This is a genomic window from Streptomyces mayonensis (assembly GCF_018982965.1).
In the GTDB taxonomy this organism is placed as follows: domain Bacteria; phylum Actinomycetota; class Actinomycetes; order Streptomycetales; family Streptomycetaceae; genus Streptomyces; species Streptomyces mayonensis.
This window is the reverse complement of the sequence record NZ_JACBYP010000020.1, coordinates 1-92,820: the sequence shown is the minus strand read 5'-3', so window position 1 is coordinate 92,820 and position 92,820 is coordinate 1. Positions and strand designations below refer to the sequence as shown.

Genomic DNA, 92,820 nt, shown 5'->3' with positions numbered 1-92,820 from the left:
CCCGGCCCCCCGCGCGCGGGGCCCCCCCCCGGGCCGGGGGGGGGACCGGAGGGGGAGCCGGAGCGGGCGGCTCCGGGGCTTCCGGTTCCGGACGTCTTGCGTGGCTTGCGGGAACCGCGGGCGGGCGGCGCGGCCGCCTCCGCCGCCCGGCGGGGCCTGCCGGAGGCCCGGGTCGAGCCGGACCTGCTCCGAGCCTGCCCACCGCCGCCCCGCCGCTCCTCGGCCGGTCCGCCGCCCTGCCGCTCCTCGGCCGGCCCGCCGCGCGCCCGCTCCTCGGCCCCGGCCGACCCGCCGTGCGGCTCTTCTCCGGCCGGCTCCTCACGTCCGCGGGGCCCGGCCGACTGCTTCTCCGCCGACTGCTTCGCGGCCGGCTCTGCGTGCGGCTGGTTCTTGGCGGGCTCGCCCCCGGGCTGGTTCTTGGCGGGTTCTCCACCAGGCCGGCTCTTGGCCGGTTCCCCACCGGGCTGGTTCCTGGCAGGCTCCCCACCAGGCCGGCTCTTGGCCGGTTCCCCACCGGGCCGACTCCTGGCGGGCTCACCGGACGGCTGCCCCTGCGCGGCAGCACCGCCCCGCTGCCCCTGCGGAGGCTCGCCTGAGGGCCGCTCACCGGAAGGTTCCCTACCGGCGCGCTTCCCGTCGGCTCCCGCGGCATCCCCCTCCGTCTCCGTCTCCGTCTCCGTCTCCTCCGCGCCCGCCGGCGCGGGTCGCTCCGGACGTCCCGGCACCCGCGCCACCTCGGGCGACGCCGACTCCAGGGGCACGGACCAGGACCGTACGAGGCCCAGCTGGACCGCCTGCCGGGGCAGCACCGCGTCGAGCAGCCAGTCCGCGGCGACCCGCACCCGGTTGCCCGGCATCGCCGCGAGGTGGTAGCCGCGGGTCACCGCGCCCGCCACAGGACCGGACATCGGCAGGCCGAGCGGGTTGGCGGCGGCCTTGGCACCGCCGAGGTCCACGACGAACCCCATGTCACGGTGGCGGTAGGCCCGCCGCTGCCCGACACCGAGCGACGCGGCGACGTTCTGGGCGCAGACCCTGCCGTGCCGCCAGGCGTGCTGCGCGGTCATCGGCGTGTACTGGCCCGGCTGGTTCAGGTCGGGCACGGCGGCCACGTCGCCGCACGCGAACACCTCGGGGCGGCCCGGCACCCTCAGGTGGGAGTCGACGAGCAGCCTGCCGCGTTCCATGGGCAGCCCCAGGGACTCCACCAGCGGATCGGGCCGTACGCCCACGCACCACACCAGCGTGCGGGTGTCGACGCTCGAACCGTCGGTCAGCACCACCCCGTCGTGCGTGGCCTCCTTCACGGAGGTGCCCATGCGCACGTCGACGCCGCGCTGCCGCAGCACCCGCTCGGCGGTGCGGGAGAGCCGTTCGTCCATCTCGGGCATCACCCGGGGCGCCACGTCGAGCAGCATCCAGCGGGGCCGCATGCCCGTGCGCATCGGATGCTTGCGGACCTGCGCGTCGGTGTACATCGCCCCGTGCGCGGCGACCTCCGTGCCGGTGTATCCGGCGCCGACCACGACGAACGTGCACCGCGCGGCGCACTCCGCCCGGTCCCCGGCCGCCGCGGCCAGTTCCACCTGCCGGGTCACGTGGTCGCGCAGGTAGAGCGCCTCGGGCAGCCCGCGGAAGCCGTGGGCGTGCTCGGCGACGCCCGGGATCGGCAGCAGTTTGTTGACGCTGCCCGCGGCGAGCACCAGCCGGTCGAAGGGCAGCGTGCCCTCCTCGCCCTCCGGGCCGGTGTAGTGCACGGCGTGCCCGTCGAGGTCGATGCCGTCGGCCTCGCCGAGCACCAGCCGTACGTGCGGCAGCGTGCCGGAGAGGGAGACGCTGACCCGGCGCGGTTCCAGGATCCCGGCGGCGACCTGGGGCAGCAGGGGCAGGTAGAGGAAGTAGTCGGTCGGGTTGAGCAGGGTGATGTCGGCCTGGTGCCGGGTGAGCCGGGACAGGGTGCGGGCCGTCCGGTACCCGGCGAAGCCTGCACCGACGATCACGATGCGGGGTCGGCTCACGGTTCGCCTCCGGGCTGTCGCGTACCTCGTGAGCCTTCCGCGTCCCCTGGGCCCGGGCACCCAAACGTCCGCGGATCCCGGGGGAAGCCGCCGGTTTCCGGCCGCGCGCCCGGGTACCCGGCCCCGGACGCACCCGCTCCCTGCCCGGAGGCAACCCCTCATGCCCGAGTACGGCTACTTTCTCTCGTGCGAGCAGTACGGTCCCGCCGACCTGATCGAACAGGCGCGGATGGCCGAGCAGGCCGGATTCCAGGCACTGTGGATCTCGGACCACTACCACCCCTGGAACGGCGAACAGGGCCAGAGCCCGTTCGTGTGGTCGGTCATCGGCGCCCTGTCCGACGCGGTGTCGCTGCCCATCGAGACGGCGGTGACCTGCCCGACCCTGCGCATCCACCCGGCGGTGGTGGCGCAGGCCGCGGCAACCAGCGCGGTGATGACGGACGGCCGCTTCCGGCTGGGCGTCGGCACCGGCGAGGCACTGAACGAGCACATCTTCGGTGACGCCTGGCCCGCGGCGCACGTGCGTCTGGAGATGCTGGAGGAGGCCATCCTCGTCATGCGCCGGCTGCTCGCCGGCGAGGAGGTCAACCACCACGGCACCCACTACACCGTGGAGAACGCGCGTCTCTACACGGTCCCGGACGAGCCCGTCCCGATCGACATATCCGGCTTCGGCCCCGCGGCGACGAAGCTGGCGGCCCGGGTCGGCGACGGCTACATCACGATGATGCCGGACGCCTCGATGGTGGAGCAGTACCGCAAGGGCGGGGGCGGCGGAAAACTGGTCAGCGGGGGCACCAAGGTCTGCTACGACACCGACAAGGACGAGGCGGTACGCACCGTGCACCGCCTGTGGGCCAACGAGCAGCTGCCCGGCGAGCTGAGCCAGGTGCTGCCCTCGCCCAAGCACTTCGAGCAGGCGCAGACCCTGGTCACCGAGGACATGGTCCGAGACGGCCGGGTGTGCGGCGACGACGTCGACGAACACGTCGCGGAACTCCAGCAGTTCGCCGACGCCGGCTTCGACCGCGTCTACGTCAACCAGATCGGACCGGACCTGCGCGGCTTCTTCGACCTCTACCGCACGAAGGTGCTGCCGCAGCTCCAGCAGAGCACCTGACGCGCGCGCCGCCCCCGGACGTGCCCCTCGGCCACAACTTCCGCGGCCGGACCGGGAGTGCGCAGCCGCCGGACCCAACTAGGCTCTCGGCATGGACATTCTGGGAGCCACACTGCGCATCTACGTCGACGACCTGGACAAGGCGATCCCCTTCTACGAGGGCCTGGTCGGCGGCGAGGCCCTCCGCTTCGAACGCGGCGGTGTCGAGGCCGCCGCCATCGGCTGCTTCCTGCTGATGAGCGGACCGGAGGCCCAGATCGAGGTGCTGCGCAAGGTGACCGCGACGATCGCCGTGTCGAACGTGGAGGAGGCGGCCCGTGTACTCGGCTCACTGGGCGCGGACATCATCGCGGGCCCGGTGGGGACGCCCGCGGGCCGCAACCTGATCGCCCGGCATCCGGACGGCGCGATCTACGAGTACGTGGACCGCGGGGCGTAGGGCCCGGGCCGGACGGGTCCGGGCCGGGCGAACGGGCAGCCGTGCCGGGCGGGTTCACCCCCCGGCCGGCCGCATCCGGAAGTCGTGCCGGGCCGGGAGCGGTGCGTCGTCCAGCCGTGCCCACAGCAGGCCGATGCTCTCGTCGCCCTCCCGGAGGTCGGCGACCTCGAAGCCCTCGTCGAAGACGGCCCGCGCCTCCTGCTCCCGGCCCTCGGCGGCCAGCAACTCCCCCTCAGTCAGCCGGAACCGGCCGCGGGCCCGGGTCCCGGGGTCCAGCCGCTCCCACACGGCACGGGCGTCCGCGGTGCGACCGACCGCGAGCAGCGCCCCGATCGTCTCCCGGCCGAGCGCCGCGGCGGCGGCCGTCCACCGCGCGGCCCCGTCCCCGTCCCCACCCTCGTTGCCGCCCGTGTCCTCGGGCCGGCGGACGCACAGGTCGTCGAAGGCCTGCGCGTACTGGTCGGCGGCGCGCTCGTGGTGACCGCCCTCCTGGTCGGCGACGGCCAGGCAGCGCAGCAGCGGCCAGCGGTCGGCGGCGGGAGCCCGGGAATCCCCGAGGCTCATGAGTCCGCGCTCCCAACTGCGCACCGCCTGGGCGCGGTCGTCGCCGTGCCACTGGGCGACACCCAGGTGGTACTCGGCGAGGGGCGTGGCGGCCGTGGTCTCCAGCATGTCGCGCCAGGGCCGGGCGACCAGCGTCCCGCCGGGCGGCTCGTGCCGCTCCGGCTCGGGCAGCGCGCCGGCACGCAGCAACTGCAGCCAGGGGTGCTGCTCCACGCCGAGGGTGACCTCGTCGAAGGGGGTGCCGGGCAGTTTCCAGCCGGCCCGCAGCACTTCGAGGGCGCCCCAGCCCGACCCGGTGGCCAGGCGCTCGCCGGGTTCGCCGTCGGCGTACGGCCGCCAGGCCTCGTACGCGGCGTCGACGTCGGCCCGCGGCAGGGCGGCCTCCAGGCGCTCCTCGGCGCCGCGCAGCGCGGTGTGCCAGTCGCCGCCGGGCGGGGCGTCGAGCGGCCCGTACGCCTCCAGCCAGGACACCTCGCTCTCCGCCTCCAGCTTGACGTGCTCGAGCTGGGTGCGGACGAGCCCCGCCTGTATCTCGCAGTAGCCGCCGGTGCCGGGCTCGGTGAGCCACTCCTGCCAGCGGCGTCCGCCGGGTCCGGTGCCCCACACGAACAGCTTGCGGCCGCGCAGCACGTCGGTGGAGGTCTGCACCAGCCCGTGGCCGTGCTCGTCGAGGGCGGCGATCCAGCGGCGCCGGTCCTCGGGCACCTCGTAGAAGTAGTCGGCGGCGTACGTGCTGTTCGGCGGGTAGGTGCGGTCGACGCCGTCGTGCTCCGGGACCGGCACGCTGCGCAGACGGCGTTCGTAGCCGAAGTGCCAGGCCTCGTCGGCGGGGGCGAGGACACGGCACTGATCGGGGACGGCGATGTTGGACCACCAGTAGGTGGGCGCGGGGCGTTCGTGCGGGTTGCGGATGCGGGCGCCGACGTACAGGAAGTCCGAGCCCTCCGGCAGCCACAGGTCGACCTGGAAGGGCAGGTCGCGCAGCCGTTCCCACTCCCACAGGCGCAGCATCTCGCCGCCGTCGGGGGCGGGGACCCGGGCGGCGTGCACGGGCGAGCAGGAGAGGGTGGTGTGGCCGGTGGCGCCGATGTTCCATTCGATGCCGCCGGAGAACCAGGCACCGTTGAGGGCGAAGTTGGCGGGCTGGAACACCGGGTTGGCGTACAGGAGTTCGCGGTCGGTCGGCTTGTGGTGGAGGGAGGCGACACGGCCGCCGAGCGCGGGCAGGACGGTGGCCCGCAGCCGGTCGTTCTCGATGACCAGCGCGTCCAGCTCGCGCGGCCGGCGCACGCGCCCGTAGCCGTCGCGGACCTGGAGGGGCAGCAGGCTGCGCAGGGGCTCGTAGTCGACCTGGCGGGCCATGTCGCGGGGCAGGCGGGCCCGGTCCCGGTCGTCGATGCGGTGGGCCTCGTCCAGCGGGCGCAGCGGCGGCAGCGGGTTGTCCGTCCCCAGCGGCGCGGCGGGCAGGGTCAGTACCTCACGTCGGATCGTCGTCACGGTTCCCCATGGAAGCCGCTCACCGGCCCGGTGAACAGGGGCTCCACCGGCCCGCCCCGCGCGACGTGTCTCACGTTTGATCCGCTGTTCCACTGATCCGCCGGGAGGAGGGGTCAGCCGGGCGCCACGGTCTCGGCGGTGATGGCCCAGCGCTGGTGGTCGCGCCAGGCGCCGTCGATGTGCAGCATCCGCGGTGAGAAGCCCTCCAGGTGGAAGCCGCAGGCCCGGGCCAGCGCGATCGAGGCGGCGTTGCCCGGCTGGACGTTGATCTCCAGCCGGTGCAGTCGCATCGGCCCGAACGCGTACCGCACCACGAGGTCCAGCCCCTCGCGCATCAGGCCCCGCCCCGCCGCGTGCGCGAAGGCGCCGTAGCCGAGCGCGCCGCTGAGGAAGCCGCCCTCGACGATGTTGTTGATGTTCACGAACCCCGCGATGGCACCGCCCGAGGCCTCCCCGGCCGTCCCGTCGGCGTCCTTCTCGCACACCAGGAACCCGGCCTTGGTGCGGTCCTCGATGAGCCGGGCCGCGTAGGCCTCGTACGCCCGGGGGCTGTCGGGCGGGAAGAGCCAGGGGTGGTGCAGGTCCTTGCTCTCGCGGGCCCGGGCGGTGAACTCGGCACCGTCCGCGTAGGTGAAGTGCCGGATGCCCACGCGCGGGCCCTCGGCGAGCAGGTGGGACGGGGTGTGCGGCATGGGGCCAGCCTACGGTGCGGGGCGGCGCACGGAGGCGGGTACGGCCCGCACGCCGCACCGCCGTCGGGGCACCGGTCAGCGCAGCGCGGGCGTGTCCAGTGTCAAGGTGCCCGCGTCCGCGTCGAGTTCCGCCGGCACGCCGAACGGCACGGTGAGCGCGCCCTCGCAGTGTCCGAACCCGAACTCCTCGGCGACCGGCACGCCGAGGCCGCCGAGCCGGTCGGCCAGCAGCGGCCGCAGCCGCTCGTAGGGCCCGCACCCCTCCCAGGAGCCGAGCAGCACGCCGCCGACCCCGTCGAGCCAGCCGGTCCGCAGCAGCTGGGTGAGGTAGCGGTCGATGCGGTACGGCTCCTCGCCCACGTCCTCCAGGCACAGCAGTCCGCCGCGCGCGGAGCGCCGGGCGTGCGGGGTGCCCAGGTCGGCGGCGAGCAGGGCGAGGCAGCCGCCGAGGGTGACGCCCCGGGCCCGGCCGGGCACCAGCGGGGTGCCGCCGGAGGCGATGACACGGACCGTCTCGGGAGCGAACAGGGTGGCCTTCAGGTGCTCCTGCGCCCGCGCGTTCTTGACGAAGTCGACCCCGGCGGCCATCGGCCCGTGCAGGGTGACCAGGCCGAGGCGGGTGGCGAACGCCTCGTGCAGGGCGGTGATGTCGCTGAAGCCGACGAACACCTTCGGGCCGGCCGCGCGCATCGCCTCCCAGTCGAGCAGGTCGGCCATGCGCTGGGCGCCGTAGCCGCCGCGGGCGCACAGCACGGCGTCCACGGACGGGTCGCACCAGGCGGCCCGGAGGTCGGCGGCCCGGTCGGCGTCGGTGCCCGCGAGGTGGTCGAAGGTGCCGTGCCGGTCCAGGACGTGCGGCGCCACGACCGGGTCGAGGTCCCAGCCGCGCAGCACGTCCAGGCCCGCCTGGAGCCGCTCCTCGGGCACGGGTCCGCTGGGCGCGACGACGGCCACCCGGGCGCCGGGGGCGAGCCGGTTGGGGCGGACCGGGGCTGCCTCCCGGCTCACCGGGTCAGCTCCAGGGCGGGGACGCCGGGCGGGGTGAAGCCGAAGACCTGGGCATAGAGGGAGAGTTCGGCCTCCAGGGCGCGCACCATGGTCTCCGCCCGGCGGAACCCGTGTCCCTCGCCCTCGAAGGCCAGGTAGGCGTGCGGCACCCCGCGGCCCGCCATGCGCTCCAGGAACCGCTCGCACTGCGCGGGCGGGCAGATCACGTCGTCCAGTCCCTGGAGCAGCAGGAACGGGGCGGTGACGCTCTCGGCGTGCTCGGCGGGCGAGCGCTCGGTGTAGCGTTCGGGGACCTCGGCCCGGGGGCCGATCAGGCTCTCCAGGTACTGGGACTCGAAGTCGTGGGTCTCCCCCGTGCTCCAGCCGGCCAGGTCGAGGACCGGGTAGCTGATCGTGCCGCAGGCGTAGACGTCGGTGCCGGCCAGTGACGCCGCGGTCGTCCAGCCGCCCGCGCTTCCGCCGCGCACGGCGAGCCGCCGCCGGTCGGCGGTGCCCTCGTCGGCGAGGGCGAGGGCGACGGCGGCGCAGTCCTCGACGTCGACGACGCCCCACTGCTCGCGCAGCCGGTTGCGGTACTGGCGGCCGTAGCCGGTGGAGCCGCCGTAGTTGACCTCGGCGACGCCGATGCCGCGGGAGGTGAAGTAGGCGATCTCCAGGTCGAGGACGAGCGGGGAGCGGCCGGTGGGGCCGCCGTGCGCCCAGACGACGTACGGCGGCAGCTCTCCGTCCGGGGCGCGGCAGCCGGGGTGGTGCGGCGGGTACAGGTGGGCGTGGATGTCGCGTCCGTCGGGACCGGTGAAGGTGCGGGTCTGCGGCCGCGGGTAGTAGGCGGGGTCGGTGGCGTCCTCGTGCGGGGAGCCGATCACGCGTGCGGGGCCGGCGGGGGTCCCAGCGTGCGAGTCCGTTCGGGACTGGCGGGCGGCGTCCAGCTCGACGACCTCGAAGCCGCGGTGTGCCCCGGCGCCGACGCCGACGACGCGCTCGCCGTGCGCGGCGAGGGTCGGCGCGAACTCGGTCCAGGGGCCCGCCGCGTCGGCGACCTCACCGGTCCCGGGGTCGAGTACGCCGAGGACGGCGGGGCCCCGGCCGTGCAGGACCGCGATCAGCCCGCTGTCCAGGGGCGCGAACCAGCGCTGCCCGAGCTTCCACAGCGGCCCGGCGAACTCCTCCTCGCGGGCGCACAGCGGCTGTCCGTCGCGGTAGAGGTTCCACCAGCCGCTGCGGTCGGAGGCGTACAGGAGACCGCCGTCCGGGGCCCAGTCGGCCTGGGCGATCGACTCCTCGGGCCCGCCCGCGACGGTTCGCGCGTCGCGGAAGGTGCCCTCGGGGCCGATGTCGGCGACCATCAGCTCGGTGCCGTCCCAGGGCATACGGGGGTGGTCCCAGGCGAGCCAGGCGGCGCGGCGCCCGTCGGGCGAGACGCGGGGGCCCGTGACGAAGCGGTGCCGCTCGCCGGTGAGTTCGCGCACGGCGCTCCGGTCGTCGGCCGCGGAGCCGTCCAGCGGCACCGCCACGAGGAGGCGGCGCAGGTCGGTGGGGCCCTCGCCGGTGAACTCCTCCAGGACGCACCACACCTCGCCGCGCTCGGGCCGCGGGTCCGGCTCGATCCAGCGCAGGCCGCCGCCGACCGCGGACAGGGGCGTCAGCGGGCGCGGCTCACCGCCGCCCGGTGTCCAGGCGTAGAGCCGCTGGTCGGCGAAGTTCACGAAGACCACGAGCGGTCCTGCGCCGGTGGTGGCCGCGCCCCAGGGCCGGCCGCCGTACTCGATGACGCGGCTGCGCACGTTCCACGGTGCGGGCAGCACCGACTCCTCGGTGCCGTCGGCGTGCCGGCGCACGAGGGTGCGCCGTCCGCCCTCGGCGGGCCGGGGCGCGGTCCACCACACCTCGTCGCCGACAAAACCGACGTCGTCGGGCCGTCCGTCGTGCGCGGCGGCGAGGGCCGCGTCGACGGGCGAGGGCCACGATCCGTACGCAAGAGTCCGCACTGACTCCCCCACTTCCGCTCTCCTTCAGCTTCTGGTTCGGACGGGCCCGGGTCCGCGCCGGGCCCCGGTTGGCTAGGCCGTGCGCAGGAAACGGTCCAGGACGCGGACCCCGAAGTGCAGCGCCTCGACGGGAACGCGCTCGTCCACGCCGTGGAAGAGGGCCTGGTAGTCGAAGCCCTCGGGCAGCTTCAGCGGCGCGAAGCCGTAGCCGGTGATGCCGAGCCGCGAGAACTGCTTGGCGTCCGTGCCGCCCGACATGCAGTACGGCACGACGTGCCCCTCGGGCGCGAACTCCTGGACCGCCGCCCGCATCCGGGCGTACGTCGGCGAGTCCACCGGCGCCTGGAGGGCGACCTCGCGGTGGGCGAACTCCCAGTCGACGTCCGGGCCGGTGAGCCGGTCGAGGGTGTCGCGGAACTCGTCCTCGCCGCCGGGCAGGAACCGCCCGTCGACGTGGGCGACGGCCTCTCCGGGGATGACGTTGACCTTGTACCCGGCGTCCAGCATGGTCGGGTTGGAGCTGTTGCGGACCGTGGCCTCGACCAGCTTGGCCGCCGGGCCGAGCTTGTCCAGCAGCGCGTCGACGTCGTCCAGGTCGGCCTCGATGCCGTGGACGGCGGCGATCTCGGTCAGGGCGGCGCGCACCGTCGGCGTCAGACGCAGCGGCCACTCGTGCTCGCCGATGCGGGTGACCGCGGCGGCCAGGCGGGTGACCGCGTTGTCCCCGTTCACCTTGGAGCCGTGCCCGGCGCGCCCGCGAGCGGTCAGCCTGAGCCAGCCGGTGCCGCGCTCACCTGCGGCGATGGGGTAGAACTGCCGCCCGGCCCCGTCGTGGAAGGTGAACGCCCCGGACTCGCTGACACCCTCGGTGCAGCCCTCGAACAGCGCGGCGTGCCGGTCGGCGAGGAAGCCGGAGCCGTCCTCGGCACTGGCCTCCTCGTCCGCGGTGAACGCGATCACCACGTCCCGCCGGGGCCGTACCCCCTGCCGGGCCCAGTCGCGCGCGACCGCGAGGATCATCGCGTCCATGTTCTTCATGTCGACCGCGCCGCGCCCCCAGACGACGCCGTCGCGGATCTCCCCGGAGAACGGGTCCACGCTCCAGTCGGCGGCCTCGGCGGGTACGACGTCCAGGTGGCCGTGGACGAGCAGCGCGTCGGCGGACGGGTCGGTGCCCTCGATGCGGGCCACGACGTTGGTGCGGCCCTCGGTCCGCTCCAGGAGCGTGGGCTCGATCCCGGCCTCGGCGAGCCGTGCGGCGGCGTACTCGGCGGCCGGGCGTTCCCGGCAGTCGCCGCCGCCGCGGTTGGTGGTGTCGATCCGGATCAGCTCGGAGGTGAAGCGGACGACCTCGTCCAGCGCCTGTGCGCCCGTCTCGCCGGACACGTCCGTCTGCTCAGCCATACTGCTCCTCCACCGCCGCCGAGGCGATCGTGGTGACCGCCTTGAACGTCCGGATCGCCTCGAACATCGTGTCGTGGGTGTACGCCACCTTCCGTTCCCCGGTCTGTGCCACACCGGGCACCACGGTCGCGGCCGCCGCCAGGTGCTCGGCGTCGAACTCCATGGCGACGGTGAACGGCCCGCCGCCGACCGGCTCGTGCCGCACCGCGAGCGCCGTCGCGTCCTTGGCGGCGGCCCGGATGTCGGCGGCGGTCCTGGCCGGCGTACGGCACACGGCGGCGTACCGCGACACGTGGTCCTTGACCGCGACCTTCCGTGCCTCGGGCGCGTACCCGAGCGCGTCCTCGCAGGCCACGTCGTCGCCGGTGACCAGCACCACCGGCACCCCGTACTCGGCGACCACGTGCGCGTTCAGCAGGCCCTCGCTGGCCCGTACGTCGTTCAGCCACACGCCGGTGAGCTGGTTGGCGAGGTAGGTGTGGGCGAGGACGCCCTCCATGCCGGCGCCCGCGTGGTAGCCGACGAACGCGATGCCGTCCACGTCCCCGTGCTGGACGCCCTCCACCATGGACAGGGCCTTGTGCCGTCCGGTGAGCATCTGCGTCCGCTCGTCGAGCCGCTCCAGGAGGAGGTTGCGCATGCTCCAGTGCGCCTCGTTGACGAGCACCTCGTCGGCGCCGCCGTCCAGGAAGCCCAGCACGGCCGCGTTCACGTCGGAGGTGAACATGGACCGGCACCGCTCCCACTGCGGCGTCCCGGGCAGCACGTCGGCCGGCCAGGTCACACCGGTGGCACCCTCCATGTCGGCACTGATGAGGATCTTCATGCGGATGACGCTACATGCCGCCGAATATGCCGGCCAGGGCGACTCGGCAGCCAGAGGTCCAGACCACTGACGCGGGCTTCCCGGCCTCCCGCCCGGGGCCGGGCGGCGGCCCGGGAACAGCCGGGCGGGCCCGTGCCGTTGCACCGGCGTACACCCACCGCACGCCCGGACCACGGCGTGCTTCCGCAGGAGGACTTCCCATGACCGACCGGCCCCTGACCCTCATGGCCGTACACGCCCACCCCGACGACGAGGCCACCAGTACGGGCGGGGTCCTCGCGCGGTACGCGGCGGAAGGAATCCGCACGGTCCTGGTGACCTGTACCGACGGCGGTTGCGGTGACGGGCCGGGGGGCGTCAAGCCGGGCGACCCCGGGCACGACCCGGCGGCCGTCGTCTCGATGCGCCGTGCGGAACTGGAGGCGAGCTGCGGTGTCCTGAAGATCGGCGACCTGGAGATGCTGGACTACGCCGACTCGGGAATGATGGGCTGGCCGAGCAACGACGCACCCGGCTCCTTCTGGCGGACCCCGGTCGCGGAGGGCGCCGCCCGGCTCGCGGAACTCATGCGGCACTACCGCCCCGACGTGGTCGTCACCTATGACGAGAACGGCTTCTACGGCCACCCCGACCACATCCAGGCCCACCGCGTCACCATGGCGGCGCTGGAGCTGACCGGCCTGTCGCCGAAGGTGTACTGGACGACGATGCCCCACTCGGCGATGCGGCGCTTCGGCGAGATCATGAGCGAGTTCCAGGAGGACGTGCCGGAGCCGGACCCCGCCGAGGCCGCGGCGATGGCCGAGATCGGCCTGCCGGACGACGAGGTCACCACCTGGGTGGACACCACCGCGTTCAGCGACCAGAAGTTCGACGCGCTGGCCGCGCACGCCAGCCAGGGCGAGAACATCTTCTTCCTCAGGATGGGCAAGGAGAGGTTCGGCGAGCTGATGGGCACGGAGACGTTCGTACGGGTCCGCGACACCACCGGCGCGCCCCTCCCGGAGAACGACCTCTTCGCCGGACTGCGCTGACCCGGGCGCCGTCCTAAGCCGTTCGCCCCGCCACCACCCACGTCGACGGCAGCTCGACGCGGGTGCCGTCCGGTGTGTACTCCGTGGTGAACAGGGGGAGTTCGCCGCTCGCCAGGACCGTGAGCCCGGCCGCGCGCAGGTGTTCCGGCACCGCCTCGTCGGGCACCGCGGCGGGCGTCAGCCCGTGGCGCAGGACGGGGGCGAGTTTGGCGGGCGGGCCGCCGGGGCCCTGCGCCAGGCCGGACAGCACGGTCTTGGCGGACTGGGCGGGCTCGACCAGGAAGGCCCGGCCGTGTGCGCCGAGGAGCGCGGCGACGCCGTCGGCCAGCGGCTGGCGGTCGTCGGGCTCGCACTGGTGCAGGACGCCGCGGACATAGACGTTGGCGTCGCCCAGCTCCGCGTGCAGGGTCTCCGCCTCGGCCTTGTCGGCGGCGTCCAGCTGCCGGTAGGCGGCCCGGCCGGCGGGGTCGGCCCGGCGGGCGCTGTCGAGGGCGGCCGCGGAGAGGTCGGCACCGAGGACGTGCGGGAAGCGCTCGGCGAAGTAGCGGGTCTGGGTGCCGTTTCCGCAGCCGAGGTCGATCAACGGCAGGGCGGGGTCGGTCAGGTGCGGCTCGAAGTGGGCGAGGTGGCGGCCGGCGGTCAGCGTCGGCTCGGCGTCCCAGAACACCGCCCCCCGGTCGTCGGGAGCCTCGTTCCAGAAGCTCTCCCAGGCGTTCCGGTACCGACTCGTCACGCTCATGCCCGCTCCCCAGGTGCGACGACGTACGAGCCCGTCGACGCCGACGGACCCGTACGGTGTACCGCGCCCCGCGCACGGCCACAAGCGCCCGGCGCATTCCTTCACCGGACGTGCGAACAGTGCGCTCCCGGTGGCGACGCGGCACGTCGGTGGGCAGCGGGGCGGCTCAGCGGCGGGGCAGGGTCAGCTCGAACCAGACGGTCTTGCCCGCCTCGGTGCGGCTCGTGCCCCACTCGCGGGCGAGGGTGCTGACGACGCGCAGTCCGCGCCCCGTCTCGTCCTCGGGACCCGCGCTCCTGAGCGTGGGCAGTTCGTGGTCGTCGTCGTCCACCTCGCACAGCAGCGTGTCGGCGCGCACCAGGCGCAGTGCGACGGGGCGGGCGTGGGAGTGCCGTACGGCGTTGGTGACGAGTTCGCTGACCATCAGCTCGGCGGGAGCGGCCGGCCCGGGCAGCCCCCAGTCGTGGAGCTGTTCGCGGACCGCCGCGCGGGCCCGGCCGACCTCGGCGGGGTCGCGGGCCAGGCGCCACTCGGCGACGGCGTCCGGCTCGATGCCGTTGAGCCGCGCCATCAGCAGGGCGACGTCGTCCTTGCGGCCGCCGCGGGTGCCCAGCGCGCGGATGATGGTGTCGCAGGCGCCGTCCATGGACGCGGCGGGGTGGGCGGCGGACTCGCAGAGCGTGGCGAGCCCGACACCGATGTCCTCGCCGCGCACCTCCACCAGGCCGTCGGTGCACATCACCAGCCGGTCGCCGGGTGCCACCGGCACCCGTACCGACTCGAAGGGCACCCCGCCGACGCCGATCGGCGCCCCCGTGGGCAGGTCGATCAGCTCGCTCGCGCCGTCCTCTGCGCGGACCAGGACCGGCGGGATGTGACCGGCGTTGGCTAGGTGGAGCTCCCCGGCGATCGGGTCGTACACGGCGTAGAGGCAGGTCGCGAGGTAGGTGTCGCCGAGCCGCTGGGCGAGGTCGTCGAGGTTGCGCAGGAGCCTGGCGGGCGGCAGGTCGAGCCCGGCCATGGTCTGTACGGCGGTGCGCAACTGGCCCATCATCGCGGCCGAGTTGAGTCCGTGGCCCATGACGTCGCCGACGACGAGGGCGGTGCGGGCGCCGGGCAGCTTGACCGAGTCGAACCAGTCGCCGCCGACCCGGCCGAGGAGGGTGCCCGGCAGATAGCGGGTCGCGATGTCGCAGCCGGCCATGTGCTCGGGGATGTGCGGCAGCATGCTGTCCTGGAGCGTCTCGGCGACGTTCTCCTGGTACGTGTACATGCGGGCGTTGTCGAGCACGAGCCCGGCGCGGGCGGCGAGTTCGGCGCCGGTGACGCGGTCCATGTCGTTGAAGACGGGCCGCTCCGGGTGGCGCAGCAGGATCATGAAGCCGAGGACGACGTGCCGGGCCTTCAGGGGCACGAGCAGCATCGAGCGGCCGGTGATGAGCGGCCGGATGTCCCGCTTCTCGAACTGGGAGGCGATGGCGTGGCCCATCTCCTCGGTGATGCGGGGCACCAGGACCGGTTCGCCGCTGGTCATGCACTGGAAGAACGGCGTGTGCGCGGGAAACGGCATGGCCTCGCCCACGGGCACGACGTCGTCCCAGCGGCCGGGTTCGTCGGTGTGTTCCAGGGCGACCCGGTGCCACATCGTGGTGGTGTCCGGCACGCCGTCGGGGAAGCCCTCGCCCGCGACGACCTGTTCGCGCAGGTAGGTGCCGGCGACGTCGGTGAAGCGCGGGACGACGGCGCGGCTGACCTCGACGATGGTCCGCGAGAGGTCGAGCGAGGTGCCGATGGCGCCGCTGACCTCGTTGAGGAACTCCAGGCGTTCCCGGACCGCCGCGTACTCCAGGTCCTCGGCGTCCTCGGCCTCGCCGCGCAGGTCGTCGGGGACCGGCTCGCCGGCCGCCCGGGCCCGCGCGGCCCGTTCGCGGCGCGCCCGGCGCTCGGCCCGCCGGGGCACACCCCAGTCGGGGGTCACGGGTACCCGGTCGTTCTGGCTGAACTCCAGGACCGGGTAGCCCAGTTCGAGTACCTGGGCGACGATGCGGGCGCTCTCGCCGACGCTCATGCTGGGCAGGATCTCGGGCAGGCGCCGGGCGAGTTCGTCGGCGCCGGGGAAGTCGGTGTGCAGGGCGAAGCCGGGGGCGATGCGCTCGACGGTCGCCGTCCCGGTGCCGTCGTCGGCGTGGTCCCGCCGCAGCCCGTCGGCGTCGGCGGCCAGCACGAGCAGCCGCTCCGGGCCGGGCCCCACCAGGGGGTAGGCCCACCAGAGCACGTCGACGCGGGCGGGGGCCGGGCCGCTCAGCCGGGCGCGGCCCGCCGCCGGGTAGGAGAGCCGCCCGTGCAGCGAGGACTCCAGGCCGGGCCCGAGGCCGTCGTACGCGTCGTAGGAGTCGTACGGGTCGCTGTCGTCGTCCTCGGTGCCGGTCTCGGCAAGTACGCCGGAGACGGGCAGCAGGTCGGGCGCGGACCGGCCGATCGCGTCCTCCTTGGACAGCCCGAACAGCCGTGTGGCGCCCCGGCTCCAGTGTGAGACCAGTCCGTCGCGGTCCACCACGACGACGGCCAGCGGGACGCGGCCGGCCACAGGGTCCGCCACGGGGTCCGACAACGGGTCCGCCACGGGGTCGCCCGGTACCGCGCCGGGTCCGGCCGGACGGCCGGGAGGTGTGTCCCGCTCGGTGCCATGGTCCATGGCGTCAGGCCCTCTCTGCCCACGGCTCCGCAAGATCTGTGCAGCCGGTCACCACCGTACGGCGGTGCCGGGTGACCATGTGCGGCAACGGGGGAATTGGTGGCGCGCGAACGCACCGGCGCGCCGACGCGCGCCGGTGCCGGGGTCTCAGTCCTCGTGTCCGAGCTGCAGGTCGCGCTCCGTGCGGCCGCCGCCGGCCACCTGGAGGACGGTGGCGACGGGCGGGTATCCGGCCGCGATGACGGTGTACTCGCCGGACGACAGGTCGACGAAGCGGAAGGTGCCGTCGGGTCCGGTGGTCAGGGTGTCCACCACGTTTCCGGCCGCGTCGAGCAGCGTCACGCGCGCGTCCTCCACGACCCGCCCGCCGCCGGCCCGCACCGTGCCGCGCAGCACGGCGCCGCCGGCCAGCTCGACGTCCTGGCGGGTCTCCCGGGCGGCCTGGACGCTGACGGGCAGGGCGGCCGGACGGAAGGCGGGGGCGCTGGCGGCGAGGGTGTACTCGCCGGCCACCAGCTCGGTGATGACGTAGCCGCCCTCGCGTCCGCTGCGGGTGGTGGAGACGACTTCGCCGTGGACGTTGGTGAGGGTGACGATCGCGTCGCGCACGGGGCTGCCGTCGGCGGTCAGCACGCTGCCCGCCAGGCGTCCGGCGCCGCCGAGGACGACGTCCAGTTCGACCGGGCGTTCCCCGACGGTCACGGAGACCGCCTGCGGCTGGTGGCCGCCCGCTGCGGCGATCATGACGTACGCTCCGGCGCCGGGCGTGGCCAGCGCGTACCGCCCGTCGTCGCCGCTGGCGCCCCGGCCGATCTGCTGGCCGCCGACGTCGATGAGGGTGAGCGCCGCGCGGGGCACGACGGTGCCGTCGGGGTGCTGCACCGTGCCGCAGACGGGGATGCCCGCGGCGTAGGGCGAGCGGGCCGGCGGGACCTGGGCGGCCGCCTGTGCCGCGGGCGCCGCCGAGTGGGCGGGCCGGCCGGCCTGTGCGGTCTCCGGCTCGGTGACGGGGGCGTGGTGGGACACCAGTGGTTTCTCCTTGAGGAAGAGGGCGATGACGAGCCCGAGGACGAGCACCGGCACCAGGTAGAGGAAGATCCGCGGCATGGCGTCGGCGTAGGCCCCGATGTAGGCGTCGCGCAGTGCCGGGGGCAGGGAGTGGACGAGCTGCGGGGTGATGGCCTCGGCGTCGGGGAGCCCGGCTCCGGCCTCGGCGGGGACCCGGTCGGCGAGGGCGTCGGTGAGGCGGCCCGCGAAGAGGGTGCCGAAGACGGCCGCGCCGACACTCCCGCCGATCTGGCGGAAGTAGTTGTTGGCGCTGGTGGCCGTGCCCAGGTCGGCGGGGCGCACGGAGTTCTGCACGGCGAGGACCAGGACCGGCATCACCATGCCGATGCCGGCGCCCAGGACGGCCATCCAGATGCTGTAGTGCAGCCGGGGCGTGTCGATGTCCAGCCGGGAGAGCAGCCACATGCCGACGACGGACAGGGCGCTGCCGAGGACGGGGTGGACGCGGTAGTGCCCGGTGCGGCTGATGAGCTGCCCGGAGACGATCGAGGCGACGACGATGCCGCCCATCATCGGCAGCATCAGCAGGCCGGACTCGGTGGCGCTGGCGCCGTCGACCATCTGCAGGAAGGTCGGCAGGTAGCTGGCGGCACCGAACAGGGCGACGCCGATGACGAGGCCGACCAGGCCCGTGACGTTGAAGACCGAGTCCCGGAACAGGCGCAGCGGGATCAGGGGTTCGGGTGCGAAGCGCTCGGCGACCAGGAAGAGGACCGTGGCTCCGGCGGCGCCCGCGGCGAGGCCGAGGATGGTCGCCGAGCCCCACTCGTACTCGGTGCCGCCCCAGCTGGTGAGCAGCACCAGGCAGGTGGAGGCGGCGGCCAGCAGCAGCGCGCCCAGGATGTCGAGGCGCGGTTTGACCCGCGGCCTGGGCAGCTTCAGGACGACGGCGACGACGGCCATGGTGACGAGGCCGAAGGGCACGTTGATGTAGAAGCACCAGCGCCAGGAGAGGTGGTCGGTGAAGTAGCCGCCCAGCAGGGGGCCCGCGACGGAGGCGAGCCCGAAGGCGGCGCCGATCAGTCCCATGAAGCGGCCGCGCTCCCGGGGCGGCACGATGTCCGCGATGATCGCCTGCACACCGATCATCAGGCCGCCCGCGCCGACACCCTGCACCGCGCGGAAGGCGATCAGCTGGTCCATGGTCTGCGCGCGCCCGGCGAGCGCCGAGCCGACGACGAAGACCAGGATGGCGAACTGGAAGACGCCCTTGCGCCCGAAGAGGTCGCCGAGCTTGCCGTAGATCGGCAGGCCGACGGTGGAGGTGAGCAGGTAGGCGGTGATCGCCCAGGACATCTTGTCCAGGCCGTGCAGCTCGCCGACGATCTTGGGCAGTGCCGTGGCGACGATCATCTGCTCGAGGGCCGCGAGCAGCAGCGCCAGCATCAGCCCGACGAAGACCAGCCGCACCCGGCGCGGGCTCAGCCCGGCCGTCGCCTCCGGTTCGGGGGCGGGTGGTCCGGGGGGTGCCTGGGACGTCCGGGGTACGTCGGCCGCGGCGACCGGTTGGTCCCGCACCGTGTCCTGCACCGGCTCCCGCACCGGGTCCTGCACCAGAGTGGTCCCGCCCACGTACCGCTCCCCTCGTCACACTTGCTCACATTTGCCGCCTGAGGCGACAACTGCGAACAAGTGCGATGAGTTACGGAAACGCGGCAGGTTCGTACGGAGATCACTCGAACCGGTGAGGCGGCCAACGGCCGCCCCACGCCTGCCTCTTGGCGGAAACGGCTACTTCTCGACCTCGGCGGCGAGCTTGGTGAGCACGGCGTCGTAGATCCGGGCCAGCCCCTTGGGCGCGAAGGTCTTCTCGAAGAAGCCGCCGACGCCGCCGGCCCCCTGCCAGGCGGTGTGGACGGAGACCCGGGCCTTGCCCTCGCCCGCCGGGACGACCCGCCAGGTGGTGACCATGGACGAGTTGCGGTCCTTCTCGACCAGCTCGCCGTCGGCCGGTTCGGTCACCTCCAGCAGGCAGTCGCGCACGCGCTTGCTGGTGGCCTGGAGCTTCCAGTGGACGAGGGTGCCCTCGCCGTCACCGCCCTCGCGGACCTCGTACTCGCTGAAGTGCTCGGGCAGCAGCTTCTCGCGGGTGCCGCTGTAGTCGGCAAGGGTGTCGAACACGGTCTCCGCGTCCGCCGCGACGATCCGTTCCGTCTCCGCCTCGACCTGCGCCATCGGGTCCCTCCAGGGCCTGGTTCTCGGGGTCGGGGCAAGCCAACCACCCCGCCGCCACGCCGCCAAATCCGGGGGCGTGAAGCGGCCCCGTGCGACTCACCCGCACGATCAAGGGAACAAGTGTTCTAATGTGTGGGCAGTGCTACCGAGGAGGCGTCAATGCGCTGGGAGAACCTCACGGACTCCGACCACGCCCGGGCCGCCGACCCCGCGCTGTTCGGCGCGGACGCGGTGACCACCCGTACCTTCGACACGCCCGAGTTCGCAGGCATCACCTTCCACGAGGTGCGGGCCCGCTCGATCCTCAACCGCGTGCCGGGGGCGTCCCGCATGCCGTTCGAATGGACGGTGAACCCCTACCGGGGTTGCTCGCACGCGTGTGTGTACTGCTTCGCGCGCAAGACGCACAGCTATCTGGACCTCGACACGGGACTCGGCTTCGACTCCCAGATCGTCGTCAAGGTGAACGCGCCGGAGCTGCTGCGCCGCCAACTGGCCTCGCGCCGCTGGCAGGGCGAGCACGTGGCGATGGGCACCAACGTCGACTGCTACCAGCGTGCGGAGGGCCACTACCGGCTGATGCCGGGCATCATCGAGGCGCTCACCGAGCGCGCCAACCCGTTCTCGATTCTCACCAAGGGCACGCTGGTCCTGCGCGACCTGGACCTGCTCACGCGGGCGGCGCGGGTGACGGACGTGGGCATCTCGGTGTCGGTCGGCTTCACCGACGCGCAGCTGTGGCGCACCGTGGAGCCGGGCACGCCCGCACCGGAGCGCCGGCTGGAGGTCGTGCGCGCCCTGGGCGAGCGCGGCATCGGCTGCGGCGTGCTGATGGCGCCGGTCGTCCCGTTCCTCGGCGACGAGCCCGCCCAGCTCAGGGCCACCGTCCGCGCGATCGCCGCCGCGGGGGCCACCTCGGTGACGCCACTGGTGCTGCACCTGCGGCCGGGCGCCCGGGAGTGGTTCATGGCCTGGCTCGCGCGGCACCACCCGCACCTGGTACGCCGATACGAGCGGCTGTACGCGGAGGGCGCCTACGCCCCGAAGTGGTACCAGCGCCGGATCACGCGCCAGGTGCACGACCTGGCCCGCGAGTACGGCATCGGCCCCACGCGCGCGGGCATGCCCCGCCGGATCACCGAGCCGCGGACACCGGAGCAGCCGCCGACGCCGGAACAGGCCGGACGGGCGGGCACCGGGCCGGTCCAGCTGTCGCTCATATAGGCCGTACTCATATAGGCCGTGCTCATATAGGCCGTGCTCACGCATAGGCGCGCTGAGAGCGACTGGTGCCAATTGGGGAGCATTGGAGGGCATCTCCCGGCCCAATTGGGTCAACAATCGACCGATCGCGTTCTCCGGAAGGTGCTGCCCGGGACGATCCGGCGAGGACCGCGCCCCGCGCGGACCGCAGCCTCGCCGTGCCGTGCCGGGAGCCCTGGGAGAACGCCATGAGACAACGCGCAGCCGTGCTGTGCGGCGCCGCCGTCATCGCCGCCGGGAGTGTCGCGGCCGTCCCCGCCGAAGCGGGAGCACCGCGCACGGCGGTCCCCGCCCCCGCGGCTGACCTGCGCTGGAAGGCGTGCGCCACGGACGACTACCCCACCCTCCAGTGCGCGTCCCTGGAGGTGCCGCTCGACCACGCGCGTCCGCGCGGGAGGCAGATCACGCTGGCGCTGTCCCGCGTCCCGCACACTGCCGGCACCTACCAGGGCCCCCTGCTGGTCAACCCCGGGGGACCCGGCGGCAGCGGGCGGACGCTCGCCGGTTTCGTGGCGTCCTCGCTGCCCGCGAAGGTGGCCGCCCAGTACGACGTCGTCGGCTTCGACCCGCGCGGCGTGGGCAGGAGCAGCCCCGCACTGGACTGCGCCCCGGGCCACTTCGACCCGGTGCGCCCGGACTCGCTGCCGGACACGCCGGACGTCGAGCGCGCCAACCTCGCGCGGGCCGAGTCGTTCGCCGACGCCTGCGGCGCCAAGTACGCGGACGTACTGCCGTACATCGACACCGTCGCCGCCGCGCGGGACATGGACGCGATCCGCGTGGCGCTCGGCGCGGAGGAGATCAGTTACTTCGGCTACTCGTACGGCACCTATCTGGGCGCCGTCTACGCCCGGCTCCACCCGGACCGGGTACGGCGGCTGGTGCTGGACTCCGTCGTCGGCCCGGACGACGTCTGGTACGACGCCAACCTCAACCAGGACCTCGCGTTCAACGACCGTCACCGGGCGTTCCTCGCCTGGGTCGCCGAGCACGACGCGGCGTACGGGCTGGGCACCGACCCGGAGCGGGTCGAGGCCGCGTGGTACGCCATGCGGACGGCGCTGGCCGAGAAGCCCGCGGGCGGGAAGGTCGGTGCCGCCGAGCTGGAGGACACCTATCTGCCGGGCGGCTACTACAACGGCTACTGGCCCTACCTGGCCGAGGCGTTCGCCGCGTACGCCGGCGACGGGGACACCGGCCCGCTGCTCGAGGCGTACGAGAACTTCGGGGCCCTGGACGCCTCCGGGGACAACGGCTACAGCGTCTACACCGCGGTGCAGTGCCGCGACGCGAGCTGGCCGCGCGACTGGGACGAGTGGCGCGACGACAGCTGGGACCTGTACGAGAAGGCGCCCTTCATGGTGTGGAACAACGCCTGGTACAACGCGCCGTGCGCGTTCTGGCCCGCTCCGCCGCGTCGGCCGGTGGACGTCACGAACGCCGAACTGCCTCCGGTACTGCTGTTCCAGGCGACCGGCGACGCGGCCACCCCCTACGAGGGCGGCGTCGCCGCGCACCGGATGCTGCGCGGCTCCGCCCTCGTCGTCGAGGAGGGCGGCGGGAACCACGGCATCACGCTGAGCGGGAACGCCTGCCTGGACGAGCACCTGGCCGCCTACCTGACGGACGGCACGGTGCCGCGCGGCGACGACGGCCGCGGCGGCGACGGCGACGGCGACGGCGACGGCGACGGCACGGCGGACGCCGTGTGCCCGGCGCTGCCGGACCCGGAGCCGCTCGGTTCCAGGGCGGCGTCGACGTCCTCGCGCGGTTCGACCCTGCACGGGCTGCTCGGCTTCCGCGGCTGACCGCCCGGCTCCCCCGCACCCGCGGGGGGGTTGTCAGTGCCGTGGTCCACGATGGACGCATGAGTGAGCTGACCAGGATCACCGCCCCCGAGGGCGTCGCGCCCGCCGCGCAGTACAGCCATGTCGTGCTGGGCACCGGGCGGTTCGTGGCCGTCTCGGGGCAGCTCGCCCTGGACGCGGACGGCGGGGTGGTCGGCGAGGTCGACGCGGCGGCCCAGGCCCGCCAGGTCTTCGAGAACCTGCGCCGGTGCCTGGCCTCGGCCGGGGCGACCTTCGACGACGTGGTGAAGCTGACCTTCTTCGTCACCGACATGGCGCACCTGGGCGCGATCCGCGCGGCCCGCGCCGAGCACATACCCGACGACCGGCTGCCGGCCGCCTCGGCGGTGCAGGTGGGCGCGCTGGTGCGGCCGGAGTTCCTGATGGAGATCGAGGCCCTCGCGGTCGTGGCCCCGTGAGCGGCGCGCGTTCGGGGGCCGGGGTCCGGGTGCGGGAGATGCTCCTCGCGGACTGCGAGCAGGTGGCCCGCATCCGCGTCCGCGGCTGGCAGACGGCCTACCGGGGCCTGGTGCCGCAGTCGTACCTCGACGCGATGGACACCGCGGAGGAGACCGGGCGTCGCCGCGCGCTGTTCGCCCGCGCCCCGGAGGGCACGGTGAACCTGGTCGCCGAGGACGGCGACGGCCAGGTCGTCGGCTGGGCCGTCCACGGCCCCTACCGCGAGGGCGAACTGCGTACCGCCGACGCCGAGTTGTACGCGCTCTACGTCGACCCCGGGCGGGCCGGCGCGGGCGTCGGGCGGGCCCTGCTCGGGGAGGCGGTGCGCCGGTGCGGGGAGGCCGGGCACACCCGCATGCTCCTGTGGGTGCTCCGGGGCAACACCCGCGCCCGGCGCTTCTACGAGCGGTCGGGCTTCGGCCCCGACGGCACCGAGGAGCCCTTCGAGGTGGAGGGAGTGGCGGTGCCCGAGGTGCGGTACGCACGGCACCTCACCGGCTGACGGCCCGCCACCCCCGCGCTCACCGCCATCCCCGCGGCCGCCGGGTCCTCAGCGCTGCCCAGGGATGCGGGTCAGCGCCCGCACCGCCGCCTCGGCGAGCGCGGGGTGGGCCAGGGCGTCGTTGAGGACGGGCCCGGCACGGTCGTCGCCGAGGGCGCCGAGGCCCTCGACGCAGGCCAGCGCCACCCGCCGGTAGGGGTCGCGCGGGCGCAGCCGCCGCTCCAGCGTGGTGATCAGCGCGGGCACCGCCTCGGGCGCCCGCAGCTCCACCAGCAGCCGCACCGGGTGCAGGGCGTAGGCGACCCGCAGTTCGTTGGTGGCGAGGGCGGCGGCGGCCCGCGCGGTGCGGGGGTCGCCGAGGCGTGCGAGGGCGTGGGCGGCCGAGGCGCAGCGCGGCGGGTCGCGGTGGTTGAGCAGCAGTACGAGCGACTCGAAGGCCCGCCGGTCCCCCGCGACCCCGAGCCGGAAGGCGGCCAGTTCCCGGGCCCAGAGCGGATGTCCGGGCTCGGTGAGCACTCGGGCCAGCTCGTCGTGGTCCCCGCTCGCCACGAGACGGTCGTATGCCGCCGTGGCGCCCGGCACGCCCGAGGCCGCCGACTCCGCCCGTAAGCGCTCCGTGAGCGATCGCAACTCTTCGTCCATGCCCCCGAGGTTAGAGGCGTCACACCGGGTCTGGGACCTGCATCACGAACCCGGGGGGCTGGCGCGCTCGTTACCCGCGAGTTAACCTCAGACGAGCGGGACACCCACCCGCTGCACCCTCACGGTGGTCTGGTGACGCGGCCGCCGAGGGACAGTCGGTCCGGTACCTCGGGTACCGCACCAGGACGCGGCCCCGGGACAGGGCCGGTCACAGGCCGCCGGGCGGGCGCGTCACAGCGCCCTCCGCCGCGGCACCGGGCGTGTGCGCGATGCGGCCCGGCACCACCCGCACTCCTTCCTTCTCCCCGACACACCCGGTACGCCTGTCGCGCGCCCGGGCGTGTTCCGTCGTCACCCTCATTCCTGGAGTCCCACGATGGCCACTCCCCCGTCCCACGTCCCCCTGTCCCCGCTCCGGACCGTCGCCGTGGTCGGCCTCGGCACCATGGGCACGGGCATCACCGAGGTCCTGGCCAGGGCCGGACGCGACGTCGTCGGCATCGACGTCGGCGAGGCGCAGACCGCGAGGGCACTCGCCGCGCTGGAGTCCTCCACGGCCCGCGCCGTCGAGCGCGGCCGCCTCACCGCCGAGGACCGCGCCGACGCCCTGGCCCGCGTCCGCACCTCCACCGATCTGCGCGCGGCGGCCGGTGCCGACCTGGTGATCGAGGTGGTCCCGGAGTCGTACGAGAGCAAGCAGCAGGTCTTCAGGGAGCTGGACGGCATCGTGCGCCCGGAGACGATCCTGGCGACCGGGACCAACGCCCTGTCCGTCACGCGGCTCGCCGCCGACTCGTCGCGCCCGGAGCGGGTGCTCGGCCTGCACTTCTTCAACCCGGCCCCGGCGATGCGCCTGGTCGAGGTGGTCTCCTCGGTGCTGACCTCCCCGGCCGCCGTCGCCGCGGTCACCGACCTCGCGCAGGACCTGGGCAAGGAGCCCGTGGCGGTCGGCGACCGGCCCGGATTCGTCGCGGACGGCCTGCTGTTCGGCTACCTCAACCAGGCCGCCGCGATGTACGAGGCCGGCTACGCCTCCCGCGAGGACATCGACGCGGCGATGCGGCTCGGCTGCGGCCTGCCGATGGGGCCGCTGGCCCTGCTCGACCTGGTCGGCGTGGACACCGCGCGCACGGTCCTGGAGGCCATGTACGCGGCCTCCCGCGACCGCCTGCACGCCCCCGCGCCGATCCTGAGGCAGTTGAGCGAGGCGGGCCTGACGGGCCGCAAGGCGGGGCGCGGCTTCTACACCTACGAGGCACCGGGCAGCGCGGTCGTCGTGCCCGACGCCCTGACACCGCGCGGGAGCGGCACCCCGGTCGCCGGCCGTCCGGTGCGCGCGGTCGGTGTCGCCGGTTCGGGCACCATGGCGTCCGGGATCGCGGAGGTGTTCGCCAAGGCCGGGTACGAGGTGGTGCTCGCCGCCCGCAGCGCGGAGAAGGCGCAGGCCGCCAAGGCACGGATCGGCACGTCCCTGACACGCTCCGTCGACCGGGGGCGCCTGAGTGCCGAGGCCGCCGCGCGGACGCTGGAGCTGATCACGCCGACCGGGTCCTACGACGACTTCGCCGACGTGGACCTGGCGGTGGAGGCCGTCGCCGAGGACCTGGAGGTGAAGCGGCAGTTGTTCGCCGCGCTGGACAAGGCCTGCAAGCCGGGCGCGGTGCTGGCCACCACCACGTCCTCGCTGCCGGTCGTCGCCTGCGCCCGCGCCACCTCGCGCCCGCAGGACGTGATCGGCATGCACTTCTTCAACCCGGCCCCGGCGATGAAGCTGGTCGAGGTGGTCCGCACGGTGCTGACGTCCGACGAGGTGCACGCCACCGTCCGCGAGGTCTGCGCGAAGGTGCGCAAGCACGCCGTGGACTGCGGCGACCGGGCGGGGTTCATCGTGAACGCGCTGCTGTTCCCGTACCTCAACAACGCGGTCAAGATGGTGCAGGAGCACTACGCGTCGCTCGACGACATCGACGCGGCGATGAAGCTGGGCGGCGGCTATCCGATGGGCCCCTTCGAACTGCTCGACGTGGTCGGTCTCGACGTCTCGCTGGCCATCGAGAAGGTCCTGCACCGGGAGTTCCGCGATCCGGGGCTGGCCCCGGCACCGCTGCTCGAGCACCTGGTGGCCGCGGGCTGCCTCGGCCGCAAGACCGGCCGGGGCTTCCGCGAACATGCCCGCCGCTGAGCGGCCGGGCGACTGGTTCCGGACGACCGGGGAGGACTGGGGCGGTCTGCTGGGTCAGTCCGGGTCTCCCCCGCCCCGCGAGGACGGGGCCCGCCTTTCCTGCGAGGACGGATCCCGTCTTCCCCGCGAGGACGGGTCCCGCCTTCCCCACGAGGACGGGCCGCCTCCCCGCGGGGGCGGGGGAATCCCCGGTCACGCGCATGATTGCGCGCACATGCAGTACGTTCGGTTCATGCCCCAGCCCGCCAAGTCCTCACGTACACCAGCCACGCCCGACGCGCCGGAGAGCGCGGCCGGCAGCCGAGCCGCCGCCCAGCGGCTCAGAATGCGCCGGGAACTGGCTGCGGCGGCCATGGAGCTGTTCGCGACCAAGGGGTACGAGGCGACCACCGTCGACGAGATCGCGGCCCGCGCCGGAGTCGCCCGCCGCACCTTCTTCCGCCACTTCCGTTCCAAGGAGGAGGCGATCTTCCCGGACCACGACGACACCCTGGTGCGCGCCGAGGCGGTGCTCAACGCGGCGCCCGCGCACGAGCACCCGCTGGACACGGTGTGCCGGGGCATCAAGGAGGTCATGAAGATGTACGCGGGCCGGCCGGAGATCTCGGTCGCCCGCTACAAGCTGACGCGTGAGGTCCCCACCCTGCGCGAGGCGGAGATCGCGTCGGTGGCCCGCTACGAGCGCCTGTTCACCCGCTACCTGCTCGGCCACTTCGACGAGCACGCGCACGACGACGACGCCAACGACGACCCGCTGCTCGCGGAGGTGGCCGCGTCCGCCGTGGTCACCGCGCACAACCACGTGCTGCGGCGCTGGCTGCGGGCCGACGGGCAGGGCGACGTCGAGGCGCAGCTCGACCACGCGTTCGCGATCGTCCGCAAGACCTTCGGGACGGGCATCGGAGCGGGGCGCGGCACCACGGCCCCCGGCCGCGTGGACGCGCCGTCGGCCTCCGTGCGGGACGAGGTACTGGTGACGGTCGCGCGGACCGACGCGCCGCTGCACGAGGTCATGCGCACCATCGAGCAGGCGCTCAGGGACCGCTGACCGTTCCTTCCCTCCTGTGACGACGGCCACCCACCGGGTGGCCGTCTTTGCATGTCGGCGTCCCTTTCTGTCCCGTTTTCCGTCCCGTTCGTGATCTCCTTCTGGCAGCACTCCGATCGATCATCGCTCATCTGTCGGGTAAAGAATTCACTTGAGGGCAGTTTCTGGCACTCAGTGCCTTGCGAGGTGACACGCGGTGTCATACGTTGAAGGTGTCCGGGCTGTCCCCGCACCTCATCCGCTGCGCGCCCGAACGCCTGCGTCACAGGCACCCACCCTCACCTCAGCAGCACCGACGTACCCCTCAGCGCCCCTCCCTCAGGGCGCTCACCGCCGGAGGCAACACCGTGACCGTGAAGGACATCCTGGACGCGATCCAGTCGCCCGACTCCACGCCGGCCGACATCGCCGCTCTGCCGCTCCCCGAGTCGTACCGCGCGATCACCGTGCACAAGGACGAGACGGAGATGTTCGCGGGCCTCGAGACCCGCGACAAGGACCCCCGCAAGTCGATCCACCTGGACGAGGTGCCGCTGCCGGAACTCGGCCCCGGCGAGGCCCTGGTGGCCGTCATGGCCTCCTCGGTCAACTACAACTCGGTGTGGACCTCGATCTTCGAGCCGCTGTCGACCTTCGGCTTCCTGGAGCGCTACGGCCGCACCAGCGAGCTGGCCAAGCGCCACGACCTGCCGTACCACGTCATCGGCTCCGACCTCGCGGGCGTCGTCCTGCGCACCGGCCCCGGCGTCAACGCCTGGCGGCCGGGCGACGAGGTCGTCGCGCACTGCCTCTCCGTCGAACTGGAGTCGTCCGACGGCCACAACGACACGATGCTCGACCCCGAGCAGCGCATCTGGGGCTTCGAGACCAACTTCGGCGGCCTCGCGGAGATCGCGCTGGTCAAGTCCAACCAGCTGATGCCCAAGCCCGGCCACCTCAGCTGGGAGGAGGCCGCCGCTCCCGGCCTGGTCAACTCCACCGCGTACCGGCAGCTGGTCTCCCGCAACGGCGCCGGCCTGAAGCAGGGCGACAACGTGCTGATCTGGGGCGCGAGCGGCGGACTCGGCTCGTACGCCACCCAGTTCGCGCTGGCCGGCGGCGCCAACCCGGTCTGTGTCGTCTCCAGCGAGCAGAAGGCCGGCATCTGCCGGTCCATGGGCGCCGAGGCGATCATCGACCGCAGCGCCGAGGGCTACCGGTTCTGGAAGGACGAGCACACCCAGGACCCCAAGGAGTGGAAGCGCTTCGGCAAGCGCATCCGCGAACTCACCGGCGGCGAGGACATCGACATCGTCTTCGAGCACCCCGGCCGCGAGACCTTCGGCGCCTCCGTCTTCGTCACCCGCAAGGGCGGCACCATCACCACCTGCGCCTCGACCTCGGGCTACCTGCACGAGTACGACAACCGCTACCTGTGGATGTCCCTGAAGCGCATCATCGGCTCCCACTTCGCCAACTACCGCGAGGCCTGGGAGGCCAACCGCCTCATCGCCAAGGGGAAGATCCACCCGACGCTCTCCAAGGTGTACTCCCTGGAGGAGACCGGCCAGGCCGCCCACGACGTCCACCGCAACGCCCACCAGGGCAAGGTCGGCGTGCTGTGCCTGGCGCCCGAGGAGGGGCTGGGCGTGCGCGACCCGGAGAAGCGGGCGCAGCACGCCGACGCCATCAACCGCTTCCGGAACGTCTGAGGAGCGCCGCGTGACCGAACGTCACAAGGACCGGCCGTGGCTGATGCGCACCTACGCCGGTCACTCCACGGCCGAAGCCTCCAACGAGCTGTACCGGCGCAACCTCGCCAAGGGCCAGACGGGTCTGTCGGTCGCCTTCGACCTGCCGACCCAGACCGGCTACGACTCCGACCACGTCCTCGCCCGCGGCGAGGTCGGCCGGGTCGGCGTGCCCGTCGCGCACCTCGGTGACATGCGCCGGCTGTTCCAGGACATCCCCCTGGAGCAGATGAACACCTCGATGACCATCAACGCCACCGCCATGTGGCTGCTGGCCCTCTACCAGGTCGTCGCCGAGGAGCAGGGCGCGGACGTCACCAGGCTCAGCGGCACGACGCAGAACGACATCGTCAAGGAGTACCTGTCCCGCGGGACGCACGTCTTCCCGCCGGGACCGTCGCTCCGCCTGACGACCGACATGATCGCGTACACGGTCTCCCACCTGCCCCGGTGGAACCCGATCAACATCTGCAGCTACCACTTGCAGGAGGCGGGCGCCACGCCGGTGCAGGAGATCGCGTACGCGATGTCCACGGCGATCGCCGTGCTCGACGCGGTGCGCGACAGCGGCCAGGTGCCCGAGGAGCGCATGGGCGACGTCGTCGGCCGCATCTCGTTCTTCGTGAACGCGGGAGTCCGGTTCGTCGAGGAGATGTGCAAGATGCGCGCCTTCGGCCGCATCTGGGACCGCGTCACCCGCGAGCGGTACGGCATCGAGGACCCCCGGCACCGCCGCTTCCGCTACGGCGTCCAGGTCAACTCCCTCGGCCTGACCGAGGCTCAGCCGGAGAACAACGTCCAGCGGATCGTGCTCGAGATGCTGGCCGTCACCCTCTCCAAGGACGCCCGCGCGCGTGCCGTGCAGCTGCCGGCCTGGAACGAGGCGCTGGGCCTGCCCCGCCCCTGGGACCAGCAGTGGTCGCTGCGGATCCAGCAGGTGCTGGCGCACGAGAGCGATCTGCTGGAGTACGAGGACATCTTCGAGGGCTCGAAGGTGATCGGGGCGAAGGTCGACGAACTGGTCGAGGCGGCGTTCGCGGAGATCGGCCGCATCGAGGAGATGGGCGGCGCGATGGCCGCCGTCGAGTCCGGGTACCTCAAGTCCCAGCTGGTCGCCTCGCACGCCGAACGCCGGGCCCGGATCGAGTCCGGGGAGGAAAAGATCATCGGTGTCAACGCCTTCGAGGGCACCGAGCCGAACCCGCTGACCGCAGACCTGGACACCGCGATCGAGACGGTCGACCCGGCGGTGGAGGCCCGTGTCGTCGCCTCGCTGCAGAACTGGCGCGACACGCGCTACCAGCCGCCCTTCAACCACCCGCGCCCCTGCAAGGCCCTGGAGAGGCTGAAGGAGACCGCGCGCGGCACCGGCAACCTCATGGAGGCCACCCTGGAGTGCGCCAGGGCCGGTGCCACGACCGGCGAGTGGGCGGGGGCGCTGCGCGAGGTGTTCGGCGAGTTCCGGGCGCCGACCGGCGTGTCGTCGGCACCGGTCGCGGTCACCGCCGAGGAGGGCTCCGCGCTGTCCGAGGTGCGCCGCAGGGTGGAGCTGACGGCCAAGGAGATGGGCGTCGGCAAGCTCCGCTTCCTGGTCGGCAAGCCCGGCCTGGACGGCCACTCCAACGGCGCCGAACAGATCGCCGTGCGCGCCCGTGACGCCGGGTTCGAGGTGGTCTACCAGGGCATCCGGCTCACCCCGGAGCAGATCGTGGACGCCGCCCTCGCGGAGGACGTGCACGCGGTGGGCCTGTCCGTGCTGTCCGGCTCGCACGCGCGGCTCGTGCCGGACGTCCTGGAACGGCTCCGTGTGGCCGGTGCCACAGACATCCCGGTGATCGCCGGTGGCATCATCCCGAACGGTGACGCGGAGGACCTGCGGGCCGCGGGAGTGGCCGCGGTCTTCACCCCGAAGGACTTCGACATCACCGGCATCATCGGCCGGATCGTCGACGAGATCCGGAACGCGAACAAGCTCGACCCCCTGGAGGTCCCCGCATGACCAGCCCCGCTCCCCAGGTCGACCGGCTCCGCCCCCGGCGCTCCTGCCTGGCCGTACCGGGCTCGAACCCCCGCTTCCTGGAGAAGGCCCAGGGCCTCCCCGCGGACCAGGTCTTCCTCGACCTGGAGGACGCCTGCGCGCCGCTCGCCAAGCCGGAGGCACGGCACACGATCGTCAAGTTCCTGAACGAGGGCGACTGGACCGGCAAGACCCGCGTCGTGCGCGTCAACGACTGGACGACCGAGTGGACGTACCGCGACGTGGTGACGGTGGTGGAGGGCGCGGGCCCGAACCTGGACTGCATCATGCTCCCGAAGGTCCAGGACGCCCAGCAGGTCGTCGCGCTCGACCTCCTCCTCACCCAGATCGAGAAGACGATGGGCTTCGAGGTCGGCCGGATCGGCATCGAGGCGCAGATCGAGAACGCGCGGGGCCTGAACAACGTCAACGCGATCGCCGAGGCCTCCCCGCGTGTGGAGACCATCATCTTCGGCCCGGCCGACTTCATGGCGTCCATCAACATGAAGTCCCTGGTCGTGGGCGAGCAGCCGCCCGGCTACCCCGCCGACGCCTACCACTTCATCCTGATGAAGATCCTGATGGCCGCCCGCGCCAACGACCTCCAGGCGATCGACGGCCCCTACCTGCAGATCCGCAACGTGGACGGCTACCGCGAGGTCGCCCGGCGCGCCGCCGCCCTCGGCTTCGACGGCAAGTGGGTGCTGCACCCGGGCCAGGTCGAGGCGTCCAACGAGATCTTCTCGCCGTCCCAGGAGGACTACGACCACGCCGAGCTGATCCTGGACGCGTACGACTACTACACGTCCGAGGCGGGCGGCAGGAAGGGCTCGGCGATGCTCGGCGACGAGATGATCGACGAGGCCAGCCGCAAGATGGCGCTGGTCGTCTCCGGCAAGGGCCGTGCGGCCGGCATGCGGCGCACGTCGAAGTTCGAGATCCCGGAGGGCTGAGGGCGATGCAGTTCGGACGCACCTACGAGGAGTTCGAGGTCGGGGCGGTGTACAAGCACTGGCCGGGCAAGACGGTCACGGAGTACGACGACCACCTGTTCTGTCTGCTCACCATGAACCACCACCCCCTCCACATGGACGCCAACTACGCCGAGAAGACGACGGACTTCGGCAAGAACGTGGTGGTGGGGAACTACGTCTACTCGCTCCTGCTCGGCATGTCCGTGCCGGACGTCTCCGGCAAGGCGATCGCCAATCTGGAGATCGAGTCGCTCCGGCACGTGGCGCCGACCTTCCACGGCGACACGGTCTACGGCCAGACGACCGTGCTCGACAAGTGGCCGTCCAGGTCGAAGAACGACCGCGGGATCGTGCACGTCGAGACCAGAGGCTACAAGCAGGACGGCACGCTGGTCTGCGTCTTCCGCCGCAAGGTGATGGTGCCGACCGCGACCTACATCAAGGAGCGCGGCGGCGAACAGCCGGGCCGCCCCGAGCTGAAGGAACAGGGGAAGTAGGCGATGGCCCGTCTCGCGCAGACCGCCGGTCTGACCGACGTCCAGCAGGAGATCCTCTCCACCGTCCGGGACTTCGTGGACAAGGAGATCATCCCGGTCGCCACCGAACTGGAGCACCGCGACGAGTACCCGCAGGACATCGTCGACGGGCTCAGGGAGCTCGGCCTGTTCGGCCTGATGATCCCCGAGGAGTACGGGGGCCTGGGCGAGTCGCTGCTGACCTACGCCCTGTGCGTCGAGGAGATCGCCCGCGGCTGGATGTCGGTGTCCGGGATCATCAACACGCACTTCATCGTGGCGTACATGCTCAAGCAGCACGGCACCGAGGAACAGAAGGACCACTTCCTGCCCCGCATGGCCGCCGGCGACATCAGGGGCGCCTTCTCCATGTCCGAGCCCGCGCTGGGCTCCGACGTCTCGGCGATCTCCTCGAAGGCGGTGCAGGACGGCGAGGAGTACGTCCTGAACGGCCAGAAGATGTGGCTCACCAACGGCGGTACGTCGTCCCTGGTGGCCGTCCTGGTGAAGAGTGACGAGGGTCACTCCCCCTCGGAGGCGGCCGCCGCGCCCCACAGGTCGATGACGACCTTCCTGGTGGAGAAGGAGCCCGGCTTCGGCGAGGTCCGACCCGGCCTGACCGTCCCCGGCAAGATCGACAAGATGGGCTACAAGGGCGTCGACACCACCGAGCTCGTCATGGACGGCCTGCGCATTCCGGCCAATCGGGTCCTCGGCGGCACCACCGGCCGAGGTTTTTACCAAATGATGGACGGTGTCGAGGTGGGCCGCGTCAATGTGGCGGCCCGTGGCTGCGGCGTCGCTCAGCGTGCCTTCGAACTCGGTGTCCGCTACGCCCAGCAGCGTCACACTTTCGGCAAGCAGATCGCCCAGCACCAGGCCATCCAGTTCAAGCTGGCGGAGATGGCTACCAAGGTGGAGGCGGCGCATGCGATGATGGTGAACGCTGCACGCAAAAAGGACTCGGGCGAACGAAACGACCTGGAAGCGGGGATGGCCAAGTACCTCGCCTCCGAGTACTGCAAGGAGGTCGTGGAGGACGCCTTCCGGATCCACGGCGGATACGGCTTCTCCAAGGAGTACGAGATCGAGCGCCTCTACCGCGAGGCCCCGATGCTGCTCATCGGCGAAGGCACCGCCGAGATCCAGAAAATGATCATCGGCCGCCGACTGCTCGAAGAGTATCGATTCCAGGGTTAGATGTCCGGATACGGGGTGTTTTCTTGGAGAACAAGGTCACACCCCGTAGGCAGTGTTCGGCCGCCGACTCGGCTTCCTGGCTTACCCAGTTGCGGCAGGAAGCCGCTACGATCGCCGGAAAGCCGCCGTCCCCCGTCAGAGCGCGGCATCATCCGCTACGAAGGTCATCCATGCCCCACAGCCAAACCTCTGCACCCCGCGACAGCCTCGCCGGCGTACGCCTCGCGCGCGGAGCCTCGCCGTGGCTCCTGCCGACCGTCGCCACCGCAGCCGTCAGCCTTCTGCGGGCCCGCCGTTCCGGCACCGCCAAGGCCGTCGCCGTCCCCGCCACCGCGCTCGCGGCCGGGATGCTGTGGTTCTTCCGCGACCCCGAGCGCGAGATCACCCACGGCCGGGTCGTCTCGCCCGCCGACGGAGTGGTGCAGAGCATCATGCCGTGGAAGGACGGCCGCACCCGCGTCGCGATCTTCATGAGCCCGCTCAACGTCCACGTGAACCGCGCCCCGCTGTCGGGCACGGTGACGTCGGTCGAGCACGTCCCCGGCGGCTTCGTTCCTGCTTTCAACAAGGAGAGCGAGAACAACGAGCGCGTCGTGTGGCACTTCGACACCGAGCTCGGCGACATCGAGATGATCCAGATCGCCGGCGCGGTGGCCCGCCGCATCGTCCCGTACGTGCCGCAGGGCACCAAGGTCGAGCAGGGCGACAGGGTCGGTCTGATCCGCTTCGGCTCCCGCGTCGACCTGTACCTGCCGGAGGGCGTGGAGGTCGACGTCGAGGTGGGGCAGAAGACGGTGGCTGGGGTGACTCGCATTGACCGTGATTGATCCACAGACCCAGGCGGGATGGGTGCCGGAGGCAGACGAGGTGGACGACGAGGAGGAGATGCCGCTCTCGCTCCGCCTTTCGATAGCGGACACGCTCACGCTCGGCAACGCCACGTGCGGGTTCATGGCGGTGTACTTCACCACCACCGGCATCCTCATCCCGCACCTCATGGGCAGCGACGAGTCGGGCATGGCGCGGCACAGCGCGGCCACCGCGGTCATCCTGATGCTGTGCGCGGCAATCTTCGACCTGTTCGACGGACTGGTCGCCCGCAAGCTGCGCAGCTCGCCGATGGGCGCGGAGCTGGACAACCTCTCCGACCTGATCAGCTTCGGCCTCGCGCCGGCGTACTTCGTCCTCGTCTACGGCATGGTCGCGGACGACGCCTACCAGCGGGTGGCGGCGGTGGGGGCGATCGTGGTGCTCCTTGCGGTGGTGCTGCGGCTGGCGCGGTTCTCCTGCGTCACCGTCAAGGACGGCACCTTCCAGGGCATGCCGTCGCCGTTCGGCGCACTGACGGTCGTGTCCATCGTGCTGCTCGAACTGCCTTTCGTGGCGACGCTCCTCGCCATCATCGGCACGGCCTGGCTGATGGTGAGCCGGGTCGAGTACCCGAAGCCGCGGGGGCGCCTCGCCGTGGCGATGCTGTCGTGGATCGTCCTGTCGATGGGGCTGCTGGCGGGCTGGGCCTTCGACGCACCGAGCGGACAGCTGCTGCTGCAGACGGGGTGCGCGCTGCAGCTGGTGATGGGTGCGGTGATCCCCCTGTTCGCCACGGCCCGCCGGGTGAACAACTTCCGTGACAATCGCCGGGAGGCGCGGGCGGCGCAGTTGCCGTAGCGCTCCGCTGAGCGGGCCCCGGACCCGGGTCGGGTTCGGGGCCCTTCTGTTTGCGCGGGCCCCGGCGTCGGTGTCGGCGTCCCTGGGGGCTCTGCCCCCAGACCCCCGGGCCTATGCCCATCCACCACCCGACTCGGTGGGGAGAGGGGTGAGCCATCCAGCCCGTCCGGCGTTTGAGGACGAGACCCGTTCAGGGCCGAAACGGGGGTCTGGGGGCAGAGCCCCCAGGGTCGGGAATCGGAAGGGGCGGCGGGGTGAGACTCCGCTACGCGACGAAGTCCCGCGCGATGGACTCAGCTACCCGCTCCAGGATGGGCCCGGCATCCGCGATGCACTTCGCGACGTCCGGCTCGACATCCGTCAGCGGATACGCCCGACGGATCCCGGCCCGCCCCAGCACCTCCGCCGGCAGCGCGAGGCGCCCGCACACCGCGACGACCTCCTTGCCCGCCGCCCGTGCCGCTGCCGCGACGCCCGCCGGGGCCTTGCCGTGCAGGGTCTGCTCGTCCAGCGAGCCCTCCCCGGTGATCACCAGGTCCGCCCGCTCCAGCGCCGGCGCGAAGCCCAGCACGTCCAGCATCACCTCGATGCCGGGCCGGAACCGGGCGCCCAGCAGCATCGCGCCGAACCCGATGCCGCCCGCCGCGCCCGCGCCCGGGGACACGGCGTACCCGGCGGCCCGCGCGCCCACGCCCTCCGTCGCCTCCAGCACCTTCGCGAAGTGCGCGAGGGCCGCGTCCAGGGCCGTCACGTCGTCCGGCGTGGCGCCCTTCTGGGGCCCGTAGACCGCCGGGGCCCCCTTCGGTCCCGTGAGCGGATTGTCGACGTCGCTGGCGAGCACCAGCTCCACGTCCGCCAGCCGCGGGTCAAGCCCCGACAGGTCGGCCGAGACCAGCCCTGCGAGGCCGCCGCCGCCCGGCGCCACGGGCTTCCCGTCCGCGTCCAGGAACCGCGCGCCCAGCGCGGTCAGCATGCCGGCACCGCCGTCCGTGGTGGCGCTGCCGCCCACCCCGAAGACGACGGTCCGGGCCCCGGCGTCCAGCGCGGCCCGCAGCAGCTCGCCCGAGCCGTACGTGGACGCGGTGAGCGGGGCGAGGATTCCGCCCGGCAACCGGTGCAGTCCGCCGGCCTCCGCCATCTCCACCACGGCGGTGCCCTCGCGCAGCGCGTACGCCGCCGTCACCTCGTCGCCGAGGGGACCGGAGACCCGCACCTCCCGGCGCTCGAACCCGGCCGCGACGGCCGCGGCCACCGTGCCGTCGCCGCCGTCGGCCACGGGCAGCGCCTCCACCCGGACGTCCGGCACGACACGGCGCAGCCCTGCCGTGACCCGCTCGGCGACCTCGACGGCCGTCAGCGATCCCTTGAACTTGTCCGCGGCGACGAGCACCCGGCGGGTCCCGTCCACAGCAGCGTCAGCCACCTTGATCTCCCCTTGCTCTCCGAGCCTTGCGCACGTCAAGGCAGTCGCGCCGCTGCGACCCTAACCGGAGGACACCCGGGCCGTCATGCCCCCCGACCACACCGTGGAACCGGCCGTGCACCCGCCCCGCCAGGTCGTGCTCCCGTCGCGGGGCGCCCGCTCGTTAGGCTTCCGGGATGAGCACTGCCGACTACGCCGCCTACATCGCAGGCCTCCCCCGTGTCCTCGCCGGCGCCGCCGCCGTCTTCCGGGACGCCCGGGGGCGGGTGCTGCTCGTCGAGCCCAACTACCGCGAGGGATGGGCGCTGCCGGGCGGGACGATCGAGTCCGACGACGGGGAGGGTCCGCGGCGGGGCGCGTGGCGCGAGACCCTCGAGGAGATCGGTCTCGACCTGCGGATCGGCAGACTGCTCGCGGTGGACTGGGTGAACGGTGTGGGCAGGCCGCCGATCGTCGCGTACCTCTACGACGGCGGGGTCCTGTCGGAGGACGACCTCAAGGCGATCCGGCTGCAGGAGGAGGAGCTGCTGTCCTGGAAGCTGGTGCCGCGCGAGGAGCTGGGCGAGCACCTGCTCGGCACGCTGCACGGCCGGGTGCTGGCCGCCCTGGACGTGCTGGCGGACGGATCGGGGACGGCCGAGCTGGAGAACGGCGTCCGGGTCGACCACTGACCCCGTCCGGTCAGAAGAGCGCCGAGCCCCGTTCGAAGTCCAGCAGGCGCTGCTTGCGTTCCAGGCCGCCGCCGTAGCCGGTGAGACCGCCGCTCGCGCCGATGACGCGGTGGCAGGGGACGATGATGCCGATCGGGTTGCGTCCGTTGGCGAGGCCCACGGCGCGGGAGGCGGCCGGGTTGCCGAGGGCGCCGGCGAGTTCGCCGTAGGTGCGGGTCTCGCCGTACGGGATCCTGCGGAGCTGGTCCCAGACCGTGCGCTGGAAGGGTGTCCCGTTCAGGCGCAGGGTGAGGCCGAAGTCCTTCAGGTCACCGGCGAAGTAGGCCGCCAGTTGCTCCGCTGCCTCGGCGAAGGGGCGTTCGTCGCGCTCACCGAAGGTCTCCTCGGGCGGGCGGTGGCGCTGGCCGGTCATGTAGAGGCCGCACAGGACGCCGTCCTCGGCGACGAGGGTGAGCGCGCCGTAGGGGCTCTCGATCACGGTGTGCTGTTTCACGGTGGGTCCTCGGAGGGGTGCACGGGAGGTGTGTACCGGCGGGATTTCGCCGGAGGGCTTCATACGGGCAGGAAGTTGATCGGGTGGCTGTCGGTCGCCCACAGGTACTGGACGGCATACGCCCGCCAGGGCCGCCAGGCCGCCGCGCGGGCGGTGAGCGCGGCCGGGGTGGCGGGCAGGCCCAGGTCGGCGGCGGCGCGGCGGATGCCGAGGTCGGTGGGGAGGAAGGCGTCGGGGTCGCCGAGGGCGCGCATGGCGATGACGTCGGCGGTCCAGGGGCCGAAGCCCGGCAGGTCGAGAAGGCGGGCGCGGGTCTCGGCCCAGTCGCACTCGACGCCCAGGTTGAGCGAGCCGTCGGCCAGCCGGGCCACCAGGGTGGTGAGGGTCGTGCGGCGGGTGCGGGGCATGGCCAGGGTCTGCGGGTCCACCGCCGCGAGCGCCCCGGTGGACGGGAAGAGGTGGGTCAGGCCGCCCTCGGGGTCGTCCACCGGCTCGCCGTGCGTGATGACCAGGCGGGCCGCGTGGGTGCGGGCGGCGGCGGTGGAGACCTGCTGGCCGAGCACGGCCCGTACGGCGAACTCCGCCTCGTCGACCGTGCGCGGGACACGCCGGCCGGGCCCCTTGTCGACGTGCGGCGCGAGCAGGGGGTCGGCACGCAGCTGGTCGTCGACCGCCACCGGGTCGGCGTCCAGGTCGAGCAGCCGCCGGCAGCGGCTGATGGCGACGGTCAGGTCGCGCGGGTCGCCGAGGGTGAGGCGGCAGGCGATGTGGTCGGGGTTCGGGGTGAGGGCCACGATGCCGTGACCGTAGGGCAGGCGCAGGGTGCGGCGGTACGCGCCGTCCCGCCACTCCTCCACGCCGGGTACGGCGGTGGCGGCGAGGTGCCCGAAGAGGTTGTCGGGGTTGAGCGGGGCGCGGAAGGGGAGGCGGAGGGACAGGGTACCGGGGGCGGGGTCCGGGGCGGTGCCGGCGCGGCGGCTCCCGGGGGCGCGGGTGCGCAGTTCGCGCGGGGAGAGCGCGTAGACCTCGCGGACCGTGTCGTTGAAGGCGCGGACGGAGGCGAAGCCGGCCGCGAAGGCGACGTCCGCCATGGGCAGCGGGGTGGTCTCGATCAGCAGCCGGGCGGTCTGGGCGCGCTGCGCGCGGGCGAGCGCGAGAGGGCCGGCGCCCAGTTCGGCGAGGAGTTGGCGTTCGACCTGCCGGGTGCTGTAGCCGAGGCGGGCGGCGAGCCCGGGCACGCCCTCGCGGTCCACGACGCCGTCGGCGATCAGGCGCATGGCGCGGGCGGTGAGGTCGGCGCGCCGGTTCCACTCGGGCGAGCCGGGGCTGGTGTCCGGACGGCAGCGCTTGCACGCCCGGAACCCGGCCTGCTGGCAGGCCGCCGCGCTCGGGTGGAAGGTCATGTTCCCGGGCTTGGGCGGCACCGCGGGGCAGCTGGGGCGGCAGTAGATCCCGGTCGTCAGGACGGCCGTGAAGAACCAGCCGTCGAAGCGCGCGTCCTTGGACCGGACAGCGCGCACGCAGCGCTCGGTGTCGGTGTGCATTCCCGTCTGCATGTCTCCAGGATGGTCCACCGGCCGGGCCGGGGCTGGCGGAAATCCGACATGGACGTGCTCCTTGCTGGACTCCTGCGGATCACCCGCGGATCACCGGGGGAACCAAGAGTGGACACCCCGGGTGATGCCCCGGCCGGTCACCCGCCGGATCGCTCCTGCCGCCAGGCCGACTCGCGCAGCAGCCGCAGACCGTTGAGGCCGACCAGTACGGTCGAGCCCTCGTGGCCCGCGACGCCCAGCGGCAGCGGCAGGTGGCCGATCAGGTCCCACAGGACGAGGACGGTGATGAAGGCCCCGGCGACGGCCAGGTTCTGCAGCACCAGCCGGCGCGCGCGGCGGGAGAGGCGTACGACGGCGGGTACGGCCGTCAGTTCGTCGCGCACGACGACCGCGTCGGCGGCTTCCAGGGCCAGGTCGGAACCGGCCCGGCCCATGGCGACGCCGGCGTGCGCGGCGGCCAGCGCGGGGGCGTCGTTGACGCCGTCGCCGACGAAGAGCACCTTGCGGCCGGCCCGCTCGCCCTCCCGTACGGCCTCGACCTTGTCCTCGGGCAGCAGGCCGGCGCGGACGTCGGTGATGCCGGTCGCGTCGGCGACGCGGGCGGCGGCGGCCGGGTGGTCGCCGGTGAGCAGGACGGGGGCGGTGCCGGTGAGGGCGGTGAGCGCGGCCGTGGCGGGGGCGGCGTCGGCGCGGAGGCGGTCGGTGAGGGCGAGGGTGCCGAGCGGCGTGCCGTCGCGGGTGATGCGGACGGTGGTCTCGGCGCCCTCGGGGGTGTCGGCGCGGCCGACGTGGACGCGGTGGCCGTCGACGAGCGCCGTGACTCCGTGTCCCGGGACGGCGGTGAAGTCCTGGGCGGCGGCGACCGGCAGGCCACGTCCGCGGGCGGCGCCCACGATCGCGCGGGCCAGCGGGTGCTCGCTGGGGTGCTCGGCCGCGGCGGCGAGGGCGAGGAGCCCGTCCTCGTCCACACCGGAGTCGGCCAGGGGGCGTACGGCGGTCACCTCGGGGGTGCCCTCGGTGAGGGTGCCGGTCTTGTCGAGGGCGGTGGTGTCGATCGCACCGAGGCGTTCCATGGCGACCGCGGACTTCACCAGGACGCCGTGCCGGCCCGCGTTGGCGATGGCGGACAGCAGCGGCGGCATCGTCGCGAGGACGACCGCGCAGGGCGAGGCGACGATCATGAAGGTCATGGCGCGCAGCAGGGCGTCCGTGAGGCCGGCGCCGAAGGCGAGCGGGATGCCGAAGACGGCGAGGGTGGCGATCACCACGCCGACCGAGTAGCGCTGCTCGATCTTCTCGATGAACAGCTGGGTCGGCGCCTTGGTGCGGGACGCCTCCTCGACCAGGGTGACGATACGGGCGATGACCGAGTCGGCGGGGTCGCGGCCGACCCGGACGCGCAGGGCGCCGGTGCCGTTGAGGGTGCCGGCGAACACGTCGTCGCCGGGGCGTTTGAGGGCGGGCACCGACTCGCCGGTGATGGTGGCCTGGTCGACCTCGCCGGTGCCGTCCAGGACCGTGCCGTCGGCGCCGATCCGCTCCCCCGGGCGGACCAGGACGGTGTCGCCGACGGCGAGTTCGGCGGTCGGGACGCTCTCCTCGCGGCCGTCGCGGACCCGGGTCGCGGTGGTGGGCGCGAGGTCGAGCAGGCCGCGCACGGAGTCGGCGGTGCGGGCGGTGGCCAGGGCCTCCAGGGCGCCGGAGGTGGCGAAGATGACGATCAGCAGGGCCCCGTCGAGGACCTGTCCGATGGAGGCGGCGCCCAGGGCCGCCACGATCATCAGCAGGTCGACGTCGAGGGTCTTCTCGCGCAGCGCCCGCAGGCCTTCGAGGGCGGGCTCCCAGCCTCCGGCGGCGTAGGCGATCGCGTACAGCGGTCCGTACGCCCAGGCGGGGGCGGAGCCGAGGTGGAGGGGCAGGGCCGCGAGGAAGGCCACGAGGGAGACGAGCGCCCAGCGGGCCTCGGCGAGGGCGAGGACACGGGTGCGGCGGCGGGGCGGCGCCGGGGCGGCGGGCGCGGTCGCGGGAGCGGTGGCGAGGGTCGTGGACACGCGCCCACCATACAGGAACACATGAAGACTGATTCATGCTTTCATTCGGACGTCCGTCCAGGTCTCGTCGGCCGGTGCGTAGGATGACCTCATGGGTCATGGAGCCGCCACCCCCGCGAAGGACACCGCCGAGCGGGTGCGCCTGGACGCGGAGAACGTCGCGAAGGTCGCCACGACCCTCCAGGCCCTCTCCACCCCGTCCAGGCTGCTGATCCTGGCCAGGTTGCGCGAAGGACCGCTCCCCGCCACCGAGTTGGCGGCGGAGGTGGGCATGGAGCAGTCGGCCTGCTCGCACCAGCTGCGGCTGCTGCGCAACCTCGGCCTGGTGGTCGGCGAGCGCCGGGGGCGTTCGGTGGTGTACGCCCTGCACGACGACCATGTCGCCGAGCTGCTCGACCAGGCCGTGTACCACGTCGAGCACCTGCGGCTGGGGATCAGCGACGCCGCCGGCTGACGGCGCCGCTGCTCCCCTCCTGTCTCTGCCTCCTGACCTGCCCGGTTACTCCGTCGCCGTCGGCCGCCGCGAGGCGCGCGTCGCGTCGCGGACGTCGGTGAGCGGGCGCAGCCGGTAGGTGTACGCGTAGTCCCGGTCGGCGAAGAGCTTGAACTCGTCGTGGGTGTGCGCGCCCCAGCTGTTGTCGCCGCCCACACCCATCTGGCGGTGGTTCAGGCGCAGGACGACCTCGTCCCTCGGGGTCAGCTGGTAGTCGTGCCGGACCCCTGCCGACAGGTCCTCCGGTGTGAAGTACGAGGCGTTGACCTCCAGCAGGGGTTCCCCGGAGACCAGCAGGCCGGCGCCGTGGCGGTCGGTGAGGGCGGCCCAGCGGACGTCCGTCTTGTTGCCGTTCTCCTGCGGGCGGATGTACGGGGTCCACTGCTCGGCGACGGTCCCGGAGTACAGGCCCACGTCCGTGCCGTCGTTGCGGTCCCAGTGGTTCTCCTCGGGCCCGCGGCCATACCAGTGCAGACGGTCCAGCCGGCGCGGCAGGAACAGCATCGTCCCGACCTCTGGAATGTACGGCAGGCTCGCGGAGCCCGGGTGCAGCGTGTTGTCGACCTTGATCTCGCCGTTGCCGAACACCGTGTACGTCGTGGAGTACGCCGATTCGGCGGTGGTGGGCAGGGTGCCGGTGACCTCGATCTCGACGGCGCGGTCGCCGAGGGCCCGCACGGCGACGTCGGTGACCTTCCGGCGGGCGCCCGCGTCGCGCCAGGTCTGGTTGCGGGTGTGCTGGCCGTTGCCCTTGTCGTTGTCGGTGGGCGCCCGCCAGAAGTTGGGCACCGGTCCCGAGGTGATCAGACGGGTGCCCTTCACCTCGTAGGAGGTGAGGGTGCCGGTGCGCCTGTCGACGGTGACCGAGAAGTCCTTGCCGGTGACCCTGACCTCCTGGTCGCGGTCCTCGTGGCGCAGGGCCGGGACGCTCCGCAGCCGCGCGGCTCCCACGGCGGGGGCGTCGGACTCGACGGGCAGCTGGGTCCGGGCCACCTCGAAGCCGGCCTTCGCCCAGGGGGTGGACTCCCGGGTGGTGAAGGAGACTTCCAGGAAGTACTCGGTGCCGGGGTCCGGGTCGTGCGGCAGCCGGACGGGGACGGTGATCTTCTTGCCGGCGCCCGGGGCCACGTCCAGCTGGTCGCGGGTGAGCTTCCCGCGCCGTACGGCCTTGCCGTCGGCGACGAGTGCCCAGTGGCCGTCGAACTCGCGGAGGTTGGTGAACAGGTACTCGTTGGTGAGGGTGACGTCGCCGGGGCCGCCGCCGGGGGTGCGGGCGGCGTGGGCGGCCTGGTAGATGCGCTTGACCTGGGCGGCCTTGCCGGTGTGCCCGCGGTCGGCGGTGATGATGCCGTCCGCGACGAAGGCGCCGTCGTTGGGGTTGTCGCCCCAGTCGCCGCCGTAGGCGAGGAAGGTCTTGTCGCCGGGCCGCTTCTTCTCGCTCTTCACGCTCGCGGCGTCGAACCAGAACCGGACACCGTCGTCGCCGGGGCCCCGGTCGTCCGAGGCCAGTTCGGCGGCGGGGAGGGCGCGGGCGTAGACGCGGGCGCGGCGGACGGTGCCGCTGAACTCGCGGATCTGGTTGTCGGCGTCGGTGGCGAGCGAGAGGGGCGCGGTGTTGCTGCTGGGGCGCCGGTCGGTGGTGCGGGTGGCGCGCTCGACGCCGTCGACGTACAGGGTGAGGGCACCGGCGTCCGCGTCGAAGACGCCCGCGAGGTGGTGCTCGCGGCCGGTCCAGTCGTCCGGCACGTCCCAGGTCGCGGTGATCCACTGGCCCTCGGAGTGGATGAAGAACTCCAGCGTACGGCCGTTCTGCTTGAGCGCGTACTGGGTGTCGCCCTTGGCGACGATCGGCTGGTGGTACCCCGTCACGTGCGGGGTGATCCAGGCCTCCAGGGTCAGCGAGCCGGTGAGGTCGAGGCTGTCGTCGCGCTCGAAGACCGTGATGCCGGACAGGCCCTTGTCCCGGTCGAGGGTGCCGCGGGTGGCGAGGATCTCGCCGCGCAGCCCGGCGGGTCCCTCCTCGGTGAGCAGGGTGCGGGCGGGCACGGGCGTGTACAGGGACTGGTCGACGAAGTCCCAGATCCAGCCGCCCTGGAGGACGTCGTGGGCGCGCACGATGTCCCAGTACTTCTTGAGGTTGCCGGTCGAGTTCCCCATCGAGTGGGCGTACTCGATCATGACGTAGGGCCGGGTGTCGGAGGTGTCCCGGGCCCGTTCCTCGACACGCTGCGGGGTGTCGTACATGTTCGAGCGGATGTCGCTGATGCCGGGGCTGTCGTCGCTCTCGTACTGGATGACGCGGGTGGAGTCGTAGGAGCGGATCCAGTCGTGCATGGCGTTGAAGGTGCTGCCGCCGCCCGCCTCGTTGCCCAGCGACCAGATGACGACCGAGGCGTGGTTCTTGTCGCGGTGGACCATGTTCTGGGCGCGGGCCACGCAGAGGGTGGTCCAGTCGGGGTGGTCGCCCGGGTACTCGGTGTTGATCCCGTGGGTCTCCAGGTTGGTCTCGTCGACGAGGTAGAGGCCGTACTCGTCGGCCAGTTCCAGCCAGTACGGGTTGTTCGGGTAGTGCGAGGTGCGGACGCTGTTCATGTTCATCCGCTTGATGATTCTGATGTCCTCGACCATGTCCTCGCGGGTGAGGGCGGTACCGCGGGAGGGGTGCATCTCGTGGCGGTTGGTGCCGCGCAGCGAGACGGGCTCGCCGTTGATCCGCATCAGGCCGTCCCTGAGCACGAACTCGCGGAAGCCGACCCGGTGGGAGAGGGTCTCCGTCACCTTGCCCGCGGGGTCCCGCAGGCGGAGCACCGCGGTGTAGAGGTTCGGGTGCTCGGCCGACCAGAGCCGGGGCTTCGGCACGGCCTTCGCGGCCCGCACGGTGACGTCCTCGCCGGCGCCCGCCCCGCCCACGTCGACGGGCTGCTCCAGCGGCCGGGCCCAGACGGCGTGGCCGCGGGCGTCGTAGAGCTGGGTCTCGACCGTGTAGCGGCCGGTGCCGCCCTCGCCGTACGCCCGCACGCTCGCGGTGACGGCCAGTTCGGCGTCCGTGTAGGTGTCGTCGAGCGGGGTGTCGAGGCGGAAGTCGCGCAGGTGCACGGCGGGTGTGGAGTAGAGGTGGACCGAGCGGAAGATGCCGCTCAGCCGGATCATGTCCTGGTCCTCCAGCCAGTCGCCGTCGGCGTAGCGGTACACCTCGACGGCGATCTGGTTGGTGCCGGGCTTCAGGTGGTCGGTGATGTCGTACTCGGAGGGCGTGTAGGAGTCCTCGTCGTAGCCGACCAGTTCGCCGTTGATCCACACGTAGTGGGCGGACTTGACGCCCTCGAAGTGGAGGAAGGTGCGGCGGCCCTTCCAGTCGCGGGGCACGGTGAAGGTGCGCCGGTACTGGCCGACCGGGTTGTAGCGGGTCGGCGCGGCGGGCGGCTGCGGGTCCTCGCCGAGGCCGTTGGGGCCCCAGTACGGGTAGGTGATGTTCAGGTAGATCGGGAAGTCGTGGCCGTGCAGCTGCCACACGGACGGTACGGGGATCGTGTCCCAGTCGCCGTCGTCGGTGTCGGTGCGGTGGAAGTCGGGGTCGCGGTCCTCGGGGCGGTCGGCGTAGGCGAACTTCCAGTTGCCGTCGAGGCTGAGCCGGTACGGCGAGCCGGCGCGGTCGCCGGCGAGGGCCGATCTCACGTCCGGGTACGGGGTGAGCGTGGTGTGCGGCGGCTCGGTGCCGACCCGGAAGACGTCGAAGTCCTTCCACTCCGGCGTCGCGGCGTCGGCCGCCGCCCGGCGTCCGGACGCGGACGCCGGTGCGGACGCGGACAGGGCGAGGGCGCCGAGGACGGCGGCACCGCCCTCCAGGAGACGGCGGCGGCTGACGACCGGGCGGGCGGGGAGGAGGGGGGATCCTGCGGGTGACACGGGCGAGTGCGGCATGACCGTGGCCTTCCGTGGGCTTCGGGGGCGGCTCAACGCACGGTGCTGGGACAGCAGTTGACGTTGGGGAAATACACAACTGCCGGTGACGCGGCGACTACTGGGTCAGGGTCACCCTAGGACCCGAACACAACCGAATCAATTATCCCGTCGGGGTTTGTTCGTTCCTGGTGAGCGGGTTTCTGCCAGGTGCCGCCGGCCGCCCCCGAAGCCCGGGCCGACGCGGGGGTCAGCCCTCCTGCACGCCCGCCGCCCCCGACTCGATCACGAAGGCCTTGTCGGTGCGCACCGGTGCGCCGGGCCGGGTGACGTAGTCGACCACCCGGTAGTCGGCGGTGTACAGGTCCCTGGAGACCGAGCAGCGCACGTAGCCGCGGCGGGCGCTGTAGTACTTGGTGTGCGGGTTCTCGTCCCAGTACACCTGGCCGGGGTCGTGGGTGGCCGAGCCGTCGCCGCCGGAGGTGATCGAGGTGGTGACGAACTCGCTGCCCAGCACCTTGGTCTCGGGGCGCTCGAAGTCGCGGCGCAGGTCGTTGGTCCAGTTGTTGTGCACGTCGCCGGTGAGGACGACGAAGTTGTCGATGCCGCGCTCCTCGACGTAGCCGAGGACCCGGTCGCGGGAGGCGCGGTAGCCGTCCCAGCCGTCGTTGTAGCCGGCGTCGTCCGGACCGGCGACGGCGTCCCAGTTGGCGAAGTAGATCTGCTGGGGGACGACGTTCCAGGTGGACCGGGAGCGTGACAGGCTCCGCTCCAGCCAGGCGTGCTGCTCGTCGCCCAGGATGGTCGCCTTCGGGTCCCACTGGTCGGGACCGCCGACCTGCCACTGGTCGTCGTAGGGCTGGTCGGTGCGGTACTGGCGGCTGTCCAGCACGCTGAAGGTCGCGGTGGAGCCGTACTCCAGACGCCGGTACAGCGGCAGCGCGGTGTCCACCGGCTTGCGGAAGCGGCGCAGCGGCATGTGCTCCCAGTACGCCTGGTAGGCGGCGCGGCGGCGGGCGGCGAAGTGCGCGGTGGTGTCGTTGCCCTGGCCGGCGTCGTCGTTCTCCGGGGTGAGGCCGGCGTAGTTGTTGTCGGTCTCGTGGTCGTCCCAGGTGACGACGAAGGGCGCGGTGGCGTGCAGCAGCCTGAGGTCGGGGTCGGTCTTGTACTGGGCGTGCCGCGCGCGGTACTCGGCGAGCGTGTTGATCTCGTCGCCGTGGTGTGTGCGCACCTTGCCGTTGACGCCGGCGGCGTACTCGTAGAGGTAGTCGCCGAGGTGGAAGACGACGTCGGGGCGCTCCTCGGCCATGTGCCGGTACGCCGTGAAGTGGCCCTGTTCCCAGTTGGCGCAGGAGGCGAAGGCGAAGTCGACGGTGGGCGAGGTGCCCGGGGCCGGGGCGGTGCGGGTGCGGCCGACCGGGGAGATCTCTTCGCCGGCCCGGAAGCGGTAGTAGTACTCGTGGTGGGGGCGCAGGCCGCGCACGTCGGCGTGGACGGTGTGCGCCTCCGCGGGCACGGCGTGCTCCACGCCGGTGCGGACGACCTTCCGGAAGCGCTCGTCGAGGGCGACCTCCCAGCGCACGGCGACGGAACGATTCGGCATGCCGCCGTCGTCGTCCAGGGGCTTGGGGGCGAGGCGGGTCCAGAGCACGACGCCGTCGGGCAGCGGGTCGCCCGAGGCGACGCCGAGCCGGAAGGGGTCGGCCGGGACACGTCCCGGTGCGGCGGCCGCGACGGAACCGGAGCCGGTGCCGAGCAGCACGGCACCGGCACCGGCGGCGCCCGCGATGCCGAGGAATCCCCTTCTCTTCAGGGCGTGGGGGGAGCTGAAGCGCGGCGGGGTCATCGAACCTCCAGAGGACGGACGGCCGGACGACCACCAGGCAAACGCCGCGGGGTGAACCGCGGATTCTGCCTTCATGGCCCGCGCTTGACCGATACATGTCCTTACTGGAGCCCGACAACGGCGCGGATCGGGCGACGCGGGGGTGAGGGTGGAGGGGGGTGGAGTCGAGGGGAGGGTGGAGACGGAGGCCAGGGTGGAGGTGGAGGTCGACTACCGCACCAGGCAGGGCCGCTTGGCGTCGAACTCCCAGTCCGGGACCAGGTAGCGCATCGCGGCGGCGTCGTCGCGGGCGCCCAGGGCCTTGGTCCGGTACAGCTCGTGCGCGGCGAGGAGGCGGTCCATGTCCAGCCGCACGCCGAGCCCTGGGGCGTCCGGCACGGCGATCTCGCCGTCGACGATGCGCGGTGGCGCCACGGTGAGCCGCTCCAGGCCCTCCTGCCAGATCCAGTGTGTGTCCAGGGCGTTGTAGGCACCGGGGGCCGCGGCGCCGCAGTGCGTGACCATCGCCAGGGAGATGTCGAAGTGGTTGTTGGAGTGGCAGCCCCAGGTCAGGCCCATCGCGTTGCACAGCTGTGCGACACGCACCGAGCCCTGCATGGTCCAGAAGTGCGGGTCCGCCAACGGGATCGAGACCGACTGCAGGGCGAGCGCGTGGGTGAGCTGGCGCCAGTCGGTGGCGATCATGTTGGTCGCGGTGGGCAGGCCGGTGGCGCGGCGGAACTCGGCGAGCACCTCGCGTCCGGAGTATCCGTCCTCGGCACCGCAGGGGTCCTCGGCGTAGGCGAGGGTGCCCACCAGGGGCGCGCACAGCTCGACGGCCTCGCGCAGCGACCAGGCTCCGTTGGGGTCGAGGGTGACGCGGGCCTCGGGGAAGCGGTCCTTGAGCGCGCGGACCGCCCGGACCTCCTCGGCACCGTCGAGGACGCCGCCCTTGAGCTTGAAGTCACGGAAGCCGTAGAGGTCGTAGGTGGCCTCGGCCTGGCGTACGACGGCCTCGGGGGTGAGCGCCTCCTCGTGCCGGATGCGGTACCAGGCGGCGTCCGCGTCGGGTTCGCGGACGTACTCCAGGTCCGTGCGGCCGGGGTCGCCGACGTAGAAGAGGTAGCCGAGCACCCGCACCGAGTCGCGCTGCTGTCCGTCGCCGAGGAGGGCCGCGACCGGCACGTCGAGGTGCTGGCCGAGGAGGTCGAGGAGGGCCGACTCGACGGCGGTGACGGCGTGCACCGTGGTCCTGAGGTCGAAGGTCTGCGCGCCGCGTCCGCCGGAGTCCCGGTCGGCGAAGCGGTCGCCGATCGCCCGCAGGACGCGCTTGTGGTCGCCGACCTTCGCGCCGAGCACCAGGGACTCGGCGTCGCGCAACGTTCGGGTGATCTTCTCGCCGCCCGGCACCTCGCCGAGGCCGGTGCGTCCCTCGGAGTCCGTCAGGACCACGACGTTGCGGGTGAAGTAGGGGCCGTGGGCGCCGGAGAGGTTCAGTTCCATGCAGTCGCGGCCCGCGACGGGGTAGACGGCGAAGCCGGTGACGGTCGGCTGGCTCGTGGTCATGGCTGCTTCGGACTCCTTGTGTGCGGGCGGGTTCGAGGGTGCGGCGGGGGTCACAGGCCGATGCCGTCGACGATCTGTTCCATGATGAGGACGCCGCCCAGGCCGAGGACCGACAGGACCGTCGTGTAGCTGGTGCGGACCTTGATCGCCTGGGTGACCGAGAGGTTGAAGTACTCCTTGAACAGCCAGAAGCCGGGGTCGTTGACGTGCGAGAAGGCGATCGACCCGCAGGAGACGGCGAGCACCATGATCTCGGGGCTCACCCCGCCTCCGGCGACCATGGGCAGCACCACTCCGGAGGCCGTGACGACGGCGACCGTCGCCGAGCCGAGGGCGATGCGGAGGATGACCGCGATGAGCCAGGCGAGGATGATCGGCGAGACGGACCAGCCGCCGGTGACGTCCTTGATGTAGTCGGAGATGCCGCCCTCGACGAGGACGTTCTTGAAGGCTCCGCCGGCACCGATCACCAGGAGGATCATGGCCATCGCCTGGGCCGCGGAGCCGCAGGAGGCGCTGACGTCCGCGAGGCTCCGGCCGATCCTCGGCCCGAAGGCCCAGACGGCCAGGCACAGGGTGAGCAGCAGGGCGACCGGCGCGGAGCCGAGGAACGCGACGGTGTGCAGCAGCGGTGTCTCGTCGGAGTCGGCCATGTCGATCACGGCGGCGCCGGCGATCAGGACGACGGGGAAGAGCGCGACGAGCAGCGACCAGCCGAGGCCGGGCATCTCCTCGTCGGTGAACTCGCGCTCGCTGACCAGGCCCTTGGGTATGGAGGGCGACATGGCCCGCACGAACGGCAGCCGCGGCCAGAGCAGCGCGATGAACGCGCCGATCGGGACGGCGATGAACAGTCCGTAGAACAGGGTCAGTCCGACGGAGGCGTGGAAGGTCGCGGCGACGGCGGTGGGGCCGGGGTGCGGCGGCAGGAAGCTGTGCATCGTGGACAGGGCGATCGACATCGGCAGACCGACCCACAGCAGGTTCGCCCTGGTGACGCGGACCAGGGTGAAGGCGATGGGCACGATGATGACGAAGGCCACCTCGTAGAACATCGTCACGCCGATGAGCATCGAGGTGGCCACCATGGCGACCTGCACCCAGCGTGGTCCGAAGGCGTCGAGCATCGTGCCGGCGATGCGCTGGGCGGCGCCGGAGTCGCCCATGATCCGGCCGACCATGGCACCGAGCCCGATGACGAGCATGGTGTCGCCGATCTGCCCGCCGATGCCCTCCGAGAGGACGTCGGGTATCTCGGCGACGGGTATGCCCTGCACCACGGCGACGCCCACGGCCACGAGGAGCAGGGCCGCGAAGCCGTTGAGTTTCAGCCGGGTCATCAGCAACAGCAGGACCAGTACGCTGATTCCGACTACGACGAGTGGCATGTCTCAGCTCCCCTTTGAACTGTGGGACGGGCGGCCGAACCTGACGGCGTGGGGTGGCGGGCGACGGTGTCAGCGTCTGTGCCGCGTGCCGGTGCCGGTGCCGGTGGCGGTGGCGGTGGCGATCGTGGCCGGGGTGCGGCCGCGGTCGGTCGCGGCGCCGGCCGGCCCGTCCTGCCGGGCTGGAGCGGACATGGTCGATCTCCTGGGCCTGGGGGGAAGCGGCAGCGGCGCCGCGAGTGGTCCGAGCCACGGAACCGGTGACTGAGATGACGGTAGGGATCTCTCCGATGCACGTCTATGTCGAATTTTGTAGCTTGCAATACCTTTCTTGAATGATCATGGCGCGCCGCCGCATGGCCGTGGCGTGGCGGACGGGTGTCGGGCGGATGTCGGAGTGGGCGTCGGAGCGGATGTCAGAGATGCCGCAGGAGCGCGTCCAGAGCCGGGTTGTCGTTGGTGGCGCGCCACACCAGGTTCAGTTCGACCGGCTTCGGGTCCGGCAGGTCGACCTCGCGGAAGACGATCCCGCCGTGGCGCATCAGGGACGCGCTCTCGGGCACCAGGGCGAGGCCCCAGCCCCCGCTGACCAGGGCCAGGATGCTGTGCACCTGCGCGAGGTACTGGGTGAACGTCGGCCGGACGTCGACGGCGCGGAAGATGCCGACCAGCAACTCGTGGAAGTAACGGGCCTCGATCGGCGAGTACATCAGGAAGTCCTCGCCGGCCAGCTCCCCCAGGGGCATCGGTCCCCGTCCGCCGGCCGCCCGGTGTCCGGCGGGCAGGGCGGCCAGCAGGCCCTCCCGCACCGCCGGGCGCGAGAGGAGGTCCGCACCGGTGCTCATGGGCCGTACCAGACCGAGGTCGAGCGAGCCCTCCCCCAGGGCCTTGAGCTGGTCCCGGGTGACGAGTTCCTGGAGCTGGATCTCCACGCCCGGCAGGGCCGCCTGCGCGGTGTGGAGGAGGTCGCCGAGGGCCGAGTAGGAACTGGCGGCCGTGAACCCGACGGCGATGGCGCCGACCTCGCCGGTGGACACGCGGCGCACGGCGAGCGCGGCATGCTCGGACTGGCGCAGGATGCGACGCGCCTCCACCAGGAACGCCCGGCCCGCGGGGGTCAGCCGCACCGTCCGGTTGGTCCGGTCGAGCAGTTGCACGCGCAGCTCGTTCTCCAGCAGCTGGATCTGCCGGCTCAGCGGCGGCTGCGTCATGCTCAGCCGCTCCGCGGCACGGGTGAAGTGCAGTTCTTCCGCGACCGCCACAAAACTCGTCAGCTGGGCCAGAGTGAACACTGATGCGCTCCAGGTATTGATGGATCCAAAAGCTGTGTTGGACGTGAATCATTCGCGACCGTAGCGTCTGGCGGTGACCGCCTCGCCTCCAGGGGCGCACGACGTACGGACATGAAGTGGTGAGCACGACGAACACGACATCCCCCACCGCCTGCTCCGCCGGGCCCTCCACCGCACTTCCCGTCGCCCGGACCGGTGGCGAGGCCGTCCTCGACCGGATCTCCTGGCTCCGTCTCTCGTCGGTGACACTGCCGCTCACGACGCCGATCAGCGACGCGAAGGTCTTCACCGGCCGTCAGAAGCCCATGACGGAGGTCGCCTTCCTCTTCGTGGAGGTCGCGACCGAGCAGGGGCACGAGGGCATCGGCTTCGGCTACTCGAAGCGGGCCGGCGGGCCGGGTCAGTTCGCCCACGCCAGGGAGATCGCCGGGGAACTGCTCGGCGAGGACCCGAGCGACATCGGCAGGCTCTGGACGAAGCTCGTCTGGGCCGGCGCCTCGGTGGGCCGCAGCGGCCTCGCCACCCAGGCGGTCGCGGCCTTCGACATCGCCCTGTGGGACCTGAAGGCCAAGCGGGCCGGCCTGCCCCTGGCCAAACTCCTCGGCGCGCACCGCGACTCGGTGCGCTGCTACAACACCTCCGGGGGCTTCCTGCACACGCCCACCGAGCAGGTCCTGGAGAACGCCACCGCCTCCCTCGAAAGCGGCATCGGCGGCATCAAGCTCAAGGTCGGCCACCCCGACGGGAAGTACGACCTGGCCCGTCTCACGGCGGTGCGCGAGCACATCGGCGACGGCGTACCGCTCATGGTCGACGCCAACCAGCAGTGGGACCGGCCGACCGCGCAGCGCATGGGCCGCGCCCTGGAGCCCTTCGGCCTCACCTGGATCGAGGAACCCCTCGACGCCTACGACGCCCAGGGCCACGCCGCGCTCGCCGCCGCCCTGGACACCCCCGTCGCCACCGGCGAGATGCTCTCCAGTGTCGCCGAGCACATGGAACTGATCCGCCACGGCGCCGCCGACGTCGTCCAGCCCGACGCGCCCCGCATCGGCGGCATCACCCAGTTCCTCAAGCTCGCCGCGCTCGCCGAGCACCACCGCCTCCAGCTCGCGCCGCACTTCGCCATGGAGATCCACCTGCACCTGGCCGCGGCCTACCCGACCGAGCCGTGGGTGGAGCACTTCGACTGGCTGGAGCCCCTGTTCAACGAGCGCCTGGAGATCCGCGACGGCCGCATGCACGTCTCCGGCCGCCCCGGCCTCGGCTTCACCCTCAGCGACCGGGCCCGCGCCTGGACCGTCGCCACGCACGAGGCCGGCACCCGTCCCTGACCCCACCGTCCCCACCGTCCCCACCGTCCCCTCCGTCCCCTCCGTCCCCTCCGGGCCGACTTCCTTCCGGCCCGGCACCGTTCCGGACCGACCTTCCCTCCGGAACCCGGCGCGGGCGGCGCCGACACGGACAGCCGCGCCGTCCCCGCGTCCCTCGCCTCCCCTCGCATTCCCACGCAACCCCTCGCATCCCCTCGCATCTCCATGTACGACTCACTCAGGAGCAGTCCATGACGTCCTTCTCCCCCGCAGAGCTCGGCCGCCGCATCGGCTCCGGGCTGCTGTCGTTCCCCGTGACCCACTTCCGCGACGACCTCTCCTTCGACGAGGACGCCTACCGCGAGAACATCGTCCGCCTCGGCGAGTACGACGTCGGAGGCCTCTTCGCGGCCGGCGGCACCGGCGAGTTCTTCTCCCTGACGCCGGCCGAGGTCGAACGGGTCGTCACCGCGGCCGTGCGGAGCGCACCCGAGGGCACCCCGATCCTCGCCCCGGCGGGCTACGGCACCGCCACCGCGGTCGAGTTCGCCGCCGCCGCCGAGCGCGCGGGCGCCGACGGCATCCTGCTCTTCCCGCCGTACCTCACCGAGGCGTCGCCGGAGGGTCTCGCGCGGCACGTCGAGGAGGTGTGCCGGGCCACGTCCCTGGGCGTGGTCGTCTACAGCCGCGCCAACGCGGTCTACTCCGCCGACGTCGTCGCCCGCCTGGCGGACCGCTGCCCGAACCTGGTCGGCTACAAGGACGGCGTGGGCGACATCGACACCATCACCCGCGTCCACGCCCGGCTCGGCGACCGCCTCACCTACATCGGGGGCCTGCCCACCGCGGAGACGTACGCGCTCCCCTACCTCCAACTGGGCGTGACCACCTACTCCTCGGCCATCTTCAACTTCCTGCCCGGGTTCGCCCTGGACTTCTACGCCGCCGTACGCGCACTGCGCCAGGACGACGTGACCCGGATGCTGTCGGAGTTCGTCCTGCCGTACACCGAGATCCGCAACCGGCGGGCGGGCTACGCGGTGAGCATCGTCAAGGCGGGCATGACCGCCACCGGTCACGGCGCGGGCCCGGTCCGGCCGCCGCTGACGGACCTGACCGAGCAGGAGTACGAGGAACTGTCGGCCCTGGTCGCCCGGGTGTCGGCGTAACGGTTCCGCGGCGGGGACACGCTGCGTCCCCGCCCTCCGTCGGCCGCGGTGCCGGGCGGGGGCCGGGAGTCACCCCGTGGTGCCGGAGGAGGACGAGCTCCCCGCCGGACCGTCCGACGGGTGCCGTCCGGTGGTGAGGGGGCCGAGGGCGGCCAGGAAGTCGTCGAAGGCCCGGTCGGCCCGCGCCGCGTCACCCGTGGTCTCGAGGTCCATGATGAGACCGCGGACGACCGCGAGGACGAGGGTGCCGAGTTCGGGACGGCCGACGCTCCGCATGCCGTCCTCCAGCGGTTGCAGCCAGTCCGTGGTGGACTCGCGGCGAAAACCCGGCCACAGCCGCTGCTCGGCGTCCTCGCGGAGCCTGCCGAACATGCTGAGGTAGGGGCGGCCCGCCGGGCCCGTCATGACCTGCCAGGCACGTCGCAGCGTGGCCGGATAGGGCTCGCCGGTCCGCGGGGAGAGCAGTTCCCCGAAGAAGTCGCGCTGGCGCCGCCGCGCCCGGCCCAGGATCTCCCGCAGCAGTTCGTCCCGGGTGCCGAAGTGGTAGATCAGCATCCGGGACGAGGTACCGGACGCCACGGCCAACGGCTCGAGGCGGTCGGGCAGTCCGTGCGCGAGCGCGTGGTCCACGCAGGCGTCGAGGATCCGGCCGCGGATCTCGGGCTGCTTGTGCCGTCCCATCGCCGCACTTTTTCACGTAATTCTCGGTACGTCTACCGTTGGCCACAGGGGGCCGGAGCCCCGGATCTCCGGATCGCCGGATCAATGGAGGAAGAGATGCGTGTGGTGTTCGTCCACGGGGCGTGCGTGCGTGACGGGTCGTGGTGGTGGCACCGGGCCGCCGCGGCCCTGGCGGAGCACGGCATCGGCAGTGTCGCTCCGGCCCTGCCCAGTTGCGGTGAGGGCGACCGGCCGGCCGGACCGCGGGGCCCCGGGCTCCCCGAGGACGTCACCGCGGTGCGCGCCGTCCTGGACGAGAAGGACGAGCCGGTCGTGGTCGTGGCGCACAGCTACGGGGGCATCGTCGCCGCCGAGGCGGCGGCGGGCGCCGGGACGGTACGTCACCTGGTGCTCGTGTCGAGCTACCTGCCCGAGCCCGGCGAGTCGCTGTCGACGTTCGGCGCCGACACGCCACCGCCGTACCTGAACTTCGACCCCGACGGCGGCACGTTCACCGCACGGCCGGAACTGTTCACCGAGACGTTCGCCCAGGACTGTCCGCCGGACATCGCCCGCCGGGCCGCGGCCCTCCTGGTCCCGCAGACGCTGGCGGTCACCCAACAGCCCGTACGTGCGGCCGCATGGCACAGCCTGCCCACGACGTACGTGGTGTGCACCCAGGACCGGGGCACCCCGGTGGCGGCGCAGCGCGAGTTCGCCCGCCGCGCCGACGACGTCGTCGAGGTGGAGGCCGGCCACCACCCGTTCCTGTCCCGGCCGCGGACCGTCGCGGACGTCGTCACGAGTCTGCTCTGAGCACGGCAGCAGGTACGGCAGGAGGGGCGCAGGCGTCGCTCACCGCGCCGGGAGTTCACGTCAACATGGCATGCTGGCACCTGAGTTGATGTTCGGGGGTCTTGGAGGGGGAAGAATCGGGTGGAGGCCTTCTCGGCGTTGCGGGCGACCGACCCGGAGCAGGTCGGGCCGTACCGGCTGCTGGCCAGGCTCGGTTCGGGCGGTATGGGCAGCGTGTACCTCGGGCGGTCGCCCACGGGCCGAACGGCCGCGGTCAAGGTCGTCCGGCCGGATCTCGCCGAGGAGACCGGCTTCCAGCGCCGGTTCGCCCGGGAGGTGACCGCCGCACGCCGCGTGAACGGCGCCTTCACCGCCGGAGTGGTCGACGCGGACCCGGCCGGAGCCCCGCCGTGGCTGGCCACGGAGTTCGTGCAGGGCACGGCGCTCGGTGCGGCCGTCGAGGCGCACGGACCGTGGCCCGTGAGCCACGTGCTGCGGCTCGGAGCGGGCCTGGCCGAGGCGCTGACGCAGATTCATGCGGCCGGTGTGGTGCACCGGGATCTGAAGCCGTCGAACATCCTCCTCGCATCGAACGGGCCCCGGGTCATCGACTTCGGGATCTCGGCCGTCAGCGAGGCCACCGCCCTGACGCAGACGGGCACGATCGTCGGCACCCCCGGCTACATGTCCCCGGAACAGATCACGGGCGCGGGGACGGGTCCCGCCACGGACGTCTTCGCCCTGGGAGCCGTACTGGTGTACGCGGCCACCGGCAACGGGCCGTTCGGAAGCGGCGCGTCGCACGCCGTCGCCTACCGCACGGTGCACGAGCCGCCCGCCCTCGAAGGCGTCCCTGCGGCCCTGCGCGACCTGGTGGAGTCCTGTCTGGAGAAGGACCCCGGGCGGCGCCCCGCCGTGGACCGTCTCATGGCGGACGTGCTCTTCCGGGCCACCGGAGGCGTCGGCGCGAGGCCCTCCGCCCCTGACGGCGACTGGCTGCCGGCGCCGGTCGCCCGGATGCTGCCGCAGGCCGGCGGCACGCTGCCGTTCCCCGGTCCGGCAGGAATTGCGGGGACGGCAGGCCCGGCGGCGACGGCAAATCCGGCAGAGACTGCAGGCCCGGCGGGGACTGCAGTCCCGGCAGGCCGGGTTCTGCCGCAGCAGCCGACCACGGCAGGCGTCGCCGCTCCAGCCGGGCCGGGCGCCGCGGGCACGACACAGGTCGCTCCGCCCTCGGGCCGGGCCACCGGACTCCCGCGACGGCGCGCCCTGTTCGGACTCGCCGGTGCCGCCGCCGTGGCGGGGCTGGGTGCCGGAGGCTGGCTCTCCGGCCTGGGCCGGGCCGACACCGGCGACGGACCCGCTGCCGGTGGCGGCCCGTCCTCGCCACGGCCCGGCACCCTCCGCTGGAAGTCGTACGCCGTCGCCGACGCGGACGACGAGACGGCCGACGACGGGACGGCGAACCTCACCGTCGTCCAGGGCCTGCTCCACGTGGCCGGACGCACCGCCCTGTACGCGCTGTCCACGGCCAACGGCACCAAGAAGTGGACCTACGCTCCCGGCAACAAGTGGGAGTGGCTCAATCCCGCGGTCGTCGCGGCGGGCAAGACCCTCTACCTCGGCGTCGACGGGACCGTCCACGCACTGCGCGCCGCAACCGGCGAGAAGCTGTGGGTGCAGTCCACGGCCGGCGACCAGGCCCACCCGACCGTGCGCGGCGAGGCGCTCTACACCGTCAGCGTCGACGCCGAGGGCAGGGGGTACCGGCCGCACACCTGGCTGTACGCGGCCTCCGCGAAGACCGGCACCGAGAGATGGAGCCAGGAACGCGACCAGGACCAGACGCCGGTGACCGTGGTGAACGGCACTCTGTACACCGGCCTCGGGGGCGTGCTCCGCGCCCTGCGCCCCGGTACCGGCGCCGTGCGCTGGCGGTTCGACACCGGCGGCCGCTCCCTGTACGCCCCGACGGTCGGCAACGGCACGGTCTACGTCAGCGGCATCGGCCCCAGTCTGACCGAGGGCGCCGTGTACGCCGTGTCCGCGGCCACCGGGAAGAAGCTGTGGGAGTTCCGCGAGAAGGACGCCGTCTTCGTACCTCCGGCGACGACCGGCAAGACCGTCCTGGTCAGCAACCTGATGGCCCCGAAGCAGCACACGCTGCGCGCGCTGCACGCGAAGACCGGCGAGGTGGTCTGGGAACGCCGCCTCGCCGACGACTACCTCACCCGTGCCGTCGCGGCGGACGGCACCGTCTACGTCGTCGGTGACGGCGTCCTGTACGCGCTGCGTGCCGACACCGGCGGCACGGTGTGGCAGTACGCCACCAAAACGGCCGTCCACGCGACACCGCTGGTCCACGGTGGCACCGTCTACCTCTCCAGCTACACCGGCAAGGTCTACGCGATACGGGCCTGAGGGCCTGCCGCCGGCGCCGTGGGCCCGACGGCAGGCCGGCGAACGGTCCGGTCAGCGCAGCGCGCCGTCGTCGTGGACCACACGGCCGCCGATGACGGTCGCCCCGACGGACAGTGAGCCGATCCGCCGCGGGTCGACGGCCAGCAGGTCGTCCGAGAGGACGGCGAAGTCCGCCAGCATGCCGCGGGCGAGCCGTCCCTTGCGGTCCTCGGCGTGCTCGGCGTAGGCGGAGCCCACCGTGTACGCGTACAGCGCCTGTCGGGCGGTGACCGCCTCGGCCGGTGCCAGGGGAGCGCCGGCGGCGGTGCGCCGGTTGACCATGTCGTGGATGCCCAGCAGGGGGCTGCCGTGCGCGACCGGCGCGTCGCTGCTGCCGGGAAGCACGGCTCCGGCGTCCAGGAGGCTGCGCATCCGGTAGCAGCGGGCGGCGCGCTCGGGACCCAACGCGGTGATCATGCCGTCGCCGATCTCGGAGACGAAACGTCCCTGCGGTACGGGGACCACACCGCTGCCGACCAGGCGGCGGACCTGTTCGTCGGAGGCGACGGCGAAGTGCTCGATGCGGTGGCGCGCGTCCGGGCGCGGATGCGCGGCCTGGGCGGCTTCGAAGGCGTCCAGGACGACGTCGATGGCCGCGTCGCCGATCGCATGGGCGGCGACCTGCCAGCCGCACCGGTGCGCCTCGGTGATCATGGAGTGCAGGCGGTCCTCGTCGAACAGCAGGAAGCCGGAGTTGCCGGGCTCGTCGTGGTAGCCGCAGCACATGTGCGCGGAGCGGCCGATCAGCGAGCCGTCCGTGGCGATCTTGGTGGCGCCGATCTTCAGGCGGTCGTCGCCGAATCCGCTGCGCAGCCCCGTGTCGAGTCCGAACCAGGTGTCGCCGCCGCCGACGGGTCCCGCGTCGTGCAGGACGGTCATGTAGGGCATGACCGTGGTCCTGATGGTCAGCGCGCCTTCCTCCACGGCGCGGTGGAAGGCGTGCAGATCGGCCGGACCGTGCCCGACGTGGTCGGCCGCGGCGATGCCCGGTTCGGTGACGCTGGTGATGCCCTCCGTCACCCCCTTGTCGTTGCCGGCCGCGATGGCAGCCACGATCGAGTCCACCGGGGTGGGGCGGAACGCCCGGGTGACCAGGTGCTGGGCCGTCTCCTGGAGCAGGCCGGCCGCCCGGCCGTCGGCGTCGCGCTCCACGTGCCCGCCGTCGACGTCGGGGACGCCGGTGCGGGCGGTGAAGCCGGCGCGGGCGAAGGCCGCCGTGCTGGCCACGCCCATGTGGCAGGACACGTGCTCCAGCCACACCGGGCGGCCCTTCGCCGCCTCGTCCAGGGCCTCCGCCGTCGGGTGGGCGCCGATCTTGTTCTGGTCGTAGCCCGCGCCGAAGAGCCACTCGTCGGGGCCGAGGCGGGCGGCCCGTTCGCGTACCGCCGTGTAGAGGGCGTCGAGGGTCGGGACGGCCCGGGCGTGCAGGTCGAGCTGGAGGAGCCGGCGGCCGCGCATGCTCAGGTGCTGGTGGGCGTCGTTGAAGCCGGGAACGGCGGGAGCCCCGTGCAGGTCGTGGACACGGTCGGCGGTGCATCCGGCGACGTCGTCGTCGAGGCCGGCGACGCGGCCCCCGAGGACTCCGACGGTGCGGGCGGTGGGGCGGTCCGCGTCGAGCGTGGTGAAGCGGCCGTTGGTGAACAACGCGTCCAGGTGCATGAGGGTCCTAGTGAAGAGGGGTACGACGGGTGGCGACGGGTGGCGAGGTCGCGGTCAGGCGACGGTGGGCAGGCCTTCGGTCTCCCGCGCACCCGTGCCCTCCGGGTCGCGGTGGCCGGCGCGGTACCGGGCCAGGCCCAGTACGCAGACCGTGGTCAGCAGCAGGAGGGTGATGTAGTAGCCGACCACCGGCCAGTGCCCGCCGCCCCGGTTGAGCAGCCACTGGGCGATCAGCGGGGTGGAGCCGCCGATGACGGTGCTGCACAGCTGGTAGGCCAGGGACACTCCGGTGTAGCGGACGCGGACGGGAAAGGCCTGCGACAGGAAGCCGGCCAGCAGCGCGTAGTAGCTGCACCCGGTCAGCACGCCCAGGGCGAGTCCGACTCCGATCAGTGTGCTGTCGCGGGTGGCGATCAGCAGGAACATCGGCACCGCGACGAGGATGTTGGCGATCAGGGCGCCCGCCATCAGCCGGACGGCGCCCACGCGCTGGGCCAGCAGCGCCGCGAGGGGCTGCCACAGGAACTGCAGGACGGCGAGGACGAGCAGGATGTCGAGCATGGTCTGCCGGTGCACGCCCAGGTCGCTGGTGGCCCAGGACAGGACGAAGGTGTTGGTGAAGTAGGCGGAGGAGATGCCCATGGCGCTGGCGCCGACACCGAGCAGGACCAGGGGCCAGGAGGTGCGCAGCAGTTCGACCACGGGGATCTTCGGGGTGGTGGCCTCCTGCCGCTTCGCGGCCTGGAAGTCGGCGGACTCGGGCACCTTCAGCCGGATGACCAGACCGATGGCGACCAGGAGGGCGGAGAGCAGGAAGGGCACGCGCCAGCCCCACGACATGAAGGCGTCGTCGGGCAGCCGGCCCACGGCGATGAAGACGAGGGTGGCCAGGATCGATCCGGCCGGTGACCCCTGCTGCACCCACATGCCCGCGACGCCGCGGCGCTTGTGCTCGGCGTTCTCGGTGGCCATCAGGACGGCGCCGCCCCATTCGCCGCCGACCGCGATGCCCTGGACGGCCCGCAGCAGCACCAGCAGGATCGGTGCGGCGACGCCGATGCTCGCGTGGGTGGGCAGCAGGCCGATGAGGGTGGTGGCGGTGCCCATCAGCAGCAGCGTGGTCACCAGTACGTTCTTGCGTCCCACCCGGTCCCCCAGGTGACCGAAGATCAGGCCGCCGAGCGGACGGGCGAGGAAGCCGACCCAGAAGGTGGCGAAGGCCGCGAGGGTGCCGGTGGCGGCGTCGGCACTCGGGAAGAAGAGCTTGCCGAACACGAGGGCGGTGGCGGTGCCGTAGATGTAGAAGTCGTACCACTCGACGGCGGTTCCGACGAACGACGCCGTGGTGGCGCGTCTGGCGTTGGGGCCGGCGGAGGTGTCGGTCTGGGGCATGGTGAACTCCGGGGATGAGCGGCGGTACCGGTGGATTCGACCTGTGCGCGACGCGAGGGAGTCGAGGGACCCTGCGCTGACCGCGGCACTGCGGGTGCCCGTTCGAACGGCGTTGTCCGGTCGGCCACAGTCTCGTAGCCGAGAGGCCATACGGTCCAGTACCTTCTGAGCTGTACTCCCATACGCGCGAGGCATGACGGATCCGCGACCGGGCACGGCGGGTCCGCGACCGGGCACGGCGGATACGCGACCGGGCACGGCGGATACGCGACCGGGCACGGCGGATACGCGACCGGGCACGGCGGGTCCGCACGAGGGATGACGGAGGGGCGATGGAACTGCGGGTGCTGCGGTACTTCCTGGCCGTGGTCGACACCGGCTCGATGACGGCCGCCGCCGCGCGCGTGCACGTGGCCCAGCCCTCCGTCTCCCGGCAGTTGCGCTCCCTGGAGCGGGAGCTGGGCGCGGAGCTGCTCAGGCGGAGCGCGGCGGGGGTGGAACTCACGGCGGCCGGACGCCGTTTCGTGCCCGTCGCCCGCGACCTCACCCTGCGCGCGGCCCGCGGCACGGAACTGCTCAGGGCCGTCTCGGGACGGAGCGCGCTGCAGTTCCGGGTGGCCTGCCCCGCCTCCACGATCACCCACGTCATGGCGCCGTTCGTCGCGGAGCTCGGCGGCCCCTTCTCCGACGCGCGCGGGTGCGAGCCCGACCAGGTCTACGACCGGTTGACGGCGGGAGAGGTCGACATCGGCATCTCCACCAGTCCGCCGCCCGGCGGGATGGCCGCGCGGCGTCTGGGCGGCGGTCGCAGGATCAGCGTCCAGATGCCCGAGGGCCATGCCCTGGCCGCGGAGGGCGGCGACCTGGAGCTGGCGGACCTGCTCGGCCACCCCCTCATCGTCAGCGGCCGCTCCAGCGCCGTGCGCCGCACACTCGACACCGCCCTGTACGAGCAGGGCACCCCGCTGCGGCCCGCTTTCGAACCGCAGTCGGAGGCGATGGCCCAGGCTCTGGCCGCCGCGGGCCACGGCGTCTGTGTCGTCGTCGACCATCCGCAGTTCGACCTGCGCAGCCGTGTGCTGACCGTCCTGGGGCGTCCGCTGTCCATCTCCCTGTACGCCGGGTGGGACCCCGACCACTACGCGCACGCCGAGATCGACGCCGTCATGCGTGAACTGTCGGACTGGCTGACGGCCAACGACGGCGGCAGGAAGCCGGGGAGCCGCGCGGAACGTCCGAGGGCCGGGTGACGGCGGTGGGGTGTGCCGCCACGCTCTCCGGTTCGTCGGCGTGCTCTCCGGTGCACCGGCGCGCTCTCCGGTGCGCGGCGCGGGTGGAGCGTTCCGCCGGTGCTCGTGCCGGTACCGGCACCGGCACGAGCACGGGACGTGCGGGCTCAGGTTCCGGTGAGGGCGCGGACCGTGCGGGCGGGGCTGGGCCGGCCGAGGCGGGTGGCGAGCCACGCGCTGGTCTCGGCGAGCCTGCCGAGGTCGACGCCGGTGTGGATGCCGAGCCCCGCCAGCTGCCACAGCAGGTCCTCGGTGGCCAGGTTGCCGGTGGCGGACTTGGCGTAGGGGCAGCCGCCGAGACCGCCGGCGGAGGCGTCGACGGTCGTGACACCGTGCCGGAGGGCGACCAGGGTGTTGGAGAGGGCCTGCCCGTAGGTGTCGTGGAAGTGCACGGCGATGCGGTCGGCCGTCACGCCGGCGGCGGCGAGCGCGTCCAGCAGGGCCGCGACGCGCCCGGGGGTGGCGACGCCGATGGTGTCGCCGAGGCTCAGCTCGGTGCAGCCCAGCCGGAGCATGCGGGTGGCCACCGAGACGACCTGGGCCGGGGGCACCGCGCCCTCCCAGGGGTCGCCCCAGCACATGGACAGGTAGCCCCGGACGCGCATCCCGGCGCCGCGCGCACGGGCGACGACCGGGGCGAACATCTCCAGGGACTCGGCGACGGTGCGGTTGAGGTTGGCCGTGGCGAAGCTCTCGGTGGCCGAGCCGAAGACCGCGATGTCCTCCACTCCGAGGTCCAGGGCCCGGTCCAGACCGCGCCGGTTGGGGACCAGCACCGGGTAGCGCACGCCCGGCCTCCGCGCGACGCGGTGCAGCAGGTCCTCGGCGTCGGCGAGCTGGGGCACCCAGCGCGGGTGGACGAGGCTGGTGGTCTCGACGACACGGTGGCCGGCGTCGACGAGGCGCTCCACGAACTCGGCCTTGACGTCCGTCGGTACGAGTTCCGACTCGTTCTGCAGCCCGTCGCGCGGGCCGACCTCGCAGACGGTGACGCGCGCGGGGAGCCCCGGCAGCGGGTCGGTGCCGTAGTGGTTCATCCGGCGGCCTCCGGTACGTGGGCGGTCTCGATGCGGCCGGTGCGGCGTGCGGCGGCCGTGGTCGGGTTGGACGTGGCGGCCGTGCAGCAGACGACGGTGGCGGGCCGGGTGGGCAGTACCCCGACGGCGAAGCACGGCTGCGAGGTGCGTACGCGTGCGTCGACCGCACCGCCCCGTACGACGCGGGACGCCCCGCCCGCGGTGGGGTCGGAGACCCACACGCGGTCGCCGTCGGCGCGGGCGATGCCGTCCGGGAGGATGCGCCCGCCCCGGAGGCCGGCCGACGACAGGTCCGCCCACACCTGCCGTCCGGTCAGTTCGCCGTCCTCCGTCACCGTGAAGGCGGTGAGGCAGCCGCCGACCGTCTCCGCCACGACGAGCGTCCCGTCCGGGAGGACGGTCGTGCCGTTGGGGAACCGCAGGCCGTGCGCGACGGTGGCGACCGTGCCGTCGGGGTCCACCCGGGTCAGGCGGGCGGCCGGCGGATCGGCGTCGGGCCCGAAGAGCGGATCGGCGTCGGGGTTCCGCTCCAGCAGCCCGTAGAAGTCGAACCCGAAGTCCCCGACCCAGGCCCGGCCCAGGGGGTCGACGTACATGTCGTTGGCCGCGCCCGCGGTCGCGGCGGCGAGGTCGGCGTGGGTGACCAGGGTGCCGTCGGCCTCGCGGCGCAGCAGCCTGCGGTCCCTCATGGACACCACGAGCAGCCGCCCGTCGGGCAGCCAGCCCAGACCGGAGGGCTGTCCCGGCACCTCGGCCCAGCGCTCGGCCCGCCAGGTCCGCGGGTCGATCCGCAGCACCGCGTGGTCGTAGAAGTCCGAGACGTAGAGCGCGCCGTCGGGTCCGGCACTCGGGGACTCGGCGAAGTGCAGTCCGTCGAGCACGGTGTCGGCGGTGACAGGGGCGGGGGCAGGGGGTACGGCCTCTCGGCCGGACGGGGTGGTCATGTGCGACTCCATGAGCGTTGTCGGACGGGACTCGGGAACCATCGGCCTCGGGACCACAGGACTCGGACCACAGGACTCGGAGCATCGGACTCGGATCGCCGGACTCGGAGCATCGGACTCGGAGCATCGGACTCGGATCGCCGGACTCGGAGCATCGGACTCGGAGCATCGGACTCGGAGCATCGGACTCGGAACCGGGGGAACGCGGCGGCCGCCTTCGGCTGCGGTTCAGCGGCCGGCCCGCAGTTCGGCGAGGATCCGCTCGGCGTGGTCGGCACGGACCTGCCGGTCCGCGACGAGCCGGGCGACGACGGCGGGGGCCTCCTCGGCCGTCGCGCCCGCGGTCAGCGCCACGTTGCGGGCGTGCAGGGACATGTGCCCGCGCTGGATGCCCTCGGTGGCCAGGGCCCGCACCGCGCCGAAGTTCTGCGCCAGCCCGACGGCGACGACGATCTCCGCGAGGTCGGCCGCGGTGGTGACGCCGAGCAGGGCGACCGCGGCCTGCGCCACGGGGTGCAGCCTCGTCGCACCGCCCACCAGGCCGACGGGCATGGGCAGTTCGAGCGTTCCGACGATGTTCCCGTCGGCGTCCTTCTCGAACCGGGACAGCGAGGTGTAGCGCCCGTCCGGGGAGAGGGCGTGGGAGTGGGCGCCGGACTCGACCGCGCGGGTGTCGTTGCCGGTGGCGAGCACGACGGCGGAGATGCCGTTCATGATGCCCTTGTTGTGGGTGGCGGCCCGGTACGAATCGGCCTCGGCCAGCGCCGCGGCGTGCACGATGTCGTCGGCCACGGCCTGCCCGCCGAGCGCCCCGGCGTCGAAGACCGCCCGCGCCCGGGCGAGGCGGAGGTCGGCCTTGTTGGTCAGGATGCGCAGCAGCGCACGGCCGCCCGCGATCTCCCCCGCCCGGTCGGCGACCGCCTCGGCCATGGTGTTGACCGCGTTGGCCCCCATCGCGTCGCGGACGTCGACCTGGAGGTGGGCGACCACGTAGGTGCCGGCGCGGGAGGGCACCACCCGGACCGAGATGTCGCGGACCCCGCCGCCGAACTCGACCAGCTTGGGGTCCTGGGCGTCGGCCAGTTCCATCAGCTCCTCGCGCGCCTCGAGCAGCCGGACCCGGCCGGCCTCGGGATCGCGGACCCCGACGATCTGCACCTGGGCCTGCATGACCGGAGCGGTGGAGGAGGTGAAGAATCCGCCGTGGGCGCGTGCCACCTTCGCGGAGTTGGAGGCGGCGGCGACCACCGAGGCCTCCTCCGTGGCCATCGGCACGAGCACCTCCCGGCCGTTGACGACGAAGTTGGTCGCCACTCCCACGGGCAGCGCCATGACGCCGACCACGTTCTCGATCATGTGATCGGCCAGGTCCAGGCCGAGACCGTACTGCGGCGCGAAGGCGGCGAGGCGGTCCGGATCGACGCCGGCTGACTGGGCGACGGTCCTGCGGCGGTCTTCGACGGACAGGTCCCTCAGACCCGGGACACGGCTGGTGCTCGGCATACGGCCCTCCACTGCGTTGTGGTCACCGAAACCCTCGGTGCACTGGCCGACGCTAGTGCGGTCACCGGCCGCCAGGTACGGGCCGACGGCACACACCAGTGGGACACCCGCTGTACGATCGGCCCAGCATCCTCGGGTCGGGGCAGCGGTCCAAAACCGCCAAAGATCGAAGGGCGGCGTACATATGAGTTCGTCGGCAGACGGGCCGGGGCTTCCGGTCGGCACGGTCGTCTCCCTGCTGGAGGTGGCCGGTGCGGAGCGCGCGGTCGACGACGTGGAGATCAGGGACCTGCTCGCGGGCTCGGGGCTGCCGCCGGACGCGGTGGCCCGCGTCGGTGACGGTGTGCGGCACCTGCGGGCGGGCTCGGAGCGGTGGCGGCGGCGCGGGCGGGAGCTGTCCGCGCTCTCGTCGAGCGTCCGCGAGCTGGCGCAGCTCCGGGACGTCGACGTACTCCTCGAGCGCCTGGTCGAACGCGCTCATGACCTCGTCGGTACGGACATCACGTACCTGTCCGAGTTCGACGTGCGCACGCATGAGCTGCGGGTGCGCACGACCCTGGGAACGACGGCGCCGACCTTTCCCGGGCTGCGGGTCCCGCCGGGCATGGGGCTGGCCGGGCGGGTGGCGGAGACCCGCCTCCCCTCCTGGACGTCGAGCTACTTCACCATGTCGCAGGCCCCGCACGACCCGCAGATCGACGCCACGGTGGCGGCCGAGGGCATCTCCTCGCTGCTCGGTGTGCCGCTCCTGGCCGGCGACGAGGTCATCGGCGTCCTGTTCGCCGGGAACCGGATCGAGCACACCTTCTCGCCGGAGGAGATCTCCCTGCTGTCGGCCTTCGCCGACCACGCCGCCGTCGTGCTGCAGACCGCCCGGCTGCTGGCCCGCGCGCAGGACGCCGCGGACGAGACCCGGCAGGCGTACGACCAGCTCGCCCGGCACGTCGAGGCGATGGAACGGGCCAGCGGCGTCCACACCGACCTGACCGCGCTGGTGCTGCGGGGCGGTGACGCCACCGCGGTCGCCGAAGCGCTGGGCAAGGCGCTGCGCTGCCGGGTGACCATCCTCGACGCCGGCCTCGCCGTGTCCACGACGGCCTCGGGCTCCGTCGGCACCGGCACGGCCGGGGAACTCGGCGCCGGCTCCCCACGGAACACCGGCACCGGCCCGGCACGCGGCGTCAGCCCGGGCCCCGCAGGGAACGTCGGCACCGGCCCCGCACGGGACCACCACGACACCAGCCAGACAGAGGCCCCCGTCACCGGCCCGGCACGGGACACCGGCACCCGCCGCGCCCGGGACGACAGGAGCAGCAGCAACGCGCGGGACGACAACAGCGGCCCCGTACGGGACGACCCCAGCGGCCCCGCACGGGACCTCGACACCGACCCCGCACAGCGCATCGGCACCGCCCCGGCACACGCCCCCGGCACCGGAGATGCCGGGGCCCGTGCGGACGCCGTCCGCCGTGCCGTGGACGAGAGCCGCCGCAGCGGGCGCTGTGTACCGCTGGCCGAGGGCGGCAGGGAGGTCGTCGTGGCCGTGGTCGCCGGCCGGACGCTGCTCGGCGCGCTGGTGCTGGAGCAGGGCGCCGTCGAGTTCGGTCCGGTCGAGCACCGCACCGCCGAGCGCGCCGCGCAGATCACCGCTCTGCTCAGCCTGAAGCAGGACGCGCTGGCGGAGGCCGAGCAGACGGTACGCCGGGATCTCCTGGCGGACCTGCTCGCCGACGACCCGCAGCGCCGGGCGGGGGTCGCCCAGCGGGCGCAGGCCCGCGGCATCCGCACCGACCGCCTCGCCTCCCTCGTCGTGGTCTCCCTGCCGGCCGAACTGCGTCACTCGGCGGCCCGTGCGGCCGGCCGCGCGGTCGGCTCATGCGGCCTCATCGGGGAGCACGCCGACTGGGTGGTCGCGCTCACCACCGAGACCGACCCCGCCGCGGCGGCCGCCCTGGTGCACACCGCGGTGCGCCGGGCGCTCGGGCGTCCGGCGCTGGCGGTGGGCGCGGAACTGGGCGAGGTGCCGGACGGTGTCCGGGGGCAGGTCGAGGCGGCCACCGCGTGTGCGCGCGTCCTGCCGGCGCTCGGTGTCACGGACACCGCGGCGACCACCGACGAGTACCTGCCCTACACCGCTCTCTTCGGCCCCGGCGAGGCGCGGGTGGACGCCTTCGTACGACGGGTCCTCGGCCCCGTCCTGGACTGGGACGCCGAGCGGGGCGGACACCTCCTCGCGACCCTCGCCGCCTATCTGGACAACAGGCTCAGCCCGGTCGCCACGGGACGGGCGCTGCACCTGCACAAGAACACCGTGCTCCAGCGGCTCGACCGGATCGGCGAGCTGCTCGGCGAGCGGTGGCAGGCGCCGGAGCGGCTCTTCCGTATCACCGTGGCGGTCCGCATCGCCCACCTGACGGCCGCCCGGCCGGGCCCCGCGAAGCCGCTCTGAGACCCGCGCGTACCGCTCCCGCAGGGGCAGGTGGCTGACATGCGCGCCTGTTCGATGTGCCGTCCGCCCATGTGTGACCGCCAAATATGGACCGGCCGCCCATGGCCCGGGGTGACCCAGCCCACGTAGCGTCCAGGCACGGCACCGGGACCGAGAGGCGCACGCGACCTGGGTGTGCAGGCGACCGAAGGGCGCAGGCGACCAAGAGCCGAAAGCCACCGGGCGGTGCACACGAGTGAGAGGTCCGTCGAAGGCGCGTGCCGTGCCTCGTGCGCGTCTTCTCGCCACCTCGGCTCGGACGAGCAGCCCCGACGCAGTCAAAGGAGACAGCGAGCATGACGCTTCATGTGGGCATCGACGTCGGTGGCACCTTCACCGACGCCGTCGCGGTCGTCGACGGACGGGCGGTGCGCGGCAAGGCCTTCTCGACCAAGGACGTGACCACCGGCATCCTGGACGCGCTGGCCGTGCTCCAGGAACGGGCCGGCCTGACGGAGGCCGGCTTCTTCGCCGCCGTGGACCGCTTCGTGCTCGGCAACACCATCGTCACCAACGCGGTGGACGAGCAGAAGTACGCCCCCGTGGGGCTGCTGACGACCCAGGGCTTCCGCGACACGCTCCGGATCGCCCGTTCCGCCCGCACCGACGAGCGCGACCCGCACCGGATGGCGGCGCCCCCGGACATCGTCGAGCGGCGCCGCATCGTCGAGGTCGCCGAACGCATCGACGCGCACGGCGAGGTGCTGGTGCCGGTCACGGAGGCCGGCATCGCGGCCGCCGTGGACGCGGCGCTCGCGCAGGGCGCCGAGAGCCTGGCCGTCTGCCTGCTGTGGTCGTTCCGCAACCCGGTGCACGAGAAGGCGGTCGGACAGTACCTGGACAAGCACTGCCCCGACCTCCCCTACACGCTTTCCAGCACCCTCACGCCGGTCTACCGCGAGTACGAGCGGATGGTGACCACCGCCCTGGACGCCGCGGTGAAACCGCTCGTGGCGTCGCACTTCGACCACCTCGCCCAGGAGCTGCGCCGCCGCGGACTGCGGACCCGCGTGCAGATCATGCAGGTCCACGGCGGTTTCCTGTCCGTGGAGGAGACCGGCAGGGCGCCGATCTCGATGTTCAACTCCGGCCCGGTCGGCGGGGTCACCGGGGCGCGGCTGCTGGGCCGGCGGCTCGGGCGGCGGCGCGTGCTGACCGCGGACATGGGCGGCACCAGCCTGGACGCGGCGGCGATCCTGGACGACGAGTTCCGGCTGCTGCCGCGCGCGGAGATCGGCGGTCTGCCGACCAGCCTGACGGCGGTGGACATCGAGACGATCGGCGCGGGCGGCGGCAGCCTGGCCTGGGTCGACGGACGGAAGCTGCTGCGGGTCGGCCCGCACAGCGCCGGTTCCGCACCCGGCCCCGCGTGCTACGGCAAGGGCGGCAGCCGCCCCGCGGTCACCGACGCCGCGCTGGTGCTCGGGCTGATCAACCCGGACTACTACCTCGGCGGTACCGTCCCCCTCCACACCGACCGGGCCCGTGACGCGCTGCGCACCCACGTGGCCGAGCCGCTCGGCCTCACCGAGGACGCGGCCGCCCAGGGCGTGTACCGGTTGGCGACCTCGCAGATGTCCAACGCCCTGCGCAAGATCACGGTCAACCGGGGCCACGATCCCCGGGAGTTCACGCTGGTCGGGTTCGGCGGCGCCTGCGGCCTGTTCGCCGCGGCCATCGCGGCCGAGGCGGGGGTCCAGGAGGTCGTCGTGCCCCGCAACGCGGCCGTGTTCTCCGCCTACGGCCTGATGCACGCCGACTCCGTGTTCTCCGCCGTGCGGACCAGCCCCTGGACCATGGACCAGCCGGCCGCCGTGCTGGACGGGGAGTTCGCCGCGCTGGAGGAGCGCGCCGAGGCGTGGTTCGAGACCGAGGGCATCGAGGAGGACCGGCGCGAGCTGTACCGCGAGGCCGACATGAAGTTCGTCGGTCAGATCTTCGAGGTCACCACCAGGCTGCCGGCCGGCTCCTTCGGCGAGGCGGACAAGGACGCCCTGCGCGAGCGGTTCGTCGCGGACTACGAGGAGGAGTTCGGCGCCGGCACGGCCTGGAGCGAGGCGGAGATCCTTCTCGTCAACACGCGGGTGCGGGCCGTCGGGCGCAGCGAGGTGCAGACCACGACCGGCGGCGACGCGGCCGCCGGGGAGGAGCGGCACGTGCCCGGCCGGCGCGAGGTCCTCGATCCGCTCACCGGCGAGCGGCTGGAGGTCGACGTGCACCGGGGTTTCGGGGCCCTCGGCCGGGCTGCGGGCCCCTGCCTCCTGGAGGAGCCGGACACCACGGTTTACGTGCCCGGCGGCGCGAGCGTCGAACTCACCGACGGCGGCGACTTCCTGCTCCGGCTCGCCGACCGCTGACAGCCCTCCGGCCCCCCTCCCCCTCTCCTGTCCCCGCGCCTCCCCGCCCCTCCCCCTCCCCTTCCCCGCCCCTCGTCCGCCCCTCGTCGAAGGAGACGACATGGCCAGTGCCGCCCGCGCCCTGCCCGAAGGTTTCGACCCGGTCACCCTCGAAGTCATCCGTATGCGCCTGGACTCCATCGTGGAGGAGATGGGCATCGCGATGATCCGCTCCTCGGGATCCCCGGTGATCACCGAGGCGGGCGACTTCAACACCGCGCTGTTCGACCCCACCGGGCGCATCTACGCCTACTCCGACTACGTGCAGTTCCACATCGGTTCCGGCAGTGTCGCGGTGCAGAACCTGGTGAAGGCGATCGAGGGCGAACAGCTCTCCCCCGGTGACGCCTTCATCTGCAACGACCCGCACACGGCGGGCGCCAGCCACCCGCCCGACACCAACGTGATCTCACCGGTCTTCCACGACGGGGAACTGATCGGCTGGGCCCAGTCGCAGGCGCACCTCGTCGACGTCGGCGGGATGACACCGGGCGGCTTCGCGCCCGGCGCCCACGACTGCTACAGCGAGGCACTGCGGCTGCCGCCCGGCGTCAAGATCTTCGAGCGGGGCGAGCCGGTGGAGTGGGTGCGCCGCATCCTGCTCAACAACGTCCGTATGCCGGCGCTGTTCTGGAACGACGTGCGCTCCCTGGTCGCCAGCAACAACACCGGTATCCGCCGGCTCCTGGCCACCGTCGAGGAGTTCGGCGCCGACCGCTTCCGCGACTACACCAGGCGCTCCTTCGAGTTGGCCGAGCAGGTCGTACGCGACCGCATCGCCCTGATCCCCGACGGCACGTACACCGCGGAGGAGTGGACCGAGCACAACGGGCACGTGGACGAGCTCTACCGGGTCGCGTGCACGATGACCAAGCGGGGCACCCAGGTCACCTTCGACTTCACCGGTTCGAGCGAGCAGACGGACGGCTTCGTCAACTGCAGTTACGGCGCACTGGTCGGCAGCGTGGCCTCGGCAGTCGTACCGATCCTCGCCTGGGACGTGCCGTTCAACGAGGGGGTGATGACCGCGTTCGACATCGTCGCCGAGCCCGGTTCGCTGGTGAATCCGCGCCCGCCGGCGCCGATCAGCAACGGGCACCTCACCACCGGCGCCCGGGTCAGCCGTGTCGTCACCAAGCTGATGAACGAGGCGTGCCGCGGCAGCGACGCGCCCGCGGTCCGGGACCGCACGCAGGGCTCGTGGGCCGACTCGTGGACCGGCGGCATCTCCGCCGGCACCACCGACGGGGGCGAGTACTTCGTGCTGTTCAACATGGACGGCGGCGGGACCGGCGCCGGCGCCCAGCCGGAGGCCGACGGGCTGGACTGCGCCGGGATGATGACGCAGGTCAACAACATGCTGCCCGACGTCGAGATGAACGAGATGCTGTACCCGGTGCTCTACCTGTGGAAGCAGCTCAGCACCGAGAGCGCGGGCCACGGAGCGCACCGCGGCGGCCTCGGTCTGCGCTTCGCCTGGACCCTGCACGGTGCCCGGGAGGTCACGCAGACCGTGTTCGCCCCGAGCGCCCAGGTGACCGCGGAGGGCTTCGGCGGCGGTCTGCCGGGCGGCGGCAGCGGTCACGAGGTCTGGCGCGGGACCGACGTCCTCGACGCGTTCGCCGGGGGCCGGGTGCCCACCCGTGACTCGCTCGGAGCGGAGCGCCGCGAGCTTCTCGCCGTCAACCAGCAGTCGGTGACGGTCCGCTCCGGGGACGTGCTGGTCCAGTGGATCGCGGGCGGCGGCGGTTACGGCGACCCGCTGCTGCGTGATCCGCGGCGGGTGGCCGACGACGTCCGCGACGGGTACGTGACCGCCGGGACGGCCCGGTCCGCCTACGGTGTCGTCGTCACCGACGGCGCCCTCGACGAGCCCGCCACCGAGCGGGCCCGCGCCGGGATCCGCCGCGAACGCCTGGGCACCGCACCGTCCCTGGACGTCACCGCGACGGACGCCGGCGCCTCGGCGCCCCGCCGCGACGCCGACGGCTGGTACGTGCCCGCCAGCGGAGCCCGCCTGGGCAGCGGCGAGACCTGGCACGACGGGGCCCACCGGACGACCGGGACCGCGGCCGACCGGCTGGCCGGGCACGGCGTCCGTGTGCGGCCCCGCACCGACGGCCGCCGCGTGCTGATCGACGAGTTCTACAGCCCCGCCTGCGGCACGCTCCTCGAGGCCCGCCTGCGGGTGAGCACCGAAGGAGCCGACGCGTGAGTGACCGACCGGAGACGAACATGACCACCGAACTCGACGCCATCACGGGCCTGCTGCCCGCCGGACTGTCGAAGGGCGCGCTGCGCGGCGTCGTCGTCCTGGACATCACCCGGGTCGTGGCGGGCCCCTTCTGCTCGATGCTCCTTGCCGACCTGGGCGCCACCGTCATCAAGATCGAGAACCCGAAGGACCCCGACTACGCCCGGGACTTCCCGCCGAAGCTCACGTCCGCATCCGGCGAGGAGTTCAGCGGGTTCTTCGCCCAGTTCAACCGCAACAAGTTCGGGCTGACCCTCGACCTGTCCGCTCCCGAGGGCAAGGACGTGCTGCGGAAACTGGCCCGCCGCGCCGACGTCCTGGTGGAGAACTTCCGCCCCGGCACCATGGACAAGCTGGGCGTGGGCTACGAGGTCCTGCGCGAGGAGAACCCCGGCCTCGTGTACACGGCGATCTCCGGCTACGGCCAGACCGGCCCCTACCGGCGGCGCCCCGCCTACGACAACAGCGCGCAGGCGACCGGCGGCCTGTGGTCGATGAACGGCTTCCCCGACCGGCCGCCCGTGCGGGTCGGCACCATCATCGGCGACCTGTCGGCGACCCTGTACTCCGTCATCGGCACCCTGGCCGCGCTGCGGCACGCCGAGAGCACTGGCGAGGGCCAGCTGGTCGACGTCTCGCAGCAGGACTCGGTGCTCAGCCTGACCGAGAACGCCGTGGTGTCGTACACCGCCGACGGCACGGTCCCGGGCCCGCTGGGCAACGAACACCCCTTCGTCAAGCCGTACGAGCTGTACCCGTGCAAGGACGGGTACGTGTTCTTCGGCGGCTACACCGACAAGTTCTGGCGGCTGTCCTGCGGGCTCTTCGGGCGGCCGGAGCTGGCCGACGACCCCGAGATCGACACCATGGCCAAACGGTTCACGCCGGAGGTCTACGAGGCACGCGTACGGCCGCTGCTGCACGAGTGGTTCGCGGACCGGACGAAGTCGGAGCTGGAGGAGATCGCGGGCGACGCGGTGCCGCTGTGCGCCGTCAAGGACATCGGCGAGGTGGTCGAGGACCCGCACATCGCGGCCCGCGACATGGTCGTCGACGTGACGTATCCCGACTTCGGCGAGGTGCGCATGTTCGGTACGCCCATCAAGCTCGGCGGCACCCCGGCCCAGCCGCGCGGGCTCGCTCCCGGGGTCGGGGAACACGCCGGGCCGGTCCTCCGGGCCCTCGCCGGCCTGGACGACGAGCACATCGCCGGACTGCGTGAGAAGGGCGTCATCTGATGGGCGGCATCACCCTCGACCGGGACGGCCCGGTGGCCGTCGTCCGCTTCGACCGGCCGGAGAAGCTCAACGCGCTCACGCTGGCGATGTACGACGAACTGGGGGACGCCTTCGCGGAGTTCCGGGACGACGACTCCCTGGCCGTCGCGGTCCTCACGGGCACCGGCTCCCGCGCCTTCTGCGTGGGCGCCGACCTCACCGAGTCGATCCCGGCGCTGGCGGAGGGCCGTTTCGACATCTCCCACTGGGACGCCGCGCACCAGAAGCACACCCGGCTCTTCAAACCGGTGATCGCCGCCGTCAACGGCCTCTGCCTCGGCGGCGGCTTCGAGATCATGCTGTCGACCGACCTCCGGATCGCCGCCGACACCGCTCAGTTCGGCCTGCCCGAGACGGGCGTCGGCGTCGTACCCGCCGGCGGCACGCTCACCCGGCTGACCCGGCAGATCCCGTACGTCTGGGCCATGGAGCTGATGCTCCAGGGCGACCGGATCCCCGCCGCGCAGGCGCTGCGGTACGGGCTGGTCAACGACGTGGTGCCGGCCGCCGACCTGCACGACACGGCGCTGGAACGCGCCCACCGGCTCGCCGCCCGCAGCGGCAGTGCCCTGGCGGTGGTCAAGGAGGCGGTGCTCCGTCTCGGCGACCTCCCCCAGGACCAGGCGTTCCACAGTGAGGCGCTCTACGGGCAGAAGGCGTTCACCTCCCCGGACGCCCAGGAGGGCCTGACCGCCTTCGCAGAACGCCGGGAGCCGCACTTCCCGTCCCGCGACACGGGGCGCTGAGGCCGGGCCGGGCCTGCTCGGCCGACGGCGAGGCCCGCGCCTCCCCTCAGGCCGGGCCAGGAGCCTGTGTCCGGAGGAAGTCCAGCAGGACGCGGTCGAAGCGGTCCGGCTGCTCGGCGCCCGGAAGGTGCCCGGCACCCTCGACGACGCTCAGTACGGAGTGCGGGGCCAGGTGGCTGATGGCTTCGGCGTCCGTGACCGGTGTGTAGACGTCGTCGGCGCCGACGACGACCAGCACCGGGCATCGCGCGGCGGCGAGCGTGTCACGGTGGCCGGGGCGCTGGGCGGCCCCGCAGCGACGTCCGGCCGTCCCACCGCACGCCGGGCGCGGACTGCCCCGGAAGAGGTTCCGCTCCGGCTCCGACGTCAGCCGGTGTGCCGTGCGAACGCCGCGTGGGCCCCGGCGTCGTAGAGGACGAAGCGGGTCTCCGTGACCGAGGTCTCGGTGGAGCGCACCGTCTCGATCGCGATGCGGGCCGCGTCGTCCATGGGCCAGCGGTAGACGCCGGTGGAGACGGCCGGGAACGCGACCGTGCGGGCGCCCAGTCCGTCGGCGACGCGCAGGGACTCGCGGTAGCAGGAGGCGAGGAGGCCGGAGCGGTCCTCGGTCGTGCTGTACACCGGGCCGACCGTGTGGATCACCCAGCGTGCGTCCAGGTCGCCCGCGGTGGTGGCGACCGCCTGGCCGGTGGGCAGGCCCTTGCCGAGGTGGCCCGCGCGCAGCCGCCGGCACTCCGCCAGGATCGCGGGGCCGCCACGCCGGTGGATGGCACCGTCGACGCCGCCTCCGCCGAGGAGGGAGGAGTTGGCGGCGTTGACGATGGCGTCGGCGCTCTCGCGGGTGATGTCGCCCTGCACGAGCGTGAGGGTGGGCATGGTCGGGTCCGTCCTGGGTGGCGTGGTCCGGGTCAGGTCTGCCGCAGTCTCCGCCATACGGCCTTCGCCGCGTTGTGGCCCGACATGCCGTGGACGCCGGGGCCCGGCGGGGTGGCCGACGAGCAGATGAACACGGCCGGGTGCGGGGTCGAGTAGGGGAACAGGGACAGCTTGGGACGCAGGAGGAGCTGGAGGCCGCTGACCGCGCCGGAGGCGATGTCGCCGCCGACGTAGTTGGCGTTGCGGGTGGCCAGTTCGGGCGGGCCCGCGGTGGCGCGGGCGAGGACGCGGTCGCGGAAGCCGGGGGCGAAGCGCTCCAGTTGGCGTTCGACGGCGTCGGTGAGGTCGCCCTGCCAGCCGTTGGGGACGTGGCCGTAGGCCCAGAAGACGTGCCGGCCCGCCGGCGCCCGGGTGGGGTCGGCGACGCCGGGCTGCACGGTGATGAGGAACGGCCGCTCGGGCGCGCGGTCGGTGCCGTAGGCCGCGTGCAGGGCTGCGCCGATCTCCGTGCTGTCGGCGCCGATCTGCACGGTGCCCGCGGCGCGGGGTTCCTCGGCGGTCCACGGGACGGGGCCGTCGAGGGCGTAGTCGATCTTGAAGACGCCGGGGCCGTACCGGTAGTTCGCGTAGTGGTTGCCGAGGCCGGCGATGCGGGCCAGCGCCGTCGGCGAGGTGTCGAAGACGTAGGCCCGCGCGGGCGGCAGGTCGTCGAGGCGCTTGACCTCGTAGTCGGTGTGGACCGTGCCGCCGAGGTCCTTGAGGTAGGCCGCGAGGGCGTCGGAGATGGACTGGGAGCCGCCGCGGGCCACGGGCCAGCCCCGGGCGTGCGCGGCGAGCGCGAAGACCAGGCCTATGGCGCCGGTGGCGAAGCCGCCGAGCGGGGCCATGACGTGCGCGACGAGCCCGGCGAAGAGGGTCTTGGCCTTCTCGTCGCGGAAGCGCCGCATCAGCCAGGTCGACGGGGGCAGGCCGACCAGGCCGAAGCGGGCGAGGGTGACCGGGTCGCGGGGCAGCGCGGTCAGCGGCAGGGACATGAAGTCGCGGGCCAGCGTGTCCCAGTGCGGCAGGAAGCGCTCGACCAGCCTGCGGTACGCGCCCGCGTCGCGCGCCCCGAAGGACGCGGCGGTCTCGCCGACCGACCGGGACAGCACGGCGGCGGAGCCGTCGGGGAAGGGGTGCGCCATGGGCAGTGCGGGGTGCAGCCACTCCAGGCCGTAGCGCTCCAGGGGGAGGGCGCGGAAGGCCGGGGAATTGATGCCGAGCGGGTGCGCGGCGGAGCACGGGTCGTGCCGGAAGCCCGGCAGGGTCAGCTCCTCCGTGCGGGCCCCGCCGCCCACGGTGCCCTGTGCCTCGAACACGGCGACCGAGAAGCCGCGGCGCGCCAGTTCGACGGCAGCGGTCAGTCCGTTCGGTCCCGCTCCCACTACGACCGCATCGAGCATCGACGGCACCTTCGGACCCCTTCGTCAGCCGATGGCCACTCGGGATCAGGATATGCCCGGGGTCCGGCGGCCCGCGGTCGCGGGTCCCGCCGCACCGGCCGGGGCCCGGGTCAGACCTCGCCCGCCAGCAGCGCCACCACCCGGCGGGCGGTGGCCGCGTCGCGGGCCGCGGTGAACGGCAGGTCGTTGCCGCCGGTGATGCGGAAGGGCTCGCCCGAGCGGGTCAGGTGGGTGCCGCCCGCCTCCTCGACCAGGAGGATCCCCGCCGCGTGGTCCCATGCCGCCTCCCACGAGAAAGCGGTGGCGTCGGACTCGCCCAGGGCCACCGCCAGGTACTCCAGACCGGCGGAGCCGCAGGGGCGCGGGGCCACGCCGGGGGTGCGCAGGGCGAGCAGGTCGCGCTTCTGTTCGTCCGTCGTGTAGTCCGGGTGGGAGGTGGCGACCCGCAGGTCGCGGCCGGGCTCGGGAGGTCCGGCGTAGAGCCGCTCGCCGTCCAGGTGGGCGCCCCGGCCGCGGACCGCCGTGGCGAACCGGTCGTCGACGGGGGCGTAGGTCCAGGAGGCGAGCACCACGCCGTGCTGGGCGAGCGCCACCAGGGTGCAGAAGCCCGGGTCGCCGTGGACGAACTGCCGGGTGCCGTCGACCGGGTCGACGATCCACACCGGGGCGTCGCCGCGTATCGCCTCGTAGGACGCGGGGTTGGCGTGGACCGCCTCCTCGCCGACCACCACCGAGCCGGGCAGCAGGCGGGCCAGGACCTCGGTGAGGTACAGCTCGGCCTTGCGGTCGGCGTCGGTGACCAGGTCGTGCGGGGCGGTCTTCTGGTCGATCTCGTGTGCCGTGAGCCTGCTGCGGCGCGGCATGATCTCCTGTGCGGCCGCCTTGCGGACGGCCTCCTCCACGTCGTCGGCGTGCCGGGCGAGAAACTCGTCGATGGTTTCGTTGGTCTCGATCATGGCTCCATGAGAGCACGCGCCACTGACAATCCCCACCCGGGTGGTGTACTCCGGGTGGAATCGGCACGAACAACCGGTGCGAGGCGGCGGCCGCCGAAGCCGCGGGGGCAGCAGCCCGCCGGAAGCGGAGGGGGCGGCCCGCCGGACGCCGGGGGCCCGCCGGACGCGGAGGGGTGGCGGCCGACGGAGGCAGGAGCACAGCAGACGACCGAGGCGCCAGGCAGCAGCCGCCGGACGCACGGAGCACCAGCCCGCCGGAAACGGAGGGGCGCCAGCCGCCGGAAACGCAAGCCCAGCAGACAACCGAGGCGCCGGGCAGCAGCCGCCGGAGGCTCGGGGTCAGCGGCCGACGGCGTACCCCTGCATGCCGCGCGGGTTCGCCGCCGCCGACAGGACGCCCGTCTCCGGGTCCCGTGCGACGGCGCAGAGCCGGCCCTCGGACCAGGCCTCGCCCACGGTGACGTCGTGTCCGCGGCGCCGCAGCCCCTCGATGACCTCTTCCGGCATGCGGGACTCCACGGTCACACTCCCCGCCCGCATGCCGCGCGGGAAGAAGGAGCCGGGGAAGCTGTCGTTGTGCCAGTTCGGGGCGTCGATCGCGCCCTGGAGGTCGAGGCCGCCCCGGACCTGTGCGCGCAGGGCGACCGCCAGGAAGAAGTGCAGCTGCCACTGGTCCTGCTGGTCGCCGCCCGGCGTGCCGAACGCCATCACGGGCACCCCGTCGCGCAGGGCGAGGGAGGGCGTGAGCGTGGTGCGGGGGCGGCGGCCGGGGGTGAGCGAGTTCGGCAGGCCCTCCTCCAGCCAGGTCATCTGGAGGCGGGTGCCGAGCGGGAAGCCCAGTTCGGGCACGACCGGGTTGGACTGGAGCCAGCCGCCGCTGGGCGTGGCGGAGACCATGTTGCCCCAGCGGTCCACGACGTCCAGGTGGCAGGTGTCGCCGCGGGTGCCGCCGTCGGCCCGGACGTCCGGCTCGCCGGGCACCGGGGAGGTGGGGCTCTTGGCGACGGTCGGCTCGCCGACCCCCAGCGCGTCGAGGCCCTCCGCCTCCACGGCCGCCCCGCGCGCGTGGGCGCTGAGCCGCGGGTCACGCCCGCCCGGCGCGCCGGGCCGCAGCTCGAAGGACGCCTTGTCGCCGACCAGTGTCCGCCGCTCGGCGTTGTACCCCGGCGACAGCAGGTCGTCGAGCGGCACCCGGTCGGCGCCGTCCGCGTCCCCGTACCAGGCCTCCCGGTCGGCCATGGCGAGCTTGCAGCCCTCGACGAGCAGATGGACGTACTCGGCGGAGCCGTAGGCGGGCAGTTCGGGCGGGAGCAGCGCCAACTGCTGGAGCAGCGCGGGTCCCTGGCTCCACGGGCCGGCCTTGCACAGGGTCCAGCCGTTCCAGTCGTACGTCGCCGGTGCCTCGTAGTGCGCGGACCAGCCGGCGAGGTCGGCGGCGGTCAGGGTGCCGGTGTGGCGTTCGCCGCTGGTGTCCCTGGTGGGGCGCCCGGACTGCCGTACGAGGGCCTCGGCTATGAACCCGGAGCGCCAGACCTCCCGTGCCGCGTCGATCTCCGCCTCCCGGTCCCCCGCGCCGGCCACCTCGGCGAGCAGTCGGCGCCAGGTCGCGGCGAGGGCGGGGTTGCGCAGCAGCTCGCCCGGGCGGGTCGGCCGGCCGCCCGGCAGGTAGACGTCGGCCGAGGACGTCCACTCCGTCTCGAACAGTTCCCGGACGGTTTCGACGGTCTGCGTGACACGCTCCACGGGCGGGTGCCCGTCCTCGGCGTAGCCGATGGCGTACTTCAGTACGTCGGCCAGCGGCCTGGTGCCGTGGTCGCGCAGCAGGAGCAGCCAGGCGTCGAAGGCGCCGGGCACGGCCGCGGCGAGCGGACCCGTGCCGGGGACGAGGTCGAGGCCGAGCCCCTTGTAGTGCGCCACCGTCGCCCCGGCCGGGGCGACGCCCTGCCCGCACAGCACGCGCACCTGACCGCCCGCCGGCGCGAGCAGGATCGGCGCCTCTCCGGCGGGCCCGTTGAGGTGCGGCTCGACGACGTGCAGCACGAAGGCACCGGCCACGGCGGCGTCGTAGGCGTTGCCCCCGTCCTCCAGCACCGCCATGGCCGACTGCGAGGCCAGCCAGTGGGTGGAGGACACCATTCCGAAGGTGCCCTGGAGGGTGGGGCGCGTGGTGAAACCCATGGTCGACCTCGGTGTGTGTATACGTCAGTGGTCTGTACACGTCGGTCGGGCCATCCAACATCACAAAGCGGCGCGGGGGAATCCCCCAGTCCCTCGGGCCTTGGAGTCCCGGGATCCTCACCTCCTCGCTCCCCGGGCTCCGGGCGCCGCACCCCCGCGCCTCCTCCCGCCCCGGACTCCCGGCTCCGGGTCTCCGGGCCGTACGCCGGCGCACGTCAGCCGATGCTCACCCCCGTCAGCTCCTCCGAGCGTTCCCACACCCTGCGGGCCTCGTCCGCGCTGTGCAGGCGGCTGTAGAGCTTCTGGCGCGCGGGCGGGCCGCCCAGGTGGCGCGGGCCGCTGGGGCCGTAGAACGCCCCGCGTTCGGCCTCGGGCGACGTGGCGGCGTAGAGGGCGGGGAGCTGGGCGGTGCGGACCGTGCCGAGGAGGATGCCGCGGGCGGACAGGGCGCGGATGACGCGTACGCCCACCGTGTCCTTGGCGCGGCCCACCTCCGGGCGGGCGGCGAGCAGGCTGGTGGGGGCGACGCCCGGGTGTGACAGGTTGCTGGTGACGCCCCAGTCGCCGGCGGCGCTGCGGCGGTCGAGCTCCAGGCCGAAGAGGCCGAACGCGATCTTCGACTGGCTGTAGGCGCGCCTGCCGTCGTAGAAGCGTTCCCAGTTCAGGTCGTCCCAGTTGATGGCGTGCTGGTTCGCCGCCACGCTGATCTGCGACGTCACACGCGCCCGGCCGGCCCGCAGCAGCGGGAGCAGGTGGCCGACTAGGGCGAAGTGGCCGAGGTGGTTGGTGCCGAACTGCAGCTCGAACCCGTCGGCGGTCGTCTGGCGCTCGGGCGGCGTCATGACACCGGCGTTGTTGACGAGCAGGTGGACGGGGCGGTCCTCCGCCAGCAGGGTCTTGCCCAGTGTCCCGACCGAGTCGAGCGAGGACAGGTCGAGCGTGCGCAGGGAGACGTCCGCTTCCGGGACCTGCCCGCGGATCGCGTCGAGTGCCGCCTCGCCCTTGCGCGGGTTGCGGACGGGCAGGACCACCTCGGCGCCCGCGGCGGCGAGGCGGGTCGCGATGCCGAGTCCGATGCCGTCGCTCGCGCCGGTGACGACGGCGCGCTTGCCGGACAGGTCGGGGACGGTGATGTCGAAGTCGGTGCGTGGCATGGATGCGCTCCCTCGGTGCGTCGTTGCCTCCACCGTGACCGAATCCGCCGGTGCGGTGCAGGGCCTGCCGATCCCCTGATCGCGGGTCCGCGGCACGGCAGGCTGGTGCCGTTTGCGCAGGTCAACGGCGATTCGCGAGGAGACCCGAGCAGCCCTGGGTCGCCCGAGAGGGGGATCGGCCGTCCGTGGCTGCGGCGGGGCGGCGGCGATAGAAAGGAGGACGGCACCGAGAAGACGGCACCGAAGAGAGGACTCCATGGAGATCGACCGGAGCGGGCTGGCCGCCTTCCTGCGACGCCGTCGGGAGCTGCTGCAGCCCGAGGACGTCGGACTGGTGCGGGGGCAGCGCCGCCGCACCAGTGGGCTGCGCCGGGAGGAGGTCGCGGCGCTGTGCCACATGTCGACCGACTACTACGCGCGTCTGGAGCGGGAGCGCGGCCCACAGCCCTCCCAGCAGATGATCGCCTCGATCGCACAGGGCCTGCACCTGTCCCTGGACGAGCGCGACCACCTCTTCCGCCTGGCCGGTCACCACCCGCCCGTCCGCGGCACCGTCGGCGAACACGTCGGCCCCGGTCTGCTGCGCATCCTGGACCGTCTGGCCGACACCCCCGCCGAGATCGTCACCGAACTCGGGGAGACCCTGCGGCAGACGCCGCTCGGCGTCGCCCTGACCGGCGACACCACCCGGTTCGCCGGACCGGAACGGAGTATCGGCTACCGCTGGTTCACCCTCCCGGCCACCCGGGCGCTGTACGCGCCCGAGGAACACGACCTGCTCTCCCGCATGTTCGCGTCCGGGCTGCGCCGGGTCACCACACTGCGGGGCCCGGACTCCAGGGCGGCCCACTACGCCGACCTGCTGCTGGAGCGCAGCGAGGAGTTCCGCCGCCTGTGGGACGCGCACGAGGTCGGCATCCGCCCGCGCACGGTCAAACACTTCGTGCACCCCGAGGTCGGGCGTCTGGAGCTGAACTGCCAGACCCTGCTCGACCCCGACCAGTCGCACCAACTGCTCGTCTACACCGCCGACCCCGGCTCCGAGAGCCACGACAAGCTGCGCCTGCTCGCGGTCGTCGGGGCCCAGCCGTTGGGGTGAGCGGGCCCGCGCCGGGGACGGCGGGCGCGGCGGTGAGCGCCCTGCCGTCGTACGCCGGTCGTCGTACGCCGGCCGTCGGACGCGGACGTTGAAGTCGTCAGACGCGGACGCCGAACTGGAAGGATCCGATGGTGCTCATCGACTCGTAGCGCACCGAAGTGCCCGGGTACGGGGCGTGGAGCACCTGGCCGTTGCCCGCGTAGAGGCCCACGTGGCCGAGGCTGTTGAAGAAGACCAGGTCGCCGGGGGCCAGTTCGCCCTGGCCTATCTTGGTGCCGTCGTTCTGCTGGGTGTAGGTCGTCCGGGTGAGCTGGACGCCGGCCTGGGCGTAGGCCCACTGGGTCAGGCCCGAGCAGTCGTAGGAGCTGGGGCCGGTGCCGCCGGAGACGTAGGGCTTGCCGATCTGGGTGGCCGCCGCGGACAGTGCGGCTGCGCCGCGCCCGGAGGCGGGGGCCTCGTTGCCGAGTTCGACCCGTTCGCCGGCCGAGCGGCTGGCGCGCTTCTCCTTGTCGGCCAGTTCCTGGCGCTCCTGCGCCGTCAGGGTGTTGAGCAGCTTCTGCGCCTCGGCGAGCTTGCCCTGGACCTTTTCCTTCTTCTTCTTGAGCTCGGTGCGGGTGTCCGCGAGGTCACTCAGCTTTTCCGAGGCTTCCTTGCGCTGCTGCGAGAGGGTGCGCTGCTTGCCCTGGATCTTCTCCAGCGCCGCGACCTGCTGCACGCTGAGCTGGTCCAGGGTGGAGGCCTTGTCCAGGTAGTTGTCCGGGTCGGCGGAGAGGAACAGCTGGACGGAGGGGTCGATGCCGCCGGAGCGGTACTGGGCGCTGGCCATCGAACCGAGGCCGTCGCGCAGCTCGTTGAGCTCGGCCTGGCCGCGGGCGACCTCGTCCTGGAGGTCGTCGATCTCGCCCTCGAGCTTGTCCTGCTTCTCCTTGGCCCCGTTGTACTTGTCGGTGGCCCGCTCGGCCTCCTCGTAGAGCTTGTCGACCTTGGACTTGACCTCGTCCTTGCTCGGCTTCTCGCTCGGGGCGGCGTTGGCCGCCTGGGAGGTGAGCGCCACGGCTGCGGCGGCGGTCGCGGTGATCACGGTCACCCGGGCACGGCTCGGCTGCTTGGGCCGACGATGGGAGGCCACGCGGGCGGTCTCCTTCTCCTCCAGCCGCCTGTCGCTCACGACGGGCGGGTGCCCCTCCACCGTCACCCCTTGTGGGTGATCCCCAAGTGGGGTGCCAGCGCTGACCATAGTGACCTTCTTGTGATCAGTTCAAATCTTGATCAGACAAAAACTGCACACGGCGGGCGCATTTCGGGACTCAAGGCGAAAGTCGCCCGCTCCCGCGTACGGTGACGCCTCTCCCGCGTACCGTGACGTCGCATGGCCGACACCGAGATCGAGATCACCGCAGAGCTGGTCCGCGAGCTGCTGCGGGAACAGCATCCCGACCTCGCGGGGCTGGCCGTCCGCGAGGTGCCGGGCGGCTGGGGCAACCAGATGTGGCGCCTCGGGGACGAGTTGGCCGTACGCATGCAGCGCATGGACCCCACCCCGGAGCTGCAGCTCAAGGAGCGGCGGTGGCTGCCCTTGCTGGCCCCGCGCCTGCCGCTCCCGGTGCCGTCCCCGGTGCGGTTCGGCGAACCGTCCGAACGCTTCCCCAAGCACTGGACCGTCATGACGTGGGTTCCCGGCACGCCGCTCGACCTCGCCCCGATCCGCCGCGGCGCCCACGCGGCCGACGTGCTGGCGGACTTCCTCGGGGCGCTGCACGTGCCGGCGCCGGCCGACGCACCGGTCTCCGCGGACCGCGGTGGCCATCCCAAGGAGTGCACGGACGGCTTCGAGCGCTTCTTCGACGCCGTCGTCCCCGAGGACGTCGCCGACGCCGTCCGGACCGTCTGGGACGACGCCGTCGCGGCCCCCGGGTGGGAGGGTCCGCCCCTGTGGGTGCACGGCGACCTCCATCCCGCGAACGCCGTCGGCGCGGACGGGACGCTCACCGGTGTGGTCGACTTCGGCGACCTGTGCGCGGGCGATCCCGCCTGGGACCTCGCGGCCGCGTGGGTGCTCCTGCCCGCGGGCGCCGCCGGGCGGTTCTTCGCCGCGTACGCGCGCGCCGACCGGGCGACCGTCCGGCGCGCCCGCGGACTGGCCGCGCAGCAGAGCCTGTTCCTCATGCTGATGGGCCGCAACGGGGACCGGGGCCTGCCCGGCGGCAAGCCGGCGTGGGGCCCCGCGGGCCGGGCGGCGCTCGACCGCGTCCTGAAGGACGCCGCCGCGTAGCCAACGCAACGCGGCCCGCGCTCCCTTCCAATGCAACGCGGCCCGCGCTCCCTTCCAACACAGCGCGGGCCGCCCTCTCCTCCAACGCAACGCAACGCTGCTCGCCCTCCCCGTCCACCCCAACGCGGCCCGTCCACCCCAACGCGGCCCGCCCTCCCCTCCACCCAGCGCGGCGGCCCGACGCACCCTCAACACGGCACAGCCCGACGCACCGCGATACGGCACGGCACAACCCGACGCACCTCGATCGCACCGCGGTCCGGCGCACCCCCTGTACGAACCCTGTTTCCCCGTTGTATGACTTCTCCCTGTGTGATGGCGGAGGCGTTCATCCGGGGCGGGCGTCTGTCCCGAGTTCCGACTGACAACGTTGTCCACAGGTCCACTGCTCCACACGGAGAGGGTCGTACTCGTCATGCCTGACAGATCCAAGAGACCGCCGATACGGGCGGCCGGGCCCCGGGCCCTGCGGGCCACCGTCGCCGCCGTGCTCGCCGGAGCGCTCGGCCTCGGTGCGCTGACGGCCGGCGGCACCGCCACGGCCGCACCCGCCGCGCGCGTGTCCGGTGAGGCGTCCGGCGGCACGGACTACACCAAGCTCGTCGACCCGTTCGTGTCCACCGCCGGTGACGCGGGCAACGACCTGCCCGGCGCGCAGGCACCGCACAGCCTGGCCAAGGTCAACCCGATGACCGTGCCGGACCGCAACCACTCGGGGTACGACTACAACGAGGACCACATCGCCGGGTTCACCGCCACGAACCTGGACGGCGTGGGCGGTTCGGGCGGCGGCGGAGACCTGCTGGTGGTCCCGACCTCGGAGCAGTACGACAAGCGCCCGGCCACGAGCAGCTACGCGCACCCCTACAGCCACGACGACGAGAGCGCGACGCCCGGCTCCTACCGCGTGGGCCTCGGGTCCGACACAGGGACCATCGACGCCGAGATGACGGCGACGACCCGCACGGCCCTCGAGCGTTACAGCTTCCCCGACGGAGCGCGGCCCCAGCTCGTCCTCGACCTCGCCAACAACTTCACCAGCCGCACCCGCTCGACCCTGGACGCGACGAAGCTGAAGGACGGGACGACCGCGATCAGCGGGCTCGTCGCCGGGTCCTTCAACGGCGCCTCGTACCGGCTGTACTACTACGCCACCACGAACGTCCCCGTGACCTCGCTGCGCAGCTGGGGCGACGACGGCGCGCTGGGCGACGCGACCGCGCAGGACGGCACGGACACCGGCGCCGTCCTCGGGTTCGACCAGGCCGACGGCAAGGACGTCGAACTGCGCATCACGCTGTCGCCGATCAGCGCCGAGCAGGCCGCGACCGACCAGCACAACGAGGTGGCGGGCCGAGGCTTCGAAGAAGTGCGCGCGCAGACGAAGGCGGAGTGGAACGACACGCTCGGCACCGTCGCGGTGCAGGCCTCGAAGAAGGCCGACCCGGACTCGACGCTCACCAAGCAGTTCTACACGCACCTGTACCGCATGTACGCGCTGCCGGTGAACGCCACCAGCACCACCGGCACGTACCGCGGCGTCGACGGCGCGGTGCACAAGGCGAACGGCTTCACGTACTACGACGGCTGGTCCACCTGGGACGACTTCCGCAAGTACTCCGTCGCCGCCTACATCGACCCGGCCGGCTACCGGGACATGGTGCAGTCCGCCGTCATCCTCTTCGCCGACGCCCAGTCGTCCGGCAAGAGCCTCGGCAGCCTCACCCACTCGGTGCCGACGGTGCGCTGGGAGCGCTCGGCGGTCGTGATCGCCGACGCCGTCTCCAAGGGGTACAAGGACTTCGACCGGCTCGACGAGGCGTACCCGGCGCTGAAGTCGTACACCGGCTACTACACGGGAACGCAGCTGCGGCAGGGGTACGTCGCCGGTGACCCCGGTACGACGGTCCAGCGCGGCTACGACCAGTGGGCGCTGTCCGTCATCGCCGACGCGCTCGGTGAGGACGCCGACGCCAAGAAGCTGCGCGAGCAGGCGACGATGGCCATCGACAACCTGGTCAGGCCCGGCGCCTGGAAGGCCGACGACGGCACCGAGGTCGGGCTGCTCACCCCGCGCGACGGCAAGGGCGACTGGCAGGGCGTCGACTACGAGAAGTTCGAGGAGGCGGGGCTCTACCAGGGCACCCTCTGGCAGTACCACTGGTACGACGCGTACGACATGGGCGGCCTCATCGAGGCCATGGGCGGCGAGAAGGCCGGCCGGGCCGCGATCCGGCACATGTTCGGCGAGGACTCGGACGCCGACGACGGCTCGACCATGCTGCACTCCAACGCCAACGAGATCGACCTCCAGGCCCCGTACCTCTTCAACTACGTCGGTGAGCCCAGCCTGACGCAGAAGTGGGTCCGCGCCATCTACACCGGCGAGACCTGGAACCGGTACATCGCGACGGGCTCCACGAACGAGGCGCCCAGCTCCGGCGGCGAGTTCCGGCCGCCGGTCAGGACCAAGGTGTACGAGCTCGCCCCGGACGGCTTCCTGCCGACCATGGACAACGACGCGGGCACCATGTCGACCATGTTCGTCGGCGCCGCCCTCGGGCTGTTCCCGGTGACGGCGGGCTCCAGCCAGTTCCAGATCGGCAGCCCGTTCTTCGACTCGACGACGATCAGCTACGCCAACGGCGCCAAGTTCACCGTCGAGGCCGACGGGGTCTCGCCGGACAACTACTACGTGCAGGGCGCGCGCCTGAACGGCAAGCGGTTCTCGAACACGTGGCTGGACTACTCGCAGATCGTCTCCGGCGGCACCCTGAAGTTCGACATGGGTTCCAAGCCGTCGTCCTGGGGCGCCCGCACCCAACCCGCGTACTCGCTGAACACCGACACGGGCGACGGTGACGGCGGCTCCGGTCCCGGCAAGGGCACGACCGTCGTGTCCGCCCGCCCCGACCGCGTCGACACCGCCGCGGACGGCACCGTCAAGGGCTCCGTCGAACTCCGGCTGTCCGGCAGGGCGTCGTTCGCCGCGCGCAACGGGACCAGCCTCACCGGGACCGGCGCGGCGAGCGTCACCGGCCTGCCGGACGGCGTCAAGGCCGACCTGCGGGTCACCGGCAGACGCACGGCGTCGCTGAAGCTGACAGGCACGACGAAGACCGACGCCCGTGTCGGCCTCACCTTCCGCGACCGGGCCTTCGCCCACGGCGTACCGGCCTCGACGGTGACCGGCGCCGGGGTGTCCGTGACCGACCCGCTGGTCGTCTCGGCCGCCGCGGTGCACCGCGGGAGCCTCGGCGCGCTGGTGGACGAGGCGTCGCTGGTGCGCGAGGGCAACTACTCCGACGGCTCCTACGGGGTCTTCCGTACGGCGCTGGAGCGCGCGCGGACCGTCCTCGCGGACTCCGACGCCGCCACCGGCACGCTGATGGCCGCGCACGACGCGCTGAAGTCCGCGATCGACGCGCTCACCCTGGACGAGGGCGGTTACGCCGTCCTCCAGGCCGAGGACCCCGACGACATGGAGGGCCCCAGCCTCGTGAAGGAGGCGTACCACTCGGACGGCGACCTCGGCGGCGTCACCGAGGGCGCCTGGGAGCAGTACCGGAACCTGGACTTCGGCGGGGTCGCCCCGCGCAGCGTCTCCGTGCGCTACGCCAACTCGCAGGCGCCGGACGCCGAACCGAGCAGCGTCGACATCCACGCCGGGGACGCCGACGGCCCCGTCGTCGCCACCGTCTCCCTGCCGGGGACCGGCGGCTGGCAGTACTACACCACGGTGCAGGCGGCCGTGACCGACCCGCAGGCGCTGCTGGACGCGTCGACCGCGACGTTCGTCTTCCACGCCCCGGCGGGCCAGCAGTGGGTGTCGAACTTCGACTGGTACCAGTTCTCGCCGGCCGAGCCCGACTCCTCCTCCCCCGTCACGACCGTCGCCGCCCTCACCACGGCCAACACCACGGCGACCGGCGGCGGTTCGCTGCCCCTCAACCTCTCCAACGGCGTCTTCGAGAACGTGACGAACGGCGCCTGGGCCGAGTGGCGGGACACCGACCTCGCGGACGGCGCCGACACCGTCACCGTCAGCTACGACAAGCCCCGCTCCCGCGCGGCCTCGGACTCGCACATCGAACTGCGCCTGGGCGGCAAGGACGGCCCGGCGGCCGCCGACATCCCCCTGGAGTACACCGGTTCGGGCTGGGGCACCGTGGCCACCACGAGCGTCCGGCTCGACCCGGAGACCTTCGGCGGCGCCAAGGACGTGTACGCCGCCTTCGTCTCCAGCACGCAGACCGACGCCCAGCCCTACGTGGCCAACGTCTACTCGCTCACCCTGACACGGCAGGCGGACGCCCCGGTGGTGTTCGACGCCACGGGGTTCACGTCGAACAGCGGCGGCGGGCTGAAGAGCGAGCCGGCCACCTGGGAAGGGGCCGGCTCGGCCACCAGCCTCGGCGGCACCTACGACGGCGCCTGGCTCGACTACGGCGACATCGACTTCGGCGACGAGCCGAAGAACACCGTCACGCTCACCTACGTCAACAACTCCGCCCGCTGCGGCACCGGTTCCGCCGTCGAGATCCACCTGGACTCCTTCGACGCGGACGACCCCGGTACGCCGGACGCGACCGTTGCGCTGCCCGTCACCGGCAGCTCGTGGTCGTCGGGCGGCACCACCAGCCTGACCCTGCCGAAGGCGATCACCGGCACGCACTCCGTGCACCTGCGGCTGACGACGAACGCGGACTCCTCGCACCCCTACGTCGCCAACCTCGGGCAGATCACCTTCGACCACGTCGAGGCACCCGCGGAGACGGACCTGGCCGACCTGCGCAAGGCGGTGGAGAAGTACGAGGGCCTGGCCGAGGAGAAGGACCGGTACGGCACGATCGACTTCGGGGTGTTCGCACGCGAACTCGCCGCCGCCCGCGCCCTGCTGGACGCCGACGGTGTCACCCAGCTCGAGGCCGACCTGCAGACCCGCAGCCTCAGCCTGGCCGCCAACCAGCTGGTCCCGCTCCCGCGGCTGAAGCTGGAGAACCTGGTCACCACCGCGTCCGCCCTCACCAACGAGCGCTACACCGACGCCTCCTGGAAGGCGTTCACCGCCGCGCTCACCGCCGCGAAGGACGCCGTCGCCGACGACGCGGCGTCGGACGCCACCCTCACGGCGCGGTACACGTCCCTCGACAAGGCCGTGTCGGCGCTCAGGACGAAGCACCGGACGGTGCCGTCCGCGCCCGGCGCCGTGTCGGCGACCGTGTCCGGCACGAGCGTGAAGGTCACCTGGTCCGCGCCCGAGGACGACGGCGGTTCGCCCGTCACCGGCTACGAGATCACCCTCAGCGGCGGTCACCAGGTCGAGATCGACGACCCGGCAAGCCGCAGCACGGTGTTCACCGCCCTCAAGGACGGCGCGTCGTACTCGGCCCGCGTCCGCGCGGTGAACGCGCTCGGCGACTCGGCCCCGAGCCCCGCGACCCGGCCCGTCGTGACCGGCGACAACCGGCCGCAGGCGCCGGACGTCACCGGCGTGGTCACCGACGGCCGGCAGGTCCGCGTGACCTGGCGGCCCGCCGGCGACGGCGGATTCCCGGTCGTCGGCTACACCGTGGCCCTCGACGACGGAACCACCGCGCACGTGTCCGGCACCACTCGGTCGGCGCTGCTCACGACCGCGGGCAAGGCGAAGACCCACACCGCCACCGTCATCGCACTCACCCCCGCAGGGACCTCGGCCGACCCCGCCCCGAAGGCCCCGGCCACGGCCGGCACCGGCACCACTGCGAGCACCGGCACCATGGCGAGCACCGGCACCGCGGCGGCCTCCGACCCGTCGGACTACGAGCCGTCGCCCTTCCCGGACGACGTGCTCGATGCCGACTACCCGTCGGACGAGTGGCCGGGGACCGGCGACGACAGCGACTACTTCACCCACCTGCTCAGCGGTTTCGACGACCTCGGTCCCGGCACCCTCGGCGCCAACAGCGAACTGCCCGCGGGCAGCGAACTCGGCGCCGAGAACGACCGGATCACCGTCGCCGTCAACAACGCGGCCACACAGAAGCAGGTCGACCGGGCCGAGGTGGACGCCTCCAACAGCGCCACCGTCACCATGGCCGACGGCCTGGGATCCCGGCTCGGACCGCTCTACGGCGAAGCCCTGAAGGAAGGACAACTGCCCAAGACCAGCGCCCTGTTCTCCCGCGTCGCCAAGCACCTGGACACCCACGACGCGGCGAAGAACCGCTGGAACTACCTGCGTCCGTACGTCCGGCTCGGCTTCGCCGGTGACGGCGGCCGCATCTACGAGTCCGAGGACAGCTCGTACGACGGCCTCGCGAAGCAGGGCTCGTACCCGAGCGGCCACACCTACGGCGGCTACGAGGCCGGGACGATCCTCGCCACGCTGCTGCCCGACCTGGCGCCGTCCATCCTCGCGCGCACCTCGGAGTACGGGGACAACCGCCTCGTCCTCGGGTTCCACTACCCGCTCGACGTCATGGGCGGCCGCATCACCGCCCAGGCCACCGTGGCGCACCGCTGGGCGGACCCCGCGTTCGAGGGGCTGCTGCAGCAGGCGCACACCGAGATCGAGAACGTGCTGCTCGCGCGGTGCGAGGAGGAGGGGTACGGCGACACGCTCACGGCCTGCGCGGGCGATCCCTACGCCGGTCTGGACACGGCGGAGACCGTCGACCTGTACACGCAGCGCCTGTCCTACGGGTTCTCCGCGGTCGGCGAGGCCGGTCAGGAACTCCAGGCACCGTCCGACGCGGCGGCGCTGCTGGTCACGGCCTTCCCCGATCTCACCGAGGAGCAGCGGACGCAGGTCCTCGAACAGACCGCGACGGACTCCGGTCTGCCGCTCGACCTCACCGCGGCCGGCGGGCCGAGCTGGCAGCGGATCAACCTGGCGGCGGCGATGGCGGCGGACGTGACCGTCAACGCCGACGGGTCGGTCACGGTGACCGGCTTCCCGGACGCCACGAAGGCCAGTGTCGCCGACGCCTCCGCGCTCACCGTGGGGGGTGCTCCCGTCGACGGGTTCGACCCGGAGGTGGGCACGTACGTCGTGGACTGGCCGAAGCACGGGAGGATCCCGGCCGTGGGCGCCGTGGCGGCCGCGTCCGGTGCCCGGGTGAAGGTCACGGACGGCAGCAGGACCGTGTCCTCGTCCCTGCCCGGGTTCACCACCCGCACCGTCACGGTGACGTCGGCCAACGGCGAGCACAGCCGCACCTACACGGTCGGCTTCCAGCGGATCGACCACGCCCCCCGACCGCCCTGGTCCGGCGGACCCGGTGGTCCCGGCGGTCCCTGGAACCAGGGTGGCGGTGGCGGTGGCGGTCACGACGACACCGGGCTCTGGTCCCCTTCCCGGGAGTGGGAGGACGCCTGGGGCCGCTGGTGACCACCACGGGCCCCGGCTGACCCTCCAGAACCACGACCGCAGCCGCGACCCCCGGCCCACCCCGACGCCGCCGCCGTGCCGCACCACGCACGGCGGGGGCGTCACGTCCAGACC

General features: G+C 72.9%; 66 protein-coding genes. 31 read left to right on the top strand and 35 right to left on the bottom strand.

The genetic code is table 11. From position 1 onward, the window contains the following. Positions 1 to 2,018: NAD(P)/FAD-dependent oxidoreductase (locus tag HZS56_RS10705; RefSeq protein WP_216720500.1), on the bottom strand; the 2,018-nt coding region annotated here is incomplete at its 3' end. A 160-nt stretch (positions 2,019 to 2,178) separates the two neighbouring features. On the opposite strand from HZS56_RS10705, the gene HZS56_RS10700 reads away from it, so the two are divergent. Both HZS56_RS10700 and HZS56_RS10695 read left to right on the top strand, forming a co-directional pair. Further along, positions 2,179 to 3,141: an LLM class F420-dependent oxidoreductase gene (locus HZS56_RS10700; RefSeq protein ID WP_216720499.1), complete on the top strand. Its 963-nt coding sequence runs from the start codon at positions 2,179 to 2,181 to the stop codon at positions 3,139 to 3,141. 91 nt (positions 3,142 to 3,232) lie between these two features. Beyond that, positions 3,233 to 3,580: a VOC family protein gene (locus HZS56_RS10695; protein WP_216720498.1), complete on the top strand. Its 348-nt coding sequence runs from the start codon at positions 3,233 to 3,235 to the stop codon at positions 3,578 to 3,580. A 54-nt stretch (positions 3,581 to 3,634) separates the two neighbouring features. Here the strand turns inward: HZS56_RS10695 and HZS56_RS10690 are convergent, their stop codons facing one another. The 6 genes from HZS56_RS10690 to HZS56_RS10665 all read right to left on the bottom strand — a co-directional run bounded on the left by HZS56_RS10690 (position 3,635) and on the right by HZS56_RS10665 (position 11,559). Then, positions 3,635 to 5,641, bottom strand: a complete 2,007-nt coding sequence (locus HZS56_RS10690; protein WP_216720497.1) for a DUF5107 domain-containing protein — start codon at positions 5,639 to 5,641, stop codon at positions 3,635 to 3,637. A gap of 113 nt (positions 5,642 to 5,754) precedes the next feature. Next, entirely contained in the window at positions 5,755 to 6,333 is a 579-nt protein-coding gene (locus HZS56_RS10685; protein WP_216720496.1) for a GNAT family N-acetyltransferase, read from the bottom strand. Between the two features lie 75 nt (positions 6,334 to 6,408). Beyond that, positions 6,409 to 7,341 carry a S66 peptidase family protein gene (locus HZS56_RS10680; RefSeq protein WP_216720495.1) on the bottom strand — a complete coding sequence of 311 codons (933 nt, stop codon included), beginning with the start codon at positions 7,339 to 7,341 and terminating at the stop codon, positions 6,409 to 6,411. Beyond that, positions 7,338 to 9,341 (bottom strand): dipeptidyl-peptidase 5, encoded by a 2,004-nt coding sequence (locus HZS56_RS10675; RefSeq protein WP_216720494.1) that lies wholly within the window; start codon positions 9,339 to 9,341, stop codon positions 7,338 to 7,340. The genes HZS56_RS10680 and HZS56_RS10675 overlap by 4 nt, the downstream gene beginning before the upstream one ends. A 60-nt stretch (positions 9,342 to 9,401) precedes the next feature. Continuing rightward, complete coding sequence (locus HZS56_RS10670) at positions 9,402 to 10,733, bottom strand: M20/M25/M40 family metallo-hydrolase (protein ID WP_216720493.1); 1,332 nt, start codon at positions 10,731 to 10,733, stop codon at positions 9,402 to 9,404. Further along, positions 10,726 to 11,559: a M55 family metallopeptidase gene (locus HZS56_RS10665; RefSeq protein ID WP_216720492.1), complete on the bottom strand. Its 834-nt coding sequence runs from the start codon at positions 11,557 to 11,559 to the stop codon at positions 10,726 to 10,728. The genes HZS56_RS10670 and HZS56_RS10665 overlap by 8 nt, the downstream gene beginning before the upstream one ends. Positions 11,560 to 11,759: 200 nt before the next feature. Between HZS56_RS10665 and HZS56_RS10660 the strand changes: the two genes are divergently transcribed. Next, a complete protein-coding gene (locus HZS56_RS10660) occupies positions 11,760 to 12,593 on the top strand; it encodes a PIG-L family deacetylase (protein ID WP_216720491.1) in 834 nt (277 codons plus the stop codon). 13 nt (positions 12,594 to 12,606) lie between these two features. Here HZS56_RS10660 and HZS56_RS10655 read toward each other — a convergent pair whose 3' ends face one another. The 4 genes from HZS56_RS10655 to HZS56_RS10640 form a co-directional block, all read right to left on the bottom strand. Next, the gene (locus HZS56_RS10655) at positions 12,607 to 13,332 is read right to left on the bottom strand and encodes a class I SAM-dependent methyltransferase (protein WP_216720490.1); all 726 of its coding nucleotides are present in this window, start codon (positions 13,330 to 13,332) and stop codon (positions 12,607 to 12,609) included. Between the two features lie 166 nt (positions 13,333 to 13,498). After that, positions 13,499 to 16,027, bottom strand: coding sequence for a SpoIIE family protein phosphatase (locus HZS56_RS10650; protein ID WP_216720489.1), 2,529 nt, complete (start codon positions 16,025 to 16,027; stop codon positions 13,499 to 13,501). A 147-nt stretch (positions 16,028 to 16,174) separates the two neighbouring features. Beyond that, positions 16,175 to 18,667, bottom strand: a complete 2,493-nt coding sequence (locus HZS56_RS10645; RefSeq protein ID WP_216720488.1) for an MFS transporter — start codon at positions 18,665 to 18,667, stop codon at positions 16,175 to 16,177. Between the two features lie 159 nt (positions 18,668 to 18,826). Continuing rightward, positions 18,827 to 19,270, bottom strand: a complete 444-nt coding sequence (locus HZS56_RS10640) for an SRPBCC family protein (RefSeq protein WP_216720487.1) — start codon at positions 19,268 to 19,270, stop codon at positions 18,827 to 18,829. Positions 19,271 to 19,429: 159 nt separating this feature from the next. Here HZS56_RS10640 and HZS56_RS10635 point away from each other — a divergent pair, with 159 nt between their 5' ends. The 4 genes from HZS56_RS10635 to HZS56_RS10620 all read left to right on the top strand — a co-directional run bounded on the left by HZS56_RS10635 (position 19,430) and on the right by HZS56_RS10620 (position 23,341). Beyond that, a complete protein-coding gene (locus HZS56_RS10635; RefSeq protein ID WP_216720486.1) occupies positions 19,430 to 20,494 on the top strand; it encodes an Rv2578c family radical SAM protein in 1,065 nt (354 codons plus the stop codon). A gap of 227 nt (positions 20,495 to 20,721) precedes the next feature. Then, a complete protein-coding gene (locus HZS56_RS10630) occupies positions 20,722 to 22,341 on the top strand; it encodes an alpha/beta hydrolase (RefSeq protein WP_216720485.1) in 1,620 nt (539 codons plus the stop codon). A 59-nt stretch (positions 22,342 to 22,400) separates the two neighbouring features. Next, a complete protein-coding gene (locus HZS56_RS10625; protein ID WP_216720484.1) occupies positions 22,401 to 22,799 on the top strand; it encodes a RidA family protein in 399 nt (132 codons plus the stop codon). Between the two features lie 38 nt (positions 22,800 to 22,837). Next, entirely contained in the window at positions 22,838 to 23,341 is a 504-nt protein-coding gene (locus HZS56_RS10620; protein ID WP_216720504.1) for a GNAT family N-acetyltransferase, read from the top strand. Between the two features lie 48 nt (positions 23,342 to 23,389). Here HZS56_RS10620 and HZS56_RS10615 read toward each other — a convergent pair whose 3' ends face one another. Continuing rightward, positions 23,390 to 23,983, bottom strand: coding sequence for an adenylosuccinate lyase (locus HZS56_RS10615; RefSeq protein WP_216720483.1), 594 nt, complete (start codon positions 23,981 to 23,983; stop codon positions 23,390 to 23,392). A gap of 376 nt (positions 23,984 to 24,359) precedes the next feature. Here HZS56_RS10615 and HZS56_RS10610 point away from each other — a divergent pair, with 376 nt between their 5' ends. The 9 genes from HZS56_RS10610 to pssA all read left to right on the top strand — a co-directional run bounded on the left by HZS56_RS10610 (position 24,360) and on the right by pssA (position 35,317). Next, positions 24,360 to 26,165: a 3-hydroxyacyl-CoA dehydrogenase family protein gene (locus HZS56_RS10610; protein ID WP_216720482.1), complete on the top strand. Its 1,806-nt coding sequence runs from the start codon at positions 24,360 to 24,362 to the stop codon at positions 26,163 to 26,165. 232 nt (positions 26,166 to 26,397) lie between these two features. After that, positions 26,398 to 27,213: a TetR family transcriptional regulator gene (locus HZS56_RS10605; protein ID WP_253914042.1), complete on the top strand. Its 816-nt coding sequence runs from the start codon at positions 26,398 to 26,400 to the stop codon at positions 27,211 to 27,213. Positions 27,214 to 27,560: 347 nt separating this feature from the next. Next, positions 27,561 to 28,904, top strand: a complete 1,344-nt coding sequence (ccrA, locus tag HZS56_RS10600; RefSeq protein WP_216720480.1) for a crotonyl-CoA carboxylase/reductase — start codon at positions 27,561 to 27,563, stop codon at positions 28,902 to 28,904. 10 nt (positions 28,905 to 28,914) lie between these two features. Further along, complete coding sequence (locus tag HZS56_RS10595; protein ID WP_216720479.1) at positions 28,915 to 30,942, top strand: ethylmalonyl-CoA mutase; 2,028 nt, start codon at positions 28,915 to 28,917, stop codon at positions 30,940 to 30,942. Then, positions 30,939 to 31,913 (top strand): HpcH/HpaI aldolase/citrate lyase family protein, encoded by a 975-nt coding sequence (locus tag HZS56_RS10590; RefSeq protein ID WP_216720478.1) that lies wholly within the window; start codon positions 30,939 to 30,941, stop codon positions 31,911 to 31,913. The genes HZS56_RS10595 and HZS56_RS10590 overlap by 4 nt, the downstream gene beginning before the upstream one ends. 5 nt (positions 31,914 to 31,918) lie before the next feature. Further along, positions 31,919 to 32,431, top strand: coding sequence for a MaoC family dehydratase (locus HZS56_RS10585; protein ID WP_216720477.1), 513 nt, complete (start codon positions 31,919 to 31,921; stop codon positions 32,429 to 32,431). A 3-nt stretch (positions 32,432 to 32,434) separates the two neighbouring features. Further along, entirely contained in the window at positions 32,435 to 33,649 is a 1,215-nt protein-coding gene (locus tag HZS56_RS10580) for an acyl-CoA dehydrogenase family protein (protein WP_216720476.1), read from the top strand. A gap of 170 nt (positions 33,650 to 33,819) precedes the next feature. Beyond that, complete coding sequence (locus HZS56_RS10575; RefSeq protein ID WP_216720475.1) at positions 33,820 to 34,476, top strand: phosphatidylserine decarboxylase; 657 nt, start codon at positions 33,820 to 33,822, stop codon at positions 34,474 to 34,476. A 22-nt stretch (positions 34,477 to 34,498) separates the two neighbouring features. After that, the gene (pssA, locus tag HZS56_RS10570) at positions 34,499 to 35,317 is read left to right on the top strand and encodes a CDP-diacylglycerol--serine O-phosphatidyltransferase (protein ID WP_031037634.1); all 819 of its coding nucleotides are present in this window, start codon (positions 34,499 to 34,501) and stop codon (positions 35,315 to 35,317) included. Between the two features lie 265 nt (positions 35,318 to 35,582). On the opposite strand, the gene HZS56_RS10565 is transcribed toward pssA, so the two are convergent. Next, on the bottom strand, positions 35,583 to 36,707 hold the full coding sequence (locus tag HZS56_RS10565; RefSeq protein WP_216720503.1) for a glycerate kinase: 1,125 nt from the start codon (positions 36,705 to 36,707) through the stop codon (positions 35,583 to 35,585). A 209-nt stretch (positions 36,708 to 36,916) separates the two neighbouring features. On the opposite strand from HZS56_RS10565, the gene HZS56_RS10560 reads away from it, so the two are divergent. Next, complete coding sequence (locus HZS56_RS10560) at positions 36,917 to 37,411, top strand: NUDIX domain-containing protein (RefSeq protein ID WP_216720474.1); 495 nt, start codon at positions 36,917 to 36,919, stop codon at positions 37,409 to 37,411. A gap of 10 nt (positions 37,412 to 37,421) precedes the next feature. Here HZS56_RS10560 and HZS56_RS10555 read toward each other — a convergent pair whose 3' ends face one another. The 3 genes from HZS56_RS10555 to HZS56_RS10545 all read right to left on the bottom strand — a co-directional run bounded on the left by HZS56_RS10555 (position 37,422) and on the right by HZS56_RS10545 (position 41,511). Beyond that, entirely contained in the window at positions 37,422 to 37,904 is a 483-nt protein-coding gene (locus tag HZS56_RS10555) for a methylated-DNA--[protein]-cysteine S-methyltransferase (protein WP_216720473.1), read from the bottom strand. Positions 37,905 to 37,963: 59 nt separating this feature from the next. Then, complete coding sequence (locus HZS56_RS10550; protein ID WP_301543004.1) at positions 37,964 to 39,460, bottom strand: DNA-3-methyladenine glycosylase 2 family protein; 1,497 nt, start codon at positions 39,458 to 39,460, stop codon at positions 37,964 to 37,966. Between the two features lie 137 nt (positions 39,461 to 39,597). Continuing rightward, positions 39,598 to 41,511, bottom strand: a complete 1,914-nt coding sequence (locus HZS56_RS10545; RefSeq protein WP_216720472.1) for a heavy metal translocating P-type ATPase — start codon at positions 41,509 to 41,511, stop codon at positions 39,598 to 39,600. 91 nt (positions 41,512 to 41,602) lie between these two features. Between HZS56_RS10545 and HZS56_RS10540 the strand changes: the two genes are divergently transcribed. Then, a complete protein-coding gene (locus tag HZS56_RS10540) occupies positions 41,603 to 41,965 on the top strand; it encodes an ArsR/SmtB family transcription factor (RefSeq protein ID WP_216720471.1) in 363 nt (120 codons plus the stop codon). 45 nt (positions 41,966 to 42,010) lie between these two features. Here HZS56_RS10540 and HZS56_RS10535 read toward each other — a convergent pair whose 3' ends face one another. The 6 genes from HZS56_RS10535 to HZS56_RS10515 all read right to left on the bottom strand — a co-directional run bounded on the left by HZS56_RS10535 (position 42,011) and on the right by HZS56_RS10515 (position 51,972). Then, entirely contained in the window at positions 42,011 to 45,925 is a 3,915-nt protein-coding gene (locus tag HZS56_RS10535; protein ID WP_216720470.1) for a glycoside hydrolase family 2 TIM barrel-domain containing protein, read from the bottom strand. 229 nt (positions 45,926 to 46,154) lie between these two features. Further along, a complete protein-coding gene (locus HZS56_RS10530) occupies positions 46,155 to 47,750 on the bottom strand; it encodes an alkaline phosphatase D family protein (protein WP_216720469.1) in 1,596 nt (531 codons plus the stop codon). Positions 47,751 to 47,960: 210 nt separating this feature from the next. Beyond that, positions 47,961 to 49,295 carry an enolase C-terminal domain-like protein gene (locus tag HZS56_RS10525; protein ID WP_216720468.1) on the bottom strand — a complete coding sequence of 445 codons (1,335 nt, stop codon included), beginning with the start codon at positions 49,293 to 49,295 and terminating at the stop codon, positions 47,961 to 47,963. A 50-nt stretch (positions 49,296 to 49,345) separates the two neighbouring features. Further along, positions 49,346 to 50,683, bottom strand: a complete 1,338-nt coding sequence (locus tag HZS56_RS10520) for a gluconate:H+ symporter (RefSeq protein ID WP_216720467.1) — start codon at positions 50,681 to 50,683, stop codon at positions 49,346 to 49,348. Between the two features lie 69 nt (positions 50,684 to 50,752). Then, positions 50,753 to 50,875, bottom strand: coding sequence for a hypothetical protein (locus tag HZS56_RS38710; protein ID WP_301543003.1), 123 nt, complete (start codon positions 50,873 to 50,875; stop codon positions 50,753 to 50,755). Between the two features lie 221 nt (positions 50,876 to 51,096). Beyond that, a complete protein-coding gene (locus tag HZS56_RS10515; protein ID WP_216720466.1) occupies positions 51,097 to 51,972 on the bottom strand; it encodes a LysR substrate-binding domain-containing protein in 876 nt (291 codons plus the stop codon). A gap of 116 nt (positions 51,973 to 52,088) precedes the next feature. Here HZS56_RS10515 and HZS56_RS10510 point away from each other — a divergent pair, with 116 nt between their 5' ends. Together HZS56_RS10510 and kdgD are read left to right on the top strand one after the other, a co-directional pair. Next, positions 52,089 to 53,306, top strand: coding sequence for an L-talarate/galactarate dehydratase (locus tag HZS56_RS10510; RefSeq protein WP_374201118.1), 1,218 nt, complete (start codon positions 52,089 to 52,091; stop codon positions 53,304 to 53,306). A 230-nt stretch (positions 53,307 to 53,536) separates the two neighbouring features. Continuing rightward, positions 53,537 to 54,454: a 5-dehydro-4-deoxyglucarate dehydratase gene (gene kdgD, locus HZS56_RS10505; RefSeq protein WP_216720464.1), complete on the top strand. Its 918-nt coding sequence runs from the start codon at positions 53,537 to 53,539 to the stop codon at positions 54,452 to 54,454. Positions 54,455 to 54,523: 69 nt separating this feature from the next. On the opposite strand, the gene HZS56_RS10500 is transcribed toward kdgD, so the two are convergent. Next, complete coding sequence (locus HZS56_RS10500) at positions 54,524 to 55,135, bottom strand: TetR/AcrR family transcriptional regulator (protein ID WP_253914040.1); 612 nt, start codon at positions 55,133 to 55,135, stop codon at positions 54,524 to 54,526. A 96-nt stretch (positions 55,136 to 55,231) separates the two neighbouring features. Between HZS56_RS10500 and HZS56_RS10495 the strand changes: the two genes are divergently transcribed. Further along, entirely contained in the window at positions 55,232 to 55,930 is a 699-nt protein-coding gene (locus HZS56_RS10495) for an alpha/beta fold hydrolase (RefSeq protein WP_216720463.1), read from the top strand. 120 nt (positions 55,931 to 56,050) lie between these two features. Continuing rightward, positions 56,051 to 58,330 carry a protein kinase domain-containing protein gene (locus tag HZS56_RS10490; RefSeq protein WP_216720462.1) on the top strand — a complete coding sequence of 760 codons (2,280 nt, stop codon included), beginning with the start codon at positions 56,051 to 56,053 and terminating at the stop codon, positions 58,328 to 58,330. 51 nt (positions 58,331 to 58,381) lie between these two features. Here the strand turns inward: HZS56_RS10490 and HZS56_RS10485 are convergent, their stop codons facing one another. Next, positions 58,382 to 60,028 carry an amidohydrolase gene (locus HZS56_RS10485; RefSeq protein WP_216720461.1) on the bottom strand — a complete coding sequence of 549 codons (1,647 nt, stop codon included), beginning with the start codon at positions 60,026 to 60,028 and terminating at the stop codon, positions 58,382 to 58,384. A gap of 54 nt (positions 60,029 to 60,082) precedes the next feature. Further along, a complete protein-coding gene (locus tag HZS56_RS10480) occupies positions 60,083 to 61,420 on the bottom strand; it encodes an MFS transporter (protein ID WP_216720460.1) in 1,338 nt (445 codons plus the stop codon). Positions 61,421 to 61,752: 332 nt separating this feature from the next. Here HZS56_RS10480 and HZS56_RS10475 point away from each other — a divergent pair, with 332 nt between their 5' ends. Then, positions 61,753 to 62,670 (top strand): LysR family transcriptional regulator, encoded by a 918-nt coding sequence (locus HZS56_RS10475; protein WP_216720459.1) that lies wholly within the window; start codon positions 61,753 to 61,755, stop codon positions 62,668 to 62,670. A gap of 146 nt (positions 62,671 to 62,816) precedes the next feature. On the opposite strand, the gene HZS56_RS10470 is transcribed toward HZS56_RS10475, so the two are convergent. The 3 genes from HZS56_RS10470 to HZS56_RS10460 form a co-directional block, all read right to left on the bottom strand. Next, a complete protein-coding gene (locus HZS56_RS10470) occupies positions 62,817 to 63,746 on the bottom strand; it encodes a hydroxymethylglutaryl-CoA lyase (RefSeq protein ID WP_216720458.1) in 930 nt (309 codons plus the stop codon). Continuing rightward, positions 63,743 to 64,690, bottom strand: a complete 948-nt coding sequence (locus HZS56_RS10465) for an SMP-30/gluconolactonase/LRE family protein (protein WP_216720457.1) — start codon at positions 64,688 to 64,690, stop codon at positions 63,743 to 63,745. The genes HZS56_RS10470 and HZS56_RS10465 overlap by 4 nt, the downstream gene beginning before the upstream one ends. 228 nt (positions 64,691 to 64,918) lie before the next feature. Further along, positions 64,919 to 66,193: a hydroxymethylglutaryl-CoA reductase, degradative gene (locus tag HZS56_RS10460; protein WP_216720456.1), complete on the bottom strand. Its 1,275-nt coding sequence runs from the start codon at positions 66,191 to 66,193 to the stop codon at positions 64,919 to 64,921. Between the two features lie 184 nt (positions 66,194 to 66,377). Here HZS56_RS10460 and HZS56_RS10455 point away from each other — a divergent pair, with 184 nt between their 5' ends. From HZS56_RS10455 to HZS56_RS10435, 5 genes are all read left to right on the top strand, one after another. Next, the gene (locus HZS56_RS10455; protein ID WP_216720455.1) at positions 66,378 to 68,642 is read left to right on the top strand and encodes a helix-turn-helix domain-containing protein; all 2,265 of its coding nucleotides are present in this window, start codon (positions 66,378 to 66,380) and stop codon (positions 68,640 to 68,642) included. A 335-nt stretch (positions 68,643 to 68,977) separates the two neighbouring features. Then, positions 68,978 to 71,038, top strand: a complete 2,061-nt coding sequence (locus tag HZS56_RS10450; RefSeq protein ID WP_216720454.1) for a hydantoinase/oxoprolinase family protein — start codon at positions 68,978 to 68,980, stop codon at positions 71,036 to 71,038. A gap of 100 nt (positions 71,039 to 71,138) precedes the next feature. After that, on the top strand, positions 71,139 to 73,292 hold the full coding sequence (locus HZS56_RS10445; protein ID WP_216720453.1) for a hydantoinase B/oxoprolinase family protein: 2,154 nt from the start codon (positions 71,139 to 71,141) through the stop codon (positions 73,290 to 73,292). After that, positions 73,289 to 74,569, top strand: coding sequence for a CaiB/BaiF CoA transferase family protein (locus HZS56_RS10440; RefSeq protein WP_216720452.1), 1,281 nt, complete (start codon positions 73,289 to 73,291; stop codon positions 74,567 to 74,569). Before HZS56_RS10445 ends, HZS56_RS10440 begins: the two co-directional genes overlap by 4 nt. Then, on the top strand, positions 74,569 to 75,354 hold the full coding sequence (locus HZS56_RS10435) for an enoyl-CoA hydratase/isomerase family protein (protein ID WP_216720451.1): 786 nt from the start codon (positions 74,569 to 74,571) through the stop codon (positions 75,352 to 75,354). Before HZS56_RS10440 ends, HZS56_RS10435 begins: the two co-directional genes overlap by 1 nt. A 46-nt stretch (positions 75,355 to 75,400) precedes the next feature. Here HZS56_RS10435 and HZS56_RS10430 read toward each other — a convergent pair whose 3' ends face one another. From HZS56_RS10430 to HZS56_RS10405, 6 genes are all read right to left on the bottom strand, one after another. Further along, complete coding sequence (locus HZS56_RS10430; RefSeq protein WP_308408047.1) at positions 75,401 to 75,592, bottom strand: alpha/beta fold hydrolase; 192 nt, start codon at positions 75,590 to 75,592, stop codon at positions 75,401 to 75,403. 128 nt (positions 75,593 to 75,720) lie between these two features. Continuing rightward, complete coding sequence (locus HZS56_RS10425) at positions 75,721 to 76,230, bottom strand: O-acetyl-ADP-ribose deacetylase (RefSeq protein ID WP_216720450.1); 510 nt, start codon at positions 76,228 to 76,230, stop codon at positions 75,721 to 75,723. A gap of 32 nt (positions 76,231 to 76,262) precedes the next feature. After that, a complete protein-coding gene (locus tag HZS56_RS10420) occupies positions 76,263 to 77,672 on the bottom strand; it encodes a phytoene desaturase family protein (RefSeq protein ID WP_216720449.1) in 1,410 nt (469 codons plus the stop codon). 110 nt (positions 77,673 to 77,782) lie between these two features. Further along, the gene (locus HZS56_RS10415) at positions 77,783 to 78,628 is read right to left on the bottom strand and encodes an inositol monophosphatase family protein (RefSeq protein WP_216720448.1); all 846 of its coding nucleotides are present in this window, start codon (positions 78,626 to 78,628) and stop codon (positions 77,783 to 77,785) included. A 339-nt stretch (positions 78,629 to 78,967) separates the two neighbouring features. Continuing rightward, positions 78,968 to 80,806, bottom strand: coding sequence for a gamma-glutamyltransferase family protein (locus HZS56_RS10410; protein WP_216720447.1), 1,839 nt, complete (start codon positions 80,804 to 80,806; stop codon positions 78,968 to 78,970). 215 nt (positions 80,807 to 81,021) lie between these two features. Beyond that, positions 81,022 to 81,960 carry an SDR family oxidoreductase gene (locus HZS56_RS10405; RefSeq protein WP_216720446.1) on the bottom strand — a complete coding sequence of 313 codons (939 nt, stop codon included), beginning with the start codon at positions 81,958 to 81,960 and terminating at the stop codon, positions 81,022 to 81,024. A 256-nt stretch (positions 81,961 to 82,216) separates the two neighbouring features. Here HZS56_RS10405 and HZS56_RS10400 point away from each other — a divergent pair, with 256 nt between their 5' ends. Further along, the gene (locus HZS56_RS10400) at positions 82,217 to 83,059 is read left to right on the top strand and encodes a helix-turn-helix transcriptional regulator (protein WP_216720445.1); all 843 of its coding nucleotides are present in this window, start codon (positions 82,217 to 82,219) and stop codon (positions 83,057 to 83,059) included. A 97-nt stretch (positions 83,060 to 83,156) separates the two neighbouring features. Here HZS56_RS10400 and HZS56_RS10395 read toward each other — a convergent pair whose 3' ends face one another. Continuing rightward, the gene (locus HZS56_RS10395) at positions 83,157 to 84,188 is read right to left on the bottom strand and encodes a C40 family peptidase (RefSeq protein ID WP_216720501.1); all 1,032 of its coding nucleotides are present in this window, start codon (positions 84,186 to 84,188) and stop codon (positions 83,157 to 83,159) included. 240 nt (positions 84,189 to 84,428) lie between these two features. Here HZS56_RS10395 and HZS56_RS10390 point away from each other — a divergent pair, with 240 nt between their 5' ends. Both HZS56_RS10390 and HZS56_RS10385 read left to right on the top strand, forming a co-directional pair. Next, positions 84,429 to 85,331, top strand: a complete 903-nt coding sequence (locus tag HZS56_RS10390; RefSeq protein WP_216720444.1) for a phosphotransferase — start codon at positions 84,429 to 84,431, stop codon at positions 85,329 to 85,331. Positions 85,332 to 85,746: 415 nt separating this feature from the next. Continuing rightward, on the top strand, positions 85,747 to 92,706 hold the full coding sequence (locus HZS56_RS10385; RefSeq protein ID WP_216720443.1) for a glycoside hydrolase domain-containing protein: 6,960 nt from the start codon (positions 85,747 to 85,749) through the stop codon (positions 92,704 to 92,706). Positions 92,707 to 92,820 lie beyond the last annotated feature (114 nt).

Excerpts from the sequence above, each read along its gene's own strand:
- HZS56_RS10635 (WP_216720486.1), top strand. The coding sequence starts at position 19,430 with ATGCGCTGGGAGAACCTCACGGACTCCGACCACGCCCGGGCCGCCGAC.
- HZS56_RS10580 (WP_216720476.1), top strand. The coding sequence starts at position 32,435 with ATGGCCCGTCTCGCGCAGACCGCCGGTCTGACCGACGTCCAGCAGGAG.
- HZS56_RS10410 (WP_216720447.1), bottom strand. The coding sequence starts at position 80,806 with ATGGGTTTCACCACGCGCCCCACCCTCCAGGGCACCTTCGGAATGGTG.
- HZS56_RS10670 (WP_216720493.1), bottom strand. The coding sequence starts at position 10,733 with ATGGCTGAGCAGACGGACGTGTCCGGCGAGACGGGCGCACAGGCGCTG.
- HZS56_RS10630 (WP_216720485.1), top strand. The coding sequence starts at position 20,722 with ATGAGACAACGCGCAGCCGTGCTGTGCGGCGCCGCCGTCATCGCCGCC.
- HZS56_RS10660 (WP_216720491.1), top strand. The coding sequence starts at position 11,760 with ATGACCGACCGGCCCCTGACCCTCATGGCCGTACACGCCCACCCCGAC.
- HZS56_RS10605 (WP_253914042.1), top strand. The coding sequence starts at position 26,398 with ATGCCCCAGCCCGCCAAGTCCTCACGTACACCAGCCACGCCCGACGCG.
- HZS56_RS10685 (WP_216720496.1), bottom strand. The coding sequence starts at position 6,333 with ATGCCGCACACCCCGTCCCACCTGCTCGCCGAGGGCCCGCGCGTGGGC.
- HZS56_RS10540 (WP_216720471.1), top strand. The coding sequence starts at position 41,603 with ATGGGTCATGGAGCCGCCACCCCCGCGAAGGACACCGCCGAGCGGGTG.
- HZS56_RS10420 (WP_216720449.1), bottom strand. The coding sequence starts at position 77,672 with ATGCTCGATGCGGTCGTAGTGGGAGCGGGACCGAACGGACTGACCGCT.
- HZS56_RS10575 (WP_216720475.1), top strand. The coding sequence starts at position 33,820 with ATGCCCCACAGCCAAACCTCTGCACCCCGCGACAGCCTCGCCGGCGTA.
- HZS56_RS10475 (WP_216720459.1), top strand. The coding sequence starts at position 61,753 with ATGGAACTGCGGGTGCTGCGGTACTTCCTGGCCGTGGTCGACACCGGC.
- kdgD (WP_216720464.1), top strand. The coding sequence starts at position 53,537 with ATGACGTCCTTCTCCCCCGCAGAGCTCGGCCGCCGCATCGGCTCCGGG.
- HZS56_RS10495 (WP_216720463.1), top strand. The coding sequence starts at position 55,232 with ATGCGTGTGGTGTTCGTCCACGGGGCGTGCGTGCGTGACGGGTCGTGG.
- HZS56_RS10400 (WP_216720445.1), top strand. The coding sequence starts at position 82,217 with ATGGAGATCGACCGGAGCGGGCTGGCCGCCTTCCTGCGACGCCGTCGG.
- HZS56_RS10450 (WP_216720454.1), top strand. The coding sequence starts at position 68,978 with ATGACGCTTCATGTGGGCATCGACGTCGGTGGCACCTTCACCGACGCC.
- HZS56_RS10525 (WP_216720468.1), bottom strand. The coding sequence starts at position 49,295 with ATGACCACGAGCCAGCCGACCGTCACCGGCTTCGCCGTCTACCCCGTC.
- HZS56_RS10615 (WP_216720483.1), bottom strand. The coding sequence starts at position 23,983 with ATGGACGAAGAGTTGCGATCGCTCACGGAGCGCTTACGGGCGGAGTCG.
- HZS56_RS10500 (WP_253914040.1), bottom strand. The coding sequence starts at position 55,135 with ATGGGACGGCACAAGCAGCCCGAGATCCGCGGCCGGATCCTCGACGCC.
- HZS56_RS10700 (WP_216720499.1), top strand. The coding sequence starts at position 2,179 with ATGCCCGAGTACGGCTACTTTCTCTCGTGCGAGCAGTACGGTCCCGCC.
- HZS56_RS10665 (WP_216720492.1), bottom strand. The coding sequence starts at position 11,559 with ATGAAGATCCTCATCAGTGCCGACATGGAGGGTGCCACCGGTGTGACC.
- HZS56_RS10470 (WP_216720458.1), bottom strand. The coding sequence starts at position 63,746 with ATGAACCACTACGGCACCGACCCGCTGCCGGGGCTCCCCGCGCGCGTC.
- HZS56_RS10465 (WP_216720457.1), bottom strand. The coding sequence starts at position 64,690 with ATGACCACCCCGTCCGGCCGAGAGGCCGTACCCCCTGCCCCCGCCCCT.
- HZS56_RS10650 (WP_216720489.1), bottom strand. The coding sequence starts at position 16,027 with ATGGACCATGGCACCGAGCGGGACACACCTCCCGGCCGTCCGGCCGGA.
- HZS56_RS10485 (WP_216720461.1), bottom strand. The coding sequence starts at position 60,028 with ATGCACCTGGACGCGTTGTTCACCAACGGCCGCTTCACCACGCTCGAC.
- HZS56_RS10610 (WP_216720482.1), top strand. The coding sequence starts at position 24,360 with ATGGCCACTCCCCCGTCCCACGTCCCCCTGTCCCCGCTCCGGACCGTC.
- HZS56_RS10445 (WP_216720453.1), top strand. The coding sequence starts at position 71,139 with ATGGCCAGTGCCGCCCGCGCCCTGCCCGAAGGTTTCGACCCGGTCACC.
- HZS56_RS10590 (WP_216720478.1), top strand. The coding sequence starts at position 30,939 with ATGACCAGCCCCGCTCCCCAGGTCGACCGGCTCCGCCCCCGGCGCTCC.
- HZS56_RS10455 (WP_216720455.1), top strand. The coding sequence starts at position 66,378 with ATGAGTTCGTCGGCAGACGGGCCGGGGCTTCCGGTCGGCACGGTCGTC.
- HZS56_RS10655 (WP_216720490.1), bottom strand. The coding sequence starts at position 13,332 with ATGAGCGTGACGAGTCGGTACCGGAACGCCTGGGAGAGCTTCTGGAAC.
- HZS56_RS38710 (WP_301543003.1), bottom strand. The coding sequence starts at position 50,875 with ATGTCCGCTCCAGCCCGGCAGGACGGGCCGGCCGGCGCCGCGACCGAC.
- HZS56_RS10550 (WP_301543004.1), bottom strand. The coding sequence starts at position 39,460 with ATGCAGACGGGAATGCACACCGACACCGAGCGCTGCGTGCGCGCTGTC.
- HZS56_RS10625 (WP_216720484.1), top strand. The coding sequence starts at position 22,401 with ATGAGTGAGCTGACCAGGATCACCGCCCCCGAGGGCGTCGCGCCCGCC.
- HZS56_RS10530 (WP_216720469.1), bottom strand. The coding sequence starts at position 47,750 with ATGACCCCGCCGCGCTTCAGCTCCCCCCACGCCCTGAAGAGAAGGGGA.
- HZS56_RS10415 (WP_216720448.1), bottom strand. The coding sequence starts at position 78,628 with ATGATCGAGACCAACGAAACCATCGACGAGTTTCTCGCCCGGCACGCC.
- HZS56_RS10425 (WP_216720450.1), bottom strand. The coding sequence starts at position 76,230 with ATGCCCACCCTCACGCTCGTGCAGGGCGACATCACCCGCGAGAGCGCC.
- HZS56_RS10695 (WP_216720498.1), top strand. The coding sequence starts at position 3,233 with ATGGACATTCTGGGAGCCACACTGCGCATCTACGTCGACGACCTGGAC.
- HZS56_RS10435 (WP_216720451.1), top strand. The coding sequence starts at position 74,569 with ATGGGCGGCATCACCCTCGACCGGGACGGCCCGGTGGCCGTCGTCCGC.
- HZS56_RS10390 (WP_216720444.1), top strand. The coding sequence starts at position 84,429 with ATGGCCGACACCGAGATCGAGATCACCGCAGAGCTGGTCCGCGAGCTG.
- HZS56_RS10405 (WP_216720446.1), bottom strand. The coding sequence starts at position 81,960 with ATGCCACGCACCGACTTCGACATCACCGTCCCCGACCTGTCCGGCAAG.
- HZS56_RS10640 (WP_216720487.1), bottom strand. The coding sequence starts at position 19,270 with ATGGCGCAGGTCGAGGCGGAGACGGAACGGATCGTCGCGGCGGACGCG.
- HZS56_RS10520 (WP_216720467.1), bottom strand. The coding sequence starts at position 50,683 with ATGCCACTCGTCGTAGTCGGAATCAGCGTACTGGTCCTGCTGTTGCTG.
- HZS56_RS10480 (WP_216720460.1), bottom strand. The coding sequence starts at position 61,420 with ATGCCCCAGACCGACACCTCCGCCGGCCCCAACGCCAGACGCGCCACC.
- HZS56_RS10460 (WP_216720456.1), bottom strand. The coding sequence starts at position 66,193 with ATGCCGAGCACCAGCCGTGTCCCGGGTCTGAGGGACCTGTCCGTCGAA.
- HZS56_RS10535 (WP_216720470.1), bottom strand. The coding sequence starts at position 45,925 with ATGCCGCACTCGCCCGTGTCACCCGCAGGATCCCCCCTCCTCCCCGCC.
- HZS56_RS10560 (WP_216720474.1), top strand. The coding sequence starts at position 36,917 with ATGAGCACTGCCGACTACGCCGCCTACATCGCAGGCCTCCCCCGTGTC.
- HZS56_RS10585 (WP_216720477.1), top strand. The coding sequence starts at position 31,919 with ATGCAGTTCGGACGCACCTACGAGGAGTTCGAGGTCGGGGCGGTGTAC.
- HZS56_RS10620 (WP_216720504.1), top strand. The coding sequence starts at position 22,838 with ATGCTCCTCGCGGACTGCGAGCAGGTGGCCCGCATCCGCGTCCGCGGC.
- HZS56_RS10385 (WP_216720443.1), top strand. The coding sequence starts at position 85,747 with ATGCCTGACAGATCCAAGAGACCGCCGATACGGGCGGCCGGGCCCCGG.